The sequence below is a fragment of the Bradyrhizobium sp. 76 genome (genome assembly GCF_023073025.1).
Lineage (GTDB): Bacteria > Pseudomonadota > Alphaproteobacteria > Rhizobiales > Xanthobacteraceae > Bradyrhizobium.
The window spans coordinates 960,794-1,076,136 of sequence record NZ_JADPIS010000090.1 but is presented as its reverse complement, the minus strand read 5'-3'; the positions used below and the strand labels follow the sequence as shown (position 1 = coordinate 1,076,136).

The following is a 115,343-nucleotide window of genomic DNA, read 5'->3' as shown; positions in this document are numbered from 1 at the left end:
GCGGCCGGCGCGCGATTTCATCTCCTTCGCATCCAGCGTTCCGTCCTTGTCGGGATTCGCTGCGTTGAAGCGCTGCTCCACCACCGAGAGATATTCGTCGAGCGTGAGAGTCCCGTCGCGATCGGGATCGGCGGCGGCGAGTTCTTTCGCCGTTAACCGTCCGCGCAATTCGCGGGCGTCGAGCGTGCCGTCGTGATCGGGATCGAGCTTGGCGAACAACGCGGCCGCCGCCTTCTTCACCTCGGCAAGATCGAGCGTGCCGTCATTGTCGGTATCGAACGTCTTGACCGCATTGCCGGAGGCCGACCATGCCGGACCGGACAGCAGTGCAATCGTGAGCGCAAGTGCAACAGAGCGACGCGATATCATGAAAACCTCCCAGACCAAGAGCTCCGATTCGAGCCGGATCGACGACATAAGTCCACAAGCGAGCCTCGGTTCAAGCCCCGAATTGCAGCCTGCGCCCGTACAACTTGCGGAACCCGTCGGCCCGACCATTGCCGTGGCGCACGCGCTCCTGCTCCATGTCGCGGAATTTCTTCAGCGCCTGCGCACAAGTGAGAGTTGCTTGTCAGCTCTCCGTCAGGTGACCGGCATCCCGCGCCGCCCACCATATCAGCATCGCAATTACGACTTTCGTATTGACGCGTTTTGCATTCGGGCGGAGTGTTGCTGTCGCAGCGTCAATAGGCGCGCATATTGGGAGGGACGGATGAAACGCTTTGCGATGGCCGCGAGCCTCGTCATGCTTGCATCGACTTGGGCAAATGCACAAACCAGCGAGCAGCTGGTCAAGGGCGCGACCGATACATCGAACGTTCTCAATTACGGGATGGGTTACAATCTCCAGCGTTTCTCGACGCTGAACCAGATCAACAAGGACAGCGTCAAGAACCTTGTCCCGGTCTGGAACTACTCTTTCAACGACGATCGCAGCGAGGAATCGCAGCCGCTGGTGTACCAGGGCGTGATCTACGTGACGTCGCACAACGCGACCATGGCGGTCGACGCCAAGACCGGCAAGCAGATCTGGAAATCCAAGGTCGAGTATCCTGCCGAAACGCCGCGCATCGTCTGCTGCGGCATCATCAATCGCGGCGCAGCACTCTATGACGGCAAGGTGTTCCGCACCACGCTCGACGCCAACGTGATCGCGCTCGACGCCAAGGACGGCAAGGAGCTGTGGCGGCAGAAGGCGGCCGATATCAAGGAGGGATATTCGATGACGGTGGCGCCGCTGGTCGCCGACGGCATCGTGATCACGGGCATCTCCGGCGCCGAGTTCGGCACCCGCGGCTTCATCGACGGCTGGGATCCCGCAACGGGCAAGCATTTGTGGCGCACCCATTCGATCCCCTCCCCCGACGAGCCCGGCGGCGACACCTGGAAGGGCGATACCTGGAAGCTCGGCGGTGGCTCGACCTGGATTACGGGCTCCTATGACCCCGAGCTGAACACGGTCTATTGGGGTATCGGCAATCCCGGACCGTTCAACTCGGCGGTGCGCCCGGGCGACAACCTCTACACCTGCTCCGTGCTGGCGATGGATCCCAAGACCGGCAAGATCAAGTGGCACTACCAGTTCTCGCCCAACAATCCATTCGACTATGACAGCGTGGCCGAGATGGTCCTCGCCGACATGAACGTCGAGGGCAAGCCGACCAAAGTGTTGATGGACGCCAACCGCAACGGCTTCTTCTACGTGCTCGACCGCACCAACGGAAAGCTGCTCGCGGCCAATCCCTACGTGAAGGTCAACTGGGCGACAGGAATCGACATGAAGACCGGACGTCCCATCGAGACCGACGTCTCGAAGGACGCGCGTGAGGGCAAGAAGGTGACAGTCTATCCGTCGATCCTCGGCGGCAAAAACTGGGAGCCGATGTCGTTCAATCCGCAGACCGGCCTCGCTTACGCCAACACGCTAGCCTTCGGCGGCAGGTACAAGACCGAACCCGCCACCTTCAAGCAGGGTGAATGGTATCTCGGCATGGACCTTACCGATCTCTGGGAATGGGGTGATGGTCCGCGCGGTCATCTGAAGGCGATCGATCCCATGACCGGTAAGGCGAAGTGGGAAGCACCAAGCGACATCCCGCGCTTCTCCGGCGTGTTGTCGACTGCGGGCGGCGTCGTGTTCTCGGGCGCGCTGACCGGCGAGTTCGAGGCCTTCGATGCCGACACCGGCAAGAAGCTCTGGCAGTTCCAGACCGGCTCGGGCATCGAAGGACAACCGGTGACCTGGCAGCAGGACGGCGTGCAGTATGTCGCCGTGACGAGCGGCTACGGCGGCGTCTACTCGCTGTTCTCCGGCGACGAACGGCTGGCCAAAGTCCCGCCCGGCGGCTCGCTTTGGGTTTTTGCGGTCAAGCAATAACCACGGCACGATGCTGAGAAAGCTATCTCATAAGACGGTGGCGATCCTCGCCACCGTCGCGGTGCTGACGGTCGCGCTTGCGGCGACCGTTCGTGCCGCGGATGATTCAACCGGCAATCCCGTGCAGGCACAGATCGACCACGGCAAGTCGACTTATGCCGAGAAATGCTCGCACTGCCACGGTCCCAACATGATGAACCCCGGCACCATCACGCCGGACCTGCGCGCTTTCCCCGACGACAAGACGCGCTTCGTCACCACCGTGAAGAACGGCAAGAACAACAAGATGCCGCCCTGGGCCGATATTCTCAGCGACGAGGAGATCGGGAATCTCTGGGCCTTCATCTCGAGCCGGAGAAAACCATGAGGCGCTGGCTGGCCGCTTGGAGCATTGCCGCGATCCTCGCGGCGGCGGCCGCGGCTGCACGCGCGGCCGACGATCCGCTCAAGATTTGTCTCGACGAAGACAGGCCGCCGCTCTCGATGCATCACAAGGGCAAGCCGGGCTCGGGTTTCGACGTGCTGCTGGCGCAAGCGATCGCCGATCGGCTCGGACGGCCGCTGACGATCCAGTGGTTCGAGAGCAAGCTGGACGAGGATTCGAGCCCGCAGCTCGAGGCCAATGCGCTGCTGTCCGACGGCCGCTGCTCGCTCGTTGGCGGCTACGCGCTGACGACGGACTCCCTCGTCAAGCCCGGCATGAAAACGGCGCGCCTGCCGGATTTTTCCGGCGCCACGCGCGACGACCGGCGCCGCCGCGTCGCGCTCGGCGTGCTCGCGCCGAGCCAGCCCTATGCCTACTCGCCGATGACGGTCGTGCTCGGACCGAAGGCGCGGGGTCGCAAGATCGGCGATATCGGCGATCTCGCGGGCCTGCGCCTCGTCATCGAGAGCGGCTCGCTCGGCGATGCGATCCTCATGACCTTCGACAAGGGGCGCCTGATCGACGACATCACCCATCTCGTCCCCGGCCGCGATGATCTCCTCGGTGCACTTGCCCGCGGCGACTATGACGCGACGCTGATCGACCTCGGCCGCCTCGACGCCCATCGCGCCGCGCACCCCGATACAGCGATCACCGCGTCCGGCTACTACTATCCGATCGGGGCCAATCGCGGCTATGTCGGGCTCGCCAGCGACCCCGTGCTGATCGACGCCGTCAACAAGGCGCTGACCGGGCTTGCTGCCGAGGGCAAGATCGCCGAATTCGGCGCGCAGGCGGGGCTGACTTATCTGCCGCCACGTGAGCCTGCGATCCTCGGCGACGTCTGGATGAAGATCATTCAGCGTTGACCGGAGCGTCCGGCTCCCGGGAATGACGGATAAAGTGGTCAGCGATGGGCCCGCTACAACCATCGCTGGCTCGGCGACATTCTGCACCCTATGATGCCGCGGTTTTCATTCGGCCATCCGGTGGCATCGTGAATCCTTCCACCGCAAGCCTGCGCGATCTCCTCTCGCGCGAAATCAAGACCGGCGAGCTGGTGCGGGCGCTGATTGTCGTCGGCCCGATGGTCGCCGCCTATTTCATCGCGCGCGAGACGGCGCTGCTGAATCTCGGGTTGGTCGCGGTCTCGTTGCTCATTCCCGCACTCAGGCTGCACCTTCCGCCGAAAGTCGTCGCGTGGCATTATCTCGCCATCCTCCTCACCTTTGCCGCGCTGTTCCTCGCGAACCCGATCAAGCCGCTATTCGCAGTGCTGACGGCGCTCGCCGGATTCCTTGCGGTCGCAGTGACGCGCCACGGCGAACATTTCCGCACGCTCGGGAATTGGATGTTCATCCCCGCCGTGTATCTTGCCTGCGAGGTGCGGGAGGGCGTGAGCGCCTCGGAAGCACTGCGCCATGCCGGCATGATAATCGTGTCCTCTCCGATCGCGCTGGCTCTGGTCTGCGCCATCCGGATTTACGACCAGCGACGGTGCGGCGATGCCGCGAGCTCGTTCGGAGCGCCCGCGGCCGAATGGTTTGTGCCCGCGGCGGCAACCGCCCTTGCGGTGTTCGCTGCGGCGGCTCTGGTCGAGATCCTCGATCTCGCGCAGGGCCAATGGGTGATGTGGTCGGCCGCAAGCGTCGTGGTCGGCGATCTCGCCGCTTCGACCGGCAAGCTGAAGCAGCGGGCGATCGGCGCCGTCGCCGGCGTGCCGCTCGGTTTCCTCGCCGGCATGGTGCTGCCGCAAAGCCGGGTCGGCTATGCGCTCGCGGTTCTCGCGGCCACCCTCACGCTGATCTCGTTCTCCCGCTACATCATCGGCTTCGGCCTGCGCTGCTTCTTCATCGCGCTGGCCGCCTCTTTCGCCGGCAGCGCCAGCGGCATCGCGGAGGAGCGCGTCGTCAACGTGCTGATCGGCGGCACCTTTGGCTTGCTTGCGGTAGCCCTGACCGAAATCGTCTGGCTGCGTGTCATGCGAAAGTGCGATTGTCCTGATGACGCCCGAATAGGCACAGCGCGGCCCTTCGAATGCGCCAATCTGTCTCGCCTGCCACCCATGGCAGAGGCGACCCGATGCAGTACCGTCGGCGACAACCCGGGAGAGAATCATGTCCCCAAAACTCGATCGCCGCCACTTCATTGCCGCCGGCACCGCCACGCTCGCGACGCCTTTCGTCTCGCGCAACGCCTCGGCGCAGGCTGCATGGCCATCGCGGCAAATTCGCATGATTTGCAGCTATCCCGCCGGCGGACAGACTGACCTGCTCGCACGCGCCTATGGCGAATTCATTGCCAAGCAGGTCGGAAAGACCGTCGTCGTCGAGAACAAGCCGGGTGCCGCGGGCGCGATCGGGACGGCGGAGGTCGCCCGCGCGGAGCCCGACGGCCACACCATCCTGTGCTCGATCTCGACCACCTACATCATGAACCGGGTGGTGATGAAGACTCCGGGCTACGACATGGACAAGGATTTGACGCTCGTCAGCGTCATTCCGGGCGCCGGCCTGTTGCTGGTGGCGAACCCGAAAACCGGCGTCAAGACGCTGGAGGATTTCGTCGCCTTTGCGCGCAAGAGCGGCAAGGTCAACTTCGGCACCTATAGCGCAGGCTCGGCCCCGCATATGACGGTCCACGAGCTCAACAAGCAGTACGGCCTTGCCATCGAGCCGATCCACTATCGCGGCGAAGCCCCGATGTGGACGGGCATGCTGGAAGGTACGCTCGATGTCGCCATGGGCAGCTACACGGCAGCGCAATCGGTTTTGCAGAGCGATCGCGGCACAGTGTTCGCGGTTCATTCGAAGAAGGTCGACGCCATCCCCGATATCAAGACCCTCCCCGAGCAGGGCGCGACGTCGAAATTCTTCACCGTTAGCGGCTTCTCCGGCTGGGCCGTGCCGAAGGCGACACCGCAACCGGTCGTCGACCGCCTGGCGGAGCTTTGCGTCGCTGCCAACAACGATCCGAAGGTGAAGGAGGTTCTCAACACGTTCGTGCTCGAACCCGCGATCGGCTTCAAGGAAACCAACGCCCTATATCAGCGCGAGCTGCCGATCTGGATCGAGAGCGCGCGGTCCCTCGGCCTCGAGCCCTCCTGAACCGCGAGACAAGACGCCCTTCGCGGCGCAGCATTCGACCAAAGCCTAGTGCCGGAAACGTATTTTCCCGCTATGATTGTGCGATGCTGCCGGGAAGGTCTCACCGGCGCGGACGAGAAAGGCCGATCCCATGACACCGGATGGCGTTGCCGTAGCCGTCATGATCATCCTGCTCTTTCCGATGGGCTATTTCACGTTGGCGTCTCCGGCCTTCCTACTGGTGAAGCTGGATATTCAGCCCGTCGCCCAGCTTTTGCGCGGAATGTTCAATGCGCATTTTCTGGTGATGCGCGTTGCCGGACTCATCGGAGCGGTCGCTTTCCTGCTCGACGGTCGTCTGGTCGCCGCGATGGGCGTTGGCCTTCTTGCAGCCTTGGCGATCTACGGACGCCGCTGGTTCATGCAACGGATGGACGAACAGCTCAGCGCCAGGGACGCCGGCGATGCCGAGGCCCCGCGCCGGCTACGCCGACTACATTGGAGTGGAATGCTCGGCAATGCGGTGCTGCTCGCCGCTCTCCTGACCAGCATTCCCTACATCGCCATATCGGCGTGAGAGACATCGCGGGCGCGCGACGGTCAACCGTCGTCGTCGCCGAACCTGGCGTTTGCCTAATGCTCGTCCGCGGCAACCACGCCCTGTTGCGCCTTGTGGATCGAGGACGGCACTACGCCAAAATATTTCCGGAACACCCGGCTGAAATGCGATGAGCTGGAGAAGCCCCAGGAGAACGCGACGTCGGTGATGGTCTTGCCGGCGTGGGCCTCCAGCTCCTGGCGGCAATTCTGAAGACGCGCCTGCCAGATGTAGTCGCTCACCGTGGTGCCGCGCTCCGAGAACAGCATGTGCAGATAACGCTTGGAGCAGCCGAGCTCGCCGGAGATCTGGTCGATGCACAGATCCGGATCGCGCAAATGCTCGCGGATGAAGAACTGCGCGCGCACATAGGTCGCTTCGGGACCGACGCGATCGAGCATCGTGTCCGCCTCGCGCAGCGGCAGCAGCAAGAGGTCGATCAGCGAATCGGCGACGCCGACCGCACTATTCGCCGACAGCTTGGCCGCCTCGTCGAAGGTCGCATGGACGAAATCGTGGGCGATCCGCCCCGTCCCCGTGCGTGAGGTCAATTTGCAGGCCGGCATTCGCTGCGACGGGAACCCGCGGTCCCGCAGCAGCGCCTTGGGTACGATCACCACGTCGTGGCGCGTGAAAGCAGGGCTGATGATCGAATGCGGACAGGAGACGTCATAGGCGATGATGTCGCCCGGGTTGAGCTCGATGTGGCGGCCTTCCTGCTCGAAATAGGACACGCCGTAAGTCTGGAAGTGGATCTTGATATATGGGTGTTCGTTGGCCTTGGCGCGCGCCAGTGTGTGCGCGATGCGATGCTGGCTGACCTCGATCTGGCAGAGCTTCAGGCGCGAGACGCTGGTGTAGTCGATGCGGCCTTCGAGCGAAGACGCTTCCAGCGGATCGACGTCGAAATGCCCGCACAGGCTCGTCAGCCCGTCTATCCAGCTCTGGATCTGCCGCTTCGGCGTCATTCCCGTCGTCGAGAGCGTGTGAATTGTGTCGGACATTAATCCAGCCACTGGTTTGATCCGGAGATTTTGACGCGAATCGCGAGCCGCGCTGCCGGAGCCCTGAACCGTGATTGCGTGACGTTTACCTCGATTTTGAGCGATCTTCTGGAACGAGCGCCATCGTTCCATTGCCACCCTTGGAAGTTAATCCTCCGCCTTAGTTGCAGCGCCGTCAAGGGGAACCTAAGCGTGGAAGACAGTCCCAAAGCGCTGCGGAAGCCGCTGAATTCGCTACTGCAAAATCAGAATCTTCGCGGCCGTGCGCTGTCAAGCAAACCAGCTTCTCTCTTGGGCAAGTTTCCCGAGGGCGAAGTCGCTACGGATGCATCAGGAACAACAAAAACGGGCCGCTCCTGCACGTGGACCCGTAGCTCTCATCAGGAGGAGAAAGCACCCAGCATCGTTTCTGGTCCCAAACGTGACCGCCCTGCACGAGCAGACACCGGACGAGAAGCCCGGTGATTGAGCAATGCTTCGGAAAAATAAACGAGACAACGGAGGAATGACTATGCGCAAGGTACTACTGGCGACCTTTCTTGGGTCCGCTGCGGCTCTCGCCGTAGGCAGCGCGTCAGCCAATGACGAGCTGAACAAGATGGCGCAGAACCCGAAAGACTGGGTGATGCCGGCGGGCGACTATGCCAATACCCGCTATTCCAAGCTCAACCAGATCAATGCTCAAAACGTCGGCAAGCTCCAGGTCGCCTGGACCTTCTCGACCGGCGTGCTGCGCGGCCATGAAGGCGGCCCGCTGATCATCGGCAACATGATGTACGTCCACACACCGTTCCCGAACAAGGTCTACGCTATTGACCTTTCGAACGAGAACAAGATCGTCTGGAAGTATGAGCCGAAGCAGGATCCGAACGTCATCCCCGTGATGTGTTGCGACACAGTCAACCGCGGCGTATCTTACGGCGACGGCAAGATCTTCCTGCATCAAGCTGACACCACCCTGGTCGCGCTCGATGCCAAGACCGGTCAGGTTGCATGGACCGCCAAGAATGGCGATCCCGGCAAGGGCGAGACCGGCACCTCGGCGCCGCTCGTCGTCAAGGACAAGGTGCTGATCGGCATTTCCGGCGGTGAGTTCGGTGTTCAGGCGCATATGAGCGCCTACGACATCAAGACCGGCAAGCTGGCTTGGCGCGGCTACTCTGAAGGACCGGATGATCAAATCCTGGTCGACGCCGAGAAGACCACCGTACTCGGCAAGCCGGTCGGCAAGGACTCCAGCCTGAAGACCTGGCAAGGCGATCAGTGGAAGATCGGCGGCGGCGCCACCTGGGGCTGGATCTCCTACGACCCCGAGCTGAACCTCGTCTACTACGGATCGGGCAATCCCTCGACCTGGAATCCGAAGCAGCGTCCCGGCGACAACAAATGGTCGATGACAATCTGGGCTCGCAACCCTGACACCGGCCAGGCCAAGTGGGTTTATCAGATGACGCCCCACGACGAGTGGGACTATGACGGCGTCAACGAAATGATCCTCTCGGACCAGCAGATCAACGGCCAGCCGCGCAAGCTGCTGACGCACTTCGATCGTAACGGCCTCGGCTACACGCTCGATCGTGCCACCGGTGAGCTCCTGGTCGCCGAAAAGTACGATCCGAAGGTGAACTGGACCTCCGGCGTCGACATGGACAAGAACTCGCCGACCTACGGCCGCCCGAAGGTGCTCGACGCAGCTTCGACCGACAAGGCGGGCGAGGACCACAACGTGAAGGGCATCTGCCCGGCCGCGCTCGGCACAAAGGACGAGCAGCCGGCAGCCTACTCGCCGGACACGCAGCTGTTCTACGTTCCGACCAACCACGTCTGCATGGACTATGAACCGTTCAAGGTGAGCTACACCGCGGGCCAGCCCTATGTGGGTGCGACGCTCTCGATGTATCCGCCGCAGGGTGAAACCCACATGGGTAACTTCATCGCCTGGGACGGCAAGACCGGCAAGATCGTCTGGTCGAACAAGGAGCAGTTCTCGGTCTGGTCGGGTGCGCTCGCAACCGCAGGCAACGTGGTGTTCTACGGAACGCTCGAAGGCTACCTGAAGGCAGTCGACGCCAAGACCGGCAAGGAGCTTTACAAGTTCAAGACTCCCTCCGGCATCATCGGCAACGTCACCACCTATGAGAACGGCGGCAAGCAGTATGTCGCAGTGCTCTCCGGCGTGGGCGGCTGGGCTGGCATCGGTCTGGCGGCAGGTCTGACCGATCCGACCGCCGGTCTCGGCGCAGTCGGTGGCTACGCGGCGCTCAGCAACTACACGGCACTCGGCGGTACGCTGACCGTGTTCTCGCTGCCCAACTAGGCCTCTCAGCATCGCTCCGGCGCGTGGATCAACTCCACGCGCCGGCTCGTCTCACCGAATGCCTTCCGAGGAAAATCTCTTGCGTAAAATCTGCTCTGCCATTGCCGCGATGTTCTTGATCGCGTCCGGGGGAATTGCCGTCGCGGACGGCTCAGGTGACCCGACTGCCGTCAAGCAGAACGAAACCGGCGAATGGTCCGACAAGGAAGGCAACCCAACCTACAAGATCACCGACGGCTCCGTCGACTGGTATACCTATTCCGGATACCGCCGCTATCACTCGGACTGCCATGTGTGTCACGGCCCGGATGGCATGGGCTCGACCTACGCCCCGGCGCTGAAGGATTCGCTGAAGACGATGAGCTATGCCGATTTTCTCGGCGTCGTCGCCTCCGGCCGCAAGAACATCTCGACTGCCGCAGAGAACGTGATGCCGGCCTTCGGCGATAACCCGAACGTCGCCTGCTACATGGACGATCTCTACGTCTATCTGCGCGCCCGCTCCAACGAGGCCTGGGGCCGCACCAGACCTGGCAAGCACGACGACAAGAACGACGCCTATACCAAGAACGAAGATTCGTGCATGGGCAAGAAGTGAACGTGCGGAGCCCGACCAGGACCTGGTTCTTGGCGCCCTGCCGGAATTTGAGGAGCTTAAGATGAAGACACGTGCCGCCGTCGCTTTCGAAGCCAAGAAGCCGCTCGAGATCGTCGAAGTCGATCTGGAAGGACCGAAGGTCGGCGAAGTCCTGGTCGAGATCAAGGCGACGGGCATCTGCCATACCGACGCTTACACGCTCGACGGCTTCGACAGCGAAGGAATCTTCCCGTCGATCCTGGGCCATGAGGGCGCGGGCATCATCCGCGAGATCGGCCCTGGCGTGACCTCGGTGAAGCCGGGCGACCATGTCATCCCGCTCTACACGCCGGAATGCCGGCAATGCAAAAGCTGCCTCAGCCAGAAGACCAATCTCTGCACCGCGATCCGCGCGACGCAGGGCAAGGGCGTGATGCCTGATGGCACAAGCCGCTTCTCCTACAAGGGCAAGCCGATCTACCACTACATGGGCTGCTCGACCTTCTCGAACTTCACCGTGCTGCCGGAGATCGCGGTCGCCAAGATCCGCGAGGACGCGCCGTTCGACAAGAGCTGCTACATCGGCTGCGGCGTCACCACCGGCGTCGGTGCCGTCGTCAACACCGCCAAGGTCGAACCGGGCTCCAACGTGGTCGTGTTCGGCCTCGGCGGCATCGGCCTGAACGTGATCCAGGGCGCCAAGATGGCTGGCGCGGACAAGATCATCGGCGTCGACATCAACGACTCCAAGGAGGAATGGGGACGCCGGTTCGGCATGACCGATTTCGTCAATCCCAAGAAGATCACGGGCGACATCGTCCCGCATCTCGTGACCCTGACAGACGGAGGCGCCGACTACACCTTCGACTGCACCGGAAACACCACAGTGATGCGCCAGGCGCTGGAAGCCTGCCATCGCGGCTGGGGCACCTCGATCATCATCGGCGTTGCCGAATCCGGCAAGGAGATCGCGACCCGCCCGTTCCAGCTCGTCACCGGGCGAAACTGGCGCGGCACCGCCTTCGGCGGCGCGCGGGGCCGCACCGACGTGCCGAAGATTGTCGACTGGTACATGAACGGAAAGATCCAGATCGACCCGATGATTACCCACACGCTCAAGCTCGAAGACATCAACAAAGGCTTCGACCTGATGCATGAGGGCAAATCGATCCGTTCAGTCGTCGTGTTCTAACTCGAAAAGCGTCACCCCAAGGAGGATCGACCCATGACTGTTGCACTCCATCCCTCGATCGATAACGGCATCAAACAGGGCAGCGGCAGCTTCGCCGGCGGCACGCTCGCATGCAAATGCAGCGACCATCAGGTCAAGGTCGCCGTCAAGGGCGACGTCGCGCATAACCATGCCTGTGGCTGCACCAAGTGCTGGAAACCGCAGGGCGCGAATTTCTCCGTCGTCGCCGTGGTGCCCCGCCAGAACGTCACCGTGCTCGAGAACGGCGACAAGCTCCAGATCGTCGATCCATCGGCGGTGATCCAGCGCTACGCCTGCAAGGCCTGCGGCACGCACATGTACGGCCGCATCGAGAACAAGGGTCACCCGTTCTACGGCCTCGACTTCATTCACCCCGAACTGTTCCAGGAACAGGGTTCGCAGGCGCCGCAATTCGCCGCCTTCGTTTCGTCGGTGATCGAATCGGGCGTGAAGCCGGAGCAGATGGGCGGAATACGGGCTCGGTTCAAGGAGCTTGGTCTCGAGCCCTATGACTGCCTGTCGCCGGCGCTGATGGACGCCATCGCGACCCACGTGGCGAAGGCCAAGGCCGCCTAAGTAAAGGCCGCTTAAGCAAAGGCCGCCTGACGTTTGCCGCGCCCCGCCCGCTCGCTGGTTCCACCACACCCAGCGAGCGGACGGAGCCGACCCGGGACAATCGCGGCGATGCCGCCGCTTCTCGACTGCACTTGTGTGGGACCGTCAGCTCCCTCAGTCCTGGTCTCTGAATGACTGCGCAGGACCGCCGGCTTCCTGCTTGAGGTCCGCGGCCCCTGCGTTTCTCCCTCCCTCGACTGAGGCATCCTGCTTCGTCCGCACAGATCTTCTGGCGGACGAAGCTTTTTTTTATTGTGCCCATCTCAAGAGGCGCGTGGCGTGATGCGGCGCCCTGCTTTTGACAAACCTTCGTTGCAATCTTTTCCCATCGAGAACAGCTGACGAGAGAACACTTGGCTGTGACCGGACCGAAGCGATCCCACTAAGATCGCGTCGTGACGATGCCGCGCAAAATTCAATAATCAAGAACACGACGGGAGGTATCGAGCACATCCGGACATGAATTGGCATTCCTGAGTCCTGCCGGGATCTGCCCGCGCGGGATGACCGCAGGAATGCGACGCCGCGCAGCGGACATTGCACCAACCGGCATCTGGAAAATCTGAAATCAACAAGCTTATGAAGAGCGAGGGACGATCATGATCAAGGTGAAGATCAACGGCCAGGAACAGAGCTGGGACGGCGACCCGGATCTCCCACTACTCTGGTTCCTGCGCGACGAGGCCGGGCTGACCGGCACCAAGTTCGGCTGTGGCCAGGCCCTGTGCGGCGCCTGCACCGTCATCGTCGACAAGGAAGCTGTGCGCGCCTGCATCACGTCGATCAACGACGTCGCCGGCCGCGAGATCACGACGATCGAGGGACTGCATCCGAACGGCGATCACCCGGTGCAGAAGGCCTGGCGGCAGGTCAACGTCCCCCAATGCGGCTTCTGCCAGGCAGGCCAGATCATGCAGGCGGCTGCGCTGCTAATGGACAATCCAAAGCCGTCGCACGACCAGATCCGCGAAGCGATGTCCGGCAACATCTGCCGCTGCGGCTGCTACCAGCGCATCGAGAATGCGGTCCATCTCGCATCGACGGGAGTGTGACATGAATTTCATCGACAATCCGAGGAAGCTTCGTGGCTTCGAGAAGAACATCAGGGTCGAAAAGGTCTCGCGCCGTAGCATCTTGAAGGGGCTCGGCATCACCGGCGGCTTTGTGCTCGCTGCTCCCGTGATGTCGCGCCAGGCGTTCGCCTACGAGACCGGCGCCGGCAAGATGCCGCACGGCGTCGTGGTCGATCCGCGCGTGTTCGTCGCGGTCGCACCCGACGGCACCGTCACCATCCTCGCCCACCGCGCCGAGATGGGCACGGGCGTGCGCACCAGCCTGCCGCTGATCGTGGCTGAGGAGATGGAAGCCGACTGGTCGCGGGTCAAGGTGGAACAGGCCCATGGCGACGAGGTCAAGTTCGGCAACCAGGACACCGACGGCTCGCGCAGCACGCGGCATTATTTGATGCCGATGCGCCAGATCGGTGCCTCCGCACGCACCATGCTCGAGCAAGCCGCCGCGAAACGCTGGGGTGTGCCGGCAACCGAGGTCAAGGCCGTCAATCACGAGGTCGTCCACAGCGCGACGAGCCGCAAGCTCGGCTTCGGCGAGCTCGCAGCCGACGCCGCCAAGGAATCGGTGCCGAGCATCGAAGGGCTCAAGCTGAAGGACCCCAAGGACTTCCGCTATCTCGGCAAGGGCCAGATCGGCATCGTCGATCTCCATGACATCACCACCGGCAAGGCGCGTTACGGCGCCGACGTGCGGCTGCCAGGCATGAAGTATGCCGTGATCGCGCGCCCGCCGGTGACCGGCGGCAAGCTGGTCAAGTTCGATCCGGACGCGGCGTTGAAGGTCCCCGGCGTCGAGAAGGTGATGCAGGTGCGCGGATGGCCGTGGCCGTCGAAATTCCAGCCGCTCGGCGGCGTTGCCGTGATCGCGCGCAACACCGGCGCGGCGATCAAGGGCCGCGACGCGCTGAAGCTGACCTGGGACGACGGCGCCAACGGCAAATACGACTCCGTCGCCTACCGCAAGGAGCTCGAGGAGGCCTCGCGCAAGCCGGGCCTTGTCGTGCGCCAGGAAGGCGACGCCGAGGCTGCTCTGAAGGGCGCCGACAAGATCGTTGTCGGCGAATATTATCTGCCGCACCTTGCCCATGTCAGCATGGAGCCGCCGGTGGCGGTCGCCGACGTCAAGGGTGACAAAGCGGAGATCTGGGCGCCGGTGCAAAGCCCGGGCGGCACGCGCGAGGACGTCGCGAAGACGCTCGGCATTCCCGAGGGCAATGTCACGGTCAACGTCACGCTGCTCGGCGGCGGTTTCGGCCGCAAGTCGAAATGCGACTTCGCGCTCGAGGCCGCGCTGCTGTCGAAGGAGCTCGGCGTGCCCGTCAAGGTGCAGTGGACGCGTGAGGACGACGTCCGCCACGATTTCCTGCACACGGTCTCCGTGGAACGGATCGAGGCGGGGCTCGACAAGAGCGGCAAGGTGATCGCCTGGCGCCATCGCAGCGTGGCCCCGAGCATCGCCTCGACGTTCGCGGCGGGTGCAAAGCATGAGGCGCCCTTCGAGCTCGGCATGGGCCTCGTCGACATGCCCTTCGAGATCGCCAACATCTCCTGCGAGAACCCGGAGGCCGCGGCGTTCACCCGCATCGGCTGGTTCCGCTCGGTCTCGAACATCCCGCGCGCCTTCGCGGTGCAGTCGATGGTGGGTGAGATCGCCCATGCAACCGGCCGCGACCAGAAGGAGACGCTGCTCGCGCTGATCGGCAGCCCGCGCATCGTCAAGCCTGCTGTGAAGGACATGTGGAACTACGGCGAGCCCTTGGACAGCTATCCGATCGACACCGCGCGCCTGCGCAAGGTGGTCGAGCTGGTCGCCGAGAAGGGCGAATGGGGCCGACAGGTGCCTAAGGGCCATGGCCTCGGCATCGCCGTGCACCGCAGCTTCGTCAGCTATATCGCGACCATCGTCGAGGTGGCCGTCGACGACAAGGGCAAGCTGACGGTGCCGCGGGTGGACACCGCCATCGACTGCGGCACCTATGTCAACCCCGAGCGCATCGCCTCGCAGATCGAGGGCGCGGCGATCATGGGGCTCAGTCTCGCGAAATACGGCGAGATCACCTTCAAGGACGGCAAGGTGCAGCAGAAGAACTTCGACGACTTCCAGGTCCTCAGGATCGACGAATCCCCTGCGGTGACCAACGTCTACATCGTGCCGCCCGGACCCGACACGCCGCCGAGCGGCGTGGGCGAGCCCGGCGTCCCGCCATTCGCGCCAGCGCTGATGAATGCCATCTTCGCTGCGACCGGAAAGCGCATCCGCAGCCTTCCGCTCGGCAAGCAATTGGAAGCGTAAAGGCGGGAACACAAGGCGGCCTCGCGCCGTTTGCATCGATCTGACAGGAGCAGATCGATGACCCATATCTCAAAGGCGCTCGCAGTCTCATTGCTGTCGAGCGCCTTTCTTTTGACGGCCACTGGCGCATACGCCCAGAGCAACACCACGCCGCCGACAACGGCGACGCGCCCCAGTACGCCGGACCAGAACTCTGTGCCCAACGCCAATGCCACGCCGCCCTCGACCACCCAGACCACCGGGCAGCACAATCCAGATCCCAAGGTTCGCGAGATGAACCAGAAGGAAAAGGACAAGGTCGAGCGCGAGGGGAAGTAGCGATCTGCGCATTGGCGTTTTGACGTCGTGATTATCGGCTCTACTTCTTCGCCGAACCGCATCGTTGTGCCCTCTCCCCTTGCGGGAGAGGGCAGCGACGCCGGTTGCCACGATCACGCTGGGTGAGGGGTATGCCTGCGCGAGCCTCGCACGTTGAGATGCGCGGATGGAACCCCTCATCCGGCGCTTCGCGCCACCTTCTTCCGCAAGGAGCGAAGGGAAGACGCCAACGCAAAATGCGGCGGACGTTGCCGTCCGCCGCATTTGCCCCCTGACACTCCGCTTCTTTCGATCCGCCAGCGGAGCTTATTTCTTGAGCGCGAACACCCAGATCACGCCGCCTTGCGGCACGTTGGCTTCGATGCCGATATTGTTGGTCACGAGTGCATCCTGGATGCGCTGCGCATCCACGCCCCATCCCGACTGGATTGCGATGTATTGCGTGCCGTCGATCTCATAAGACACCGGCATGCCCATGATGCCGGAGTTGGTCTTCTGCTCCCACAGCAGCTCGCCGGACTTCGCGTTGAAGGCGCGGAAGTTGCGGTCGTTGGTGCCGCCCACGAAGACGAGATCGCCCGCGGTCGCCGTCACCGAGCCGAACAGCTGCGATTTCGGGAAGTTGTGTTGCCACATCTTCTTGCCCGTAACGGGATCCCAGGCCTGGAGCTCGCCGAAATGATCCGCCCCGGGCTTCGTCTTCAGCCCGATGTCCTCCGGCTTGGTGCCGAGCCAGAGCTCGCCGGGCTTGAGCGGAACCTTCTCGCCGGTGAACCCGCCGCAGAAATTCTCGTTGGCGGGTACGTAGACGAGGCCGGTCTTCTGGCTGTAGGCCGCCGACGGCCAATCCTTGCCGCCCCACAGCGACGGACAGAACTCCACGCGCTTGCCGACCATCGGCTTGTGCGCGGGGTCGACGATCGGCCTGCCGCTCTCGGCGTCGATGCCCTTCCAGACGTCAGTGGAGACGAACGGCCAACCGGCGACGTAGTTGATCTTGGTCGGCGTGCGCTCGAGTATCCAGAAGATCGCATCGCGTCCCGGATGGACCAGGCTCTTGATGTTGCGACCGTCACGTTGCAGGTCGATCAACATCGGCGCTTCGACCTCGTCCCAATCCCAGGAATCGTTCTGGTGGTACTGGTGATAAGTCTTGATCTTGCCGGTGTTCGGATCGAGCGCGAGTACCGAGGAGGTATAGAGATTGTCGCCGGGATGCATCTCGCCGGGCCACGGCGCGGCGTTGCCGACGCCCCAATAGATCGTCTTGGTGTCCTTGTCATAATTGCCGGTCATCCAGGCCGAGCCGCCGCCGTTCTTCCAGTCCTCGCCCTGCCAGGTGTCGTGGCCGGGTTCGCCTTCGCCCGGAATCGTATAAGTCCTCCACAACTCCTTGCCGTCCTTGGCATCATAGGCGGCGACATAGCCGCGCACGCCGAACTCGCCACCGGAGCCGCCAACGATGACCTTGCCGTCGACGATCAGCGGCATCAGGGTCATGTACTGGCCCTTCTTGTAGTCCTGCACCTTGGTGTCCCACACCACCTTGCCGGTCTTGGCGTCGAGCGCGACGACATGGTCGTCGGTGGTGGCGAGATAGAGCTTGTCCTCCCAGAGGCCGACGCCGCGGCTGGTCGGATGCAGCTGGAACAGATCGTCGGGGAGCTGCCGCTTGTAGCGCCAATATTCGTCGCCGGTCTTGGCGTTCAGCGCAATCACCTGCCCCATCGGGGTTGCCACGAACATCACGCCGTTGTTGACGATCGGCGGCGCCTCGTGGCCTTCGACGACGCCGGTCGCGAAGGTCCAGACCGGGGTGAGGTTCTTCACATTCGAGGTGTTGATCTGGTCTAGCGGGCTGTAGCCCTGCCCGTCATAGGTCCGCCGGTACAGCATCCAGTTGGAGGGCTCCGGGTTTTCCAACCGCTGCGCGGTGACCGGCGCGTAGTTCTCGACCGGGCCTGATACGGCGGCGGTCGACGCAAGACACGTGAAGGCGACGAAGCCGGACAGTAACCACTGCTTCCTGGTCATGGACGTTCCCCTTTTTCATCCGTTTGAATTCTTGTTTTGAATTCTTGTCGTTCGTCCCGTCGTCCGCCCACCGGCGGATGCGGCCTCTCGTGACGCGGGCACAACCCGCACGTCCATCATCCCGGCTGCGCGCCACCTACCTTTCCGACGAAGTTTCCGGCGACGGTGAGCGAGCCGTCAGCCAGCGCCAGCGGCAGCGCAGCGAGCCGTCGCGGCGCCGGCCCGAACACGACCTGCGCGGCCGCGCGAGGATCGTATTCGGAGTTGTGGCACATGCATTTGAGCACTTCCTTGTCGCCGACATCGCTCTTCACCCAGGCCGTGACAGGACAGCCGGCATGCGAGCAGATTGCCGAATAGGCGAGGATGCCGTCGACAGCGCGCGCTTTCGTCTGCTCGTCGAGCTCGGCGGGGTCGAGGCGGATGATCAGAATCTCGTTGAGGCGCGAGGCGCTGCGCACGACCGACGTCTTCGGGTCTTTCGGCCAGGCATGCACCGGCGGTCCGCCAGCCGAGAGATCGGCCGCGGTCACGGGCTTTCCCTCTTGATCGCCTTCGGAGAACACGAGCAGATCGCCCTTCTGAGGCCGCTCGTCGGAGCCGGGCGCATCCTCGCCCGCGTGGACCTGCGTGGAACAGGCGAGGCACGCCGTGGTGGCCAGCGCACTCATCAATAGCGCCCGCCGGGTTTGCTCCGTGCAGGCGTCAGCGTCGGATTCCGCTGTGTTGTCGGAGGATGAAGAGGATGTATCGAACGATGCACGCGACATGTCTGCAAGCAGGCGCTGGAACTCTGCCGAAAAAAAGGCAAAGATTTTTTACTGCAGTGCATCACACGGTTTTGCTCGCGCTGATTGAACGCGAACACGCGCATTTACGCGCATTTTTTTAATTGCAACGTCACGCTACGCGACCGGCATGATGATTTTGCAGATCAGGTAAATGCTAGCGGTATTGGTGCAATGCGCCGACGCGCGGCGCGATCGTAGCGCCATCAGTGCCGCCTGCGCATTTCTCAGGCAGGCATTCTGTATTCTAGGAGCGGAGCAGGTGACGCGGCGAAGCGATGCGACCGGCCAAGGTTGCCGACGCCATCTCAAAGCTGTCGGCGATGCGGCGCGCCCTGTCGATGAACAGCGCGGCGGCCTGCGGCGGGCAGACCTCGCGCGCGGTCTGTTCGAACAAATCGAGCCAGCGGTCGAAATGATCTCCGATCAGGTTCAGTGGCATATGCGCCCGCATCGGCGAACCGTGGTAACGGCCGCTCATCAGCACGACCGACGACCAGAAATCCCGGAGCTTGGCCAGATGCTCGTCCCAATTCTGCACGACCGCGAACACCGGCCCCAACAGCTCATCCTCGCGCACGCGCCCATAGAAGCGGGTGACGAGTTCCCCGATCATCTCTTCGGTCATCCCGGTGCGCTCGATCGCATCCTGGGTCAGCAAGTTCCGCCGCGCGGCCGCAGCCTCGCGCTCGGCTTTCAGTCGATCCGACATGTCCCTTGTTATCCGTTCCGTTGTTCTCGCAGGCCGCCCGTTCGACATTGTCGGGCCGATCGCGCGCGGCGTCTTTGTCGCAGCGCAAATCGCGGGGTTTGGCGGCGAGCACTGAGCGCCCGCCGCCTGCGCCATTGTCAGGCGCTGTAGGTGTAAAAGCCCTGCCCCGTCTTGCGGCCGAGATGGCCGGCGTCGACCATTTCCTTGAGCAAGGGGGCTGGACGGTATTTGGGGTCGTTGAAGCCTTTGTAAAAGACCTCCATCACCGACAACATGGTGTCGAGCCCGACAAGATCGGCGAGCGCCAACGGCCCGATCGGATGGTTGCAGCCGAGCTTCATGCCGGCATCGATCTCTTCCGCCGTCGCAATCCCCTCCTGCAGCGCGAAGATCGCCTCGTTGATCATCGGACACAGGATGCGGTTGACGGCAAAGCCCGGGCTGTTCTTGGCCGTGATCGCCACCTTGCCGACGCGCTTGGCGAAATCGAGCGCCTTGGCATGGGTGTCGTCGGAGGTCTGCAGGCCGCGGATGAGCTCCAGCAGCGCCATGACCGGAACCGGATTGAAGAAGTGCATGCCGATAAAGCGGTCGGGGCGGTCGGTCGCCGCAGCGAGCTTCGTGATCGAGATCGACGAGGTGTTCGTGGCGAGCAGCGTGCGTGGCGACAGCGTCGCACAGAGATCCTTCAGGATCTTGACCTTGAGTTCCTCGTTCTCGGTCGCGGCCTCGATGACGAGATCGCAATCGACGAGCTTGGCGCGGTCGGTGGTGCCGGTGATGCGCTTGAGCGTGGCGTCGCGATCGCCCGCCGACATCTTCTCCTTTTTGACCAGGCGCTCGAGGCTGCCGCCGACCGTCGAAATCCCGCGGTTCACCGCCGCATCGGAAATATCGACCATCACGACCGAAAGTCCGGCCGCGGCACAAATCTGCGCGATGCCGTTCCCCATGGTGCCTGCCCCGATGATGCCAACGGTTTGGATCATTGCCTCAAATCCTTCATCCTTGCGGACGTGCCATACCGGCCCGCCCCTTTGTTCCTGCATCAGGGTCTAGCACCGCCCCCGGGCGGGTGCGACCTGATCCTCTCCCTTCCTTAAAGCATCCAAGGCGGGAATAAAGCCGCCTTTCGGCCGCCAAACGGCGTGATTTGGTGCCCCGGCCTATTTGGCCCGGCCTATCTGCGGCATCCCGTCCCCGGAGGGCGCGAGGGTGCGGGGAGCCCCGGGCTCGAGACGGCAGCGGCTTAACCGAGACGAAGCACCTTGCCCGGATTCATGATGTTCTTGGGATCGAGCGCCCGCTTGATCGTGCGCATGATGTCGAGCTCGGTCCGGGAACGGTAGTGCTGGAGCTCGTCGAGCTTCTCGATGCCGATGCCATGTTCCGCTGAGATCGAACCGCCCATGGAGGTGACGAGGTCGTTGACGGCCCGTGTGATCGCCGCGGAATACTGGGAGAGCGTATCGCGGTCCATGCCCTTCGGGCCCATGAAGGAGAAGTGCACATTGCCGTCTCCGATGTGGCCGAGCGGATAGGGGCGGATCGTCGGCAAAATGGCGAGCACGGCCTCGAGACCGCTGTCGATAAACTCGGGAATCCTGGAGACCGCAACCGACACATCGTAGCTCAAGCCCGGACCTTCGGTGCGCGATGCCTCGGCCACGCTCTCGCGAATCCGCCACGTGTTGCGCGACTGCGCTTCGGTTTGCGCGATCACAGCATCCAGCACCCGGCCCGCCTCGAGTTGGACCGCCAGGAACTGCTCCATCCTGTCCGACATGCCCGTGCCACCGTCCTGCCGGGGCCGGGCCGACGACCATTCGAGAAGGAGATACCATTCGGTCTCAGCCTTGAGAGGATCCTGGGTGCCGGGAATGTGGCGCAGCACCATGTCGGTGCACGCACGGCTGATGAGCTCACAGGAGCCGACATTGTCATCGGAAGCGGCATGCGCTTCCGACAGAAGGTCGATGGCAGCCTTGGGATCGCGAATTGCGAGCCATGCCGTGCACACGTCTTTCGGCGCCGGCCAGAGTTTCAGCACCGCCTTGGTGATGATGCCGAGCGTCCCTTCGGCGCCCATGAACAGATGCTTGAGGTCATAGCCGGTGTTGTCCTTCTTGAGTGCACGCAGGCCGTCCCAGACATCGCCGTTAGCCAGCACGACCTCGAGACCCAGCACCAGATTTCGCGCGTTGCCATAACGCAGCACCTGCACGCCGCCGGCATTGGTGGACAGATTACCTCCGATCATGCAGGAGCCCTGAGCACCCAGGCTAAGCGGAAACAGGCGGTCGTGGCGCGCGGCTGTGTCCTGAAGCGTCTCGAGGATGCAGCCTGCCTCCACAGTCATGGCGTAGCCGACGGGATCGACGTTCAACACCTGGTTCATGCGACCGAGCGACAGCACGATGCCGCGGTGCATGGGCCACGGCGTGGCGCCGCCCATCAACCCGGTGTTGCCACCTTGCGGAACGATGGCAATGCCGTTGTCGTAGCAGAGCTTGACGACAGCGGAGACTTCCGCGGTGCTGGCCGGACGCACGACCGCCGCGGCCTGCCCCGCCAGTTCGCCGCGCCAGTCGGTCACGAAGGGCCGCTTGTCGTGCTCGTCCAGGATCAGGCCTTTGTCGCCGACGATGGCCCGCAAGCGGTCGAGAACGGCTGAGGTCACGGGTGCGGTCGGAATCGACGGAGCGATGGGAAGGGCTGCACCCGGCATGTGTTCCTCTCTTTTCGGCCGTTCAGCGCCTTGGGGCGCGCAAGGCTTCGTTCTTGTTTTCATTCTGGGCGTGGTGCAACGACCCTAGCATAGGGGTCGCGGTTGCGGGAACGTCCCCGGCAGCAAGCCTCGTGCGGATTTGCGTGGAATGCTGAATGCAGGCGCACTTCCGCCGAGGTCCCGCATACCCTACTGTACCCCGATCAATTCGGATTGGAGCTCATGAGCCGTTTCTGGAGTCCGGTCGTCCACACGCTTTCGCCCTATGTCCCCGGCGAGCAGCCCAAGCAGGACGGCATCGTCAAGCTCAATACCAACGAGAATCCCTACCCGCCCTCGCCGCGCGTGCTGGCGGCGATCGCATCGGCCGCGGAGCGGCTGCGCCTTTATCCCGATCCGCGCGCAACGCGCCTGCGCGAGGCGATCGCGGCCCATTGCGATGTGGTGCCCGAGCAAGTGTTCGTCGGTAACGGCTCCGACGAGGTTCTGGCCCACACCTTCCAGGCCCTTCTGAAGCACGACACGCCGCTTCTGTTCCCCGACGTCACCTACAGCTTCTACCCCGTCTATTGCAGCCTCTATGGAATAACGCATGACAAGGTGCCGCTCGATGCTGCGATGAGGATCGATATCTCCAACTACAGTCGACCATCGAGCGCCATCCTGCTCTGCAATCCGAACGCTCCGACCGGTATCGCCCTTCAGCGCGACGCAATCGCATCCCTGCTGGCCGAACGGCCGGACCGGCTGGTGGTGGTGGACGAGGCTTATGTCGATTTCGGCGCCGAGAGCGCCGTGCCGCTGGTTGCACGCCACGACAATTTGCTGGTCATCCAGACCTTCTCGAAGTCGCGCTCACTGGCTGGCCTACGGGTTGGTTTTGCCATCGGCCAACGACCGCTGATCGAAGCGCTGGAACGGGTGAAGGACAGTTTCAACTCCTATCCCGTCGATTGCCTCGCGATCGCCGGCGCCGTCGCCGCGATCAAGGACGAGGGCTGGTTCAGAGACACCCGTGCTCGTATCATCGCAAGCCGCGAAACCTTGGCCCGAGACCTTGGACAACTTGGCTTCGAGGTGTTGCCGTCGCTCGCCAACTTCGTCTTCGCGCGCCATCGAAGCCGGAGCGGAGCAGATCTCGCGGCAGCGCTTCGCCAGCGTGGCGTTCTGGTCCGTCATTTCGGAAAGCCGCGCATCGAGGACTTCCTGCGCGTCACGGTCGGAACGGAGGCGGAGTGTGCCCGGCTTGTTGAGGTGCTGCGTGGGTTGATCTAAGCCCCGACAGTCCCTGCATCGGCCAGCATCAAACGATGAGCCCAAACGCGGCATCGTGCCATGCCACCCGCGGCTTTGATTTCCGGCCAAATTCGGGTTACCAAACCTGCCTGCGGAGCACGACCGCGCCGCTGCTTTGCCCGACGATACCCTCAGGGAAATATACGTGAAACACCTCCGCAGTCCTGAAATCGACGCACCCAAGACGTCGTGGCGGGCGCCGAAGCTCAGGCACGGATGAACGACTTTGCGCGATCCATCGGCGCCGCATTCACGCTGATCGGCGAGGCCGATGCAGAGCTTCTGGGCATCGTCGGACTGTCGGTGCGCGTCAGCCTGACCGCCAGCATCCTCGCGCTTCTGATCGGGGCGCCGTTCGGGGTCCTGCTTGCGATCACCCGGTTCCGCGGGCGGCAGGTCATCATCGTCCTGACCAATGCCTTGCTTGGTCTTCCACCAGTCGTGGTCGGGCTCGCGCTTTATCTTCTGCTGTCGCGGTCAGGGCCGCTCGGGGCCGCCGGCCTGTTGTTCACGCCGGCGGCCATGGTGGTCGCGCAGACGCTGCTCGCCACACCGATCGTGGTCGCACTGGTGCACCGGCCGGCGAGCCTGCTGTGGGCGGAGTATGGCGACCTGGCGCGGATCGATGGGCTGTCAACACTACGCAGCATCGGCTTGCTGTTCGCGCTGGGCCGGACCTCGCTGCTGACGGCCTTTCTCGCAGCCTTCGGCCGCGCGATTGCGGAGGTTGGCGCCATCCTCATCGTCGGTGGCAACATCCGCGGTTTCACGCGCACGATGACGACGGCGATCGCTCTGGAGACCAGCAAGGGCGACCTGCCGCTGGCGCTCGGACTCGGGCTGATCCTGCTCGCACTCAGCGTCGCAGTGTCGACCGTCGCCTTCCTGCTAGTGGGACGCGTTGGGGAAAAATAGCTGCTCGCCCCCGACCTTATAGCCGGCGATGGCCTCCTGCCCTTTCGAAGAGATCAGCCAGTCAATGAAGGCTTGCCCGTCCTGCGCCTTCGCGTTCGCATGCTTGGCCGGATTGACCAGCATGACGCCGTACTGGTTGAACAGCCGCTTGTCGCCTTCGGTGAGGACGGCGAGTTCGCCGCGGTTCTTGAATGACAACCAGGTGCCGCGATCCGACAGCAGATAAGCATTCGATGACGACGCCATGTTCAGGGCTGGACCCATGCCCTGGCCGATCTCGCGATACCAGCCGTCCTTGGCGGCACCGAGGTCGACGCCAGCCTCCTTCCAAAGCCGCAATTCGGCCGCGTGCGTGCCGGACTTGTCGCCGCGCGAAATGAACGGCGCCTTCGCGGCCGCGATCTTGCGCAGCGCCTCGGCCACGTCCTTGCCGCCAGCGATCTTCGCGGGATCGCTCTTCGGCCCGACAATGACGAAGTCGTTGTACATCACGTCGAAGCGCTTCACGCCCTCCCCTTCGGACATGAACTTGTCCTCGGCTGGCCTGTCATGGACGAACACGACGTCTGCATCGCCGCGCCGCCCGATGTCGAGTGCCTGGCCCGTGCCAACGGCAACAACCTTCACGTCGATGCCCGCGGCCTTCGAGAATAGCGGCAGCAGATAGCCAAACAGCCCCGACTGTTCCGTCGACGTCGTCGAGGCCACGGTGATGGCGCGCTCCTGCGCGAATGCGATCGTGGACCAGAGCAGAATCGCTCCGAGAGTCATTATCCTTTTCATGCCTCGTCCTCACACCAGATGCCGGATGTTCCAAACTCTACCGTCGACAGAGACGCACAGGGAACCCCAACAAGCGCCGCAACGCGCTTGGTCATGATCGTCGCGACGCTCCCCTGTGAGGAACGTCCGCTCCGCGCGCAAGTTGTCATCAAGTCAACCCAGGAGGAAACCAGATGAAGAAGATCATTTTGGCATCCGCGTGCATCATGGCGCTGGCGACCGGCGGCGAATCCGCACAGACACAACCCGCCCCGGGCGCATCCGGTCAGGGCGACGTCGGGCCCTCGTCCCGGGGCCCCGCGACCAAGGGCATGACGACCGGCACGTCGTCGAACATGCAGAACGAGGCCGCCGACAGCAAGGGCAAGCAGGCTCCGAGCGCCGGTGGCAGTAACACGAATAACATGGGCAGCCAGGCCGGCGGCGGCGCGGGCTCCGGGAAGTAGGCCGGCATCGATCGGAAATCTGGAGAGGGGGCGATCGTCCCCTCTCCTCAGATGTCTTCATGCCGTCAAAAGCTTGTCGACGTCATGCGCAAAGGTCTTGGTGTCGAACAAAGCGCATTGGCGAGGCTGCACCTTGACTGCAGTCACGCCGGCGACATCGCAGCTTCGCGCTCTGAAAGCGTGGATGTTCTGCAATTGGTCCCACCTACATTGACATCAGTGTGACAGCCGGGGATTTTTACATTGCTGGCGAATCAGCGATGGCCTCAAGCCGAGTACCTCTTGGACAACTCCCAGTGCTTTCGAGACTGATATCGTTGCTGCGCCGCATCCCCGCGGTGAAATGGGCGTTCAACCGGCTCCGGCCCGCGCCGCACGGCGGCAGCATCGACGTCGCAGCTGATGCCGCGGACGCCTCGCCCGCCCTCGTTGCCGAGATTTTAGAAGCCGCTCCGGCTCTGGACACCAGCATCAGCGCGGATACGTCAAACTGCGACGTTGCGGCCGCCGCTTCAGCCGCCGAAGACGGGACCGCCAGACCCGTCATCGCGGAGAGCCCGTCGGAAGCGCCAGCCGATGTTAGCGGCAGCGACGATTCATCCCGGGAGACGGCGGCGGAAGTCGAGCTGGTCGTCGTGGAGGAAGCTTCGGTCGCGACCATCGATGTCGAGCGTGAGACGGTCGACGTCCCCGAACTCACCATCAACAGCGATCCATCTCCCGAACTCGCGGACGACGTTGAGCCCATTGTCGTGGAGAAGGCCTCCTCCGTCGATGTCGAGCTCGTCCCGGTTGATGCCCCCGCTCTCGCCATCAACGACGAGCATTCCTCCGCCGTCGACGTGGATACTTGCTCAACTCTCGACGACACGCGTGTCGCGCTTGCCTCCAGCGCGGCGGAAGTCGTCGCCAGCACGCCCAGCGTCGTCACGGATGTTGCGCCGGAGCCAGCCCTCGAGGCTCCCGCTGCGGAGATCACCAGCGCGCCGAAGATTCGTGCAAAGATCGCAGAACCCGCCGACCGCGCCGCGCTGATCCGGCAGCGTTGGACGGAGACCGGGAGCAGGATGTGGAATCCGCGCGTCCACGGCGCCGGTGATGCCACGCTGAACATCCAGGGAAGCGTCGGGTTGCTGCCGCCTGCGCCTGGCGAGACAATGCCGCGCTACGACAAGCTGGAATTCAGGATGCTCGGCGGACAAATCGTCTGCGAGGGCGTGATCGTCGAAGCACCCGCGCATGCGAGCCAGCGCAGTTTTACGCGGCTCGCCGAGCCGGGGAAACCGGATCGGGTCCGCGAACCAATGCGGGAACGCCAGGCCGCTCTCGCCTGACCCATTATTTCCTACGACGACCAACCCATATGATAGGCTAACGCCTTGAATTTGGGAGATCGCATGCCCACAAAATCATTGCGACTGGTTGTGATTGCCGCCCTCTGCGTCTCTCAAGGAGCCTTTGCCGCATCCAGTAAACGCCATGCGCCCGCGACCGATCAGGCGTCACCCTACAAAGCCGACCGCCTCTCCTCTTCGCGCGGAGAGACGATCCTCAACACGCCCGGCCAGACCACCGTGATGACGCGAGAGATCCTCGACGACAAGAACGCGACGAGCCTCAAAGATGCCATGCGCTCGACCGCCGGCGTGACGATCGGGCGCTAGGCCACTTCGCTCAGGGGAGCGGATAGCCCTTCCAGACCCACTCCAGCGCCGACGGCAGCGTCTGCGCGATCGTGGGCCGGTCGACGTGCTTGGCGTTGCGTACGAACAGAAACTGATAGTGGTAGCCCTTCTCCGCCAGCACCTTGGCCATCAGCGCGTTGGAGAGGGTCCAGTCGTGCATGCCGTCGGGAATGGTGGGGTTCGGATAGAACAGATCCTGGTCGCCGCCGAAGAACCAGAAGCGGATCGGCTTGGTCGGCGCAGCGACGATCAGCGGCACGCCGGGCGGCTCGGCCGGCGTGAGCACGCCCGCCTTGGAGATGAGATTGGGTGTGGCCGGCCCCGGCCATGCGCTGTGATATTCCCAGGCTCCGCCGCGCAGCGACGGGTCATGCGGCCATTGCTGGTTGACCATGGTCGGCGAGAACGCCAGCACGCGGTGATAGAGATCGGGATAGAACCACGCCATGGTGAAGGCAGCCACGCCGCTCGAGCTCAGCCCCATGGTCGCACGCCCATCGGGATTTTTGGTCAGCCTGACCTCGGCGTTCTTTTCGACCAGCGGCAGCACTTCACGCTCGACGAATTGCGCGTAGGCGCCTGACACCGCGTCATATTCGCGGCCGCGCTGACTGCCCTGCGCGTCCTGCCCGCCATTGCCGATCTGGATCGCGATCATCGGCGGCACGCGGCGCTGCGCGATCAGATTGTCGAGCGTGACGGCGAGATCCTTGTAGGCGTTGGAGCCACCGTCGCCGACCACGATGAACGGCGCCTCGCTGCCGCGCACATATTGCGCCGGCACATAGACGTCGATGGTGCGCGACCAGACGCCGGGATGGCTGGTGGTGACGATCATGTGCGACTTGTCGTCCGGCGCCGTGACGGTCGTCATGATCGAGGAATTGGTGCAACCAGCAAGATCGTCGCGGATCAGACCCGGATTGTAGATGGTGCTCTCCTTCGACGACAACGTGAAGGACTTTGTCGTCCCACGCGGCACGCCCTCCTTCGCGATCGTCTCCGGCGCAGGATTGTGGGTGGGACCGATGATGAAATTCCCCTCGGCATCCGGTGGCGGCAGCGTTCCGTCAGGAAGCTCCGTGGCGCGTGGATAATTGGGATTGGAGGGATCACGCGTCGGAGGCGCCGTCTTGAAGTCGAGACCCGTCGTATCGATGAAGAACGGGCCCGCCTTGTCGGTGCTGTTGGCCCCAGGCGGCACCACCATGTTCTGGGTGACGCAGGCCGGCTGCGAGAAGGCAATCGACGTGAAGGAGATGAGGGAAATCAGAGTCCCCGCAAGGACGGACAACGAATTGGTCATTTCAGCTCCCGATGCCGACGAGTCTTTCTGGCTCGCCTTGGCGCAAAGTATGACGAGCCGCCTGCGCGCGGTCAAATCCCGCCCGGCCGCGTTACCGCAATGGCCGCCATGCTCAAAACGGACAGACACGGCTATTCCGCGCATGCCACGAACTTTTTCAGACACGTGGCCGTTGCTGCCGCACCTCGCACGACGTAGCTTGCCGGTCGGCCGCGCGAAGGCCGCGCCCGATCAAGACGACAAGAACAATCTGCAAGAACAATCCCGGGAGACAAACCATGAAGAAGCTCACGGCCGCGCTGTGCGCGCTGGCGTTCCTCGCAACCGGCGCGCAGGCGCAGACCGTCAAGGACTTCCTGGCGGTGGTCACCAAGAAATGGACCACGCCGTTCGAGCCGTTCCAGCTCATCGGCAACATCTACTATGTCGGCACTGACGGCATCGCCGTCTACATCATCAAGACCTCACAAGGCCTGATCCTGATGGATACGGCGCTTCCGGAATCCACCGGCATGATCAAGGACAACATTGCCAAGCTCGGTCTCAAGGTCTCCGACATCAAGATCATCCTCAACACACACGCGCATTTCGACCACACCGGCGGTTTCGCCGAAATCAAGAAGGAGACCGGCGCGCAGCTGATCGCCGGCGACCGCGACAAGCCGCTGCTGGAAGGCGGCTATTATCCTGGCGACGAGAAGAACGAGGACCTCGCCTTCCCCGCAGTGAAGGTCGATCGCGCCGTGAAGGAAGGCGACAAGATCACGCTCGGCGACACCACGCTGACGGCTCACGCCACCCCCGGCCATTCGCCCGGCTGCACGAGTTGGGAGATGACCGTCAAGGACGGCAATCAGGACCGCGAGGTGCTGTTCTTCTGTAGCGGCACGGTGGCGTTGAACCGGCTGGTCGGCCAGCCGACCCACGCCGGAATCGTCGACGACTACCGTGCGACCTACGCCAAAGTGAAGGCGATGAAGATCGACGTGCTGCTCGGGCCGCATCCGGAGGTCTATGGCATGCAGGCCAAGCGCGCCGAAATGAAGGACGGCGCACCGAACCCGTTCGTCAAGCCGGGTGAACTCGCAGCCTACTCCACAACCCTGTCGGAAGATTTCGACAAGCAGCTCGCCAAGCAGACCGCCGCGCTCGAGAAGAAATAGCGATCGTCTCGCGCTATCTTCACCTCTCCTTCTCCGGGGGAGAGGTGAAGCCGGCATGCCGGCTCGCACTGTGTCGATGCGACAATACGCTCCGCTGGCGCATATGGTTAGCAGAGCGTAGCCGCAATTTATGCAAACTCTCTTTCAGCCAATCCCCGCACTTCCGCCGCCGGATATCGTTAACGCGGCCTCACCGGTGCGCGGATCGAGAAGATCCGCGGCGCGTCGAACCTCTCGCGAGGACTCCAATCTAACGCCCCCTTTACCGCCGCCGTGCAAGATCGCCCGCGTTTTGAGGAAATTCAGGGCTGATATTGCAATGCCTGTCACCAATTTGAAGTCACATCTAGCTGCCGTTGCAGAGCTGTTTCGGGTGCCGGCCGACAATCCGGAGCTGATGCGCGCGCAATTCGACGCCTTCTCGAAACAGATCCCGCTACTCTATTTCATCCTGATCACAAACACGATCGCGGTGGCTTATACCTATGTGCCGCTGGCACCGGCCTCGCTCAGTATGATCGTGCCGGCCGTGTTGATCGCGGTGACAGGCTTTCGCACATTCTGGTGGCTGCGCCAGCGCGGTGTCGTCCGCAACGATGCCGACATCCTGCGCAACCTGCGCCTCACCAATTGGATTGCAGCGCCGATCGCCGCCGGCTTTACTCTCTGGTCGTTTGCCCTGTATCCCTACGGCGACGCTTTCGCCAAGAGTCAGGTTGCCTTCTACATGGCGGTGACCGTGATCGGCTGCATCTTCTCGCTGATGCATCTGCGCTCGGCAGCACTGATCGTGACGCTGGTCGTCGACGTGCCCTACGTGCTGTTCTACTTCGCCACGGGCGAACCGACGCTGGAGGCGATGGCCATCAACAATCTGCTGGTCACCGGTGCGATGGTGACGGTGCTGTTCATCTACTATCGCGACTTCGCCGACCTCGTCGCGAGCCGCAAATCGCTGCTGGCACAGCAGGCGGCCACCCAAGCCCTTTCGGACGAGAACTTCCGCCTCGCCAACCTCGATTCCCTGACCGAACTACCGAACCGCCGCCGCTTCTTCGCCGAGCTGTCGAGCGCGTTCACCGATGCCAAGCGCAGAAACGTTCGCGTCGCGGTCGGGATCATCGACCTCGATGGCTTCAAGCCGATCAACGACAACTACGGCCATTCGGTTGGCGACCGCGTTTTGATCGAGGCGGGCCGGCGCATCCGCGAGGTCTGCGAGGGCTTCGGCCCGCAGCGGGTGGAATTCGCCAGGCTCGGCGGCGACGAGTTCGGCCTCGTCGTGTGCGGCGACCCTGACGATGCGGATCTGATGCGGCTCGGCGAACGCGTTGGTGACCAGGTCAAGCTGCCCTACCAGCTCGACACCGCCCATACCGGGCTGTCCTGTTCGATCGGTTTCGCGCTGTTCCCGCAATCGGCAACGACGGCAGAAGCGCTCTATGAATGCGCCGACTATTCGCTTTATCACGCCAAGCGCCATCTGCGCGGCCGCACCGTGATCTTCTCGAGCGAGCTCGAGGCCGAGATCCGCAGCCGCGGCGTCATCGAGAATTTGCTGCGCACTGCCGATTTCAGCACCGAGATAAACCTGGTGTACCAGCCGATCGTGGACGCCATGAGCGAGCATACCGCCGGCTTCGAGGTCCTGGCGCGCTGGCACAGCTCCCGCCTCGGCCTGGTTTCGCCGGCCGATTTCATTCCGGCCGCCGAGCGCATTGGCCTGATCCGGCCGCTGACGCAGGCGCTCCTGGTGCGCGCGCTCGCGACGGCCAGGACCTGGCCCGATCACATCCGCCTGTCGTTCAACCTGTCCGCCCACGACGTCTGCTCGCCCGAGGGCGTCCTGCCGCTGATTACGATCATCGAGAAGAGCGGGCTGCCGCCACACCGGATCGACTTCGAGATCACCGAGACCGCCGTCACCTTCGATTTCGTACGCGCACAACAGTCGATCGCGGCATTGAAGGCGATGGGCTGCGGCATTTCGCTGGACGATTTCGGCACCGGCTACTCCTCGCTGAGCCACGTACACTGGCTGCCGCTCGACAAAATCAAGATCGACCGCAGCTTCATCGCCGACGTCAACGACAATCCAGTGAGCCACAAGATCATCAAGTCCCTCACGGGCCTCTGTGACGACATGGAGATCGCCTGCGTCGCCGAGGGTGTCGAGACCCGCGCTCAGCTCGACACCCTGCGCCGGCTGGGATGCGACTTCATCCAAGGCTACTACTTCGCCAAGCCCATGCATGGCGACGCCATCGACGAGTATCTCGCCAAGGAACGCCAGCGCCTTGGCGGCGCCGTATCCAGGGTCGTGGCCTAAAGTCAGACCGCGCAGTAGCGCTCCTGGATGTCCTTGTCCGCCAGCAGCGCCGCGGCGCTGCTTTGATGCACGACTTCACCCTGATCGATGATCACGGCACGGTCAGCGAGCCGCAGCGCCCATTCGACGTTCTGCTCGACCAGGAGCAGCGTCTTGCCCTCGTCGCGCAGGCGACGGAACAGCACGCCCATCTCCTCGACCAGGACAGGCATGATGCCCTCCGACGGCTCGTCGAGCAGAAGCATCTTGGGCTTTGCGATCAAGGCGCGTGCAATCGCCAGCATCTGCTGCTCGCCGCCTGACAGCGTGACACCCTCCTGATCGAGGCGCTCCTTCAGGCGCGGAAAGGTCTCGGCGATCTCGTCGATCGCGACGCGCTCATCGATGTCGCTTCCTGCCGCGACGAGGCCGAGACGAAGGTTCTCGCGCACGGAGAGACCGGGGACGATGCGGCGCTCCTCGGGGACGTAAGCAAGGCCGAGATGGAAGCGCTGATGGGCGCGAAGCTGCAGAAGCTCCCGGCCCGCAAAGCGCACGCGACCCGTCGTCTTCGCCATCAGGCCCATCATCGACCGCAGCGTGGTGGTCTTCCCGGCCCCGTTGCGGCCGACAAGGGCAACGACCTCGCCGGGCTGCACATGCAAGGAGATGCCGTGAAGGACGTGGCTCGCGTCATACCAGGCGTGGAGATCCTCAATTTCGAGCAGTGCGGTCTCAGCCATAGCCTTCACTCTGTCCGAGATAGACCCGGCGGACCTCCGGATTGCTCCTGATCTCATCGGGCGCGCCGTCCGCAAGCAGGCGGCCGTGATGCAGCACCACGACGCGCTTGGACAGGCCCAGCACCATCTTCATCTTATGCTCGACGAGAAGCACGGTGCGCTTCTCGGCGAGCCGTTCGAGCAGCGCGACCATGTCCTTGGTCTCCTCCGGCCCCATGCCGGCGGTCGGCTCGTCGAGCAGAAGCAACTCCGGCTCCGAGACCAACGCAATCGCGATCTCCAGCGCGCGCTGCTGGCCATGCGCCAGGAATTTCGCCAGTTCGGCGCGCCTGCCAGATAGCCCGACCGCCTCGAGCGCAGCATCGGCGCGGGCATTGAGTTCTGTTAGTCGGGCGCGGTTACGCCAAATGTCGTAGCTCACGGTCAACGCCTGCGCCGCCACGCGGACGTTCTCGTGCACGGACAGGTCCGGGAAGATGTTTGTGATCTGATAAGAGCGCGAGATGCCCTGATGCACGAACCGATGCTGCGGAAGGCCGTTCAGCTCGCGTCCTCTGAAATGCAGCTTGCCTGACGTCGGTGTCAGCGCGCCGGATAGGATGTTGAAGAACGTGCTCTTGCCGGCGCCGTTCGGCCCGATGATCGAGGTGAGCTGTCCGGCCGCAAAAGACACCGTGATGCCTTCGAGCGCGACGAAGGCGCCGAAGTGCTTGCCTATTCCCTCGGCACGAAGCAATTCGCCGCTCATGGCCGCGCCTTTCCGACACCCAATGTGTCGAGCAGCGTGCCCCAGATGCCCTTGGGCAGGAACAGCACGAACAGGACAAAGATCGCGCCGACGAAGAGCTGCCAGTGCGGGGTCCAGACCGAGATGACGTCCTCCAGAATCAGAAACGCCGCCGCGCCAACGAACGGCCCGAAGAAGCTGCGCGCGCCGCCCAGCAGCACCATCATCACGATCATGCCCGAGGTCTGGTAGTGCAGGATGTCGAGCGGCACGATCGACAGATGTAGCGCCAGCATGCAGCCACCGAGCGAGGAGATCGCGCCTGACAGCATGAACACGATCAGCTTGCTGCGCTCGACGTCATAGCCGCAGGCCCGCGCCCGCTGCTCGTTCTCGCGGATGGCCTCGATCACCGCCCCAAAGGGCGAGTTCAGGATGCGCGACTGGAACCACATCGCCAATGCGGCGAAGGCCATCAGCACATAATATTTGTTGACGGGGTCGAGGAAATTGACGGGGAAGCCGAACAGGCTGATGCGATCGACGGTAAAGCCGCGCAGGCCATTCTCGCCACCGGTGAAGGACGAGGCCTGGAGCGCGACGTAATAAACGAGCTGAGCCAGCGCAAGCGTCACCATGGAGAAATAGATGCCGCGCGTGCGCGTCGAGACGATGCCGATCGCGGCGGCGAGGCCTGTGCTGAGGAGGACGGCGATCGGGACCGCGGCGAACCAGGGCACGCCGTAACGGCCGATCGCAATGCCGGTGAAATAGGCGCCCGCACCGAAGAACGCGGCTTGGCCGAACGACAACAACCCCGTGTAGCCGAACAGCAGATTGTAGCCCATCACCACGACGCCGTAGATCAGGACGTTGACGGCCAGCGCCTGGGACGGCAACAGCCAAGGCAACACAGCCAGCACCGCGATCGAGAGCAACACGCGTTGGTCGAGAAGCCGGCCGAGCCCGACGGACGAGAGTTTGGCGACCGCTTCGCCGCTCGATGGTGAGGTCACGCGGTCCTCCCTCTGATGCCGAACAAGCCCTGCGGGCGGATCAGCAGCACCACGGCCATCAGTGCGAACATGACGATGGTCGCCATCTCCGGCGCGAACAGCGCGACCAGGCTGATCGAGATGCCGACCATGAGGCCTGCGACGACAGCCCCGACGATCGACCCGAGACCGCCGATCACGGTCACCACGAAGGCTTCCGCCAGCACCAGCGATCCCATCTCCGGATTGACGCTGCGCATAGGACCCGCGAGCACGCCGCCGAGCGCGGCCAGCCCGACGCCTAGCCCGAAGATCGCGAGCCAGACCCGGCCGATGTCGACACCGAGCACCTGCATGATGGTGGGATCGCGGGCGCCCGCACGCACGATCAAGCCGATCCGCGTCTTCTCCAGCGTCAGCCAGAGCACCAGGAGCACCACCGCCACCAGCGCAATGACGAACAGGCGGTAGCGCGGGAAGAAGCCGATGCCGAGATCGAGCACGCCGATCAGCTGCGGCGGGGTCGGAAACGGGATGCCGTCGCTGCCGAACACGATCCTGACGCCCTCGACCAGGATGTAGCTGAGGCCGAAAGTGAGGAGCAGTGGATCGTCGATCGAGCGCCCATAGAGCCTTCGGATCAGGACGAACTCGATCAGCATGCCAAAGGCGCCGATCAGGATGGGCGCCAGCAGCAATCCCCACCAGAAGCTTCCGGTGAGAGACGCCAGATACAGCCCCGCATAGGCCCCGATCATGAACAGCGCGCCATGAGCGAAATTGACCACCCCGAGCATGCCGAACACGATCGTCAGTCCAAGCGCAGTGATTACCAGGACCGCCCCAAGAGCGATCCCGGAAAGAAGCTGCATGATGATCAGCGACAGGTCCATTGCCCGGGCTTCAGGTCGCGTGGCCCAGCTCGCTGCAACTGCGCAGCATGTCGTCGGAGCCAGTGTCGTTGGCGAGAATGGCGAACAGATCGTTGTCGTTGGCCATGGCGGACTTCTTCTTGGACTCCAGCACCAGCACCGGCTGCACCGATTGGTGATCGCATTTGCGGTAATGCTGCGGACCCTTGGTCAGGTCGTATTGCAGCTTCTCCAGCGCATCGACCACCTTGTCGGTATCGGTGCCACCCGCGGTCTGCATGGCCGCCAGCAGCGACCCGACGCCGGCATAACCGTAGGCGCCGTAGTCGGTCGGGATGGCGCCGCCATTGGCTGCCTTGAAGGCGGCGTTGAAAGCGGCGGCGGACTTGCTCTGCGTCTCCAGGCCCCAGTAATAGTTGGCGCCGCCAACCACGCCCTCGAACACGTCGGGGCCGACCGCGAGCCGCTGGTTGTGCAGGATCACCGGCACGACGATCTTCATCTGCTGCTTGACGCCGAAGTCCACCGCTTGCTTGATCGCATTGGCCTGATCACGGCCGAAATTGGAGATGCAGAGCACGTCGGGCCGCAGCGACATCAGGCGCGGCATGAAGGTGGAATAGTCGGCAGCGCCAAACGGATGCAGTATCTCGCCGACGCTATCCGCGCCGATCGCCGCCTGCGCGCGCTTGAAGCCGCGCAGCATCTCATGCCCGTACGCGTAATCTGCGACGAGATGGGCAACTTTCATGCCCTTCTTCAGGGTCTGCCGTGCCACCGCGGCGGTCGTCATGTGCGGGTTCAGCGCCTCGTGGAAGGTGTATTTGCTGAAATCCTTGACCTCGTTGATGGTGTCGGACTGGCTGATCGAAACGTAGATCACGCCGCGGGCGCGGGTGACTTCGTTGACCGCGAGCTGCACGGCGCTGGAGAGCGCGCCGACCACGGCGTGAACCTTGTCCTTCTCGATCAGCTCCAGCGTACGGGTCGCGGCCTCGCCGGCATTGAGCTTGTCGTCGCGCACCAACAGCTCGACCTTGCGGCCGCCGATGCCGCCCTTGTCGTTGGCAAGCTTGACCGCGAGCTCGGCGCACTTGACCTGGTCGCGCGCCTCCGCAGCGAACGGGCCGGTCAGCGGGGTCGGAAAGCCGATGCGGATCGTTTCGTCGGCAGCGCGCCCGAGCCGCGGCATGGCGAGCAGTGCCGCGCTTGCCGAGAGACCGGCGAGCGCGGTGCGGCGGGATATTTTCGAGGTGGAAGCGGACTTGGGCATGATTTCCTCCAATTGTCTTTTTCTAGAATCGCTTCAGGGCTTTCAGGATTTTTGTAGGCGTGATCGGGATCGAATTGATCGTCGCATCGAACGGTGTGAGCGCGTCGTTGACGGCGTTCAGCACACAGGCCGACGCCGCCGCCGTCCCCGCCTCACCGCATCCCTTAGCGCCAAGCTCGGTGTCGGCGGTCGGTGTCTCGACGTGAGCGATGACGATGTCAGGCATCTCCATCGGCATCGGGACGAGGTAGTCGGCGAGCGAGCCGTTCACGAGCTGGCCGGTCTCGCTGTAGCGACACTCCTCGAACAGCGCCGCGCCCAATCCCTGCACGATGCCACCGCGGAGCTGCTCGTCTACCAGCATCGGATTGATGACCCGGCCACAATCCTCGACGATGAAATGCTTCAACATCTTGATGAAGCCAGTCTCGACGTCCACCTCCAGCGAACAGCCCTGGATGCCGTTGGTGAAGGCGAACGGATAGCCCTGTGGCGCGAAGTGATGGCTCACGGTGAGCTGGGCCTGCGTGCCCGGCGGTAGCGTATCGGAACGGAAATAGGCAATGCGCGCGATCTCGGAAATCGGCATCCGCTGGTTTCGCGTGCCAGCATCGACGACCTCGCCATCGATGATGTCGAGTGCCGATTGCTGCTCCTGGAGGATGAGCGCGGCGATTTCCAGGATATTGCGCCTGAGCGCGCGCGTGGCCTGGAGCGCAGTCTCGCCGCCGATGCCGGCGCCGCGGCAGGCCCAGGTCGCACCGCCATGCGGCGTCACCTCGGTATCACCGGTAATGACCTTGACGTGCTCCTGCGCGAGGCCGAGCTGGTCCGCCACAATCTGGCTGATGATCGCCTCGGTGCCTTGCCCCTGCTCCGTGACCGAGATCAGGCAGCGCACTTCGCCTGATGGCGTCAGGCTGATGATCGCACCGTCCTGCGAGGAGATACGGGCTCCGCCAACACCATAGAACGCGGGACTTGGATTAGTGATCTCGACAAAGGCCGCGATGCCGATCCCGCGATAGATGCCGCCCTTGCGCAACTCCGCCTGCTCGGCGCGCAGCCCGTCATAATCCATCATCTCGTGCAGCCGCTTCAGGCAGGCCTGATGCGACAACGCCTCGAAACGGTAGCCGGTCGGCGAGGTCTGCGGATAGGCATCATCGGCGATGACATTCTGCGCTCGGATCGCGAAGGGATCGAGACCGAGCTTCGCCGCAGCCATGTCGACCAGCCGCTCGGTGACGGCGCAGGCGATGGGATGGCCGACCGCGCGATACTGGCTGGTCTGCACCTTGTTCTGGAAGAGCACTTCGAGCGTCGCGTGGTAGTTCTTGAAGCGATAGGGCGCGCCGATCAGGCGGATGACCTGGTTGCCCTCCACCACGCTTGTACGCGGATAGGTCGAAAACGCCCCGATTGCGGTCAGGTCCAGCACGTCCATCGCAAGGATCTCGCCCTTGGCGTCAAGCGCCATCCGGGCGCGGACGCGGTGGTCGCGGGCATGGATGTCGGAGACGAACGATTCGATGCGGTCGGCGACGTATTTGACGGGCCGGCCGAGCAGGATCGAGAGGCCGACCACGGCCATGTCCTCATGATAGACATGCAGCTTCATCCCGAAGGAGCCGCCGATGTCGGTCGCGATCACGCGAACGCGGGCCTCCGGAATGCCGAAGTGGCGCGAATAGAGGTCCTGGAACTGATACGGCGTCTGTGTCGCGTGATGCACGGTGAGCATCTCGGCCGAAGGATCGTAATCGGAAACGATGGCGCGCGGCTCCAGCGTCACCGCGGTATGGCGGCCGAAGGACAACTCCTCCTCCACTACATGGGCCGCATGCGCAAAGGCGTCGTCGACGCTGCCGTTGTCGAGCTGGCTGCGGAAGCAGACATTGTTGGCACTGCCAGGATTGATCAGCGGCCCGCCGCCCTCACGCGCGCTATCGATATCGGCGACGATCGGAAGGTCTTCGTAGTCGATCTCGATCAGTTCCAGCGCATCCTCGGCGATCGCACGGCTCTCGGCAACGACTGCAACCACCGCCTGCCCGGCCCAGACCACGCGGTCGAGCGGCAGCGGTAATTGCGGTGCCGAGATCATCCCCTTGAAATGGTCGAGCGTGCCGGTCCAGGGCGAGCAGATCTTGGCGAGATCGGCACCGGTCGCAACGAGATGCACGCCTTCGAGCGCGCTCGCCCGCCCGGCATCGATCGAGATGATCTTCGCATGCGCGTGCGGGCTGCGCAGGAACGCGGCATACAGCATCCGCGGCAGCCTGAGATCGCTGACATAGCGCCCGCGCCCGGCGAGCAGCCGCTTGGCGTTCGGGCGCGGCACGGAGCGGCCGATATAGGAATTCGGGCGATCCAGCGAGGTCAGCGGCGCGCTCATGTCACGCCTCCGCTTTCGCTGCGGGCTTTTGCCACCGCGTCGATGGCATCTACGATCGCTTCATAGCCGGTGCAGCGGCAGTAATTGCCCGACAGCGCGTCACGAATGTCCTTGCGGCTTGGCCGCGTCACCTGCGAGAGGAGTTCGTGCGCGTTGACCAGCATGCCCGGCGTGCAAAAGCCGCATTGCAGAGCGTTGCGGCGGTGGAATTCAGCCTGGAGGTCGGCGATCACGCCGCTCTCCGTGAGACCTTCGATCGTATCGATAGTGGCGCCGTCAGCCTGCACCGCGAACATCAGACAGGCGTGCACGGCTTTGCCGTCAAGCTGGACGAGACACGCGCCGCAGGCGCCCATCTCGCAGCCGGCATGCGTGCCTGTCAGCTCGAGCGCGTTGCGCAGGCAATCGACCAGCGTCTCGCGCGGCGCGACCTCACAGGCCACCTTGCGGCCGTTGACGGTGAAGCGAACGCGCACGGTCTCGTCCGCATCATCCAGGAGGGATCCGTCGAAGCCGCTCATCCGCCCGCTCCGAGACGTCCGAGCATGCGTCCGAGCAATACGCGGGCAAGATGCAGCCGCATCGCCGGCGGCACCTCGTCGCTATCAGGCGGCACGAGATCACCTTCGAGCGCAGCTTGCGCTGCGGCGATGCGTTCGGTGCCAAGGCTCGAGCCGATGAGCGTGGCCTCCGTTCCCTTCACCCGCGTCGGCGTATTGCCGACAGAAAAGAACGAGATCCTTATGTCATCGATGCGCTCGCCGGTGCAGGTTGCGAGCATGCCGCAACCGACCAGGGCATAGTCCCCGCGCCGCCGGGCCAATTCGTCAAACGCAAAGCGCTGATCGGCCTTGAACAGCGGGACGAAGACCGCGGTGATCAGCTCGCCGGGCTGCAAAGCCGTCTCGAACAGGTCGACGAAGAAGTCGTCGGCCTTGACGCGCCGGCTGCCCGAAGGGCCGACAATCTCGATCTCGGCATCGAGCGCCAGCGTCATCGCCGGAAATTCGGAAGCCGGGTCGGCCTGCGCGACACTGCCGCCGAACGTGCCGCGGTTGCGGATCGCGGGATGGGCGACGAAGGGCGCAGCCGCATGCAACAGGGGCGCGAATTCGACGATCAGCGGCTCGCTCAGCATCTCGCAATGGCGCGTCAACGCACCGATGCGCAAATATCCGCCCTCACGCCTGACGCCACGCAGCTCGGAAATATGAGTGATGTCGATCAGCAGCCGCGGCGCCTGCAGCCGCAGCGACAACGCCGGCACGAGGCTCTGGCCGCCGGCAATGAAACGCGCATCGTCGCCGGCGCGCGCGTGAGCATCCAACGCCTGGTCGATCGTCGCAGCGCGAAAATAGCTGAAAGCCCTCGCCTTCACCGCCGTTTCCTCGGATTCCTCGGCTCATCAGCCGGGACGCCAGATTTGTGACCATCTGGTCTCAAAATCCTGACACGCCATCGGAAGTCGGTCAACAGGAAATGACCATTTGGTTACAAATGCGCGTTGGGCTATGAAGACGACGGGACGTGCGATTCAGCGACGAAATGGCCCGCAAAGCGCAGAAAACGGCGAAGCGACCGGTCCGGAAGCGGTCCGAGACAGGCAGCAAGTCCGCGCCAAAGCGCCGCAACATGCGTGCGGCCGACCGCGAGCGCGCCATCCTGGACGAGGCAATCCGATTCTTTGCCGAGCGCGGCTTCGAGGGGCAGACGCGCGAGCTCGCCAAGCGCCTGGGAATCACGCATTCGGCGATCTACCGCCACTTCCCGAGCAAGGAAGCGCTGATCGAGCGTGTCTACCAGGAGGTTTATCTCAGCCGCTGGTCGCCCGATTGGGGTCCGATGATCCGCGACCGCTCGCTATCGCTCGAGGCCCGGCTGACGCGCTTTTATCTCGACTATGTCGAACGCGTGTTCGAATACAATTGGGTGCGGATCTTCGTCTTCTCCGGCATGAAGTCGTTCGGCATCACCGGCCGCTATCTCGACATCATCAGGCGCGAGATCATCGAGCCGGCGGCCGGCGAACTGCGCCACGACCTGAAACTGCCCGAAGCAAAGACACTTCCGCTCGGCGAGCGCGAGACCGAACTGTTCTGGGGCCTGCACGGCCGCATTTTCTATCTCGCGATCCGCAAATTCATCTACGCGACGCCAATCCCGGCAGATCTCGACGCGATCGTTCGCGATGCCGTCCAGACCTTCATGGACGGTGCGAAGACCACGATGCCGAGGCTCCTGGCGCGCGACTGAGCCTGGCTACGTCGCCAGGCTCGGCAGATCGAGCCCTTTTTCGCGGGCGCATTCGATCGCGGTCTCGTAACCCGCGTCAGCGTGGCGCATGACGCCGCTGGCAGGGTCGTTCCAGAGCACGCGCGCGATGCGCTTCGCCGCTTCCGGCGTACCGTCGGCGACGATCACCATGCCGCCATGCTGGGAATAGCCGATGCCGACGCCGCCGCCGTGATGCAGCGACACCCAGGTCGCGCCGCTGGCGCAATTGAGCAGCGCGTTGAGCAAGGGCCAGTCGGACACAGCGTCCGAACCGTCCTTCATCGCTTCGGTTTCGCGGTTGGGGCTCGCCACCGAGCCGCTGTCGAGATGGTCGCGGCCGATCACGATGGGTGCCTTCAATTCGCCACGCGCCACCATCTCGTTGAAGGCAAGGCCCAGGCGATCGCGATCGCCGAGCCCGACCCAGCAGATCCGCGCCGGCAGGCCCTGGAACTTGATGCGCTCCCTGGCCATGTCGAGCCAATTGTGCAGGTGCTTGTCGTCAGGCATCAGCTCCTTGACCTTGGCGTCGGTCTTGAAGATGTCCTCGGGATCGCCCGACAGCGCGGCCCAGCGGAACGGCCCGACGCCGCGGCAGAACAAGGGACGGATATAGGCGGGGACGAAGCCGGGAAAATCGAAGGCGTTCTTCAGGCCCATGTCCTGCGCCATCTGGCGGATGTTGTTGCCGTAGTCGAGCGTCGGAATGCCCTGCGCATGGAAATCCAGCATGGCCTGGACGTGCTCGACCATCGAGGTCTTCGAGGCGCGCTCCACGGCCTTGGGGTCGGCGGCGCGCTTGGTTTCCCACTCGGCGAGTGTCCAGCCCTTCGGCAAATAGCCGTTGATCGGATCGTGCGCGCTGGTCTGATCGGTGACGATGTCGGGCCTGACACCGCGGCGGACCAGCTCGGGAAAAATCTCCGCGGCGTTGCCGAGCAGGCCGACCGAGATGGCCTTCATCGTCTTCGTCGCCTCCGCCATGATCGCAAGCGCCTCGTCGAGCGTCGCGGCCTGTCGATCGAGATAACCGGTGCGCAGACGCATCTCGATGCGGCTCGGCTGGCATTCGACCGCCAGCATCGAAGCCCCGGCCATGGTCGCAGCCAACGGCTGCGCGCCGCCCATGCCGCCGAGACCGGCGGTCAGAATCCATTTGCCGGCAAGGCTGCCGCCATAGTGGCGGCGGCCAACTTCAACGAAGGTTTCGTAGGTGCCCTGCACAATGCCCTGGCTGCCGATATAGATCCAGGAACCGGCCGTCATCTGGCCGTACATCATCAGGCCCTTTCGATCGAGCTCGTTGAAATGGTCGAGCGTCGCCCAGTGCGGCACAATGTTGGAGTTGGCGATCAGGACACGCGGCGCGTCGGCATGGGTGCGGAACACACCGACCGGCTTGCCGGACTGGACCAGCAGCGTCTGGTCATCTTCAAGCTCGCGCAGCGAAGCAACGATCCGGTCAAAGCTCTCCCAGTCGCGCGCAGCGCGGCCGATGCCGCCATAGACCACGAGCTCGCTCGGACGTTCTGCAACGTCGGGATCGAGATTGTTCATGAGCATGCGCAGGGGCGCTTCCGTCAACCAGCTCTTGGCGCTGATTTCGCTGCCGCGGGGTGCGCGGATGGTGCGGTCATTGTCCAGTCGGCGGTTCATGCGGAACACCTCGTCAGGCAAGTGTCGGAAACGGGTCGGTTGAAAGCACGGCGAGCGCCGCAGCCGGCAGCGCGTCGGCCTCGACCAGCGCTGCAGCCTTGGAGAGATCGCCGGCCATGTAGCGGTCGGCGCCGAGCGGCGGCACCTGCTCGCGAAGTGTGGCGATGACGGCAGCGAGCGGCGCGCTGGTTGCGTGCGGCGCGCGCAGCGTGATGCCCTGGGCGGCGACTAGCAGCTCGATGCCCAGGATGGTGGCGAGATTGTCGGCCATGTCCGACAGCCTCCGCGCAGCATGCGCGGCCATCGAGACATGGTCTTCCTGGTTGGCACTGGTCGGGGTCGAGTCGATCGAGCAGGCGGCGGCGCGCTGCTTGTTCTCGGCATAGAGCGCGGCCGCCGTCACTTCGGCGATCATGAATCCGGAATTGATACCGGGATCGGGAGTGAGGAACGGCGGCAGGCCGAAATTGAGCGCGGGATCGACCAGCGTCGCGATGCGCCGCTCGCTGATCGCACCGATTTCCGACAGCGCCAGCGCGATGGTATCCGCGGCAAAAGCCACCGGTTCGGCATGGAAGTTGCCGCCGGAGACGATCTCGCCGGTCTCGACCAGCACGAGCGGATTGTCGGTGACGGCATTGGCCTCGACGACAAGCGTCCGCGCCGCCTGCACGATCAGGTCGAGCGCCGCGCCCGCAACCTGCGGCTGGCAGCGCAGGCAATAGGGATCCTGCACGCGCTCGTCGCCTTCGAGATGCGACAGGCGGATGTCGCTGCCGTGGAGCAGCGCCATCAGGGTTGCCGCAGCCGCGGCCTGTCCGGAATGGCCGCGCAGCGCCTGGATCTCGGGGCGGAACGGCGCCGTCGAGGCCATCGCCGCATCGACCGACATCGCGCCGGTGACGAGCGCAGCGCGAGCCATGCGAAATGCGCGCAGCACACCGGAGACGGCGTAGGCGGTGGAGAATTGCGTGCCGTTGATCAGCGCGAGCCCTTCCTTGGGACCGAGCGTCAGTGGCGGCAGGTCGGCGGCCGCGAGCGCCTCGCTGCCCGACACTGTCTTGCCGTCGACGATCGCCTGCCCTTCGCCGATCATCACAGCGGTCATATGCGCGAGCGGCGCGAGATCGCCGGAAGCACCGACCGAACCTTGCTGCGGCACCAGCGGTGAGACGCGCCGCGCCAGCATGGCCTGCAGCTGCTCGATCACCTCGCGGCGCACGCCGGAGGCGCCGCGCCCGAGCGAGATGATTTTCAGCGCCATCATTAGGCGGACGATCGGTTCGGGCGTCGCCGTGCCAACGCCGCAGCAATGCGAGACGATGAGATTGCGCTGGAGCAGCGCGGTCTGATCGGGCGGGATGCGCTTCGACGCCAGCTTCCCGAAGCCGGTGTTGATGCCATAGACGGGAGCATCCGCTCGCGCGGCCCTTGCCACGATCTCCGCGGCCGCGTCGACGCGCGGCCAGAACGAGGGATCGAGAACGACAGATGTGCCTTCGAGCACGCACGCGAGATCATCGAGGCTGACCGTTCCCGGCTTGACGACGATCGGCGCGCGCGGCTCCGTCACTGTCCCCTCCACACCCGGCGGTGCAGCGGATTGAAGCCGATGCGGTAGACCAGCTCGGCAGGGCGCTCGATGTCCCAGATCGCAAGGTCGCACCATTTGCCGGCCTCGAGCGTGCCGGTATCATGGAGCACGCCGAGCGCTCGCGCGCCTTCGCGAGTGACACCGGCAAGGCACTCGGTCACATTCATCCGGAACAGCGTCGCGCCCATGTTCATGGCGAGCAGGAGCGATGTCAGGGGCGAGCTGCCCGGATTGCAGTCGGTCGCCAGCGCCATGGCAACGCCGTGCTTGCGGAATGCTTCGACCGGCGGTTTTTGCGTCTCGCGGATGAAGTAGAAGGCGCCGGGCAACAGCACGGCCACCGTTTTAGCCTTTGCCATCGCGGCGGCACCGGCTTCGTCGGTGTGCTCGAGGTGATCGGCCGAGAGCGCCGAGAATTGTGCGGCGAGCGCGGCACCGCCGAGGTTCGAGAGCTGGTCGGCATGCAGCTTGACCGGCAGTCCAAGCCGCCTCGCCGTCTCGAACACCCGCGCCGTCTGTTCCCCGGAATATGCGATACCTTCCATGAAGGCATCGACCGCATCGGCGAGGCCCGCCTTCGCGACCGCAGGCAACATCCCCCTGCAGACGAGATCGATGTAGCGATCCTTGTCGCCATCGGCCTCTGGCGGCAGCGCATGCGCGCCAAGAAACGACGTGCGGATCGCGACCGGCCGCTGTCGGCCCAGAGTGCGCGCGGCGGCCAGCTGCCGCATCTCGGTCTCGGTGTCCAAGCCGTAGCCGGATTTGATCTCGACCGTGGTGGCGCCCTCGCCAATCAGCGCATCGAGCCGCGGCAGCGCGAGTGCTACGAGCTCGGCCTCGCTTGCCTTGCGTGTCGCGGCCACCGTCGAGACGATGCCGCCGCCGGCGCGCGCGATCTCCTCGTAGCTCGCGCCCTTTAGGCGCAGCTCGAATTCGTGGGCGCGGTTGCCGCCATAGACCAGATGGGTGTGACAATCGACGAGACCGGGCGTGATCCAACGCCCTTCGCAATCGATGCGTTCGGCTGTATCGGCATTCGCCGGAAAATCGGCCTGCGCCCCCGCATAGATGATACGGCCGGCGCGCGCGGCGATCACGCCGTGCTCGATTTCGCCGAGATCGGGACGATCGGCCCGCATCGTGGCGAGCCGGGCGTTATGCCAGATCCGGTCGAAGCGTTCTGCCATGCAACTGTCCCTTCGCGTGGGATGCTTGACTTATATGTCTAGACATATAATCGTGTCGCGGTTCTGTCCAGCCGGCATGGAAACATGACACGACTGCATTTCGCCTCCGCGCTCCTGCCTTCGGGCTGGGCCAATGACGTGCAGGTGGTGATCACCGCCGGCGCGATCGCCGAGGTGACGCCGGGCGTGGCCCCGGCCACCGGCGACGAACGCCACCAAATCGCGCTTCCGGGACTTGCGAGCCTGCACAGCCACGCCTTCCAGCGCGGCATGGCGGGTCTCGCAGAACTGCGCGGCGATAGCACCGACACTTTCTGGACCTGGCGCGAGACGATGTATCGCTTTGCGCTGGCGATGACGCCTGACGATGTCGCGGCGGTCGCGACACTGCTTTATGTCGAGATGTTGGAGCAGGGTTTTACCCGCGTCGGCGAATTCCATTATCTGCATCACGATCGCGACGGCTCGCCATACGCCGACATCGGCGAAATGGCCGCACGCATCGCGCAGGCCGCCGAAGCCTCGGGTATTGCGCTGACGTTGCTGCCGAGTTTTTATGCGCATGGCTCATTTGGCGGCGCAGCACCGCATGCCGGCCAGCGCCGCTTCATCTGCACGGTTGATCAGTTCGCCGCGCTGGTGAGCGCCTCGCGCAAGGCGCTCGCAACATTGCCGGGTGCCAACATCGGCGTCGCGCCGCACAGTTTGCGCGCTGTGACGCCGGCCGAGCTTGCGGCAATCCTTCCGCTCGCGGACGGCGGCCCGGTCCATATTCATGCCGCCGAGCAGGTGAAGGAAGTCGAGGATTGCCTGGCCTGGTCCGGACGACGTCCGGTGCAATGGTTGCTGGAGCACGCGCCCGTCGATCAACGCTGGTGCCTCATTCACGCCACCCATACGACGAATGAGGAACTGGCCGCCCTCGCCAAGACCGGCGCGGTCGCCGGCCTCTGCCCCGTTACCGAGGCGAGCCTTGGCGATGGCATTTTCCCGGCTCGCGAATTCGTCGGTGCCGGCGGTGCCTTTGGCATCGGCACGGATTCCAACGTGCTGGTCGGCGTCGCCGACGAGCTGCGCCAGCTCGAATATGGCCAACGGCTCAAGCACCGCGAGCGCAACGTGCTCTCTGCCGGCGCGGGGCGCTCGACGGGACGCACGCTGTTCGATCATGCGCTTGCAGGCGGCGCGCGGGCACTGGCACAGATGTCCATCGGTCTCACCCCAGGTGCGCGCGCCGACATCGTCACGCTCGACACCACGCATCCCTCGCTGGCGGGCCGCGCGCGCGACGCCGCCATCGACGGCTGGATCTTTGCCGCGGGCAGCGGCGCGATCGATTGCGTCTGGGCCGGCGGCGACAAGGTCGTCGAGGGCGGCCGGCACAGACTGCGCCAGGCCGCGCGCGAACACTTCAACGCATCGGTGCGGAGGCTCGTTCCATGAGTCTCGCCACTGATACACCGGACCAGCCGACGCTCTACAAGCGGATCCGCGCCGACATCGAGAAGCGCATCCTGACCGGCGAATGGCCGCCCGGGCATCGCATCCCGTTCGAGCATGAACTGGTCGCGCGCTACGGCTGCTCGCGCATGACCGTGAACAAGGCGCTGTCGGAGCTCGCGCAAGCCGACCTGATCGAGCGGCGGCGACGTGCCGGCTCCTTCGTCCGCCGGCCGCAACATCAGTCTGCCGTGCTCAAGATCGCCGACATGCGCGCCGAGATCACCGCGCTCGGGCGCGCTTACGGTTACGAGCTGATCGGTCGCAAGCTCCGCGCCGCGACCGCGGCCGACCGTGACCGCCTCGGTGTCAAGAAGGCCGGCAAGGTGGTCGCGATCACCTGCCGCCACAGCGCCGACAACGTACCTTTCGCCGTCGAGGACAGGTTGATCGATCTCGCGTCGGTGCCGGATGCGGCGACCGCAGATTTTTCGCGTGAGCCACCCGGCTCGTGGCTGCTTCACCATGTGCCATGGACAGAGGCCGAGCATACGATCAGCGCCATCGTCGCGGACGATCGCACGGCGGAGGCGCTCGACATCGCCGTCGGCGCACCCTGCCTCGTGATCGACCGCTATACCTGGCGCAGCGCGCGCACGATCACCGCGGTGCGGCTGCTCTATCCCGGTGACTCTCACCGCCTTGTCGCCCGTTTCAAGGGAGGCTGAGAGGACGATGTCGGCACAAATCGTGCAACGTTTCGGGCAGCGGTCCACGAGGACCGACCAAGATCAACAGGACGTCAATCCATCGATCGGCAAGAGGACGACAATCATGCGTAGTTCGAAAGTTTTTGCGACAATCATTGCCCTCGCAGCTTCCACCCCGGTGCTCGCCGACGACGTCAAGGTCGGCGTCGGCATCTCCGGATGGACCGGCTTCGCGCCGCTGACGCTGGCGAAGGAAGCCGGCATCTTCAAGAAGAACGGCCTCGACGTCACCATCAAGAAGATTCCGCAGAAGGATCGCCATCTCGCAATCGCCTCCGGTGACGTCCAGTGCGCGGCAACGACCGTGGAGACCTGGATCTCCTGGAACGCCAACGGCGTCGCGACCAAGCAGATCTTCCAGCTCGACAAGAGCTACGGCGCCGACGGCATGGCCGTGCGCAACGAGCTCGCCGCGATCAAGGATCTGAAGGGCAAGACGGTTGCGGCTTCCGCGCCCGGCACCTCGCCCTATTTCGCGCTGGCTTGGATGCTCAAGAAGAACGGCTTGTCGGTGAAGGACGTCACCGTCGTAAACCTCGAGCCGGCCGCCGCCGCGCAGGCCTTCGTCTCCGGCCAGAACGATGCCGCGATGACCTATGAGCCGTATCTGTCGACGGTTCGTGCCGCACCCGACAAGGGCAAGATCATCGCGACCACGCTCGACTATCCGATGGTCATGGACACGTTCGGCTGCACGCCGAAATTCCTCACCGAGAACCCGAAGGCCGCCAAGGCGCTCGCCGACAGCTATTTCGAGGCCCTCGACATGATCGCCAAGGACCAGGCCAAGGCCTACGAGATCATGGGTGCCGACGTGAAGCAGACCGGCGAGGCGTTCGGCAACTCGGCGAAGTATCTGCGCTGGCAGGACAAGGCCGCGAACCAGAAATTCTTCGCCGGCGACTTCCTGACCTTCAACAAGGAGGCCGCCGACCTCCTGCTCGAGATCGGCATCATCAAGGCCGCGCCGAAGGTCGAGGATCTCTTCGACGCCAGCTACATCAAGTAAATCTCCTAGCAGCCGCCGGCCCCGTCTCGCGGCGGGGCCGGCAAACTTGTTCACCGCCCGGATAGACAGTTTGATGCGTCCCCTCGATCCCGTGACGTCAAGGCAGCGCGTGGCTTACGGCCTTGCGTTCTTCGTAGTGTTCGTTGCCCTCTGGTCCTGGGCGACCTTCGGCGGCCACGTGTCGAAAGTGTTCCTCGCCAACCCGCTGACCATGGTGCAGGAAGGCATCGATCTGATCATCAAACAGGGCTTCCTGTTCGACATCGGCATGACGATCTGGCGCGTCGTCGGCGGCTTCGTGCTCGCCGCGCTCATCGCGGTGCCGCTCGGCGTGCTGATGGGCGCCTACAAGCCGGTCGAGGCGTTCCTCGAACCGTTCGTCTCCTTTGCGCGCTATCTGCCAGCCTCCGCCTTCATTCCCCTCCTGATCCTGTGGGCCGGCATCGGCGAGCTGCAGAAGCTGCTCGTCATCTTCATCGGCTCGGTGTTCCAGATCATCCTGATGATCGCGGTCACCGTCGGCACGACGCGGCGCGACCTGGTCGAGGCGGCCTATACACTGGGGGCCAGCGACCGTGGCATCATCCGCCGCGTGCTGTTGCCCTCCTCCGCGCCTGAGATCGCCGAGATCCTGCGGCTGGTGCTGGGCTGGGCCTGGACCTATGTCATCGTCGCTGAACTGATCGGCTCCTCCTCCGGCATCGGCCACATGATCACCGACAGCCAGGCGCTGCTCAACACCGGCCAGATCATCTTCGGCATCATCGTGATCGGGCTGATCGGCCTGGTCTCGGACTTCCTGTTCAAGGCGTTCAACGCGTGGCTGTTTCCCTGGAGGCTCGCATGACGATCCTCAAGATCGAACAGGTCTCGCGAACCTTTCCCGCGCGCCACGGCAACGCCCCGACCAGGGCGCTGGAGCCGACCGATCTCGTGATCGGCAACAACGACTTCGTCACCATCCTCGGCCCTTCCGGCTGCGGCAAGTCCACGCTGCTTCGCATCGTCGCCGGCCTCGATCGCCCGACCGGCGGACGCGTGGTGCTCGATGGACGCGAGGTGACTGGCCCGGGCGCCGATCGCGGCATGGTGTTCCAGTCCTACACGTTGTTTCCCTGGCTGACGGTACGCGAGAACATCGCCTTCGGCCTGCGCGAGCGTGGCGTATCCGAGGCGGAGCGAAACAAGATCGCCGACGCCTTCATCCGCCAGGTCGGCCTGTCCGGCTTCGAGAACCATTGGCCGAAACAGCTCTCCGGCGGCATGCAGCAGCGCACCGCGATCGCGCGCGCGCTCGCCAATGATCCCAAGATCCTGCTGCTCGATGAGCCCTTCGGCGCGCTCGACAACCAGACGCGCGCCCTGATGCAGGAAATGCTGCTCGGGATCTGGGAGCGCGACCAGAAGACCGTGCTGTTCGTGACCCACGACATCGAGGAAGCGATCTTCCTCGGCAGCCGCGTCATCGTCATGAGCGCACGCCCCGGCCGCATCAAGGCCGAGATCAACGTGGACCTGCCGCATCCGCGCTCCTACAAGATCAAGACCACGCCCGAATTCGTGCAGTTGAAGGAACGGCTGGTCGAGGAGATCCGCACCGAGGCGTTGAAGGTTGCCGAGCATGCCTGACACCTTTTCACGCGCAAACGGCGAGCGCCTTCTCGCCGATCTCAATGCGCTCCGTGCCATCGGCGCCTACAAGACCGGCGTGCACAAGCCGACCTTCTCCGAACCGCACAAGCTTTCGCTGGATTGGCTGGTGCGGAAGCTGCCCGACGCGGGCCTCTCCGCCGCGATCGACGGCATCGGCAATGTCTTCGGCACCAGCGCAAAGGCGGGACCCAAGCTGCTCGCGGGATCGCATCTCGAAAGCCAAAACTACGCCGGCTGGCTCGACGGCCCGCTCGGTGTCGTCTACGCGCTCGAAGCGGCGCGCGTGCTCAATGCTGATCCCTCGCTCGAAGGCGCGGTCGAGATTGCCGCCTGGTGCGACGAGGAAGGACACTTTGGGCACTTCCTCGGTTCGCGCTCCTATGTCGGGCAAGTGAGCGAGCCCGACATTGATGCCGCACGCGACCGCACCAGCGGCCGCACCATGCGGGACGCACTCGCCGACATGGGGCTCGCAGGACGACCGCGCATCACCGCCGAGCCGGGCCGGCACGTCGGATATCTGGAAGCCCATATCGAGCAGGGCGACACGCTCGAAAGCGGTCGCCTTGCGGTCGGCGTCGTCACCTCCATCGTCGGCATCTGGCAATACCAGATCAATTTCGTCGGTGAGCAGAATCACGCCGGCACCACCCGCATGGCTGCACGGAAGGATGCCGGGCTGGCGCTGGCAAAGTTCTGCGTCGCCATCGACGAGCGTTTTCCCGAGAGCTGCGGCCCGCGCACGGTCTGGACCACCGGCCGCATCACGCTCGATCCGGGCGCGCCAAGCATCATTCCGGGTGGCGCCGAAATGCTGTTCCAGATCCGTGACGACGATCCATCGGTCATCGCGCGGCTTGAGCAGCTGCTGCGGAGCATGGCGGACGAGGCCAGCGCGAAGGGTCCCTGCACCGTCACCGTGGAAAAACTGCGCACCGGCGCGCCGGCCATGATGAACGCAGGCATCCAGGACGCGATCGAAGCCGCGAGCAAGACTTTGGCCGGCGGACGATCCATTCGCATGCCCAGCGGTGCCGGCCATGATGCGCAGATGCTGGCGACAATCATGCCCGCGGGCATGCTGTTCGTACCGTCGATCGGCGGCATCAGCCATCACTGGACCGAGAACACCGCCGACGTCGACATCGTCACCGGCGCCCAGGTGTTCGTCGAAGCTTGCCGTAGGATACTCAGCGGCTAGAACGAGGCGCCGCCCCACTCTCGTGTCCCGGAAGCGCTGCAACGCACCGTCGAAGAGACGCTGCGCTGCGTCCGGCACGAGAACGGAGTGTGGCGCACACTCTCTCCTTTAGCGAAGGCGGAAGCAATCCAGAATCCCTCCGCGGCGGCAGATTGGATTGCTTCGCTGCGCTCGCAATGACGAAGCAAGGGGCCAGCATCCTCATCCTCCAAATGCAGGCTCGATTTGCAGACACGCCTTCGCATCCTCGCGGCGCGTTTCGCCCGAGCTTTGCTTGGTCACTCCACCCTCAAATCCAAGAGGGCGCAGGGAAGGCCGGGTGCCGGCTGGCACCCGCGGTCCGCTGCGCGAAAAGCACACGCAGGAAAACCGCACAGCAGCATACAGGTGTAGCCAATCACTCGGCCTTCCCTGCGCGATGGTTGGACGGCTTATGCCGTGCTCTCCCGGGAGCCGAGTTCCTTTTGGCCTCCCTCACCCCAACGAAATTCACCGACACCGCGCCGGTTGACGCAGATGCCGCATTCGCCAGAGCTTGACCGTAGCAACGACGGCCAGGACCACACGTCTATATTTTGGTATTCGGTGAAACACGCCGAAACTAAGAAAACCCTTTAACAGAAGCGCTTTTCGACTAGCCTGATCCGGGCTGTTTCAGCGGGCTTCACCAAATCAAGGGCCCGGCCCTACGGCTTTCAGCGTCCGCACGACAAGCTGGAAGTCTCAAAGCCGAGCCCTTTGGTCTCAAGCCTAAGGAGCCGAAACCAAATGGATAGTAGCATCGTCCCCTCCCCCACCCGCAAGCGCGGCCGCAATAGCAGCGTCATCCTGACCGACCGCCTGTGCGAGAAACGGGTGGCCAAGCGGACCAAGCTCTACGACCGGAAGTGCCCCGGCCTCTATGTCAGCGTCACCGAGGCGGGCGTGGCGACCTTCTCGTTCAAGTTCACCGACCGGCAGACCGGCAAGCAGCGCACCGGCTGGCTTGGCGTCTACAATCCGGAGACCTTCACCGTCGATGACGCCCGCAGCAAGGTCTACGGACTCAAGGGACTGGGTGCCGCGGCGCTCGCCGAGAGTTTCCGGGACCAGAAGGCCAAAACCGCAAAGCGCGGCAAGACAGTCACTGAGATCATTGAGGAGCGGATCGAGTGGATGAAGACGCAGGTCAAGAAGCCGGACGGCGAGATGCGGCCCCGGTTGGAGGCATGGGAAAATACGGCGAGCCACCTGCGCCGCTTCCTCGGTGCGCGTCTTGGAAAAGCACTCGCGAGAGACGTCACCAAGCACGACATCGCAACACTCTCGAACGACATCGTCGCAGGCAAGTTCGGCAAGCCGTCGGTCAGCAACGCACGTCACATGCGAAAGGCGGCTTCGGGCCTGTTCAACTGGGCGGCCGAGGCAGGCCGCGACTATGTGACGGCGAGCCCCTGCATCAATCTGCCCAAGCTCGACTCCGAGCATCCTCGTACCCGAGTCCTCTCCGAAGACGAGATTAGGACGTTCTGGCACGGACTGGATCGTAACGACCTCCCCCATGACCGCCGTACCCGCCTCGCGCTCAAGTTCGAACTGGTGACGATGCTGCGCTCGCGCGAACTGCTCGGTGCGCATCGGGATGAACTATTCGACCTCGACGGCGACCACCCGCGCTTCGACGTACCGCTCAAGCGGGTCAAGAAGCGGCGGGTGATCCAGCAGCCGCTGTCCGATCTCGCGGTAGAGATCATCCGGGAGGCGTTGGCCTCCGGGGATCAGCAGTTTGTGTTCGAAAGCCCGCTGTACAAGGGCCAACCGATCCATCGCAAGGCAATGGCCGACGCGCTACGTGGCACCAAACACGAGAAGAATAAGGACAAATCCAAGACGTCGGGGATCTGTGATCTGTTGGGTCTCAAGCCGTTCACGCCGCACGACTTGCGCAGGACGGCCGCGACGTTGGCCGGCGATCTCGGGTTTGACGATGCTGCCATTGCCAAATGCCTTGACCACACCGTGACAAAGAAGGGCGACACCATCGTGCCGACCGTCACGGGCAAGGTCTACAACCACTCCCGCCGGATGAAAGAAAAGCGTGCGGTGCTGGACGGAATCGCCACCGAGCTGCGGCGGATCGTTGGCGCGCCTGTCGCTAAGGCCCTAGGGAAAGAGGGGCAACGGCTCGCCGCCTGATTGCATAGGCGGACCGGCTCCGAGCCCGGTCGCAGCTCCCGCGGCCTCTTTCCACTGCGCAGGGTAAGTGCAAGGGCAAAAGGCGCTAATATATCAATGCGCTGAACTCGTTGTGTCCGCATTTGTGTCGCGATCCGACCGGCGCGCGAATAAGGCGCTTCGAATAACTTCCTGTGGAGCCCGGTGGAGTTCCCCCCCGTGCGCCCGTTCAGGGTCCCTTGCGGCTGGTTCGCGCCGGTTCTGCTACGATCTCCGAATGACGGATTACTCCGGAGGTTGATTCGTGGATGAGCTGCTGATGCTCGCAAGGCGACTCTATGCGCGCCGACAAGCGGGCATCGTCGCGCCTACAAGATGGTCGATTCAAATCATAAAGAATTCGCCTGTCACCACAACGCTGGCACATGGGCACGAGACAATCCTGGCTGCAAAGTCGTTCATGGTTGGATGGTGTTTCGATCACGAAAGGACGAGTCTCGGTCTCGTCCCGCTGGTCAACTTCAATCCTCATTCGATCAACATCGAGACGGATGACAGCGAGCGATACGATGTCACGCCGAGCCGCGCGTCACAGCGTTACCCGTCCCTCGATCACGAAGGCTACAGAGACCAACCGGAAGCGATAACGGCCGAATTGCTCGAAAGCGTCAAAGAACTGCAAAGATCTCCAAGCTCCGTCGCAGTGGATCGCGCCCTACGCTGGTACTCGGCAGGAGTCGGCTCCGCCTTAATGGAGGATCAGTTTCAGTACTTTTGGTTTGTGTTGGAATTGATCGCAGAGACTACAACCGACAAACGTGTCGTTGCCGACAAATGCCAGAAATGCCGTTCTGATCTCATTTGTCCAAGTTGTGACGAAGTATCCACTCATCGACCGTTTCAAAAGCAACGGATAGAAGCCCTCCTGACGCGCCTAAAGATCAGCTCGCAGATTCAAGGTGATCTGTTCGACATCAGGAATGGATTGATGCACGGGCGAGCACGAGAACAGATTGAGGAATCGATTCAGGAGCGGGAGCCGGACTTTGAATTCGCGAAGGCCGTGGATTTTGCGGGCCGAACGGCGTTCATGGCCATATTCAACGCTTTCGGTATCAAGCAGAGTCAGCTTGATCGATTGGTTTTTGCCGCACCCGAAACGTTCGTTTCGCGGGCGATGGTAATGAAGGCCCATCTCATTATTGGAATGCATGGCGATCCGGCCGACCCGCAACTGAAGGATGTCGTCCTACCGACGATAACCGCTCACAGGATCGACGAGTCAGGCAACATCAGCGAGTCTCTGTGAATAACCAAGACAAACGTCCTAGTCCTCGTCTCACTACCCTGCATTGTGCCATCGTGAAGTGATCCCGATTCGCAAATCGATGGAAATCACCGTGGCAAATTTCGAACTACGTCACTTAACTCAAGCCGATCTCAATCTTCATGTTTGGCGATACCTCACGTTTCCCAAGTACGTTTCGATGATGGTCTACAGTGCTCTTTGGTTTCCAAAGCTTAAAACGCTGCTATCGATGGATGCCGACGAGGGCGCCATGCCGGCTGTAGCCGCAAGGGAAATGACGGAGCGATTCCTTCAATGGGATATGATCAAGAACAATCCAAGCTTTACAGAGCGAATCAAGAATTCAAGCAGCCGAAACGTGGAAGATGGTCGGGAGTTAACGCTCGCGAACTGTTGGTTTTGCAGTGAAGAAGAATCACCCGCAATGTGGCGGGACTATGCGGGCATCCCTGAAGGTGTTGCGGTTGTTTCGACAATCGATCTTCTCAGTCAGTATGTCTATTGTGATCCGCGCGTCTCTCTGATTGGACGTGTCCAATACGTCAATCTGACTTCCCATGTCATGTCCCACTATGAAGCCAATCAGGCAGGCGAAAGAGCATTCCTCAAAGGCAACGGTTTCGCGGCCGAGCGTGAGATCAGAATGACAACCATGAGTTTCCGAGGGCCGATGTGCGTTAACCTAGACGGAACCGACATGCGACCGGATCAGTATAGTGGTCTCGGAATGAACAATTTCGACAGCCCCGGGCTCTACATAAAGGCTGACCTGAGAAAGCTGATAACCCGCACCGTCCTTTCCCCGGACGCCCCAGTGTTTCTCGAACATCTTGTTCGAAGAATCGGGCACCTTGCTGGCGTGGTCTCGCCAGTTGAACGATCAAGTTTAGAAAACCGACCAGTATAAATCCCGCCGCCATCACCGCCTAATGCCACCATCAGCGCGACGATGGCGAAGGCGAGCGCCTCGATGTTCGCGGCCACATCCTCACAGCAGGCGAACTTGGCTGACGCTTGGTGCTGAAGTCCTGACGGGTTGAGATGCGCGCGCTGCACTTCGCGATGACCCGATGGATGACACCGAGATCGATCTCCAGATAGCGCTCCAGCTCGGCGCTGACATCGCGCAAGAACTGGTTGCTCTGGTGCGGTTGCAGCGGCGCGGCGGCATCCATGATGGCGGTAAGTTCGTCGTCGGAGAGCGAGATTATATGGCGAGGGTCCTTCAATCTCGCGACGGCGCAACCTCCTGCAGGCATTTCAACGCAGCGCGGGCGTGGCGCGCGGCCTCTCGGTTGCCTGCTTTGTCAATTTCTTCGACAGCCCAGCCCAGATACTGAATTGCGGCCTTACGGAAATTATCCGGGTCGGACATGGTGTGCCTTAGCCGCCAGCGTGATCGCCTCTAACTTCAAGAAAGCCTGAGCCAATTGGTTCCGAATGCGCCATCAGGACGCCTTGCGCTCGCGCTCAGCCCTCGCTGCCAGCGCATCGGGCTCGTACCTTGACAGGCCGGCGACCTTCATTCGCCGCAGCAGCGCATGGGCTTCGGGGCGATCGGCGTAGACTACGGTGGATTCCTATGGCTGCAGATTCAGCGACGTGATTTGCGCGCTGAAGGCCGCGGAGCGGCCAACAGCCTCCCACGCAGGTGGACCAACTTGGCGCCTCTGCGAAAGGGCGTGGTGAGCGCAGTGCAATCTTGAATGTACCGGACGGATCGCATTCACTAGTGCGACCCTGGAAGAAGCCTAGCCCAGCACCAGCATGTACGCGAAAGATGCTGAGAGAACGCTGAGCCCAATGAAGGCGACAATGACAACGAGGTCTGCCGTTGCCATGCTGCCCCCCATCGTTCGCAAATCACCTTAGAATCATACGCTTTATTCCGACGGTTGCAATCTGGACTCTCCATATTGTGGAGGCAATTTGCTCGCTCCCAGTTAAGGGAGGCGTCATGGTTCGCCGTCGCCTCGGGATTACCAATCACCGGTCTGGGCAGTCGGACGCGGCGGAGCCCCTTGCGCTAGATCAATGAATGATAGGTCACATCATGAAGATCACGAAGGCGATCAGCAAGTCGGGCAGCAGGGCTATTCGGAGGCAGAAGGCAACCGGTGTTCGGTATGACGGATTTGAAATCGCGAACCCTCTATCTGGTTCTTCTTTTGGTTCAGCTGAGTGGAGCCCTCTTCATAATCTTGGAGGGCTTGCCCGAATTTCGGCATTTGATGAACTATCCGGGTGAGCAGCTGCCGTTCGAGCGGTCTGACAATCTTGCTGCACCGGTAATGATCATCGCGATGCAGGTGGCCTATTGGTATCGCCTGCGGCGCGTGCCGCTTCCCCCTCCGCGCTCGAATCCGATCTTGAGCCACTTGTTCCTATTTCTGGGGCGTCTTGCCTTTATTTTCGGTGGCTCGCTGTTCGGCGTCGTGTTCTTCAGGCATTTGCCCGAGATCCATCAAGGTGCCGATCTATGGCTCATGATCCGTCGCGGACTGCAACTCATAGCCTCGTTGTTCGCGCTATTCTGCGTAACGCTTGAACTAGAGCGACTAGGACGCGCGCTCGGAGGCAATCAGTGAAATGATGCCGGCACCTCACAAGGTCGCTTGACGTCCTCACCGTGCTTAGTGGCGACGCTTTTTCTCGGTTGAGTCCGGAATGATACGGCTGGAATCCGGCTCTTCGATTCCCGCGTTTATGTCCGGCGACCTGTTGCAGGCGCACGGCTCACCGGCGCCACAACTGGCAGCCGAGCTTATCGCTCCAGGGCCGGTCCGGCGCAGATAAAACCTAAGCAGATGGGAAAATTGGGATTAATCATGGCATGAAAAGCGCGCGGGCCTTGCTCCAAAGATCGCAAGCATACCGCGCGCCTCGGTTACGCCGCCAATTGTTTGCGAACAGCGGCGGCCGAATTGCCTACCTTGTCGACAGCCTTCTGCAGCTCGTCCTTCGAGACACCAAGCTGCTTGGTCCAGTACTTGACCTCGAAATGATCATGCATGTTGATCTTGCTGCGGTCGCGCTGGCCCCGCTTGGTGAGATTGTCGCTCAACTTCCTCGTCCATCGCCTGTACAAGCCGTTCATCGTCAAGAACGGTCAGCAGGTCATTGATCGTCTTTTCGCAGTCCCTCGGGCCGGGCTCGACATAGCGTGCCAGGATGGCTTGGGCTTCTTTTACCGCTTGGGTTACGCGATCCGGCATGCCGGTACTCCGCTTACTCGTGGAGAAAACGCCGTCAGGAACGCCGCGTTCCCTTGCTCAGCCCCTTGAAAGAGCTGGCCCGCAGCAGGCCTTCGGAGGTGATGTCGCGGTATTCGATGTCGGCATAGAACTTTGGCTCGACCCAGGTGGCCTTCGGTTTCTTGACGGGCGTGGTGAGCTTTTGCTTCGGACTGACGACCGTATCGAGAGCCTTGCGGATCTCCGCCGACTTCGTCCGGCTCCAGCCCGTCCCGACCTTGCCCATGTAGCGCAGCTCTTTCCCTTCCTGCTTGCCAAGGTAGAGCGCAGCGACGCCGGATGGGTCCTTGACGAAACCAACGACGGGGAATTTTTCGCGCTGCACGGTCTTGATCTTCTGCCAGGCCTCGACCCGCTCCGACCGGTACGGGGCATCAACCCGCTTGGAGACGATGCCCTCGTAGTTCAGCTTGCTGGCCGCCTCGAACAGCGCCTGCCCGTCACCTTCATGGTGCTCGCTGTAAAAGATGGGTGCTTCCAGCTCATTCTCTTCCATCAGCTCCTTCAGCAGCTCCTTGCGGGCAAGCTGCGCATATTTGCGGAGGTCTACGCCGTCCAGCCACAGGAGATCGAAGGCGAAGTAAACCAGCCGGTCCTGGTCGCCTCTACCGAGGTCGGCCTGAAGTTCGGAGAAGTTGGTTCGTCCCTCGTGTATGACGACCACTTCCCCGTCCACGATAGCCTGACCTGGGATGTCGAAGGCGCCAGCAATGACGGCGAACCGGTTGATCCAATTATAGCCGTTGCGGGTGAAGGCCTTACGGTCGTCGCCGTCGATATGGAGCTGGATGCGGTAGCCGTCGTATTTGACTTCGTGAATCCATTGAGCCCCCGAAGGAGCTTTCATCTTCAGGGTCGCAAGCTGGGGGCCGATAAAGCCCGGCATGGAGTCTCGCGATTTCTTGGCCGATGCTTGGGTACGCTTTGCCAATACGCAACTCACAAAAAGCCCGCCGTCGGTGGGGGAGCCGACGGCGGGGCAGTCTACCTACCTTACTTAGGACTCTCCAACTGCGAGGCCAATGCGGCGTTCCCGCGCGTTCTCACATACAACCGCAGTCGCGATTCCAGGTTGTATTTTCAACGTCAACGAGAACGGCCGCCGAACGGCTAGAGAACGCGATGTGATAGAGCGTTCTTCCAGCGGAACGCCCTCGATACCTGGGGCGGCGTTCTATCTCGATCTGACCGGTCAGTTAGGCGGCTGCAACCCGGGGGATGCCAGCCACTCGCTCATGTGTGAACCGGTTTCCGCTTGCCGAGCTTTTCGGATCAGTTCTTCGCGGGCAGCACCCGGAGGGAGTTGCAAGGCCTCTTCGCGAAGGCGCTTCGCTTCCTGCCTAAGCCGCACTTCAAGGGAGCTAGATTGGATGATCCTGCTACGCCGTGCCATGCCCGTTTCCCAATCGATGCACAGAGACAAAACGTACAAAGAAGGTTCCGGTTCCGTCAAGGCAGGTGGGCGCTGCTGAGCCGGCCGCACACTGGTCCGTGCGAGTCGTGGTCTGCGCCTAGGCGTTGATTTGGTCAGGGCGAATCAACCACAAAGGGATGACATTCGGAACCTCTGAGCTTCACATATGTTAAGACGCAGAGGTTCTTTCATGACCCATACAGTTCTCGTTGTCGATGATGATGCCGGCGTGCTCGACGTGATCGCGAGCATGCTCGAAGACATCGGTTGCGAGGTCGTATGCGCACACAGCGGCGATGAAGCTCTGGAAAAATTGACGCAACAGCAGAGCATTTCGATCTTGATCACCGACATCAACATGCCCGGCATGGATGGTCATGAACTAGCCGAGCGTGCCACGCGCATTCGTCCGACGCTTAAGGTTCTTCAGCTATCTGGCCGCGAGCGGAGGCGTGATGGCTTCCCGATGCTTAGGAAGCCGTTCTCTGAAGAAGACCTCGCACGCGTCATGCAGCAGACTACTGGCGTTTGTTAGCGCAACAGAGTCGCTAAGCAGCGTTCAAGCTCCTCGATTGTGAAGGGCTTTTGAAGGGTCGGATAATTCCGAAATCCTTCAGGCACGCCGTCCGATCCATATCCGCTCGCAAACACAAACGGGATGCCGTTGCCTTGCAACGCTTCTGCGATGGGGACAGAACTGTGGTCGCAAAGCTGTATGTCGAGGACGGCGGCATCAACGCCCGGTGCGGAAGCAAGCAGAAGCCCGCTCTGTAATTCGCTAGCCTCCCCAGCGACGCTATGACCTAGTTCGAACAGCATGTCCGCTATCATCATGCGTATGAGCGCTTCATCCTCGATCAGAAGCACTGACGCCATTACACTACCCCCGCCCGCATTGTACCTGGTTACCAATCCCAAGCTATGCTGCCTTAACATGGCTCTGGGCTGGCCTGGATGTCCAGTCTGGTCATTGCGCCTCAAAAACATTTGTGTGACGGTACTTTGGCCGCGGCTGACCGATGCCCCTGAATAGTGAGATCAATGACCGTTTTCTCGGGCTTCGTATTCGCAATGGAAGTTGACGGCAAAGCTACGTTTGCGTTCGAAGCTAAGAATTTCCCCGAAGCCTTCGAGCTATGCAAGGAGGGATGGGTTCGTGAGGACCTGATCACAATGTCATCGAACGGCGTGCCGCTTTGCTCCTCGAACGCCAAGTTGAGCGTTCGCAGAGCCGACGAAGCCGAGATCGTCATCTATCGAGACGCCGCTCTCAAAGTGCAGACCGAAGACTTGGTCCTCGCATATCTTCTCGATTTAGATCAAGCCTAATGCGCATTGGGTCACACCCGCCGAGCGCCAGTCGAGCAGACCGCGCGTCAAACATGGCCTCCGAAGTCGCAGATCCGCCAACAACCGACCGCAACCGCACGCCTTTATCCCAATCAGTGTACTTGTCGAAGCACTGCTTTTTTTAGGTCTGCCAAAAGGCGATAGTCCTTCGCCATCTGCAACAGTTTCTGCTTCATCGGCGATCCGGGCGGCAGCGCAGCGGCATCTTCGCGCATCGCCTTCTCAACTTCGTCGCACTGAGCTGCGGTCAATGAGTTCTCGCTCATCACGTCTCCTCCGCTAGCAATTTTTTTAGCCGGTGCGATCCGGATGCTTGTTCGTTCGCGCTGAAAAAGACTGTCACACACCTGTCTCACGGTCTATGGGAATTCGAGAGAACGTCGTGGCACAGCGGCCGGCCCCCGCTGGTAAACTCGGCCGAAATTGGCCATGAACGCCTACTTTTGGACTGTGTCGGCCACGTTTTCTAACCTATGTTAAGTGAGCAGGAGGGTGGAAATCTGCCATGCTCACACACAATCCGTTCGAGACGGACCCGCAGCCTCAATTCGGGACTAAGCAAATGTCGGCGGAAATGCTCCGCCGGTCTCGGGAACAGATTGCAGCATCGGTTACGCTGCTCCAGAGCCAGGCGCTCAGGTGTCGCGTCAAGAACGACCTGGACAATGTCGAGACAAGAAGTCCCGCACCTCCGTCCGCGAGGCCCTAATCCACAAGCGGCGAGCTGAAAAGGCTCCCGCATTAGCGAGTGGCTGGCATCGCCCGGGCCTGCAACCGCCTGACTTAGGATCAGCCGCAACGACGCCCGGCCCGACTGCTCCCCGGTCGCCACCGGTAGGCGCGCTCGGCGATGAGCCGCTTTTTTAGCGTCTCCGATTCACATGCATTATGGCGGGAACATCTGGCAACGGAGACGCTGCCTTACCGGGGCTGGTCAAAGATTTCATTTCGATCCAATTGCACACCCGGCAGGGCCGCTGCTCAAAACAGCGGCCCTTCTGCTGCCTCCTTCGATGCCTTCAGGCAGACGACTCTGACCCTCGATGTCTGCGCTTTTTCGTGCGGCGCTTACGGTGCTCCAAGGATCTTGTCGGCGCGGTTCGCAAGCGAGAGACGCCTTCGGAAATTGTCGCCTCTGCTGAACAAGATGAATCGTCAGGCACCGGCCGCTCAAGTGCTTCAAGAACGGCGCGGCCTTCCTCGGTGATGACCCAATCGCCAGCATCTCGCACCACAAGCCTTTGCGCGAAAATGTCCAGCTGCGGAGCCCGCTCAGCAAGCAACTTCATCCGCGCAGTCCATTCCGGTCCGCTGGTGTAGAATACAGCCAAATGCTGCTTGATCAGCGAAAGGCTGCCACGGCCATCAGGCTGGCCGGCAAGGATTTTCAATGTAGACAGCTGAAAACTCAACGCGAGGCAACGAACGCTAGCGGACTGGTTTCACCCGATGCTACCCTAATTGGCAGGCGCTTCAGATGCCTTCCCGCTGAAAACCTTTATCGGTAAGCCTAATGGTGCACGAGGTGCTGAGCATGGGTGGTCGCGGCCTTTGGCGACGCGTTCGTGACATTTAAGATAGTTTTGACCCGCTCTAACTTCGCCTCGACGAAAATATCTTCTTGAGCCATGCGTCTGGGACATTCCCTTACCTCGGCACATGGCGCGGCCGCGATGAAGTTTTGCAACGGTTGCAGATTATGTCGTTCTGGCGGATGACCATGGTGGTCGACGGCAAGCGGGCCGCCCTCACCGTCGTCATCAAAGTAAGGGATCGCGCAACGCGCCCTGCTAACTTCCTTAGCGCACACTTACTGCGGTTTTGCGATGAACGCACTATCGATTACTGCGCGATCGTTGACTCACTTGATGTCATTGCGTCAGCTCGCCTGAGGGTCGCGCTGTCGGCAGGCGACCGAAATGTGTCGGCTCACCGTTCGCTGCTCGGTGGCGCGTCTTTTGCTCAACTCACGTTGTAGGGCGGGTGCGGAGTTGTTGCCGACTAGCCCGGAACTGTCGTGGTGTCATTCCAGTCCATCGCTTAAATGCGTGTGTGAGTGAACTCAGTTCGCGATAGCCAAGCAGCCAAGCAACTTCGGACACGGGAAGCTGCTCCTCTTCGAGATAGCGCTTGGCGAGCGCGGCCCGTAACTGATCAAGGATTTCAGCGAAGGACGTCTTCTCTTCGCCAAGCTTGCGCGACAACGTGCGGGTACTCAGTCCCATCTGCCGCGCAACTTCCTTCGCGACGCTTCTACCGTGAGGCAGCAGTGATGCAAGCGTCTTCTCGACTCTTGAACGGACTGTCGCGCCGTGCGGCGCTTTCCGTACTAACGCTTCATCCGCATAGCGTCGCAACAAATCGTGCAGATAGCCGTCGCGGCCGAGCAGCGGAAGCAGTGCCACCGGCACCGGAAAAGAGATCACATCGCCGTCAGCGCCGAACTCGACGTCCCTGCCAAAGAACGTTCTAAATTCGGGGGGCACCCCGGCTCGCAGGTGCCTCACTTGGAGCCTAGACGGCACCAGACGGCCGTCCGTCACTTGCCTGCAGATCCGCACCAGCGTCACGATCCAGAATTCGATCTGTTGCCGCTCGCCCCTTCGATCGACACCGACATATTCGAGGGCAATGGTCGCAGTATGCCCCTCCATGTCGAAACGCAGTCGGACCCCATCATTCATAATCCGGCTGTACCGTTCCGCGGCACGAAACGCGCCGGCGACATTCTCCGACGAAGCCATAACGTAGTAGACAAGGCCGATTTCACGCAGATCAAAGCTCAGGGCGAGCCGGAACCCCAAGATGTCGTCCTGCAATTCTTGGGCAGCCAATTCCAGAATCTTGATCTGGGTCGCCACCTCGAGCCGGACTGCAGGGTCGCGGAAGTCGTTCAGCGTCAGTCCTGCCTGGGAGAGCAGCGCAGCTGGGTCTTGGCCAGACTCAGCGACGCGCGCGCAGGCCAGCCGAGCAATACCGCCGGTCGCGCTAGGTATCGCACTTAGGCATCCCGCCGACCGCATCGCTCATTCCTGTCCGGTCGCTCAAAGATCACAGTTGTAGCGAGCAATCACGAGACGACCACCACACTTCCATACGAAGACGTTTCGGCTGCGCCCATGGAACTGAATGACTCTCCCCCGATCTTGATTTAAATCAAGACAGGGCTACCAGTGTGGGGGCGCACCAGCGTTGAGCCTGATCGGGCAGGATGCACTTGCTCGCGGGCTACTGCCATGGCTGTCGCGCATCGGAGGGGCGGGCTGCCGTAGGAGCTGCCGCCGTCAGGTCTGCAGCCCAGCGAGGGTTCAGTAGCTGCTACAATCACTTTTGTCCCGATCCAGCTGCTGCCCAACGGCGACGGGATCACCTCTCGCCCTTGATGGCGCGCTTTGCTTTATGACGGGCGCATCGATCGTTGCTGAGGCTTTGCGCCACACCAGTTTTTGGCATTAAAGACCAAAAGGTTGGCGACTTCTAGCAAACGCGTGCCTCCCGATAGCTGCTATGTCCGACCTCATCCGTGCGCAGGCTAACCGCGCGTTTGGTCAATACGCCCAAAAGATATCGCAGGACCCCAATTTGATTGATGGCAGCACGTCCGGAACTGCGCTTACGCAACTGAAGATCGCGCAGGCCTACGTCCGGCTCTCGTCCATTCCCGACGATGATCCAGCAGCATCCGTTTCAGTGACGTTGGTCGCAAGCTGCGAAATCCGCATGTTGCGCGGTCCCGAGGTCGATCTCGGTGGCGTACCACTGTTTTGGCTGGAGCTGTTCGACCTCAGTGCAAACCTTTCACTCGATAGCTGCTGCTGCCATAGGATTGAGGACGCGGCACCATTATTTGAGAGTTTCGTCGCGCAGGCGCTTGCCCTGATCCGACCCGTTGGCGAGCCGCTGTGAAGGATTATCGGATCATCTGGGAACCCTGCGCAAGCAGACCCCAAAAGGCTGCGCTGATGCGTCGCTGCAATCTTCGCGAACAACTCTCACTCCAGCGAGAGACGATTTTTCCCGCGAGCAGTCAAAACCAGCTGGTGAGCTACAAGGGCCATGTTTGGGATGTAGCATTGTTAGCCTGCTCCAAGAGCGGGGTCGCGCGGAGTCGGATGCTGCAGCTGAAAAGCCGCCATGCGGCTCGTTTTAAACCTTGGATGTTCTTTCCTGGCCAGCTTTGGCATCTTGGCGCCCCGCGTCCGAAGCTGGTTACCATATGATCTTGCTTGCTGGGACACTCACGGTCGCGCTCTAGATCTTCAGGAGGACACGCCAGTATGCGCAGCGGGCTCTAACCGCGCATAGAAACGTTCAACCACTTTCTTGCGCACGCATGTCTATCCAGATTTAATGAAGGGTCCAGACGAACTTGCAATCACTTCCCGGTTCGCCATTTCGTTGACTTAGATCAACTTCTGTTCCTACCAGTCGGCAATCTCGTTCTGATTGCTCCTGATAACTGGATCGGAAAGGCGGCACACAGCGATTGCCCGGCAACGCGCTGCATCTCGCTCACCTCGCCGACGTGAAGCCATGGGTCTCACCGCCAGCTCCAAACTCGCTGCCGTCACTTCGGAGAGGTACAATATGAAAATACTTGCGCTGTTGCTCGCTTCGGCAATTTTGCTCGTATGGGCAGGCGAGAGCCACGCGGTGGTGAGAATTGCCAATGATCGCGGTGGCTTGATCCGACGTTACGTCGATCGATATGATCAGTTGAAGGACACGGGCCAGACGGTGGTCATTGATGGGCTCTGCGCCTCCGCCTGCACGATCGTGCTTTCGAAGGTCCCATCAAAGAGGATCTGCGTTACCGAAAAGGCAAACCTTGCTTTCCACGCAGCTTGGGACCTCGGGCCTGGCGGACGTCATATTACAAATCCAGAAGCTACACGGACGATGTATTTGATGTACCCAGCTCGAGTTCGAAATTGGATATCAACGCAGGGCGGGTTGTCACCTCGCATGATCTTTCTTCAGGGCCCGAAGTTGGAGGACATGTTCGCACGGTGCTATCTGGATGCTGCAACTTTTGTAAGGCTGTAACTGATCCGAGGCCCGTCCGCGAGAGGCAACGTAAGCGGACAAGCTCCGTAACCTCAGAACCACTGAGAAACAACTCAGCATGCCGATGTTACGAGCGTTGCGCGGGGCCGTCCGATGCATGACGTTCGGCTGATCGCTGAATCGGACGCATTGACGGATCGCGGCCAACCTTATTTGGCAGTTCTACAGATCCGTGAACACATCTGCTGGGCGACGCAGTTCGTCTGCGATCTCGACGGCTGGACCGAGACCGTCGAGATGACCGTCACTCGCACCCCGCTCCGGCTTGTTGACCTCGCGCCGCAACCGCTCGATCACTTGCTGCTCAGGCTTCATCTGCGCGTGGCCGGGGAAGGCCTACACCGGGGCGGAGCCGAACTCCTTCACCCATTTGCGCAGCACGTTCTTATGGACGCCCAGGTCGCGGCCTGCCTGCGCCACCGAGACCCCGCGTTCCCTGACAAGCTTGACCGCCTCGACCTTGAACTCTCGACTGAACTTCCGTCTCTGCATCACCAACCTCCGGCTTCATGAAGCACTCAATCTCGGTGTCCATCAAACCGGCAGCAGCTCAATGCCGGCAGCCCGACAGCGACTCCGGCCGCAGCATTCACCCATTGGCACAAAGTGCAGTGGCCAAAGACTGCGGATCTGCTTGTCTGGGGTGCGCCTTGCCGATTCTTCCAGCCCCAAGCTTCCAGGATTGGCGAGGACGTACGGGCCCCGGCGCGGCATCAGCTTCGCCGGGGCCACGGACGCGGAGATAGTCCAGGACTATGGACGCAGAGGCAGATCGGAAACGAGGTTTGGAGTTGGGTGCCGCTGGGCAGAGCATGCTTCCGCGGACGAGCTTGCCACCATGGTGAGCGGGTCGCTTGATGATCTCAGCGAAATTCTGCCACCGGACGTATCCGATCAGTTCGTCGGCGGCTTTCGCGAAGGCGTGTTGCGCGTCTGGCGCGGGGCCTAGGACCTCAGCACAAGGGCGCCCGGATGAGGCCAAGCGCCCTTGCACCCCCATCATCGGCTGGGTCCAGGTGTGAGTTCTTAGGGATCGCTGGACGAGCCGAGGAACGCTGGATTACCAAGCGAATCAATAGCTGAATCTCTTGTTGCAACTGAGGCGGACGCACGCCGCCAGTGACGCCAGTTCTGTCAACTGTATTGACCGAACTGCTGGAGCATTTTCCCAATCGATGGTCGGTGCCGATTGCACCGTTTTGCCCGCGGCTGCTTCGCTGCAACGGCCCATTAAACCCCCGATGTCTATCATTATTCTGTCTAGCGCATAGTCGTTATCAACGAACTCACACAGGAGCCATCGCTGATCTCAACGCGGCGACGGCCTTTCTGTTGATTGTGCCGATGGACTCTCGAGCTTTCACGAACGACCGTATCACGATGATGTATGAGAGCGTTCGCGGCGCTCTCGCGTCGGACGACGCCCAGAAGACTGCCGGAGAGAAACCTCGCTTCCAAGTACGCGAAACGTCTGATTAGCAGGAGCATGCCGCCAATCTAGAGAGCGAAATGCTTCGGGGAGGTATGTTATTCGCGATTATTGATTGATCCGAAGATCAGGGGCGGTTGCTCCTCTAGTTCTGCTTTACGGAACTTTAATGGGTTGTTGCCAACGTTGAGACCATTGCAAATCGTCGCGGCGGCGACACCCGTTTCGTAACTATTGTCTAGACCTGCCCGGTTGGCAGTCTCTTCATAGGAGAGACCGTTATGCTCAAGGGTTGCATGATTGCGGCTTGCGCGCTGCTTTTTCTGATGCTGTGCGATCAGCAAGTATCGAATGGCAAGTACACGGACGCGGTTGTCGTGATGGCGAAGCACATCAAACGCTCGTTCGGCGTCTGACGTTCGTGGCATCATGAGCGAGACAGATATTCTTGAAGCACTAAACGGCGGAAAATGTCCGGATTGCGGGTCGAATAAATTACGATCCGGGCTGCGCGTTGATATCGCCGAGCACCTGACCTGCGTGAGATGCGAGGCGCGTTTCTATGTCGCGCCGCGACCACCGCTTGCCACGGTGTCCGTTCGGCAATGATGGGCGTTAGCTGGCTTCGTCAGGGGCTTTGGTGAAATTAAGCATGCTCCCGGGGGTTTTCCCGCCCCCTTCGGTTGCCCGGCCTGCCCGGTGTAGTGATGCTTATAGCAACGAAGTCCGATCACTTCGCGGAGGCTTATGATTTCGCGCGGGTAAGTTGCGCCGGCCGTTCGGTATCACTGATGCGAACAGAGTGAGGTCGGATGCATCAACAAATTCTTCCGATCATCCCCTGATAGCAGAGATCCTTAGGGCGAGTCGGCAGGTCTCAAATGGGCCAGAAGCTGACCTCATGAAGGCACCGATGACTACGGCGATCAAGCTGATTGAACTGATTTGCAGTACTCACCTGAGCTCGCGCGGTGAGTTATTGGGCCGAGTCAACCAATCCGACGCTAACCGGCGGGTCTTACCAGCCTGATGCTGGGTGTTTCGGCTGCAGCACACACCCGGTTGCGCCCCTGCTCTTTGGCGAGATACAATGCGCCGTCGGCCGCAGCCAGCATCGAAGCCGGCGATGTTCTCCCGTCGCACTTGCTCCCGGCCATCCCGACGCTGATCGTGATGCACCCGTGGGCGCTTCCTTGATGCGCAACAGAGAGGTCCGCGACTGATTGGCGGATTGTCTCGGCGACTGACGCTGCATCGCCCGATGCCGTCTCGGGGAGAAGAACGGCGAATTCCTCGCCGCCGTAGCGTGCAACCAGATCGGCCGGCCTTTTCAGGCATGACGCGACGGCCTTGGCAACCTGCCGGATGCAGTCGTCGCCCGCGGAATGACCGTAGGTGTCGTTGAAAGACTTGAACTTGTCGATATCGATGAATAGCACGGAAAGCGGCGAGCCCGAACGCTGGCACCGCTTGAATTCGGCATCGAGCAACCGGTCAAAGCGCCTCCGGTTCGCGATCTCAGTGAGTGGGTCGGTTTCGGAGAGCGCCTTGAGCTGCTCGTTTGCGGCGACGAGTTGCTCCTCGGCAGCCTTGCGCTTCGAGACGTCCCGGATCACGCCAATGATTTCCGGGCCGGGCTCGTCCGGATCATCGACATAGTTCATCTGGGTTTCGACCCAGACGTAGTTGCCGTCGCGGCAGCGCGTCAGATACTCCGCGGTCCCCGTGGGTCTCTGCGGCCCGAGTTCCTCGATCAGACTCTTCACCAGATCCCGGTGGGCCGGGTGGAAGTTGGAATAGGCCGGCTGCTGCAGAACTTCTGAAGGGGCCCAGCCGAGCAGCTTCTCGACCGAGGGGGAGATATAAAGTCTGCGACCAGTCTTATCAAAGCGGGTCACGACATCCTCCACGTTCTCGGCGAGCAACCGGTATCCACGCTCTCGATCGCGCAGCAATCTAGCCAGCACCGAGCGTCTGCGGAATTGCACGGCCAGTACCAGCCCCAGAGCGATCAGGATCGCGGACACTGCGCCGCCGAGCAGAAGATCGAAGTTCCGATCTCGGCGCCAGGCGTCCAAGACAGCGTCCTCGGGAGTGGCGACGCTGATCACGATTGGAAAATCGGACGCCCTCTCATAGGCAAATTGCTTCACGCGGCCATCAAAAGGCGACACGATGGAATACAGGCCGGTTCCCGCCTCCTTGAGGCGACTCACGAACAGCGAGCTTCCCGCGACGTCCTTGCCGACCTGATCGTCGAGGCGATGGACGAGAACCTTGCCGTTCGTCTTCATGAGCGTGACGGTGCGGTCCTGGTCCGCTTCGAACCCTTGGTAGAAAGACCTGAAATAGGCAAGATCGATCGCCGCGAACACCACGCCCCCGAACGAGCCGTCGGCATTCGCAAGCCGCTGGGTCATCAGGAGGGTAGGCCTCCCCGTGACGCGGGAGGTCAGGGGATCGCTGATGCGGGGCGCCGTGTCTTCAGGGTGGGATTGATGGTAGCGAAAATACTCGCGATCGCCATTATTGACTGCCGGCACGGTTTCGAATGAAGAAAACATCCAGTCGCCGGTCTCCCCCAGCACGCCCAGCTCGCGCGCCTGAGGAATGTTCTTCGCATATTGGGCAAGCAGGTCGTTGATTTCGGCCGACGCACGGGCGGACTTGTCGGAGTGCCGGATGTACTGGCCCGCTCCAAACAGCGCGAGCGCCACCGCATTGAAACTTTTTGAGGCGTGCTGCGCGAGAGAGTGCGTGAGCGCCTGCGTCTCGGATCCCGCCTTGGCGAATGCGAGCGCTCTTTCCTGCATGCCCTTCCAGGCGATCAGGGCCCAAAAGCTCGCAAGCGTGAAGCTGAGCAGTACGGCTATGATGGTTAATGGTGATTTTACAAACTTCGGCACGCTCAGATGTCCTGTTCGAGGAAGAGAATGGACCCGCTTGCTAAAACCGAAGTTTCCAATCCGCACGCTTAGCCGTGATACCATTCGCATCCTTAATGCGACGGGAATGCCGAAGGACGCAGTTTCCGTACACTTTATGTGGCCGGTCACGCGAGCGTGCACCGCGCTCGCAAGAAGAGCAGGCTTTGGCTAGAAACGACCGGGCTGCGACTACGACTTCTGAGGTGTGCTCCCGAATAGTCGCCGATCGACGACAGCTATGAGTCAATCGCGTCGGTTTGCCCGCGAGGCGATGACTTTCGGTCTAGCCGAACAAGCAGACGTGATCAGATGGAGCGGGCATGTCTCGAACCGGGAATGGACGTCCGTTCTCGCTGTCGCTGCAGGTTCACGAACTCAAGCGTCGAAGGTTGCTGGACCGATGACGCGGCTCACGGCTGCGGTGATAGCAGCACACAGGCACTTCTTCGACGAACTTCCGCAGCCACCGCAGCGCCAACCGGCTCGTCTCGACATCCGTAAAACGGAGCTGGCACTCGGCCCAAACGTTGATCTGCTCGGCAGCGGCCCACCGCACGAGCGCGCGAGTCTACGTTCAGCGCCCCAACGAGCTTCGAAACTGGTCTACGTCGTTGAAGCGAAAGGTCTGTCGCGCGGGCATGCGCGCTTTGGTCATCAATACTCACGGAAATAGTCGAAACGCAGCGGCCTGCCGATTTCGATGATGTTTCGAGGCAACCACGGTTTAATGGCGCACGAACCCAGATCAATAAACATATGTTAACAACTTTGACGCGTACTATGGGTGATTGCGTATTTCCTTTTGACGATTAAGGCCCGCCAATGACGGGAATTGCCGCAGCCGATGTTATTGTCGAGTTGGATGCTACCATTGCGGGGAGCTCATCCGAACGTTGTGTTCGGATGCTTCGGCGCATCGTGGAGCTGCTTGTCGCCGGGAACGGTCGGTTGCAAGAGCCGCATGTAGACTTGCTGGATGAGGTCCTTGTTCGCCTGATCGCCCGGATTGCCCCCTCCACACTTGTCGAGCTCAGTACAGCTCTTGCAGACCTGCGGGCGGCTCCGAAAAAGACGTTGCGGCGTCTTGCGTCATGCGAAGACGCCGCAATCGCGGTCCCCATTCTGCGCCAATCCCCAGCCCTCTCGCCGGGGGATCTTATGGAACTGGCGGCGTCCAGCAGCGAGCGTCACCTCCTCGCCATTGCTGACAGGCGCGAGATCGAAAATGTCGTGACGGACGTGCTGCTGCAGCGCGGCAGCAGCAAGGTTTGTCTGGCGCTGATCAGAAATCCAGCGGCGGGATTCTCCGACGGCGGCTATTCCATGTTGATCGGCAAGGCCGAGCAGGATGACGAGATCACCAAGGCTCTGGCCCTGAGGCCAGGCACACCGGACATGGTTGTCCGCGCGCTGCTATCGGCATCTCCACGACCAGCAGCTGGCACGAAGGCCGACGCGCGTCGGTGCGCTTTTTCAGGGGCAACCACGTCCTCCGAAATGCCGGTGACGGTGAAGCGCCTTTGCAAGACAGAATATGCTGCTGCCAGGCCGGAGATCGTATCGCTCAACCGCGCCGGCAAGCTGAACGACTCGACCGTTAATCGGTTCGTGATCCGGAGCGAGACCGCCAATCTGTACACCGCGCTGTCGGTGCTGTCCGGAGCACCCGTGGAGGTCGTCGAGCACGTAATGGCGGAGCCCGATTGCGAAGGCTTGGTGATGGCCTGTCGGGCGTCGCGTCTGAATTGGCAGACGACGCTGGCCATCCTCAACAGTCGCGGCCCGCGCCTTTCACTCAGCGAACGCGAACGAGTTCAGGAGCTGTTTGAAAAGCTTCATCTGTCGACCAGCCAATGGTCCGTTCGTTGGGGAGAAATCTCTGCCGGCACCGGCGATCGCACTGCGAAATCGAGAGCGAGCCGATGAAGTTCGACGGTCGCAAGGCCTCTCGGGTACGGATGGACCACAGGCAGGCCGTCAACCTGATGGGCTCCGACGGCACTTGGCGGCGAAGCTGCGTCCTGCTCGACGTCTCGGACAGCGGCGCCAAGATCGAGGTCGAAGGATCGCTCGACGTCCTCAAGGCCAAGGAGTTCTTCATGCTACTGTCATCCACGGGACTGGCCTATCGGCGCTGCGAGTTGGTCTGGATCGACGGAACCATCGCTGGGGTTCACTTCATCCACGCAGATGGCAAGAAAGCCCAAAAGACGGGCAGCGACAGAGCCGCACCGACACAGACGTGAGCCGAGCAGATCGAACTCTAATCTGATGCAATGATCGTGCAGAATCTGACGACAAGGGCCAATTCAGACCGGCACCCGGCAAACAGAGGTATCAGTCGTGTTGGTACATGTCCTGGCTGATACTTCCGATAAGCTCTTCGGGCTCTGCTCGGTCCTTGAAAGGCAGTTCACTGTCGCCGGCGAGCGGCTCGACGTGGAGGCAAAGCTACCGCATGCGCCTGCCGCCGTGGTCATCCGTGCCGATCTACGATCTGTCGAAAACATTGCCGCACTGAAAAGGAGAGCTTTGCGCCTCGCAAAGACCGGGAAGCGCATCTTCCTCGTCGAGCAAACCTCCCACGTTTGCATCTCGCAGGCCTACGCGCTGGGCGCCACCCTCGTTTTGCCCGGCAAGATCGATCCGACCAAGCTCATGGGTGCGCTGTCTGATCCGGCCGGGAGCGAAGCGAGTTCGCCGCGCGACATCTCGCAGCCTGACGATGCGGTCGAGGCTGGCGCCAACGCGATCGCATCGTTGTTCACTTTGGTCAGACTCGGAGAGCGGATCGACATCGACGGCACCAAGGAGGCCGGCCGCATGATCACCAACCGGATTTCCGAGCACGGCCTGTCCGAATGGCTGAAAACGGTGCGGCGCCATCACGAGGGAACCTATCAACACTGTCTGCTCGTGACCGGCGTCGCAATCGATTTCGGCCTCAGTCTCGGCGTCCGCAAAAGCGATCTCGAACGGCTCTCTACCGCTGCCATGTTCCACGACATCGGCAAAGCCAGGATTCCGCTGGCGGTTCTGGACAAGCCGGGACGCCTCGACGACACCGAGCGCGCGCTGGTCGAGACCCATCCCGCATCGGGTTATGACGTGCTGAAGGAGCACGGCTCAATTTCTTCCGAAATACTCGATTGCGTCCGGCACCATCACGAATATCTCGACGGCAGCGGCTATCCAGACGGCCTCTGCGCCGAGAACATCACCGACATCGTTCGCATCCTTACCATCTCGGATATCTTTGCGGCGCTGATCGAGCACCGGCAGTACAAGCCGACCATGCCGCGCGAGGCGGCCTACGACATTCTCTGCGGCATGAAGGGAAAGCTGGAGAAGGCGCTGGTCGCCTCGTTCAAGGACGTTGCGCTCACCAGATGAGATTGATGCGCTGCGGTTCACCTCATCAGCTTCTCCCGCCAAAATCACGAGAGAGGCATAGCAAAGCGGTAGCCTTTTTCACTCTGCCAGTTCGTTTCGCTGACCTAGTGTGAGCAAGAGTCGAGGTCTGCTATCGGTCAATCGCGTCGGTTTGCTCGTGAGGCGATGACTTCCGCTCTAACCGGATAGGCGGACGTGGTCAGATCGGACCGGTACGTCTCGAACGGGCCGAGAGGTGAAGTTGCCGGTGCCGGATCAGAGGCACTTCGACCAATATGCGCGGCCGAAACTCGGCGGAGAACTATGGACGCGGAACCCTCAAATTAGCTCTTGCGTTCATCAGCTCAATCCTACATCTGCCGTCGATCACGGCATGTAGGTGAGGAACAATGTCCTTCGACCCGATGGCCGCTGCGGTTGATTGGCTCGACGCCTACCGCGCTGGCGAGATTGAAACTATCCTGGAGATGTATGCTGACGATGCGACAGTCCATTGCGGCTGTGGTGGCATGAAAGCCATCACTGGCAGAGAGGGCCTCCACGCCTATTGGACGGACCGGGTTCGGCAATTTCCAGCTTCGGAGCTGGACAACCTGCATCCATCGGACGATGGAACTCTAATCACATACGTCGCGAGGCACGGGATCGTCAGTGTAGTTCTAACGTTTGATGCTCTCGGACAAATCGTATCCCATACCTGCGGTCCATCCAATTAAGCCCACAAATCCGCTGGGGCTTTGGGGGCCACTCGGCAGCTAGACCGGATCAGGAAACGGGCTGCGCGAACCTCAAGGTCCTCTTCGAGTAAGAATGCGAAGAACTCCCCTTGGGCAAATCTGGACCGATGATCTCGGTGACCGGACATCCAAGCGGCCGGACTTGAGTTCGTAAATGGGCCAAAAGCGTCGTTCGAATGTGAAGCAAGGAGCGGCGCGCGCACCACATACAACAGGGATTGCTTGGAGAGAATGCAATGCGTTTTTTCTTCGGATTATGCCTTGGGATCGCGTCCTGTGCTTCCGCGAACGCCGCCCCAAGGTGGCATCACAACTCGGGGCAAGCCATCACGCCTCCTGGCCAGGCGGTCACCCCCAAGCTATATCGCTCCACGCGGCTTGCGCGTTTATCGCGACGATTCCGTGCCGGGAGGTCTCCGGACCGATCACGACGATCCTCCTGCCTACGATGATTCATCCAAGTTTGGCGGTGGCTGATGAATCAGTGCGCGTCCGCTTCTAGGCACTCCGCTGCAAACTTCCGGTCTACCCCTCTGAGCCGACATGTAGCGGCAACGCCCCAACGGTAGCGATGGAGGCGGCGTTGGTCGGAGGTCCCGATCAAAAGCACGCATTCGAAGATGCCCTGGCCCATGTGGGTTGTCCTGATTGCCGGATCGACCGGCGCTGCATCAGTGCTGTTCGCCCTTCCAACCGTTACGTCACAGCCGGATGACCGGCTGTGATCTCGTTCACGCCGTAAGGCCGGCGGGGTTCCTTGTAGGGTTCGTTCCTGGCCATCATCCCATGGCATTCTGGCGAGCTTATTGGCGAGTGCGATGGCTGCGTCCTTGGTGGCGCGCCGTGCCAACGACGCAGTGAGCCAAGGCCGATGGCTTGTGCCATGGATCTTGGCATAGCGGATCACGGCGAGTGCGCCCGCTGTGAATAGGCTGCGTAAATAGCGATCGCCTTGCTTGCTGATCCGGCCAAGCTTGTCCTTGCCCCCACTCGAGTTCTGCTTCGGCACGAGCCCGACCCAAGCCGAGAAGTCCCGCCCCGATCGGAAGGTCTTGGCATCGGCAACGCTCGCGACTAGCGCCGTTGCCAGTGCTGGACCGACGCCAGGGATCGCATCCAGTCGCTTGCTCGTTGCGTTTGATCGATGCCAGGCAATAATGCGCCTATCGAACTCCAGGATTTGAGCCTTCAGCGCCCGCAACTGGCCGCCGAGAGCCGCAAGACACGCGCGGGCCACCTCCGGAACTCGGCGGTCGGCTGGATCGGCGACGACTTCTAATAGCTGTACGACACCCCTGCGCCCGACGGGGGCAACAATCCCGAACTCAGCCAGATATGCGCGGGTCGAGTTGATGACGGCAGTCTGCTGGCGAATGAAGAGATGGCGCACGCGATGAAGCATCAGACAGCTCTGTTGTTCGATGGTCTTGGTCGGCACGAACCGCATGTTGGACCTTGTGACCGCCTCGCAAATAGCCTCCGCGTCGGTGCTGTCGTTCTTCTGCCGCTTAACGTAGGGCTTCACATAGGCCGGAGGCATCAATCGCACCGTATGCCCCAACGCCTGCAGCTCGCGCGACCAATAATGCGAGGACGCGCAAGCCTCGATCCCCACGAGGCACGGCGGCAACTTCTCAAAGAAGGACAGCACGAAACCGCGCTTGAGCTGACGACGTATGATCACCTGGCCGGCTGCATCGACCCCATGCACTTGAAAGACCGACTTCGCGATATCCAGACCAATCGTTGAAATTGACTGCATAGGCTGCTCCTCCGAATCGTGGGAGCCTTAAACGGCGCCCATTGTTTGGCACTCTCGTGCCCCAGGAGGAGCCGTCCACAGCATCAAAAGCGGACTTGTGGCGGGTTGGTCCTTAACGTCCTTACGCCGTAAATTGGCAGGTGCAACGCGCGGCAAAAGCGATGCGGGCTTCGGATGCCAGCTCCGACCTGTGGATGCGCGCACCGGGGGACGGCACGATCGCGCGGTTGCTTTCAGCCCTACGGGCAACCCGATGCTGGGCGATTTCGCCGACGCTGTTTCGCTGCGAGCGTTTGGGGACGAGCCGAGCGGTCCAACCACGCTCTAGTCGACTGCCGCTATAATCGTTTCTTGAAGCGAGCTTAGGGGAATGTTGATGTCGCAAACGACTCCGGTCGACTCGAACAGCAATCGAGCCTCCCCTTTTAGCTGACCGGGCAAAGCCGTCTGAATGAAGCGGCTGCCAAAATTCTTTTTGGCTGGATCGACAACCGGCGGTCCACCGCGTTCGCGCCATTCAAGATGAAAGCGTTGGTTTTCCGCGTCAATCGACCAAGTGATGGCGACCCGTCCCTCAGCAACTGAGAGCGCGCCATATTTCAACGCATTGGTGCTTAGCTCGTGAATTATCATAGACAACGCGACCGCAGGTCCGGAAGACACGGCGACGTTGTTCCCCTCAATAGTGAATTGCTCGAAGCCTTTGGTCTGAAATGCTTTGATCGCGTTCTCGATCAGCGTTCGGCAACCCGCCCCGGTCCAGCTTTCTTGGATCAAGAGATCGTGAGATACGCCGAGCGCGCTCATTCGCTCGGCGATGGTCTTGGCCGCCGCGTCAATAGATGAAGCGTCGCGTAGGCTTTGAGCCGCAATTGCGGCTGCAATCGCGAGCATGTTCTTTACGCGATGGTGCAGTTCCCCGATAAGAACGGTTTGTAGTTTTGCGGCAGCCACGTGGGCGTTCGCTTCAACGCCTGCCTTCAAAAGGAGCTCGCGAAGCACGTCGTTTTCGTTCTCAACTTCTCGCATGCGCTGATCGGCCCCGCTTGAAGCATTCATTTCATGTCACTCCGGCGAACGGTACTTGGACGACAGTATCCGACAAACTTCAATAGATCCAAGGTTGGTCTATATTCGGGAGCCGACGGAACCCTTCCATCATCAAGCGGTTAGCATGCATCATCGCATCATTGCAGGCATCCCGGTGATTGGGGCCCTTTAGAGGCTCACGCCATGGGAGGGGTCATGCAGTCACGGCTCGTGGTGCTTGTCGTTGAAGATGAGCCATTGTTGATGATGATGGCTGCTGAAGTAATTACCGAGTTAGGCTTCGAGGTCATCGAAGCGCGGCACGCTGACCAAGCAATCGCCATTTTGGAAAAGCGCTCGGACGTCCACGTTGTGTTTTCCGACGTTCACATGCCCGGCTCGATGGATGGTTTGAAGTTGGCGCATTACGTTCGCCGCCGCTGGCCACCGGTCAAAATCCTCACCACCTCGGGGAAGGCACGGTTTGCCGTAGAGGAACTGCCAAGTGGCGGGCGGTTCATGCCCAAACCCTACACCGCGGCTGACCTTGGGACTGCTCTGCGCGAAATCATCGCAGCGTAGCGGTAGCCAGTCACCAACGCAGCCGAACATGTGTAGCCTCTTTTGGGGCTTGGCAGCGGCTCAAACCGGAAACGTAGACGCCGCAATGAAGACGACCACCGTCATCCCCGACCCTTACGCCAAACATGGCTCGGTATCGCTCTGGTTCCACCCGGGTCCGCAATGTATTGAGGCCCGCCTCACGCTCGCCCCTGAATCGACAACCCGGGATTCTTAGCGGAAAGGGCTTCATCGAACGAGCCAAATCGGGTGACTGAGCACTGAGTTCTTGCAGCCCGCGAGTGCGCGGTTTCCTCCCTTGGAGGCTTTCGGACGCCGGCCCCGTGCACGCCGCCCCACCGTCATGGGGGCCGGCATCCGAAACCCTTCACACGAGCGGCCCTCGACCGGGTATGCACGGCAGGTCAGCTATGGGGCAAAATGCGGAAGTCGCCAGCGAGGTGACCGGAAGTGGTCGTCCCTGCCCTGCCGTCCTCTAGATGCCACTGCTGTCGCGCGCCGGTTCATCCATTCTGGTCGAGAATCTCTCGCACCCTTAGCGCAAGTTTCGCTTGAGAGATCGGCTTCTCCAGCAGATTGACGCCTTCATCAAGCCTTCCCTGGTGGACCACGGCATTGCGCGAATACCCGGTCATGTACAGGATCTTCAGTCCCGGTCTAATTTGATGCGCGCGCCTGCCGAGCTCGCGACCATTGATCCCCGGCATGACCACGTCAGTGAGAAGAAGGTTCACGTTCGAGTCGTCTTGTAGGAGAATGGTCAGAGCGGCCTGAGCGCTGCGGGCCGAGAGGACGCGATAGTTGAGATCCCGCAGGACGTCAGAAATATAGACGCGGAGATCTTCATCATCCTCGACGACGAGAACAGTCTCCGATAGCTCACCCTCGGCAACTTCCTCAGGCGCAATTTCCTCGCGTCGTGCGCTTCCGGAGAAGCGCGGAAAGTACATCTTGATGGTGGTGCCCTGCCCCACCTCGCTGTAGATTTTAGCGTGGCCTCCGGATTGTTTGACGAAGCCGTAAACCTGGCTCAGGCCAAGGCCGGTGCCGTGGCCCGGCTCCTTCGTCGTAAAGAAAGGCTCGAACGCGTGACTGAGAACGTCGCGCGACATCCCGCCTCCGGTGTCAGTCACGCAGATGGCGACGTATTGACCGGGCGCGACTTCAGGATTGAGACGGCAGTAATCCTCGTCGGCGGCGATGTTGGCAGCTTCCAAGGTCAGCTTTCCGCCGTCAGGCATGGCGTCTCGAGTGTTGATCGCCAGGTTGACGATGGCTGACTCGAGATGATTGGCATCGGCTTCGATTTGCCAAAGACCCGCACTTCCGACGGTCTGGACTTCGATGCGCTCTCCGAGCGTGCGCTGAAGGAATTCCTGCAGGCTATTGACGTAGTTGTTCACGTTGATCGGCTTGGGATCGAGCGCCTGTCGGCGCGAAAATGCCAACAAGCGACTGGTCAAAGCCGCGGCTCTCTGCGCGCCTCGCTTGGCGTTCGCGAGCGCCCGGTTCAGATTGGCTCCGGGCGCCTTCGCGTGCCGTTCAGCTGTCTCGAGATTGCCAAGGACGATCATCAGCAGATTGTTGAAGTCGTGCGCGATGCCGCCGCTGAGTTGCCCCACCGCTTCCAGCTTTTGGGATGCGGCGAGTTGCTCCTGAACGTGCTTGAGCTCGTCCTCGGCGCGCTTCCGGTCCGTAACGTCGCGCGTGACTTTGGCGAACCCGACGATGTTTCCGGACTCGTCGGTGATACGGTCGATGATGACCGACGCCCAAAAGCGGGAGCCATCTTTTCTTAGACGCCACCCTTCTGCTTCGAAGCGTCCATACTCTGCCGCCTCGGAAAGCGCACGTTTTGGCACCCCGAGCTCGATGTCCTCGGGAATATAAAAAGCGCTGAAATGCCGACCGACGATCTCCGGCGGCGCGTATCCCTTGATACGCTCCGCTCCGGGATTCCAGGTTGTCACGTTGCCAAGCGGATCGAGCTGAAAGATCGCGTAATCGACCACGGCTTCGATCAGCTGCCGGTAGCGCCGCTCACTATTGAGAAGCTCTTCGTGGGCTTGTTGCCGCTCGGTGATGTCTCGCGTGACCTTGGCAAACCCGATCAGTTCCCCGCCTTCATTTCGGATCGCATCGACGATCACCGATGCCCAGAAACGACCGCCATCTTTGCGAACTCTCCAGCCCTCGGCGCTGAAGCGGCCCGTTTGCGCGGCGACGGTCAAGGTGCGCTGTGGCAGCCCCTTGGCGCGATCTTCCGGCGTATAGAAGGAAGCAAATGATTTCCCTATGATTTCGTCGGGTGTGTAGCCCTTCAACCGCAGCGCGCCAGAGTTCCAGCTGCGCACTGTGCCGTCAACGTCGATCATGTAGATGGCGTAGTCCACGATTGCGTCGATAAGCAATTGAAGTCGCGCAGTATCTCCGATCCCGTCAAGTTTTGACTGAGGGCTTTGCAAAGGCGGACTCCGATTGGGGAACACCAGACAACCGTGCTGATCATCTATGGTTCCGCGCTCGCCGCAACATGGCTGAACGGAACGCCCAAGTTGTCCAAGGGGGCTTAAAGCTGTGCGGCCACGAGTTCACCGCCTTCCCTCGACCGACGCCGCCGCATCTTTCGCGCCCGTACTCCGCAACACTCATCGGAGGCCTGGAGGTGCTACTCTGTTCGGGCCGGAAGGCGCGCAGGATCTGAATCGCGAATGGTAGGTTCGACCGGTGCCCACGTGCATTCGCCAAGGCCATACGGCTAGTTTGTGCCGGGAAGCAGGCCGTCCGCAATCGCGAAAAGAGCTGCGAATCCGGCAGCTATGGCCGCCCATGCGCTCCACCGACTTTGCTTGTAAATCATAATCAAGAGAGCCTTCGGGTCATCAAGGCCGCTATCCAGGCTGTTGCGGATCGATGGCTTCTTTTTCAACCTGATGCTCGCGGAAGCGAACCACAGCAACGCAGCCAGGGCAGCGCAGCCTTCCGACATAAATTCGCATAGATGCTTCATGCTGAGCCCACAGCCGAAAATTCCGATACGATTGTCGGAGGCGGAGGGTGACGGGCCTTGATCAGGATCAACGAAGTAGGGACCCGGCCGATCTTCGCGATGGAACAAGTCCGTTGAGGCAGCGCCGCAGCCATTGGTCGTTCGCCAGAACCAGGACGACCCTCTACGGCGAGCTTTTGCGAGACGGATTCAGAAACGAAGCATGCTTTTTCGCGAGATTTTTCCTCCCCCTCCCCTCGCCCAGAAAATTCGTTGGAGTGATCACGTTGGACGATGCGCGTGACATCGCGCTTCAGAGTGCGCCGTCATGACTCCGCGCGCTCGTACTCCGAGGAATAAACAGATCCCGTTGCGCATCGATCAAGTCGATTGAGAGACGTTTACACATGAACGTCGCTCCAAACCAACGACCGACAAACGCTGGACGCGATCGCAGCCCTGATCGCGCAGGCGAAGCGCGCAAAAGTTGACAACCATCCGCCTGTACCGAAAAAGTAAGCCGCCTCAGTCGGCGGCCTTCCTTCATGTCGCAGTAAAAGTCAGGCGAGAACTGGCCGAGAGCAGTGCGGCGCGTGTGTACGTCGCCATCGGGATACACTTAACTCGCCTCGCTCGCCCTCTTACGCCCCCGCCCTTTTATTTGATGGTCGCGTGCACTGTGATCACCGACGTGCCAGAAGCTTTCGGCCCCTTACCCGTTGCCTTGATCGCAAAGGTGTCACTTCCTTTGTATCTGGCCTTCGTCTTGTATTCGTAAGCCGCCACGTCGAGCTTCTTGAGCTTGCCGTGTGCTGGCTTTTGCGAGATTTCCGAGCTACTCGCCGCGCCACGCAACGTGATCGGGAAGATGCAACTGTCACCAGAGGTGACGCTGATGTCGCCGGTCGGATTCTCGCCCCAATCGGCCAGTTCCATTGATCTTGAACATTCCGGAGCCGCCAGCGCGATACAAACGTACGTTGGGCTGGAGGCTCCACCTATAAGCGCCAGAGCGGCAAGGCTAGACAATCGCATCACAGGCTCCTCCATATGCGATCCGCTGACTTGGCTCTGCCCCGCCTTGTCGTCCAGCAATTGATCCAACCCGCCGCAATGCCAAACGAGCGCTCTCTAGTGGCGACGATGATAGCGGGGCGCAGGCGCCATCGCCATAGATGATCCGAACGTTCCGAACGGACCCATGACGTCCTGCGTCGGCTGGAAGAGCCCTGGCATGGCCGCCACAGCGACGGGACGTTGACGGCTTCGGCTCGCGACCAATGTCCCACCGGATCCCATTTGCACAATGGTCGCGGTCACGTTGCGATGGGTGCAGCGACAGCCGAGCGCACTCGCGGCCGCAGGCGATAGATCGAGGAACGCGCCGGTGAATGGACCGCGATCGGTCACCGTGACTTGGATCGACCGGCCGCCGCTCTGAACCATCAGGACCGTGCCGAAGGGCAGCGTCCGGTGAGCGGCTGTCATTGCAGCGCAGTTGAGCACGCCCCCAGACGCTGTGCGGCGACCGCACAGGCGGTCACTCCCGCCGTAGTAAGTGGCGCTCCCGGAGAGACGATGCGCGTCGGCCACGGAAGAGAGCGAGAGAAGGACGATGCCCGTCACTACCATGCGTTTCATGCTGGATCCCTCGGTGGTGAAAGAGGCGCTGCGATAGGGTCGCCTCACCGCTGATTCCAATCGGAGGTCCTGGTCCGGCGCGAGAGGTCAAACAGCCAAGGCCACAGCAGCTTCTACTCTGTCGATCTGCAAAGGTTCCGGGACAAATGGAACAGGAAGGAAGCCGGGTAGTACGTAGCCGGCATATCCGCTGCTCAGTGCGGGGGGAGCGCAGACGCTTCTGAGAACGGCCGAAGCGCCTCCGAAACCTGACCATGGACCCGTCACGCTAGAGCCGTGAGGCGAGGCATCATCACCGGCATGATGGCACCTCTCGCCCCGCGGATACCCCGACCAATGCGATCCACTTCATCATTGCCGAACGGTTCGGGCGGAGGGAACGGGCACCACGCGGTAGATGATTTTTCTCCACCGCCACAAAAGGTTCGTTGTTCGCCCCGCAAAACGCAGCTGCGGTCGGGAGAAGGATCTTCCAAAAGCGAACAGGATGGGAACGCCCTGGCTGGACGGATCGCGCTTAGGCATAAAGCAAGGACGGCTACAGTTGTTCGATCGGCTTAATAGGCCGCCTACACCCGCGCCGGCGGTGGACTAAAGAAGCGCGAACGGGGCCGGTGATGAACCGAGCCGTCCGGACGTGGGTGCACCTGCCCCACCTCGCCAACCATGCGTTGGCTACCGACATCCCGGGGCCGGTCTCCGGGGAATAAGATAACGCAGGGGTGACTCACGCCGGGTCAATGCAAACGCTTCCGTTGATGGCCTGCGCGACCCCCGAGATCCGGCTGCGAATCTACAGCGTCATCCGGTCGGGTTTTCACCAGGGACAGCCGTTTCGTGGCGTTCCGACTCAATTGCCAAGCCTGAGCTTCCCACTTGCTGCGCATGTGAAGGCGGCGTTCTGGCGTCAGCACACAATCACCTCCGGTCGCCCGCAGTCCCACGGCGGCTTGCTTCACGGCGAAGAGTGTCAGGGAGTTGGGAATGTCCATCTGATAGCAAGTACCATCATAAACGAAAAACCCGAGGCGCACCATCAGGCCGAACTCTCGGCTGAGGAGGCCATTGCCATCAGCGTAGACTTCGAGAGCTGCAAAGCAGTTTTTCTCTTTCAATTCGTCCGAGGTCTCACGGGCGAAGGCCGACAGATTGGGGATGATGTCACAGTGAAGCAAATCCACGCGATCAGCGAACTCGCGATCCCGCAGCGCCGCGGACCATAGAGCTTCCGCTTCTTCGGCCCGATTGAGCCAGGCCACCGTAAAATCAGGGTCCGTCGGCATCTCCAGCAGGACGTGCGTGGATGCCATCGACATTCGGATCTCCTACAGGTCCCTTCGCTAGTCAGGAAAGTATGTTCATGCGCCGCATGGATGAGAATGGCGCAGGACGAAGGCAAAATCCTGTCTGAGGTTCGCGTCCGGAAAATTTTGCCGGGGAGTGTTGCGAGCGATCAGGTCGGGCCGTTTGGGGGGCACCAGGGGGTGGACGGCGGCTGCCCGACTCGAGCGTGGCGATACCGTTCGCGATAATTGATCTTTGGTCCACAACTTAGGAATCTTGATTTCTCCCTCGCTTGTAACATACTGACGTTCGTCGATGTGTTACGAGGTGGATGATGTCGCAGCCAGTTGTCGCCTATTATCGAGTATCGCGCGAGAAGCAGGGTCGGTCGGGCCTCGGTCTCGACGGTCAGCGGCGGCTGATCTCCTCCTTCGCCACCAATGAGGCGATGGAGATTGCTGGTGAGTTTACCGAGGTGGAGACCGGCAAAGGAGCAGACGCGCTGGAGAGGCGACCCCAGCTTGCCGCTGCCTTGCGGAAGGCGAAGAAGCTCAAATGTCCGGTCGTTGTGGCCAAGTTGGACCGCCTGTCGCGCGACGTCGCATTCATTGCGGGCCTTATGGCCAAGCGGGTGCCATTCATCGTCACGGAATTGGGGAAGGACGTCGATCCGTTTATGCTGCACATTTATGCTGCCGTGGCGCAAAAAGAGCGCAGCGTCATTGCTGAACGGACCCGCGTTGCCCTTGCGGAGGCCAAGCATCGCGGCAAGAAGCTGGGCAATCAGAGACAGGCCGACGTCAACAAAGCCGCTGCAGCGACTCGGGACGCCCGTCTACAGCCCGTTCTAAAGGAGATTTGGGAGCTTCCTCTGCGGGAAATTGCACAGGAACTGACGGATCGCGGAATCGCTTCCCCGCGGGGAGGTGTATGGAATGCAATGACGGTAATGCGGGCAATGAGGCGGCTCGGCATTCCTAGCGAATAATCCCGTCCAAGCCGTCAGTCCACGATGCCAGCGGCGATCAGTCGCCGATAGAGATCATTATAGGCCTCGCCCCGCTCTCGTGGTGGCACCTCCTGGTCTGACAATACCTGCAGGACGTTCTTCACAAACCTTCGCGCCGCACTGGCGTCTTGTGGATTTAGGGCATCGAGCCACGCCTCGACTGCCAGCCACTCGATGCCAAGCGTCTCGAGTTCGTAAATTCCGCGACGGTCGAGCTCACAAATCCATTGGGTTGTGGCTAGTTTTGCCTTTAGTCGCTTTCGAGCGTGCCCAATCCGATCGGTTCGGTCTCGGCTCCGTCTCACAGTAGAGGTGTTCCAGAGCTTTGGCTGAACTACCGGTACAAAACGCCCCCGTTCATCTCTAATAATCGGTCGCTGCCGCAGAAGACTTGTCCTTCTGTGTTGGTGGTTTCCTCGGGTTCGCGCGTTGGCGCAATGCCAGATCAAAGTAATTGGAAACGGCGGCACGCAGAGCCGAATCGGGAATCGCGGTAGGGATCTCATCAAAACGTCCGAGCAGATCGGCCCGATTGATCCATGTGTCGTCACGGGTGAGCATCGCACGTGGGGTGAGCAGAACGAAGTCGCCTCTGATCCACGGCAGCTTGTACGCTTTCCGCTGCCAAGTCTGCGTTGTGTAGTTGAACACGGCCCGGCTGATCATCACTTCCCGCAAGTGGCGAGCATCGACAAATTGGGTAGCAAACCGCTCTGTATATTGGCAGAGAAAGTCTTGAATGAGATTGGTAACGAAGTCGCTGATGTTATCCCTGCCAACGCCATTGCTAACAAGGCAGACCTTTTCGAGGTGACTTCCCTCAGTGATTTTTTCTTCGCCGAAGTTTACAAAAACGACATGCAGGTTCGCATGCAATTCGCGTGCGAAGTTTATCCCTAAACCGCTGCCTCCATTTCCTACTAGCGAAAATCCGAACCAGTTCTGCTTGACCTCGGGGAAACAATACCAGTTTGTGAGGTCGCCATCTGATAGTGGTCCTTGCATTGCTCGTTCTCTTAGGAAAACGAGATAGTCGATGATCTGCCGGTGTAGGGCTTGGTATTCATCGTTCTCACTGTGGAACAGCAAGAACGGGTCGATGAACAGCGGTAAATCGTTGATCAGCGAAACATCAAAAGCGCCATATTTCTCAAGCACGGACGGATCGACCCCGAAGGTGTCGCTGAAAAATGTCCCCATCGTCCCCGCCGCGATGCCTTAGATGGAATGATGGTCGACTAAAGATGTGGGCAGGTCTGCACGCAACCTCGCGGGAAGGCGTCTTCCACAACTAAAGTTATTCGACGCCATGCAACTCTACCTTTGGGAAGTGCACATCGTGAGACTAGGGCCTATTGGGGCCCGCAGGTCCGCGGAGGATCGTTTCGTTACAAGGCACAGGAAGCATAAGCAATTGAAAATATTACTCTTTGATCCCCGCGACTTGACCAAACTAACGCTTGCAGCCAGGACCACACGGTTTTGCCGTACGCACGGCCCGCCATTTCGCCGCAGTTTTCCCAGCCCTGTCGACAAAGCCGGAAACTTACAGACGAGACGAAGCCTAGCAGCGCCGCTCGTCGGAACGAAGCCTCGGGCTCACGGAGAGCAATCCGCCCTGCCCTTAGCCTCTCGTACCCGAACGCTGCCGCGTCCACCGCAAGCCTGGCTCGCGAACATGACGACCACAAGATCGCCCCTCAAGGATGAGCCGGGATGGGCGACACATACGCCAAAACCGAATTTCGGTAAAGTGGAATATTTTTGCGCGGTGGGATTGACAGGAGGGCGACACAGAGGCGGTCGTGTAGCCCGGATGGAGCGCAAGCGTAATCCGGGACGGTGCCGAATGCGCGCGAGCGGCTCCGGATTGCGCTGCGCTCCATCCGGGCTACGAAGCCTCACTCCTTTGTTCGCACTGGCGTTCCGTCCGCCCAGGGCAGCCTGCGACAAATTCGAGTCCGCCGCGGACATAAAGACGCAACAATTGCGAGGCTTGTCGATCGCCCCCGCCCTAATTCCTCTCCCCGGAGTTCCCATGTCTTCTGCCGACAAGCCGGCGACACGCCTTGCGACCAGGCTTGCCTTCCTCGTCGCGGGCTTCGGCATCGCGTGCTGGGCACCGCTGGTGCCGTTCGCGAAGGCGCGGCTCGCCGTCGACGACGGCATCCTCGGACTGCTCCTGCTCAGCCTTGGCATCGGCTCGGTCATCGCGATGGTTCTGACCGGCGTGCTGAGCGCGCGCTATGGCAGCAAGCCGATCATCATTGCGGGCGGGCTCGGTCTTGCCTTGGTCCTGCCTCTGCTGACAATCGCGAGCTCGCCGGCGACGCTGGCGCTGGCACTTCTCGCATTCGGCGCCGCGCTCGGTTCCATCGACGTCGCCATGAACATCCACGCGGTGGAGGTGGAGCGCGCCGCGGGACGTCCGCTGATGTCCGGCTTCCACGCGCTGTTCAGCATCGGCGGCTTCGCCGGGGCCGCACTCATGACCGCACTGCTCTCGCTGCAACTCGGCGCGCTCGCTTGCACGCTGATCTGCTCCGTCCTGATGCTGATCGCGATGCTGGTGGCCTGGCCGCGGCTGCTTCGCTCCGTGCAGGTGCAGGAGGGACCGCTGTTCGCGCTGCCGCATGGCGCCGTGCTCCTGCTCGCACTGCTTTGCGCCATCACCTTCCTGGTCGAAGGCGCGATGCTCGATTGGGGCGCGTTGCTCGTCATCGGCGCGGGCCTCGTCTCCGAAGCGCAAGGCGGGATTGGCTATATCGTGTTCTCGGTCGCGATGACGATCGGGCGGCTCGGCGGCGACGCCGTCGTCGCGCGCATCGGAGACCGCACCACATTGTTCTGGGGCAGCCTGATTGCGATCGCGGGTTTCGTGGTCCTGCTCACGGCTCCCGTCGTGGCGGTGGCGGTGGCCGGCTTCCTGCTCATCGGCCTCGGCGCATCGAACCTCGTGCCGGTGCTGTTCCGCCGGGCGGCGAGACAGACGGTGATGCCCACGGGGCTCGCCGTCGCCGCGATCACGACCGCCGGCTACGCCGGCGTTCTCGTCGGCCCCGCCGGTGTCGGCTTCGTCGCACGTCTTGGCGGATTGCCGGTCGCGTTCTGGCTCCTGGCCGCGCTGATGGGCCTCGTCACGCTGACGGCGCGCATTGTTACGCGCGCCGACGGCTGAGCGGCCTCACAAATTGCTCAGCCCGATCGATTTGATCAGGGGCGCGAGGCTTGCGGATGTGGCCTCGACGATGCGCTGGAATTTGTCCGGGCTTGAATCGTTGTCCGGCTCCATGCCCTGGGCGCGATAGCTCGCCAGAAGCGCCGAATCGGCCATGGCGAGCCGCGTCGCCTGCGCGATCCGGTCGATGATCGCATCGCCGGTGTCCTTGGGTGCGAACAGACCGAACCAGCCCTCATACCGGATGCCGGGCATGCCGGATTCGACGGCGGTCGGGATCTCGGGCGCGCCGCTCAGCCGCGTTTCGGTGGTGACCGCCAGCAGTCTGACTTTCCCCGCTTGAGCCAACTGCTGCAATTGAACGGACATGACGGCAATGACGAGCGATATCTGGCCGCTGACGAGATCGTTGGTCGCCTGCGCGATGCCCCGATAGGGCACGTGGACGATGTCCAGCGCACCGGCCTGCTGCTTGAAGGACTCGCCGACCAGATGGTTTCCGGTGGCGATCCCCGGCGTGCCATAGGACAGCTTTCCCGGATTGGCTTTCGCATAGGTGATCAACTCGCGCAGGTTTGCGGCGGGCACCGAAGGATTGATGGCGAAAACCAGCGCGCTGTTGATCAGGCGGTAGATGGCGCGGAAATCGCCAACGGAATATCCGGGATTCGCCGACGTCATGGGAATGATGACCTGCGTGCTGCCGTTGCCGAGCAGCAGCGAATAGCCGTCGGGCTCCTCGCGCGCGACCGCCGCGGTCCCGATGGCGCCGCCCGCGCCGCCGATATATTCGACGAAGGTCGGCCCCAGCAGCGACGGCATCCTGTCCACCCAGGGGCGCGCGATCTGGTCGCCCGATCCGCCGGCTCCGTAGGGAATCACCAGGCGAATGGGACGAGACGGATAGTCGGCGGCTTGTCCGCTGCAGGGAAGCGCGGCGAGCGCCGCCGCGCTTGTCAACGCGTGCACGAATTGTCGCCGCGTGAAAGAGGTCATGCTGGAAATTCCGGAAGTCGGCAGTCAATGTGGTGGCGGGACCGGCTCCCGGACCATGCCATCGCAGCAATCCGGCACCACAGTCAATGCTCCATCCGGACGAACCCCGGTGTCATCGCATTGTCACGTCGGCCTAACTCTTTACTTTCCAAGCATAATTTCGCGAGCGAGCCGACCCAAGCCGTCCACGCAGGGCTGCCAGCCCTGCCCACTGCTTTCGGCCAGTTTACTGTACGCCTCGTTCTGGTAGACCAAAAAGTAATACCTTTTGACTCCCTTCGAGGGGGCGATGGCGCGTGCCAGATCGTAGCGAAGACTCGGCCATTTCCTTTGGGCCATTTCGACTGTTTCCGAAGTCCCGGCTCTTGGAGAAGGAGGGCTCGCCGCTTCATGTCGGCGGCCGCGCGCTCGACATTCTCATCTTCCTTGCCGGACGCCCCGGAGAAGTCGTCGACAAGAGAGAGCTGGTCAAGCGCATCTGGGCCGGCGTCAATGTCGACGAGGGCAGCCTGCGCTTCCACGTCGCGGCGCTGCGCAAGGCGCTCGGCGACACCGGCAAGTCGGCCCGTTACGTCGTCAACGTGCCGGGCCGAGGCTATTGTTTTGTCGCCTCGTTCGCTCAAGCAGCTCTGCCGGCGGCCCCGCTCCCGGCCGAAACCGCCCCTCCCCGCTCCCTGCCCGCTCAGCTCACAAGGATGGTCGGCCGGGAAGATGTCATCGAGAAGATCTCGAACGGACTTTCGCTCTATCGCTTCATGACCGTCGTCGGCCCGGGCGGCATCGGCAAGACCTCGGTCGCCGTCACCGTCGGGCATCGCCGTTCCCAGGATTTCGACGGGCGAGTCTTCTTCGTCGATTTCGGTCCGCTGAGGGATGCCAGCCACATCGCGACCACCATTGCTTCGGCGCTCGGACTGACCATCAGCGCGGAGGATCCGACGCCGGCTCTGCTGACGTTTCTGAAGACCGGCCCGGCCCTGCTGATCTTCGACAGTTGCGAACATGTGTTGGATCAATTGGCGCCGCTGGTCGAGCACATCGTTCGCGAGGCACCGCAGCTTCGTGTTCTCGCAACCAGCCGCGAATCGTTCCGCAGCGAAGGCGAGCGGATTTTCCGGCTGTTCCCGCTGGATTGTCCGCCCGAGCGCGAAGGGCTTGCTGTCGACGAGGTCCTTGCCTATCCCGCGGCTCAACTCTTTGTGGACCGCATTGCGCAGAGCTCGGGCCCGTTCCAGCTCAGTGCAGAGGAGGCGCCCCTCGTCGCGAGCATCTGCCGGCGCCTCGACGGCATCGCGCTGGCGATCGAGCTCGCGGCGGGCCGCGTCAATGCTTACGGCATCGCCGGCACGGCATCCCTGCTCGACAGCCGCTTTTCGCTGCAATGGCGGGGCCGGCGTACCGCCGTGCCGCGGCACCAGACGCTCGCTGCGGCTCTCGACTGGAGCTACGACCTTCTGCCTCCCGTGGAGAGCGCCACGCTGCGACGCCTGTCGGTCTTTGCCGGGCCTTTCGCGCCGGAGGCGGCTGCCGCGGTCGCGTCCGGTGACGGACTCAATGCATCCGAGACTCTCGAAGCAATCGACAGCCTGGTGACCAAGTCGCTTATTTCGCCGTCCGGCTCGCGCACGCTGCGCTATCGACTGCTCGACACCACGCGCACCTATGCATACGGAAAACTCAACGAGCTCGGCGAAGCCAGGCAGTTCGCGCGGCGTCATGCCGAGCATTTTCGCGATTTATTCCAGCGCGCGGAGGCGGATATTTCGACGCCGCTGCCCGAATGGCTGAGCATCTATGGCGCGGAGCTGGACAATGTGCGTGCGGCGTTGGACTGGGCCTTCGGCCCCGACGGCGAGGCGAGACTCGGTATCGCGCTGACGGCGGCCGCGGTCACGCTGTGGGTGCGTCTTTCGCTGTTCGCGGAGTGCCGTGAGCGCAGCAGAACGGCGCTCGCGGCGCTCGGAGACACCGCCGACGATAACCGCATCCGCATGCAGCTGCTGTCGGCGCTCGGCTGGTCGCTGATGTATGGCGAGGGCCGCGCGCGCGAGGCGCGGCCGATCCTCGAGACGACCCTTGAGCTTGCTGACAGGCTCGACGACAAGGATTTCCGGCTGCGCGCGCTCTGGGGCTTGTGCATCGACCAGTTCAACAACGGACAGTTCGGCAAGGCCCGTGCGCTCGCCGATCGCTTTGCGAACGCGGCCGCGAACTCGCCCGACAAGACCGATGTCATGCTAGGCGACCGGCTGATGGCCGTGGCGCTGCACTATCTCGGGGATCAGAACGAGGCTCGGCTGCGCATCGAGCGGGTCAATGCATCGCTGCATGTGTTGGCGGAGAAGCCGAAAATCTTTCCGCTCGATCTGAGAATCTCGACGCAATATTTTCGGGCTCGCATCCTGTGGCTTCAAGGCCTGGCCGATCAGGCTCAGGCCCTTACCGCCAGAAACATCGAGGAAGGCCGGGCCAACGGCCACGCGCTGACCTTCTGCAGCGTGCTTGGACAAGCCGCCTGCCCGATCGCCTTCTGGTCCGGCGATTTCGACGCTGCGGAACGTCACGGCGCCGAGCTGCTCGAACACACCGAGCGCCACGCGATCCGGCTGTGGGGCCTGTGGGCGCGGGCCTTCAATGCCGCGGTCATGGTCAAGCGCGGCGACGTCACGACCGGGTTGCCGCTGCTGCGTGAGGAGCTCAATCGCGCCGGCGATGCGCGCTTCCTGCCGCGCTTTCTGCCCCTGCTCGGCGAGCTCGCCGCGTGTTCCGGAGAGGCCGACCAGGTCGATCGCGGGCTCGACGTGATCGAGGATGTCCTGACCCGCTGCAACGACCGGCAGGAGCTCTGGTATCTGCCGGAGCTGATCCGCATCAAGGGAGAGTTGATGCTCAGGAGCACTCGGCATTCGGAAGACGCCGAGGCGCACTTTCGCGAGGCCATGGACATTGCCGTCCAGCAAGGCGCGCGCTTCTGGGAGCTGCGAAGCGCGGTCAGCCTGGCGCGGTTCATGATTGGGGCTGGCCAGACCACGGAAGCCTTGGCAATTCTGGAACGCGCATGCGGGCCATTCAAAGAGGGCGCCGGCATCGCCGAGATCCGTAGCGCCCACGATTTGATCGAGCAGCTCCGGGCTTGACGAGTCGGCTGACCGGCACTGATTCATCCAGCCCGCGGGATGAATCCGGGCACGCCGGTCTCGACGACCGTGTTGAACCTGATGTTTGTCGTGATCTGGTCCCTCATCTCTCGCATGGCGTCTTCGGGCAAGGCTGAAATATCGAAGTTTTCCTGGATGCGCCGGGGATTGGTCGAAGTCGTCAGGAAAGCGGTGCCGCGCTGGACGGCCCACGCCAGCGCAATTTGAGCCGGTGTCTTGTGCACACGCTCCGCGATGGCAGTGATCACCGGATCAGCCAGGACGTTCGGCTTCATCGCGTGTCCCAGCGCTGCAAACGCCTGCAGCACAATTCCGTGCTCTCGACAGAAGTCGAGCAGGTCCCATTCGGGGAGATACGGATGCGATTCGACTTGCACCATGGCGGGCCTGATCCGCGCGACCGAAACGATCTCGCGTAGCTTGTCCAGGGTGATGTCCGACAGGCCGATCGACTTGCAGTGCCCCGCGTCGACAAGGCGTTCCAGCGCCCCCCACGTTTCGGCCAGCGTAACCCCAGAATCATAGATGACCCGACCGTGCTCATCCCTCGGGTCCTGCTCGTCGCCGGGTTGAAAGGCGAAGGGCGTATGGATGATGTAGCAATCGATCTCGTCGAGCTGCAGCCGCCGGCGACTGGCGTCGAAGGCAGGCCTGACCCGTTCCGGCCGATGATTCGTGTTCCATAGCTTCGTCGTAACGAACAGGTCCTTGCGCTGAAGCGTCCCCGCCTTGAAGGTCTCCTGCAGCGCGTCGCCGACCGCTTCCTCGTTGCGATAGCGCTCCGCGCAATCAAGATGTCGAAATCCGGCCTCCAACGCAGCCTTGGTGGCCCGCCTGGTCACGAGCGGATCCGGAATCAGCGTGCCAAATCCCACCGCGGGAATCGTCCCGGATTGATGAGTTGGAATTCTCGTATAACGAAGCGTATCTGACGAAGTCATGCTGATGCTCCTTTGCTTGTCCACGGCTCCCCCAAAAGTAAGGGACGAGGTATTCGGAATTGACGATGCGATGTCGTTCCACGGCTCAAGGCGTTAACCGGTAGGCCGCGGCTTACGGAGAAAAAACACGAGCGGAATCACGACGAGCATGGCGAACATCAGGATCTCGAACTGGTCGATGACCGCGACGGTCGCCGCCTGACGCGTGACCATGCCGTTGAGGGCCGCAAGGCCCGGCTTGCCGACCGAGCCCCCGACATAAGCGGCGACACGATAGGGCGTGAGATTCTTTGCGAGTGCGGCGTGCACAGCCTGCGTGTTGGCGTAGAAGAAGAGCTGGACGACCGCGATGCCAATGGTGCTGCCATAGAGGCGTGACAGATTGATCAACGCGCTGCCTTCCGGGCGGAGCTTCGGGTCGAGCGTGCCGAACGCGGCCCTGGCGAGCGCGGGCAGCAACATGCCGAGACCCGCTCCCTGGAGCAGGCCGGCCTCGACCACCGGCCGCCAATCGATCGCCGGCGAATAGCCTAGCATCAGCCAGTTGGCATAGACCACCAGCGTCATTCCACCCACGAGGAACGGCCGGTAGTCGATCTGCGCGGGGACCAGGCTCGTCAGCACCAGCGCTCCCATCAGTGCGACGCCGCGCGGAACAGTCATGTATCCGGTGGTGTCGACGGGGTAGTTGAGCAATTCCTCCAGCATCGGGGACGTCAGGGCCAGGGTCGGCAGCAGCACGAAGCCAAGCGCGAAGGAGATGACCGTCGAGAGCACGAGATTGCGGTCCCTGAACAGCGCCGTGCGGAGAAAGTGCTCCTTTGTCGTCATGACGTGCACGATGAAGAGATAGAAGCCGAGCACGGAGGCGCCCGCCTCGATCCAGATTTCCGTCGAGGCAAACCATTCCAGGCGCTCCCCGCGGTCGAGCAACATCTGCAACCCGATCATGCCGACGGAGAACGTCGTCAGGCCGAAGAAGTCGAAGGGCTGGCTCCGCTCGGCCCGCTTCTCGCCGAGCAGCTGAGCCATCGTCAGGAAAATGAAGCCCGTCATCGGCAGGCTGAAATAGAAGATCGCGGGCCAGCCGTGATATTCACTGAGCCAACCGCCAATGGCTGGGCCGCTGCTGATGCCGAGCAGGGAGCAGACGGTCCACGCCAGGCTCATGCGCGCATGTCGCACCGGCGATGTCGCCTCGAGCAGGATCGCCAGCGAGAGCGGCGCCAGCGGTCCGCTCGCCGCGCCCTGGAGGATTCGCGCCAGCACGAACTGGATCGAGGTCGTCGCCAGTGTATCGAGGGCGAGACCCAACACGAAAATCGTGACGGCGGCCTGATAGACCACTTTCCGGCCGTAGCGTCCCGCCAGCCATTGCGTGATCGACATGGTCACCGCGCTCGCAGCGATATAAGAGGAAAACACCCAGCCGACCTCGTCATTGGCCATCGAGAGCGTCGCCTGAATATGAGGTAGCGCCGCGTTCGGTATCGAAATGTTGACGGCCTGCATGTAGGTCGCCATGAGGGCGGCCGCGGCGATGGCGTGACGACCACCGGGCGCCGTGGTCGATGGAAGGGGCGTAGTCATTTTCCCTCCGTTGCGCGCGCGGGTTGGAGCAGATGTGCCCAGCTGCGGCGATGGCCGGTATCAACCCGCGCCGTCACGCTGATGCCCGAGAACAGCGGCCGGCTTGGATCGAGATCGTCGAGTTCCAGGCGCACCGCCAATCGCTGGACGACCTTGACCCAGTTTCCCGTCGCATTCTCGGGCGGCAGGAGCGAGAAGTCCGATCCGGTGCCGGGACTCATGCTGACGATATGCGCCCTGAACTTGCGATCCGGATAGGCATCGACGTCGATCGTCGCCTCCTGCCCTGGACGCATATAATTGAGACCGGTCTCGCGAAAATTCGCCTCGACCCAGACGTGCCGGCTCGACAGCAGCGAGAACGTCGGTGCCCCGGCAGTGACGAAGCCGCCGATCTGGAGATCGTCGACCTTGGTCACGATGCCGTCCTCGGGCGCCGTCACGGTGGCATAAGAGAGATCGAGCCGCGCACGGTCGAGCTGTGCCCTGGCCGCGCGAACGGTCGGATGGCGATCGATGTCGATATCGGCATCGCCATTGAGGGCAACGATTGTATTGGCGATCTGCTGTTCGATCGACACCATGCGGTGGCGAGCGACCTTCATGTCCGTCTCGGCCCGCTCGTAGACCGCGCGCGGCGTGAAGTCGGAAGCGACCAGCATCTTCTTGCGGTCGAACTCGCGCTCGTCGAAGGCAGCAGATTCTTTGGCCGATTGCAGCTCCGCCTGCTGCTGACGATGGGTCGCCTTGAGGGATTCGATCTGGAGCCGCGTACTTCCGAGGCGCGCCTCGGCCTGGTCGACGGCAATTTCATAAGGCTCCGGGTCGATGCGAAACAGCACCTGCCCCCGCCGGACGCGCTGATTGTCACGTACGGCGATCTCGACCGCCTGGCCGGAAACCCGGGCATTGATGGTCACCTTGGCGGCGCGAACAAATGCGTCGTCGGTCGAGACATATTGCTCCTGCGCCAGATAGATGAAGGCGCCGACCACGGCCACCGCCATCGGCAGCGCGAGCATCAGCGGCCGTCGCAGCCGCTTGCCAAGCCCTGTCCTGAACCATTGCGCGGCGGCCTCGCTCGTGCGGAACCTGTTGCGATCGCCGAGCCCGCCGGCGATCGGCGCAAAATCGAAACGCATCGAAAAGATCCTCCGATTCAAACTATTTAATAACGATCGTTACAAATATTGTGCTCCGACGTGGTGATCAAGGGCGCGACCTTGATTTTTATAACGGTCCATACAAATATATGTGTGGAACGTGGCAACCGGAATTCTGACGACATGGCACGGAAAAAGAGCGAAACGAGCCCGGCCCGCCGGGGACGGCCACCGGCCTACGACGCAGAGACGGCCTTGAAGCGGGCAACGGAAACGTTCTGGAGGACGGGCTATTCCGGTACCTCCCTGGACAAGGTCGCTGCCGCGACCGGGATGAGTCCGCCGAGCCTCTACGCAGTGTTCGGCAACAAGCATGCGCTCTATCTCGAGGCGCTCGCGCGTTATTGGGAGATCAGCCTGGCCGCGACCCGTGAGGCACTCGCGGGGGACCATCCCTTGGACGAAGCGCTGATGCTGGCCTATGACGCGGCGCTGTCGATCTATTTTTCCGGCAAGGGAGCCGCGCGCGGCTGCTTCGTGGTGGGGACGGCGGTGACCGAAGTCGCAGAAGATGCCGCGATCCGGAGCAGCGTCGCGGCGGGACTGCGCATGATAGATGCCGATTTCGAAGCCCGCTTCCGCCTTGCGCAGAACAAGGGCGAGCTGACGCGCGACGCCGATCCGGCGGCGCTTGCCATTCTCGCTTCAGCCACGATGCACACCATTGCCATTCGCGCCCGTGCCGGCGCCCGCCGCTCCGAGCTGAGGGAGATGGCCCGAAAAGCGGTCGATGTGCTCTGCGGATGCCGGCGATGATCTCGCGGATTTCAGCCATGCCTCCACCCGGCAATAGCGACGACCAGCCTTAGCCTGCCGCTGCAGCCCCGCGCCGCGGCAGCTTCCAGTCGGGGCGGATGAAGTGGCAAGTGTAGCCGTCCGGATAGCGTTCGAGATAATCCTGATGCTCCGGCTCGGCTTCCCAGAACTCGCCCGCGGGCGCGACCTCGGTCACGACCTTGCCAGGCCAGAGACCGGACGCCTCGACGTCTGCAATCGTGTCCTTTGCGATCCGCTTCTGTTCGTCGCTCGTATAGAAGATCGCGGAGCGATAGCTCGTGCCCAAATCATTGCCCTGGCGGTTGAGCGTGGTCGGATCGTGGATCTGGAAGAAGAACTCCAGCATGGTCCGGAAGCTGGTCTTGGCGGGATCGAACGTGATCTCGATCGCTTCGGCATGACCTTCATGGTTGCGGTAGGTGGCATTCTTCACCGTGCCGCCGGTGTAGCCGACGCGGGTGGAGGCCACGCCCGGCTGCTTGCGGATCAGATCCTGCATGCCCCAGAAGCAGCCTCCGGCCAGAATTGCGCGTTCCGTTGTCATTCGATGCTCCATCCGTTTAGCTGAGATGCTTACCGCTGTTCTGCGATGGCACGCAGGCGCGGGTCATCATGGTCGTCGTGATACTCCAGGCCCAATGGGCCGATGGCTGAAACCTGCGTGACGTATTCGCCGGACTTCGCCCAATGAAAATGCCAGGTCTCGCCGGGCAGCACGATAACACTGCCCGGCGGATAAGCCTTCACTTTGTCGCCATCAAAGCTTTCGCCGAGCCCGATGTAGAACACACCCGACATGACTGTGTAGATGCGGTCCTCCGGATGCTTGTGCGGCATCAGCCTGGTGCCGCCGGGCACTTTCACCCGGACTACGTAAGGCCCGGGTTCACTGGGGTGGCCAACCATGACGGCCAGCCGCGCGCCCGGCGGGAATGCCGGAAACGGCTGCCATGCGATATCCTCGGGCAGAATGGCCCGGAACCTCTCTTCGTCCGGCTGATGTTGGCGGGGCATGACGGCAGTCCTGGTGTGTTGAGCTAGATCAGTTTGGCGTCGAGCGTGATTGCGGCGTTAAGCACCTTCGACACCGGGCAGTTCTTCTCGGCTTCGCCGGCGATCTTGGCGAAACCTGCGTCATCGAGGTTCGGCACCTTGGCACGCAACGTCAGCGCCGATTTGCTGATCTTGAAACCCTTGCCTTCAGGTTCGAGCGTGACCGCGGCTTCTGTCGAGAGTTCGTCCGGCGTGAAGCCGGCCAGTTGCAGGCCGAAGGCCAGTGCCATGGTGAAGCAACCGGCATGGGCCGCAGCGATCAACTCCTCGGGATTGGTGCCCTTCTCGTTCTCAAAGCGGGTCTTGAACGAATAAGGCGTCGCGGCGAGCACGCCGGATTCGCTCGACAGTTGACCGGTGCCATCGCGACCGGTGCCTTTCCAGACCGCTGTTGCCTTGCGGATCATCTCAATTCTCCATGTTTGATTTCAGCACCGGGGCTCGGTACCGGACGAAAGCGACATTGGCACGACCACCTGTCGCCGTTCCGCCCGGCCGAACGCCGCAGCGGTTCCGTTAGGCGCCAATCTGTCCGACGTGGAAGCCGAGCCGGTTCTCGACGTCACCGGCGCGGTGGAAGCCGCGCGACATCAGCGCCTTGATGCGGGTCTGACTCGCGGGGCGGCTGAGCGAGGCCAGGAACGCGTCCCATTCCGGCTTGATCTCGACATCCGGCGGCAGGCTCGCGACGTCGACGAGGCGCTTGGTCTCGGCAATCGCCTCCTTGTCGAAGGACGCGACACGCATGGCCAGCGCCTCGACGAAGCCGTCGAGCTCGGCATCCGGCAGCGACCGGTTCACATAGCCGTAACGTTCAGCGAGATCGCCGTGGATATCGTCGGCGCCGAGCAGAACTTCGAGCGCGCGGCCGCGGCCCATCAGGCGCGGCAACCGCGCCATCGGCCCGCCGCCGGGCACCAGGCCCGCACCGACTTCCCATTGCGACAGAATCGCCTTTTCGCGGCTGGCAAAGCGCATGTCGCTCGCGAGCGCCAGCTCGCTGCCGACGCCGGTCGCGCGACCCCGGATCAAGGCAATCGAGACGACCGGCGCGCGGCTGAGACGCACCAGCATGTCGGGCAGTGCCTGCAGGCCGGTCGGCCCGGGCGGGATACGAAGCGAATCCTCCAGCGGCGCGAGGAAGTCGTAATGTGTGATGAAGAAGCCTTCGACGGCGCTGTCGAACACCACGACCTTCACCTCAGGATCGGTCTCGATCGCCGTGACGACGTCGTCCAGAAGCGGAAGTTGCTTGGGGCCGAAGATATTGACCGGGGGCATGTCGAAGGTGACGCGCCAATACGACGGCAGCCGACGTTCCAAGCGGATTTGGTCCGTCGTGAAAGTGCGTTCGGGGCGGTTCATGATTGCATTCCTCTCTGTGGGGAAAGAAGGGAACGCGCGGAAGTGCGCGTCCCCGCAGTTATCAGATCGACTGACGCAGCGGTCGGAAGGCGGTGCGCATTTCCGCGGAGAACAATGCGGGCTGCTCCCAGGCGGCGAAGTGGCCGCCCTTGTCGAGGCGGTTGTAGTGCATCAGCTTCGGATAGGCCTTCTCGGTCCAGCTGCGCGGCGCGGCGTAGATCTCGTCCGGGAAGACGCTGACGGCGACCGGGATCCTGACGTGCTTGGGCTCGAAGAACACCAGCTTGTTCTCCCAGTACAGCCGCGCCGAGGACACCGCGGTGTTGGTGAGCCAGTAGAGCGTGATGTTGTCGATCACGTCGTCCCGCAACAGCCCTTCCGTCTTGCCGTCGAACACCCGAGCGATCATCGCGGTGCTGCGCGAATCATGGTCGAGCATCCAGGACGCGAGACCCGCCGGCGAATCCACCAGGCCATAGAGCGTCTGCGGCCGGTTGGACATCTCGATCGCGTAGCCGAGACCATGCTTGTAGAAATCATCGAGCTGATCGTAAGCGTAGCGCTCGTCCGCCGAGAGGTTTGGCGGCCGCGACCCGCCGGGCTGAAGCGCCTTGGCAATGTCGTCCGGAACGGTCGCGGGCATATTGGTGTGGATGCCGAGCAGTTCCGGCGGCGCGATCACCGCCATCTGCTCCGTCACGGCATTGCCCCAATCGCCGCCTTGCGCGACATAGCGGTTGTAGCCGAGCCGCTTCATCAGCACGATCCAGGCGCGCGCCACGCGCTGGGGGTCCCAGCCCAGCTCCGTCGGCTTGCCGGAGAAGCCGTGGCCGGGCAGCGAGGGGATCACGAGATCGAAGGCGTCCGCCGCCGTCGCGCCGTGTGCGGTGGGGTCGGTGAGCGGGCCGACGATCTTCATCTGCTCGATGATCGAACCGGGCCAGCCATGCGTGACGATCATCGGCAGCGCGTTTTCGTGACGCGAGCGAACGTGAATGAAGTGGATGTCGACGCCGTCGATCTCGGTGACGAATTGTGGCAAGGCATTCAGCCGCGCCTCCATCTTGCGCCAGTCGTAGTCGTTCTGCCAGTAGCTCACGAGTTGCTGCACCGTCGTCAGCTGCACGCCCTGCGATTGATCGGCAACGATCTCACGATCCGGCCAGCGCGTCGCGGCGAGACGGCGGCGGAGATCGAGCAGATCCTGCTCGGGCACGCTGACGTGGAACGGGCGGACCGCCCCGCTCACGCCGGCCTTCACGGAATGCAGCGGCAGCAGGCTCGACACGCTTGCCGCGACCGCGGTCATCGCGGCCTGGCTCAACAGTTGACGGCGGTCCGGATTGAGAATGTCGGTACGTGCTTGCGTGGTCATGTTCGATCTCCCTGGCTTTGGTCGGTGACGCTGACCGAATTCGACATCAACGCCTCGGTTCGTCATGCCGAGAGATTGGCGCAGGCCCTGGCAATTTGCTCGTTATGGGTTGTTAGAGCGCGTTAGCCGTTTCGAGCCGCGCGACACCGAGGAGAGCGATCGTCGACTCGCGATGCGCACCGCCAAAGCAACACGGCGCGCGATGAGCTCAGTCATCGCGCGCCGTGTCGGCTTGCATCAGTCGAAGAATCTGTGCTGTCCAGCTCAGGATGGCAGCGGCTGGCCCGCCTGCTCGCGGACGATGTAATCGGCGTACCAATCGGCCCAGTTCTCGTCGTGCCCGCCGGTCCGCTTTTCGTGCTCGCCATGGGCCGCCGCCGCGCGGCGCAGTGCTGCGGCCAGCGCAGCCTGCGAAGCGAATGTCGTGCCGCCGCCCGCGATCCGTCCCGGCAATCGCGTCGTGACCTCCTGGAACAACCAGCCATTGCCGTCGGGATCGCTGAACGACGCATATGAGCCGTAGCTGCCGCGCTTCGGGTCAGCACCGCTCACCCGAACGCTGCCGGAGAGATAAGGCTCGTCGGTCCCGGCGTGAACATCGCCGGCACCGTGGAATGGAGCGCTGACCTCGACGCCGCGGTCGAGCAGATCCGTTCGCGCCGCCTCCAGATCGGAGACGATCAGGTACAAGCCTCGCGCCGAGCCCGGCGCTGCCGCCGTCACGTTCCTGCCGAAGATCACCGAGCAGGCCGAACCCGGCGGCGTGAACTGGATCACGCGCCAGTCATCGCCGGAGGCAAAATCGGCGTCCAGTCGCCAACCGAGACGCGCGTAGAAGGCCTTGGCGCGATCGACATCGGACACCGAGATCACGATCACCTCGAGCCGCTGATCGACGCTAGGCGATGTCGAAGGCGTCTTCGCAGACTTGTTGGAAGGCTTATTGGAAAGCTTGGCCGCGGCGTCGCGGTCGATTTCGGTAGTGGCCATGTCGAACTCCCTGGGTTGGATCTAAGACGAGCTTCAAGCAGCTGTGATCGGCATCACGATGGTTACGCGTGTGCCGTCTTCTCCCGCCTCGCCCTGCAGCCGGGCGTGAATGCTGCGTGCGAGTCCTTCGAGAATCCGGCTGCCGGTGCCCTGAAGCGGCCCGGTCGCGCCAATCCCGTTGTCTGTTACGGTGCAGAACCAGGCGCCGTCGCGATTGGCCATGTCGATGCGGATCAGTGCGTCATTCCTGTTCGGGAAGGCGTGCTTGGCCGCATTCGTCACCAGCTCCGTCAGCATCAGCGCAAGCCGATGGCATTGCGACGCCGGCAGCGTCCCGCTTTCGATCGCAGCCTCACAGCGGATGCCTGCCGGCTCCAGCACGGCCTCGGAAATCGCTCCGCACAGGTTTTCGAAGAAGGCCGCGACCGGGATCGCCGTATGGTCGTCATTGTCGCACAAGAGCTGATAGAGCCTGCCGAAGGCGACGATGCGCCGCTCGAGCCGGTCCGCTGCAAGCGACACGTCCCTGGTACCCGTTCTGGTGAAATCGCGGCGGACTGACGCACCGAGTATCGTCAGCGTGTTCTTCATCCGATGGTGGGATTCCCGCAGCACGAGCTCCCAGTCACGCGACTGATCGTCAAGACTAGCCACAAATTGAGATCGAACGACGTGGTCATTCGGCCGAGCATCGATACCGGACATCGTAGCCTCCCCGTTGGAATTAACGCCAAACTCGGAACGGATACTGGATGCAGTTCGTGCGCATTGCTCGTTAGACGTTGCAAGATTCTGTTATGATGGCGGTACGACGACGGGCACTCCGAGCGTGAGCTGGTCGGTCAAGCACGCTGCCCGGTTGTCCCGATCGCTTCGCAAGATGCTCGCGTTTGAGTACAATTTGCGACGGATCGTCGGGCGCGACGGCGAATTGCTGGCACCCTCCACGCGATTTCGCCACTTTCGACCAGTTTACTCAGGGTTCCCTTCTGCTAGATCAAAGTGCAGAGTTCAGCTCTCACTGGAATGATTGGCCCGTGCCGGACACTAACGACCAGGATTCGGCCATTGCTTTCGGGCCTTTCCGGCTGTTCGCAAAGACGCGGCTGCTCGAGAAGGACGGCGCCCCTGTTCACCTCGGCGGCCGTGCGCTCGACATTCTCGTTTTTCTCGCCGAGCGAGCCGGCGAGGTCGTGGACAAGCGTGAGTTGATACGGCGGGTCTGGGCCGACGTGAACGTGGACGAAGGCAGCCTGCGCTTTCACATCACGACACTGCGCAAGGCCTTGGGCGATCCGGGCGAAGGCTCCCGCTACGTCGTCAACGTCCCCGGACGAGGTTATTGCTTCACGGCCGCGCTGCTCCAGGCCGCCCCTTCGGGGAGCCGGACCAGCCTGCCCGTTGCTGCGCCGCGCTCGCTGCCCTCGCCGCTCGCGAGGATGATCGGGCGGGACGATGCGGTCGAGAGAATTTCCGCTGAGCTGGCCTTGCATCGCTTCGTCACGATCGTCGGCCCCGGCGGAATCGGCAAGACTTCAGTGGCACTGGCGGTCGCGCATCGCGAGCTCCAGGCCTTCGACGGCCAGGTGTGTTTTGTCGATTTCGGCGCACTGAGGGAGACCCGGCTCGTTACGGGAACGATTGCGGCCGCGCTGGGCCTGACAGTCAATTCCGACGACCCGATGCCGGGGTTGCTGACATTCCTGCGCAGCCGGCGGATGCTGCTCGTCTTCGACAGTTGCGAGCACATCCTCGACGATCTCGCCCCTCTGGCCGAGCGCATCGTCCGGGAAGCGGGCGAGCTGCATATTCTCGCCACCAGCCGCGAATCTTTCCGCGCCGAAGGTGAGCGTGTCCATCGGCTGTTTCCATTGGATTGCCCGCCACAGCGCGACGGCCTCGGCATCGCCGACATCCTTGCCTATCCTGCAACTCAGCTCTTCGTGGAGCGCATCGCAGAGAGCCTGAGCGAGTTCGAGCTCAGCGAAGAGGATGCGCCGCTCGTGGCCGATATCTGCCGTCGGCTGGACGGCATCGCGCTCGCCATCGAGCTCGCGGCCGGGCGTGTGAATGCCTATGGCATCGCGGGGACCGCCTCTCTGCTCGACAGCCGTTTCTCGCTGCTGTGGCGCGGGCGGCGCACCGCCGTCCCGCGGCACCACACCCTGAGTGCGGCGCTCGCCTGGAGCTATGATTTGCTGCCGGCAACCGAAAGCGCAACGCTGCGCGGATTGTCGGCATTCGTCGGGCCATTCACCCTTGAAGCCGCGCTTGCGGTCGCATCCTGTCAGGGCATTGGCGAAGCAGAAGCCGCCGAGGCGATCTCCAATCTGCTTTCCAAATCGCTGATCGCGACCTCGCCTGCGGAGCGGCGGCTGCGCTATCGCCTGCTCGACACCACACGTGCCTTCGTCGCGGAGAAGCTCGTCGAGAACGGCGAAGCGGACCGCGTCGCACGCGCCCACGCCGAATATTTTCGCGACTTCCTGCGCGACATCGCTCTCCAATCCACGGGCATGCAGAGTGCCGGCGGCTTTCTTCCCTATGCCGACCACCTGCCCAATGTCCGGGCCGCGCTGAACTGGAGCTTTTCGGACGGCGGGGACCGAACGATCGGCGTGGATCTGGCGGCGTCAGCGGCCCAGTTCTTCCTTGAGCTGACATTGCTGACGGAATGCTACCGCTGGACCCAGCAGGCGCTGGCGTCCCTCGACGCGAGCGCGGAGGATGGCCGCAATGAAATGATCTTGCAGGCCGCGCTCGGCGTCTCCGCGATGTTCACGCAAGGCAATACCGAAGCGGTCCGCTCGGCATTCACGCGCAGTCTCCAGCTTGCGCGGGAGCTCCAGGATTTGCACTGGCAGCTCTGGCTGCTGCGCGGATTACACATCTATCTCACCAGGGTCGGGGATTTTCACGGAGCACTCGGAATCGGTGAACAGGGCGAAAGCGTCGCGCGGAAGCTGAACGATCCCGCCAGCACGCTGAACGTCGAATGGATGTTGGGGGTCGCCCATCATTTAATCGGCAACCAGGACAAGGCAGTGCAGCTCTGCGAGAGCGCGATGTTGCATAATCCCGGCTCGCAGCGGCTGAATATCGGGCATCTCGGCTATGACGACCGCATAGTCGCACTGGTGGCGCTGGCACGCGGGCTTTGGCTCACCGGCCGGCCCGATCGTGCGATCGAGGCGTCGCGATACACCATTCGCGAAGCCGAGCTGCTCGAACAGCCGCTCACTCTCGGTATTTCCTTGATCTGGACCATCTACGTGTTCCTGTGGGTCGGCGATCTGGCCAATGCGGAAAGCCTGATCGAGCGGCTGATCGATCATTCCGCGCGGCACTTCCTCGGGCCCTATCACGCGGTCGGCATCGGCCAGAAGGGTGAGCTGCTGCTTCGCCGCGGCGACGTCGCCGCCGGCATCGAGCACCTCCGCCGCAGCCAGGCCACGCTGTACGCGACGCGACACCGGATCATGACGACGGTGTTTGCGACTGCGCTCGCGGAGGGTCTCGCCTTCCAGAACCAGGCCGGCGAAGCCTTGCAGACCATCAATGATGCCATCGCCGAGATTCCCGATCATGGCGAATCCTTCGACATGCCGGAGATGCTCAGGGTCAAGGGCGACATCCTCGCCCGGTCGGGCAAGGCCGCGGAGGCCGAAAGCTGCTTCCGGGACTCGCTCGATCTGTCACGTCGCCAATGCGCGCTCGGCTGGGAGCTGCGGGGGGCCATCAGTCTCGGCCGGGTCTGGCGCCAAGCTGGTAAAGCCCGAGACGCCCGCGCCCTGCTCGCTCCGCTCGTCGCACGATACCAGGAGGGTCTCCAGACCCGTGATCTCGTCGCCGCCAGGGAGCTCCTTACGGCGCTGAATTGAGAGTATCTTCAATGGGATACCGCAAGGCTATCCGCTCGCAACTCCTAACAAATTCTAACACGCCAAGCCGCATCCGCCCCGCCATGGTGGTGACACTTCATGGTGGATATGGCGGGACATGGCGCTTCTTGACGATGCAATTGATGCCAGCGGCGGAATGGCCCGCTGGAATAGCTTGAGCCGGTTCACGCTTCACCTCTCCGTCGCCGGAACGCTGTTCTCCAGCACCGGACATGCCAGCGAATTCAAGGACGTGACGGCGGAGGGCTCGATTCGCACGCAGTCGGTCCGCTTCACCGGCATCACCGGAGGCGAACACTCCGGCTCGTTTCAGCCGGACGCGATCACGATCGAAAGCCTCGAGGGTGAGATCCTCAGGACCTGGCCCAATCCGAGCCTTGCGTTCACCGAGACCGGTTCGCCCGCGCTCGCGGACGAGCTGCATCTCGTCTTCTTCTGCGGCGTCGCGATCTGGAATTATCTGACCAATCCATTCCTGCTCGCTCATCCCGATGTCGTGGTGGAGGAACTGCCACCGTGGCAGGAGAACAACGAGACATGGCGGCGGTTGCGGGCGCAGTTCCCGGTGGGCCTGATCACGCTCGCCCCCGAGCAGATCTTCTATTTCGACCACAACGCGTTGCAGCGGCGGACCGACCACGATCTGTTCGGCATGAAAGTCGCGCATTACTCCTGGGCCCATGACAGCTTCGGCGGCATCGTGGTGCCGACGCTCCGACGCGCGCAGACGCTGCGGCCCGACGGAACCGTGGTCGCCAAGCCCGTGCTGATGGACGTCGAGATCTTTGACGCCGTCTTCGAGTAGCGGCACGCGCGACATCTCCGTGCTCTCAACGTCTAACAATACATAACGCGCCAACAGCCGGCCTTGAGTGGAGATTGGGATCGCGAGCAACGAACGACGTGACGTGCTCGGACGAGATCCAGCTCGGCGCATCTCCACCGCAATGGAGTGCGTCATCGCCGCAAACGCACTCAAGGAGAACGGTCATGAAAATATTGATGGTCATCACTTCGCACGACCAGCTCGGCAACACCGGGCGCAAGACGGGCTTCTGGCTCGAGGAGCTCGCCGCCCCTTATTTCGTCTTTAAGGATTCCGGGGCCGAGATCACCCTCGCCTCGCCGAAGGGTGGCCGTCCGCCGCTCGACCCCAAGAGCAACGAGCCCGAATTTCGCACCGACCTGACGCTGCGCTTCGAAGCCGACGCCGACGCGGAAGCCCAGCTCGACAGGACGGTTCGCCTCGACAGCGTCAAGCAGGAAGATTTCGACACCGTCTTCTACCCAGGCGGTCACGGCCCGATGTGGGACCTCGCCGAGGACAAGGACTCGGTCAAGCTCATCGAATCCTTCCTTGCCGCCGGCAAGACAGTCGCCGTCGTGTGCCACTCGACTGGCGCGCTGCGCCACGTCAAGGCGCCCGACGGCAAGCCACTGGTCCAGGACAAGGAGGTGACCGGTTTCACCAACGGTGAAGAGGAGGACGTCGGCCTCACCAAGGTGGTGCCTTTCCTGGTCGAAGACGAAATGCTGAAGCTCGGCGCAGTCTTCTCGAAAACGGCAAACTGGGGCGTTCACGTCGTCACCGACGACCTCTTGATCACGGGCCAGAACCCGCACTCCTCGGGTCCAGCCGCGCAGGCCCTGCTGGCCGCCCTGAAGGGCAAGCCGCTGGCACGCGCTTCGTAGTTCCCGGATGCGGCACATCACGAGAGGTGCCCGCAATCGGGCCTCTCGACGCCGACAGGCCGGAGGCATGCCCCGCAGCAAGCGCAATGTCCCGCACTTGCGACACATCTTCACGCCACATGCTGGATTCGGAGCGATGACATGAACATCCCAATCACTCTTGCCCTATCAGCCGCTTTGGCCTGCGCGACCGTCCAGGTCTCGGCGCAGGATCTGCGATCGAGCCGGCGCTCGATCAGCTATCACAAGGTCGACATCCGCGGCCTCGAGATCTTCTACCGCGAGGCCGGGCCCGCCGACGCTCCGACGGTGCTGCTGCTTCACGGGTTTCCCTCGTCGTCGCGGATGTGGGAATCTCTGATGCCGCTGCTCGCCGACAAATATCATCTGATCGCGCCGGACTATCCCGGTTTCGGCAACAGCAGCGCGCCGCTGCCGTCCGATTTCAACTATACGTTCGACAACATCGCCGCCGCAATGGGCGAGCTCACAACGAAGCTCGGCCTCACGGACTACGTCTTGTTCATGCAGGACTATGGAGGTCCTGTCGGCTTCCGCATGGCGCTGGCGCAGCCCGAACGCGTTCGCGCCATCATCATCCAGAACGCGGTTTCGCACGAGCAGGGGCTGAGCCCGCTGTGGAATGCGCGCAGGAAGTACTGGGCCGATCCGGCACGCGAGCTCGAGGCGCTCAAGGCCAACTTCACATCCCTGGAGGCGACGCGTCAGCGGCATCTCGGCTCCAGTCCGCGTCCCGAGCGCTACGACCCCGACGCCTGGATCGACGAATACGCGTTCCTGACGCGTCCCGGCCAGGCCGAGATTCAGACCACGCTGTTCTTGGATTACCGGACCAACGTCGCCTCCTATTCGAAGTGGCAGGCTTGGTTGCGCCAGACGCGGCCACCGACGCTGGTGGTCTGGGGCAAATACGATCCGTCCTTCACTGTCGCAGGCGCGACGTCCTATCGCGACGATGTGCCGGATGCCGAGGTTCACATCCTCGAAGCCGGCCACTTCGCGCTAGATGAAGCCACCGACGAGATCGCTACGCTTGTCCGCGACTTCCTGGCGCGGCTGGGTGGACACAAGGGTTGAGCACTGGTGGCGCGCTCAGCAGCGAGAAGGGCACGGTCGTGTCGACCTGGTCAGGCCGCCGGCGCGTTCAGCATATGCCGTGCTGCAATGAGATCGGCGGTCTCGAAACCTTCGGAGAACCGGGCATAGGTTTGAGCGAGCTGTGCGAGCGGATTTTGTACATGCTGCCGGATTCGAAGCCGCGCCAGCGACATCTCGGCTCGCAGCCGCCAGGACAAGGCGCCCTGCTGTTCGGCAAGCGAGATCGAGGCGACAAGATCCGCCTCGGCCGCGTCGGGATTGCCGCCAAGGATCTCCAGCTCTCCGCGCAGGCGGAGCAGCTCGGGCAGGTCGAAGGCGCCGCCTTCCTGCTCGACCCGAGCAATGGATTCGTGAAGAACCTGAATGCCTTCCGTCAATTGTCCCAACGTGACCAAACCTTGGGACAGATCCGCGGCGAACGCCGAGGCATAGAGTTCGTAGCGATCGGCATGCAGGCGCGGAAGCGCACTCCGCATTAGGTCGACGCCGCCGGCGACCTCGCCCCGAGCGATCATGCTCTGCGCCCGAAAACCCGTCGCGACGGCTTCGTAGGGCACGAGTCCGTGCATGCTTGCATGCGCCGCCAGGCGATCGGTCATGGCCTCGACCGACGACCAGTCGCCGAGCCAGCCGAACACCGAAGCGGACCAGCATAATGCGATACAATGCATGACCACGTCATGCGGCGTCGAAGCGCCGACGAGCGGCCGGACGCATTCGAGCGCGCGATCGGGAAAGCCGCGCAGCCACAGCACGCGCGCGAGCGGAATCTGCGGTGTGCGTGAATAGGCGAAATGCCCAGGTTGCGTCCCGCGGAGCGCAGCGTCGTCGCGCAGGCCCTGGTCGAGATGGGCTTGCGCCTCGGCCTGGTCTCCGGCGAGGTGATATGACACGCCGAGCAGCGCTTTGCTCCCGGCAATGCCCGCGGTATCGCCGATCACGCGGGCAATCCGCTCGGCGTGAAGCGCGGTCGGCACCAGATGCCGATAGCGACCGGTCCGGCGGTAGAACATGTTGAGCCGGGACAACAGCCTGAATGTGTTGGCGTGATCGGAAAGCGCTTCCGCTATTTCCAGCCCGCGTTTGAGCGCCGATTCCGCCTGCTCGCTGTTACGCTCGGTGAACATGAAGGCGTGACCGAGCGTCGACTGAAGTTCGAGCTCCCATGCGCCGCCCCGGTCGGCCTCGTCGAGCATTGCGAGTGCGCGATCGGACCAGATGCGGGCCTCGTTCAGCAAATTGAGTTCGACGAACAGCCTTGTGCAGCTGCCGGCGAGCGGCACGCGCAAGCCGGCGCCGTCGTCGTTGGCATAAGCCCATTGCAGCGCAGCGCGGGCATCGGCGAGCAGGCTCGCGCGTTCCTGCAAACGTGACGCATGATCGCTGCCCTCCTTGTCCCTCATGCCCGCTTCGAGCGTGCATTGAACATAGAGAGCATGACGATGCGCGATCTGCGCCAGCTGTCCGCCGTCGGCCAGTTTCTGCAGGGCATAGGCACGCGTTGCGTCGAGCAGGCGATAGCGCCGCGATGCGCCGTCCGGCTGGGTGGAAACCAGCGACTTCACCACGAGTTGCTCCAGGGCCTCGACGACGCGATCCTCCGCCATCTCCGCCCCGGCCGCGACTGCTATCGCGCCCTTCAACGTGAAGTGACCTGCGAAGACGGCGAGGCGCTGAAATACCATCCGCTCGCTCTCGCCGATCAGACCGAAACTCCAGTCGAGCGTAGCGCCGAGCGTCTGCTGCCGCGGCGGCGCCGTCCGCCGCCCGCGCCATTCGAGCTGCAGCCGGTTGTCGAGCAGCGCCGCCATCTCGCGCAGTCCATAGAGACCGACACGTGCGGCAGCCAGCTCGATCGCCAGCGCGATGCCGTCGAGCTTGCCGCAAATCCGGGCCAGGACTTCGGCATCCTCGTCGGTGATGTCGTCGCGATGCCCCGCCGCGACGGCGCGATCGACGAACAGGCGCACGGCGGGATAAGCAAGCACCTCGCCGGCACTGAGGCGGGTGCCCTGCGGCGGACCGGGGAGCGAAACGAGCTCGAAAATCTGCTCGCCTTCCACCAGCAGCGACTCGCGGCTGGTTGCGAGGATGACGATGCCGGGCGCCTCCCGGTAGATGTTTTCTGCAAGGCGCGCGACCTCCTCGATGACGTGCTCGCAGCTGTCGAGCACGAGAAGCAGCCGGCGGCCGCGCAGGAAATTGACGATGCTGGCCGAGGGGTCCTCGTGGTGCACAACGAGGCCCAACGCGGCTGCAACCGTGCTCGCGACCAGCGCTCCGTCCTTGAGCGGACCGAATTCGAGGAAATGGACGTTGCCGTCGAAGCTATCGCACATCTCATGCGCGAGCGCGGTCGCAACGGTGGTCTTTCCGATGCCGCCCGGCCCTCGCAGCGTGACGAAGCGATCGCGGAGCAAGCGCGCTGCCAACTCGGCCACGGCGTCCTCCCGCCCGACCATCCGGTCCAATCGGCGCGGTAGCGACGGTGGCGGCGCGGCCCTTTCAGGCACACGCGACGCCGGTGTAGCCACCTCCGCGCGCCCGCCACGCCGCACGGGCGCGACAAAGCAATAGCCCCGGCCCGGGATGTTGGTGATGTAGCGGGCACCATCCTTTCCGTCGCCGAGCACCTTGCGCAGCTCCGCGACATGGACGCGCAGGCTGACCTCCTCGACGGAAAGTCCGGACCACGCATAGCCGAGAATTTCGTTCTTCGGGACCACTTCGCCGGCGCGACTGACCAGCAGGCGCAAAATATCCGTCGCGCGGCTGCCGAGCCTGACCGGCAAGCCATCCTTCTCCAGCAGCCGCGACCGAAGCGAAAATGGCCCGAACGCGACGGCATCGAGATCCAGAATCGTTGCGGCGTCGCTGCCGCGGGGGCCACGTCCTGCCGAGAGCTCGGTCATTTCTGACTCATCCTGACGTTCGCTCCTTCGAAATGCGGCGCGACTATACCCGGCACCGATGCGAGGTCCAGCGAGGGCAACGCATGGAACTCACACCGCCGCATCGATCTCCTCGCGACGCCCGGCGCTCTCCTGAGTCGGATCGAGAATGCGCAAATATCTGATAAATTGTACAAAAAGGACGCTTCCTGAGACGGGATGCCGCACCTGATGCGCTCCCACAAAAACTAACACATCCTAATCACCACTAACGAGCTTGCAGGTCAGCTCACGCCTATCCTCTCAACATGGAAAGCAGGGCTTTGCACGTTTGCTGGTTGCAAACAGCGGAGAACGCCCGGAGAGGACGAACGATGTTGACCAATTTGCAGGCAGGTGATGCCTGGATTGAATTTCCGGGCGCCTCGGGGGATTGCGAGCTCCCCCGGGCAACACAGGCGATCATTCGCGAGCATCAATGGCGTCAGGTCGATCCGCGCACGGGCGCGGTGGCAGAGGACATCGCGATCTCGCGATGGGAAGACCCGCGGAGCACCTCGTCGCACCAAGCGACGACGCCTGAGGATCGCTATTTCGTCGGCATCGCCCTCAAGACCACGCGGGCGAAACTGACCCGGGATCGCCAAGTCATTTTCGACGGGACCATGCCCGCGGGCACACTGTATCTCACCGCGCCGTCGAAGCCCCTTGCCGTGCAATTCCAGTCGCCATGCGCCTTCCTGCACATTCACATTTCCGCGGACCAATTTCCGGCACAATTTTCCGGGACCGAGGGATTGAATGATCTCGTCCTGTTGCGCGATCCGCTCGCAGCCGAGCTTGCCAAGGCGCTAATCGAACTTGGCGACGCCGCGGACCACGAGTTTACGCGCTGCATCGGTCAAACCCTTGCGATGCATCTGGCGCGCCTGGAATTGCCACGCGCCAGGGTCAATGCCTTGCCGAAATGGCGACTGCGGCGCGTCGAGCAATATGTCGCCGATCATTTCCACCGCTGCATCAGCCTGTCCGAACTCGCCAACGTCGCCGGCCTGTCCAGAATGCACTTTGCGGCGCAGTTCCGCGTCGCGACCGGTTACCGGCCCCGCGAATATCTTCTCAATCACCGGATCGAGCATGCCAAGATGCTGCTGGCAACCACCGACCGGCCGTTGGCGGAGATCGCGCTTGCGGTCGGCTTCAGCACGCAGGCGCATTTTTCGACCGTGTTCAAGCGCATCAGCGATCAATCGCCGGCACGCTGGCGCCTCGCCAGCAAGGGCGAACGGCGAGAGGTGCAAGCACTCCCGCCGCGTCGTCCTTCTACGGAGAGAGACTGGATCAGCGCAGCCGCGTGAACATTCGCTCGCGCCCTCATCCTCCCGGGCCTGCGAGCCACTCGGGGCTGTCCCTGCACCCACAGGGCGGCCCCTTTTTTTCTACACCGGATCGAAAGCCCGGATCGGCGGCAGATTGCCGGTGAACTTCTCGACCTCGACTGTCGTGAGCTGGCCGGTGCAGCCCTGCGCGAAGGACGAGGTGCCGACGTCACGTGTGAGCACGTTCGGGTTGCCGTGCACGCAGAGCGGCGCGTCGTCTTCGGGGTCCATCGGGTCGTACCAGGCGCCGGTCGGGAGCTGAACCACGCCGGGCGCGATACCGTCGGTGACGTGAACCGCGGCGAGACAGGCGCCGCGCGCGTTGAACAGCCGAATGATGTCGCCGTGCTTGATTCCGCGTGCGTCTGCGTCCTGCGGGTTCATGCGCGCGACCTCTCGGCCGCGATGTTTGCTTTGAAGCGAATGTCCACCGAAATCGAGCTGACTGTGCAGACGCGTCACCGGCTGGTTGGCGACCAGGAAGCACGGCGCCCCCGGCTTCGGCATGTCGGACTTCTCCAGCCAGACCGGATGGCCCGGGCAATCCGCATCGCCATGACCCGCGATCTTGGCAGAGAATATTTCGATGCGACCGCTCGGCGTCGGCAAAGCCTGGTTGACGGGATCGTCGCGGAAGCGGCGCAGCCGGCCGCCGTCGTCGGGCTGTTGCGGCACCACCAAGCTGCCCCGCCGCCAGAACTCTTCGAAGCTCGGCGCCTCCAGGCCGCGCGCTTCGAGCGAGGCGCGGGTCGGCTCATAAAGATGCTCCAGCCACTGCCGTGACGTCCGCCCCTCGGTAAAGGGTTCGCGCGCGCCGAGACGGTCGGCGAGATCGGCAAAGATCTCGTAGTCGTCGCGCGCAAGGCCGAACGGCTCGGCAATCCGGTGCATGGCGACCATCAGGGGATCGTTGCTGGAATAGCCGATGTCTTCGCGCTCGAGCGTCATCGTCGAGGGCAGCACGATGTCGGCATGCCGGGCCGTGGCAGTCCATGCGAGTTCGTGCACGACCAGCGTGTCGACTTTCGCAAACGCCTTGCGCAAGCGATTGATGTCCTGGTGGTGATGGAAGGGATTGCCGCCGGCCCAGTAGACGAGGCGGATATCCGGATAGGTGCGCGTCTCGCCGTTGTAGCGATAGGTACTGCCGGGATTGAGCAGCATGTCGGCGATGCGCGCCACCGGAATGAAATCGCGGACAGCGTTGCGGCCCTGCCCCAGTGTCGGCCCCGGCACGTCGTTGACGCGGCGGCCGTAATAGCCGATCGCCCCCAACGAATAGGCGTAGCCGCCGCCGGAGAGGCCGATCTGGCCGAGCGCCGCCGCCAGCACCATGCCCATCCACACCTGCTGCTCGCCGTGCTCGGCGCGCTGGAGCGAATGAGAGACGGTGATGAGCGCACGCTTGCCGGCGAGCCGGCGCGCCAGCTTGCGGATTGTATTCGCGTCGACGCCGCAGATCGCGGCGGCCCATTCGGCGTGCTTGGGTTGGCCATCGCTCTCGCCGGTGAGATAGCGCAGGAAGACCGGCCATCCCTCGGTGTAGCGATCGAGGAAAGCCTGGTCGTGCAGGTTTTCCGCGACCATCGTATGAACAATGCCGAGCATCAGCGCGGTGTCGGTGCCGGGGCACGCATATCATCCATTCGGCGCCGGCCTCGACCGGCAGGTCTTCGCGCAACGGGCTGACCAGGATGAACTCGCAGCCGCGGCGGCGCGCGGCTTCCATCGCGCCGCGCTCGACGTGCTTGCTGATCGAGCCGCCTGCGACCATCGAGTTCTTCAGCGCCATGCCGCCGAACGCCAACACGACGTCGGTATCAGCCGCGATCTGCTCCCAGGTGACGTTGCGCTTGGTGATGTCCTCGTAACCGCAGAGGATCTGCGGCAGCAGCACCGAGGACGCACCGGAGGAATAGGAGTTCACCGAGCGCACATAGCCGCCCAAGGCGACGTTGAGGAAGCGATGCACCTGGCTTTGTGCGTGGTGGAAGCGGCCCGCGCTCGACCAGCCATAGGAGCCGCCGAACACCGCGCCGGGGCCGCGCGTGTCACGGATGCGTGCCAGCTCGTCGCCGAGCAGATCGAGCGCCTTTTCCCAGCTGACGGAGACGAATTCGTCGCGGCCGCGGCGATCGTCCGGACCGGGACCGCGTTCGAGCCAGCCGCGGCGGATCGCGGGTTGGGTGATGCGCGCCTGATGACGCAGCGCGCCGGGAAAATTGTCGATGATGCCGTTCGGATCGGGATCGCCCGCATAGGCCCTGACCTCGAGCCCGGCCTCGCCTTGACGTGCCGAGAACACGCCCCAATGCGAGGTGTGCGGCTTGAAACCGTCGGAGAGGTCGAGGCCGGGGTCGGGGAAGCCAATCGTATCGTCCATCGTCGCATTCCTTGTTCCGGTCGGCGCGGTCCCGGCCGTACCGATGTCATCCGGATAGCAGTATAGCGATCCGCTCTTCGATGTCGTCGGGTCTGGGCCGGCGAAAATGCCGGGCGCTCGTGCAAAGACAGATTGGCGAACATTTGCATGGACGACCGGCGGCGATTTTTCGACCAATTTGTACTTTTATTTTCAACGCGTTAGCCG

98 protein-coding genes and 3 pseudogenes (1 of these 101 cut by a window edge) are annotated in these 115,343 nt (G+C 62.4%); 50 read left to right on the top strand and 51 right to left on the bottom strand.

Features of this window, described 5'->3' with window-relative positions:
* On the bottom strand, window positions 1-369 hold the 5' portion of the coding sequence (locus IVB48_RS21750) for an EF-hand domain-containing protein (RefSeq protein ID WP_247402763.1). 24 nt of this gene lie to the left of the window's left edge; 369 of the gene's 393 nt are visible here — the first part of the coding sequence; its start codon is at window positions 367-369; its stop codon lies off the left edge, out of view.
* Window positions 370-712: 343 nt separating this feature from the next.
* Here IVB48_RS21750 and IVB48_RS21745 point away from each other — a divergent pair, with 343 nt between their 5' ends.
* The 6 genes from IVB48_RS21745 (at window position 713) to IVB48_RS21720 (ending at window position 6,464) form a co-directional block, all read left to right on the top strand.
* Entirely contained in the window at window positions 713-2,377 is a 1,665-nt protein-coding gene (locus IVB48_RS21745) for a methanol/ethanol family PQQ-dependent dehydrogenase (RefSeq protein ID WP_027566542.1), read from the top strand.
* Between the two features lie 10 nt (window positions 2,378-2,387).
* Window positions 2,388-2,744: a cytochrome c gene (locus tag IVB48_RS21740; RefSeq protein WP_027566541.1), complete on the top strand. Its 357-nt coding sequence runs from the start codon at window positions 2,388-2,390 to the stop codon at window positions 2,742-2,744.
* Window positions 2,741-3,670 carry a transporter substrate-binding domain-containing protein gene (locus tag IVB48_RS21735; RefSeq protein WP_247402761.1) on the top strand — a complete coding sequence of 310 codons (930 nt, stop codon included), beginning with the start codon at window positions 2,741-2,743 and terminating at the stop codon, window positions 3,668-3,670. The genes IVB48_RS21740 and IVB48_RS21735 overlap by 4 nt, the downstream gene beginning before the upstream one ends.
* Before the next feature lie 128 nt (window positions 3,671-3,798).
* Window positions 3,799-5,070, top strand: a complete 1,272-nt coding sequence (locus tag IVB48_RS40945; protein WP_247402758.1) for an FUSC family protein — start codon at window positions 3,799-3,801, stop codon at window positions 5,068-5,070.
* On the top strand, window positions 5,036-5,908 hold the full coding sequence (locus IVB48_RS21725) for a tripartite tricarboxylate transporter substrate binding protein (RefSeq protein WP_247402755.1): 873 nt from the start codon (window positions 5,036-5,038) through the stop codon (window positions 5,906-5,908). The genes IVB48_RS40945 and IVB48_RS21725 overlap by 35 nt, the downstream gene beginning before the upstream one ends.
* Window positions 5,909-6,038: 130 nt before the next feature.
* Window positions 6,039-6,464 carry a hypothetical protein gene (locus IVB48_RS21720; RefSeq protein WP_027566537.1) on the top strand — a complete coding sequence of 142 codons (426 nt, stop codon included), beginning with the start codon at window positions 6,039-6,041 and terminating at the stop codon, window positions 6,462-6,464.
* A gap of 56 nt (window positions 6,465-6,520) precedes the next feature.
* Here IVB48_RS21720 and IVB48_RS21715 read toward each other — a convergent pair whose 3' ends face one another.
* Window positions 6,521-7,489 (bottom strand): helix-turn-helix domain-containing protein, encoded by a 969-nt coding sequence (locus IVB48_RS21715; protein WP_247402752.1) that lies wholly within the window; start codon window positions 7,487-7,489, stop codon window positions 6,521-6,523.
* Window positions 7,490-8,000: 511 nt separating this feature from the next.
* Between IVB48_RS21715 and xoxF5 the strand changes: the two genes are divergently transcribed.
* The 7 genes from xoxF5 to IVB48_RS21680 all read left to right on the top strand — a co-directional run bounded on the left by xoxF5 (window position 8,001) and on the right by IVB48_RS21680 (window position 15,895).
* Window positions 8,001-9,806, top strand: coding sequence for a lanthanide-dependent methanol dehydrogenase XoxF5 (gene xoxF5, locus IVB48_RS21710; RefSeq protein ID WP_247402751.1), 1,806 nt, complete (start codon window positions 8,001-8,003; stop codon window positions 9,804-9,806).
* A gap of 109 nt (window positions 9,807-9,915) precedes the next feature.
* Window positions 9,916-10,404, top strand: coding sequence for a c-type cytochrome, methanol metabolism-related (locus IVB48_RS21705; RefSeq protein ID WP_027566534.1), 489 nt, complete (start codon window positions 9,916-9,918; stop codon window positions 10,402-10,404).
* Between the two features lie 61 nt (window positions 10,405-10,465).
* On the top strand, window positions 10,466-11,575 hold the full coding sequence (locus tag IVB48_RS21700; protein WP_027566533.1) for an S-(hydroxymethyl)glutathione dehydrogenase/class III alcohol dehydrogenase: 1,110 nt from the start codon (window positions 10,466-10,468) through the stop codon (window positions 11,573-11,575).
* 33 nt (window positions 11,576-11,608) lie between these two features.
* On the top strand, window positions 11,609-12,172 hold the full coding sequence (gene gfa / locus IVB48_RS21695) for an S-(hydroxymethyl)glutathione synthase (RefSeq protein ID WP_027519384.1): 564 nt from the start codon (window positions 11,609-11,611) through the stop codon (window positions 12,170-12,172).
* Window positions 12,173-12,810: 638 nt separating this feature from the next.
* Window positions 12,811-13,263, top strand: a complete 453-nt coding sequence (locus IVB48_RS21690; protein WP_007601363.1) for a (2Fe-2S)-binding protein — start codon at window positions 12,811-12,813, stop codon at window positions 13,261-13,263.
* A 1-nt stretch (window position 13,264) separates the two neighbouring features.
* Window positions 13,265-15,577 (top strand): molybdopterin cofactor-binding domain-containing protein, encoded by a 2,313-nt coding sequence (locus IVB48_RS21685; protein ID WP_027566532.1) that lies wholly within the window; start codon window positions 13,265-13,267, stop codon window positions 15,575-15,577.
* Window positions 15,578-15,634: 57 nt separating this feature from the next.
* Window positions 15,635-15,895, top strand: coding sequence for a hypothetical protein (locus IVB48_RS21680; RefSeq protein ID WP_027566531.1), 261 nt, complete (start codon window positions 15,635-15,637; stop codon window positions 15,893-15,895).
* Window positions 15,896-16,201: 306 nt separating this feature from the next.
* On the opposite strand, the gene IVB48_RS21675 is transcribed toward IVB48_RS21680, so the two are convergent.
* The 5 genes from IVB48_RS21675 to IVB48_RS21655 all read right to left on the bottom strand — a co-directional run bounded on the left by IVB48_RS21675 (window position 16,202) and on the right by IVB48_RS21655 (window position 22,157).
* Window positions 16,202-17,929: a methanol/ethanol family PQQ-dependent dehydrogenase gene (locus IVB48_RS21675; protein WP_027566530.1), complete on the bottom strand. Its 1,728-nt coding sequence runs from the start codon at window positions 17,927-17,929 to the stop codon at window positions 16,202-16,204.
* A gap of 116 nt (window positions 17,930-18,045) precedes the next feature.
* Complete coding sequence (locus IVB48_RS21670) at window positions 18,046-18,699, bottom strand: Rieske 2Fe-2S domain-containing protein (protein WP_247402748.1); 654 nt, start codon at window positions 18,697-18,699, stop codon at window positions 18,046-18,048.
* Between the two features lie 265 nt (window positions 18,700-18,964).
* On the bottom strand, window positions 18,965-19,429 hold the full coding sequence (locus IVB48_RS21665; protein WP_247402746.1) for a group III truncated hemoglobin: 465 nt from the start codon (window positions 19,427-19,429) through the stop codon (window positions 18,965-18,967).
* Window positions 19,430-19,566: 137 nt separating this feature from the next.
* The gene (locus IVB48_RS21660; RefSeq protein WP_155809552.1) at window positions 19,567-20,478 is read right to left on the bottom strand and encodes a 3-hydroxybutyryl-CoA dehydrogenase; all 912 of its coding nucleotides are present in this window, start codon (window positions 20,476-20,478) and stop codon (window positions 19,567-19,569) included.
* A 200-nt stretch (window positions 20,479-20,678) separates the two neighbouring features.
* Window positions 20,679-22,157 (bottom strand): FAD-binding oxidoreductase, encoded by a 1,479-nt coding sequence (locus tag IVB48_RS21655; protein WP_247402743.1) that lies wholly within the window; start codon window positions 22,155-22,157, stop codon window positions 20,679-20,681.
* Window positions 22,158-22,379: 222 nt separating this feature from the next.
* Here IVB48_RS21655 and hisC point away from each other — a divergent pair, with 222 nt between their 5' ends.
* Together hisC and IVB48_RS21645 are read left to right on the top strand one after the other, a co-directional pair.
* Window positions 22,380-23,432, top strand: coding sequence for a histidinol-phosphate transaminase (gene hisC, locus IVB48_RS21650; RefSeq protein ID WP_247402741.1), 1,053 nt, complete (start codon window positions 22,380-22,382; stop codon window positions 23,430-23,432).
* A 237-nt stretch (window positions 23,433-23,669) separates the two neighbouring features.
* Window positions 23,670-24,368, top strand: a complete 699-nt coding sequence (locus IVB48_RS21645) for an ABC transporter permease (RefSeq protein ID WP_027566524.1) — start codon at window positions 23,670-23,672, stop codon at window positions 24,366-24,368.
* Here IVB48_RS21645 and IVB48_RS21640 read toward each other — a convergent pair.
* Window positions 24,342-25,151 (bottom strand): substrate-binding domain-containing protein, encoded by an 810-nt coding sequence (locus IVB48_RS21640; protein ID WP_027566523.1) that lies wholly within the window; start codon window positions 25,149-25,151, stop codon window positions 24,342-24,344. The genes IVB48_RS21645 and IVB48_RS21640 overlap by 27 nt on opposite strands.
* Window positions 25,152-25,324: 173 nt before the next feature.
* On the opposite strand from IVB48_RS21640, the gene IVB48_RS21635 reads away from it, so the two are divergent.
* The 3 genes from IVB48_RS21635 to IVB48_RS21625 all read left to right on the top strand — a co-directional run bounded on the left by IVB48_RS21635 (window position 25,325) and on the right by IVB48_RS21625 (window position 27,261).
* Window positions 25,325-25,597, top strand: a complete 273-nt coding sequence (locus IVB48_RS21635) for a hypothetical protein (protein WP_247402739.1) — start codon at window positions 25,325-25,327, stop codon at window positions 25,595-25,597.
* 296 nt (window positions 25,598-25,893) lie between these two features.
* Complete coding sequence (locus tag IVB48_RS21630) at window positions 25,894-26,931, top strand: hypothetical protein (RefSeq protein WP_247402737.1); 1,038 nt, start codon at window positions 25,894-25,896, stop codon at window positions 26,929-26,931.
* 63 nt (window positions 26,932-26,994) lie between these two features.
* Window positions 26,995-27,261: a TonB-dependent receptor plug domain-containing protein gene (locus IVB48_RS21625; RefSeq protein ID WP_247403052.1), complete on the top strand. Its 267-nt coding sequence runs from the start codon at window positions 26,995-26,997 to the stop codon at window positions 27,259-27,261.
* A 10-nt stretch (window positions 27,262-27,271) separates the two neighbouring features.
* Here the strand turns inward: IVB48_RS21625 and IVB48_RS21620 are convergent, their stop codons facing one another.
* Window positions 27,272-28,588: an alpha/beta hydrolase-fold protein gene (locus IVB48_RS21620; RefSeq protein WP_247402734.1), complete on the bottom strand. Its 1,317-nt coding sequence runs from the start codon at window positions 28,586-28,588 to the stop codon at window positions 27,272-27,274.
* A gap of 278 nt (window positions 28,589-28,866) precedes the next feature.
* Here IVB48_RS21620 and blaBJP point away from each other — a divergent pair, with 278 nt between their 5' ends.
* Both blaBJP and IVB48_RS21610 read left to right on the top strand, forming a co-directional pair.
* Window positions 28,867-29,751 carry a BJP family subclass B3 metallo-beta-lactamase gene (blaBJP, locus tag IVB48_RS21615; RefSeq protein WP_247402730.1) on the top strand — a complete coding sequence of 295 codons (885 nt, stop codon included), beginning with the start codon at window positions 28,867-28,869 and terminating at the stop codon, window positions 29,749-29,751.
* A 319-nt stretch (window positions 29,752-30,070) separates the two neighbouring features.
* The gene (locus tag IVB48_RS21610; protein WP_247402726.1) at window positions 30,071-32,080 is read left to right on the top strand and encodes an EAL domain-containing protein; all 2,010 of its coding nucleotides are present in this window, start codon (window positions 30,071-30,073) and stop codon (window positions 32,078-32,080) included.
* A gap of 2 nt (window positions 32,081-32,082) precedes the next feature.
* On the opposite strand, the gene IVB48_RS21605 is transcribed toward IVB48_RS21610, so the two are convergent.
* From IVB48_RS21605 to IVB48_RS21570, 8 genes are read right to left on the bottom strand one after another with little or no spacing between them, the layout of a single operon-like run.
* Window positions 32,083-32,802, bottom strand: a complete 720-nt coding sequence (locus IVB48_RS21605; RefSeq protein ID WP_247359081.1) for an ABC transporter ATP-binding protein — start codon at window positions 32,800-32,802, stop codon at window positions 32,083-32,085.
* The gene (locus IVB48_RS21600; RefSeq protein WP_247402723.1) at window positions 32,795-33,550 is read right to left on the bottom strand and encodes an ABC transporter ATP-binding protein; all 756 of its coding nucleotides are present in this window, start codon (window positions 33,548-33,550) and stop codon (window positions 32,795-32,797) included. Before IVB48_RS21600 ends, IVB48_RS21605 begins: the two co-directional genes overlap by 8 nt.
* Window positions 33,547-34,545, bottom strand: a complete 999-nt coding sequence (locus IVB48_RS21595) for a branched-chain amino acid ABC transporter permease (protein ID WP_247359077.1) — start codon at window positions 34,543-34,545, stop codon at window positions 33,547-33,549. The genes IVB48_RS21600 and IVB48_RS21595 overlap by 4 nt, the downstream gene beginning before the upstream one ends.
* Window positions 34,542-35,417 (bottom strand): branched-chain amino acid ABC transporter permease, encoded by an 876-nt coding sequence (locus IVB48_RS21590; protein ID WP_027519401.1) that lies wholly within the window; start codon window positions 35,415-35,417, stop codon window positions 34,542-34,544. Before IVB48_RS21590 ends, IVB48_RS21595 begins: the two co-directional genes overlap by 4 nt.
* A 10-nt stretch (window positions 35,418-35,427) precedes the next feature.
* Window positions 35,428-36,669 (bottom strand): ABC transporter substrate-binding protein, encoded by a 1,242-nt coding sequence (locus IVB48_RS21585; RefSeq protein ID WP_027566512.1) that lies wholly within the window; start codon window positions 36,667-36,669, stop codon window positions 35,428-35,430.
* A gap of 22 nt (window positions 36,670-36,691) precedes the next feature.
* Window positions 36,692-39,067, bottom strand: coding sequence for a xanthine dehydrogenase family protein molybdopterin-binding subunit (locus IVB48_RS21580; RefSeq protein ID WP_247359075.1), 2,376 nt, complete (start codon window positions 39,065-39,067; stop codon window positions 36,692-36,694).
* Window positions 39,064-39,588: a (2Fe-2S)-binding protein gene (locus IVB48_RS21575; protein ID WP_027566510.1), complete on the bottom strand. Its 525-nt coding sequence runs from the start codon at window positions 39,586-39,588 to the stop codon at window positions 39,064-39,066. Before IVB48_RS21575 ends, IVB48_RS21580 begins: the two co-directional genes overlap by 4 nt.
* Window positions 39,585-40,445: a xanthine dehydrogenase family protein subunit M gene (locus tag IVB48_RS21570; RefSeq protein ID WP_247402720.1), complete on the bottom strand. Its 861-nt coding sequence runs from the start codon at window positions 40,443-40,445 to the stop codon at window positions 39,585-39,587. Before IVB48_RS21570 ends, IVB48_RS21575 begins: the two co-directional genes overlap by 4 nt.
* 254 nt (window positions 40,446-40,699) lie before the next feature.
* On the opposite strand from IVB48_RS21570, the gene IVB48_RS21565 reads away from it, so the two are divergent.
* Window positions 40,700-41,320, top strand: coding sequence for a TetR/AcrR family transcriptional regulator (locus IVB48_RS21565; protein WP_027566508.1), 621 nt, complete (start codon window positions 40,700-40,702; stop codon window positions 41,318-41,320).
* Window positions 41,321-41,326: 6 nt separating this feature from the next.
* Here the strand turns inward: IVB48_RS21565 and hutU are convergent, their stop codons facing one another.
* From hutU to hutI, 3 genes are read right to left on the bottom strand one after another with little or no spacing between them, the layout of a single operon-like run.
* Window positions 41,327-42,997, bottom strand: a complete 1,671-nt coding sequence (gene hutU, locus IVB48_RS21560) for a urocanate hydratase (RefSeq protein WP_247290658.1) — start codon at window positions 42,995-42,997, stop codon at window positions 41,327-41,329.
* Between the two features lie 13 nt (window positions 42,998-43,010).
* Window positions 43,011-44,570 (bottom strand): histidine ammonia-lyase, encoded by a 1,560-nt coding sequence (gene hutH / locus IVB48_RS21555; protein ID WP_247402717.1) that lies wholly within the window; start codon window positions 44,568-44,570, stop codon window positions 43,011-43,013.
* A complete protein-coding gene (hutI, locus tag IVB48_RS21550) occupies window positions 44,567-45,781 on the bottom strand; it encodes an imidazolonepropionase (RefSeq protein WP_247402715.1) in 1,215 nt (404 codons plus the stop codon). The genes hutH and hutI overlap by 4 nt, the downstream gene beginning before the upstream one ends.
* 84 nt (window positions 45,782-45,865) lie before the next feature.
* Here hutI and IVB48_RS21545 point away from each other — a divergent pair, with 84 nt between their 5' ends.
* The 9 genes from IVB48_RS21545 to IVB48_RS21505 all read left to right on the top strand — a co-directional run bounded on the left by IVB48_RS21545 (window position 45,866) and on the right by IVB48_RS21505 (window position 56,224).
* On the top strand, window positions 45,866-47,224 hold the full coding sequence (locus IVB48_RS21545; RefSeq protein ID WP_247402713.1) for a formimidoylglutamate deiminase: 1,359 nt from the start codon (window positions 45,866-45,868) through the stop codon (window positions 47,222-47,224).
* Entirely contained in the window at window positions 47,221-47,949 is a 729-nt protein-coding gene (gene hutC / locus IVB48_RS21540; RefSeq protein WP_247402712.1) for a histidine utilization repressor, read from the top strand. The genes IVB48_RS21545 and hutC overlap by 4 nt, the downstream gene beginning before the upstream one ends.
* Before the next feature lie 106 nt (window positions 47,950-48,055).
* Window positions 48,056-49,000 carry an ABC transporter substrate-binding protein gene (locus tag IVB48_RS21535; RefSeq protein WP_247402710.1) on the top strand — a complete coding sequence of 315 codons (945 nt, stop codon included), beginning with the start codon at window positions 48,056-48,058 and terminating at the stop codon, window positions 48,998-49,000.
* A gap of 73 nt (window positions 49,001-49,073) precedes the next feature.
* Window positions 49,074-49,847: an ABC transporter permease gene (locus IVB48_RS21530; protein WP_247403049.1), complete on the top strand. Its 774-nt coding sequence runs from the start codon at window positions 49,074-49,076 to the stop codon at window positions 49,845-49,847.
* Window positions 49,844-50,629: an ABC transporter ATP-binding protein gene (locus tag IVB48_RS21525; RefSeq protein WP_247402708.1), complete on the top strand. Its 786-nt coding sequence runs from the start codon at window positions 49,844-49,846 to the stop codon at window positions 50,627-50,629. The genes IVB48_RS21530 and IVB48_RS21525 overlap by 4 nt, the downstream gene beginning before the upstream one ends.
* The gene (locus IVB48_RS21520; RefSeq protein ID WP_247402706.1) at window positions 50,622-51,854 is read left to right on the top strand and encodes a Zn-dependent hydrolase; all 1,233 of its coding nucleotides are present in this window, start codon (window positions 50,622-50,624) and stop codon (window positions 51,852-51,854) included. Before IVB48_RS21525 ends, IVB48_RS21520 begins: the two co-directional genes overlap by 8 nt.
* 768 nt (window positions 51,855-52,622) lie before the next feature.
* Window positions 52,623-54,029, top strand: coding sequence for a site-specific integrase (locus IVB48_RS21515; protein WP_247402704.1), 1,407 nt, complete (start codon window positions 52,623-52,625; stop codon window positions 54,027-54,029).
* 283 nt (window positions 54,030-54,312) lie between these two features.
* Window positions 54,313-55,317, top strand: a complete 1,005-nt coding sequence (gene mauJ / locus IVB48_RS21510) for a methylamine utilization protein MauJ (RefSeq protein WP_247402702.1) — start codon at window positions 54,313-54,315, stop codon at window positions 55,315-55,317.
* Between the two features lie 91 nt (window positions 55,318-55,408).
* Window positions 55,409-56,224, top strand: a complete 816-nt coding sequence (locus tag IVB48_RS21505) for a hypothetical protein (protein ID WP_247402699.1) — start codon at window positions 55,409-55,411, stop codon at window positions 56,222-56,224.
* 31 nt (window positions 56,225-56,255) lie between these two features.
* On the opposite strand, the gene IVB48_RS21500 is transcribed toward IVB48_RS21505, so the two are convergent.
* Complete coding sequence (locus IVB48_RS21500) at window positions 56,256-56,492, bottom strand: hypothetical protein (RefSeq protein ID WP_247402697.1); 237 nt, start codon at window positions 56,490-56,492, stop codon at window positions 56,256-56,258.
* Between the two features lie 951 nt (window positions 56,493-57,443).
* On the opposite strand from IVB48_RS21500, the gene IVB48_RS21495 reads away from it, so the two are divergent.
* Window positions 57,444-57,905 (top strand): hypothetical protein, encoded by a 462-nt coding sequence (locus IVB48_RS21495; RefSeq protein WP_247402694.1) that lies wholly within the window; start codon window positions 57,444-57,446, stop codon window positions 57,903-57,905.
* Between the two features lie 299 nt (window positions 57,906-58,204).
* Here the strand turns inward: IVB48_RS21495 and IVB48_RS21490 are convergent, their stop codons facing one another.
* Together IVB48_RS21490 and ligD are read right to left on the bottom strand one after the other, a co-directional pair.
* Window positions 58,205-58,381: a DUF3606 domain-containing protein gene (locus tag IVB48_RS21490; protein WP_247402692.1), complete on the bottom strand. Its 177-nt coding sequence runs from the start codon at window positions 58,379-58,381 to the stop codon at window positions 58,205-58,207.
* 185 nt (window positions 58,382-58,566) lie between these two features.
* A complete protein-coding gene (gene ligD, locus IVB48_RS21485) occupies window positions 58,567-59,457 on the bottom strand; it encodes a non-homologous end-joining DNA ligase (RefSeq protein ID WP_247402689.1) in 891 nt (296 codons plus the stop codon).
* 718 nt (window positions 59,458-60,175) lie between these two features.
* On the opposite strand from ligD, the gene IVB48_RS21475 reads away from it, so the two are divergent.
* Entirely contained in the window at window positions 60,176-60,520 is a 345-nt protein-coding gene (locus tag IVB48_RS21475) for a response regulator (protein WP_247402684.1), read from the top strand.
* On the opposite strand, the gene IVB48_RS21470 is transcribed toward IVB48_RS21475, so the two are convergent.
* A complete protein-coding gene (locus IVB48_RS21470; protein ID WP_247402682.1) occupies window positions 60,517-60,861 on the bottom strand; it encodes a response regulator in 345 nt (114 codons plus the stop codon). The genes IVB48_RS21475 and IVB48_RS21470 overlap by 4 nt on opposite strands.
* Before the next feature lie 165 nt (window positions 60,862-61,026).
* Here IVB48_RS21470 and IVB48_RS21465 point away from each other — a divergent pair, with 165 nt between their 5' ends.
* Complete coding sequence (locus tag IVB48_RS21465) at window positions 61,027-61,314, top strand: hypothetical protein (protein WP_247402679.1); 288 nt, start codon at window positions 61,027-61,029, stop codon at window positions 61,312-61,314.
* A gap of 113 nt (window positions 61,315-61,427) precedes the next feature.
* On the opposite strand, the gene IVB48_RS21460 is transcribed toward IVB48_RS21465, so the two are convergent.
* Together IVB48_RS21460 and IVB48_RS21455 are read right to left on the bottom strand one after the other, a co-directional pair.
* Window positions 61,428-61,601 (bottom strand): hypothetical protein, encoded by a 174-nt coding sequence (locus IVB48_RS21460; RefSeq protein WP_247402676.1) that lies wholly within the window; start codon window positions 61,599-61,601, stop codon window positions 61,428-61,430.
* 753 nt (window positions 61,602-62,354) lie between these two features.
* Window positions 62,355-62,726, bottom strand: a complete 372-nt coding sequence (locus IVB48_RS21455; RefSeq protein ID WP_247402673.1) for a hypothetical protein — start codon at window positions 62,724-62,726, stop codon at window positions 62,355-62,357.
* A gap of 230 nt (window positions 62,727-62,956) precedes the next feature.
* Here IVB48_RS21455 and IVB48_RS21450 point away from each other — a divergent pair, with 230 nt between their 5' ends.
* Window positions 62,957-63,313 carry a hypothetical protein gene (locus IVB48_RS21450; protein WP_247402670.1) on the top strand — a complete coding sequence of 119 codons (357 nt, stop codon included), beginning with the start codon at window positions 62,957-62,959 and terminating at the stop codon, window positions 63,311-63,313.
* On the opposite strand, the gene IVB48_RS21445 is transcribed toward IVB48_RS21450, so the two are convergent.
* The gene (locus IVB48_RS21445; protein WP_247402666.1) at window positions 63,303-64,358 is read right to left on the bottom strand and encodes an AraC family transcriptional regulator; all 1,056 of its coding nucleotides are present in this window, start codon (window positions 64,356-64,358) and stop codon (window positions 63,303-63,305) included. The genes IVB48_RS21450 and IVB48_RS21445 overlap by 11 nt on opposite strands.
* Before the next feature lie 484 nt (window positions 64,359-64,842).
* Between IVB48_RS21445 and IVB48_RS21440 the strand changes: the two genes are divergently transcribed.
* The gene (locus IVB48_RS21440; RefSeq protein WP_247402662.1) at window positions 64,843-65,241 is read left to right on the top strand and encodes a hypothetical protein; all 399 of its coding nucleotides are present in this window, start codon (window positions 64,843-64,845) and stop codon (window positions 65,239-65,241) included.
* A 681-nt stretch (window positions 65,242-65,922) separates the two neighbouring features.
* Window positions 65,923-66,381 carry a hypothetical protein gene (locus tag IVB48_RS21435; protein ID WP_247403046.1) on the top strand — a complete coding sequence of 153 codons (459 nt, stop codon included), beginning with the start codon at window positions 65,923-65,925 and terminating at the stop codon, window positions 66,379-66,381.
* Window positions 66,382-66,666: 285 nt separating this feature from the next.
* Here the strand turns inward: IVB48_RS21435 and IVB48_RS21430 are convergent.
* The 3 genes and pseudogenes from IVB48_RS21430 to IVB48_RS21420 form a co-directional block, all read right to left on the bottom strand.
* A pseudogene (locus tag IVB48_RS21430) lies at window positions 66,667-66,894 on the bottom strand (transposase); the annotation flags it as partial.
* A 1,035-nt stretch (window positions 66,895-67,929) separates the two neighbouring features.
* The gene (locus tag IVB48_RS21425; RefSeq protein ID WP_247402659.1) at window positions 67,930-68,223 is read right to left on the bottom strand and encodes a hypothetical protein; all 294 of its coding nucleotides are present in this window, start codon (window positions 68,221-68,223) and stop codon (window positions 67,930-67,932) included.
* A gap of 612 nt (window positions 68,224-68,835) precedes the next feature.
* Entirely contained in the window at window positions 68,836-70,737 is a 1,902-nt protein-coding gene (locus IVB48_RS21420; RefSeq protein WP_247402656.1) for a diguanylate cyclase, read from the bottom strand.
* Between the two features lie 843 nt (window positions 70,738-71,580).
* Between IVB48_RS21420 and IVB48_RS21415 the strand changes: the two genes are divergently transcribed.
* The 4 genes from IVB48_RS21415 to IVB48_RS21400 all read left to right on the top strand — a co-directional run bounded on the left by IVB48_RS21415 (window position 71,581) and on the right by IVB48_RS21400 (window position 74,867).
* Window positions 71,581-72,684 carry a DUF2336 domain-containing protein gene (locus IVB48_RS21415; RefSeq protein WP_247402652.1) on the top strand — a complete coding sequence of 368 codons (1,104 nt, stop codon included), beginning with the start codon at window positions 71,581-71,583 and terminating at the stop codon, window positions 72,682-72,684.
* Window positions 72,681-73,004, top strand: a complete 324-nt coding sequence (locus tag IVB48_RS21410) for a PilZ domain-containing protein (RefSeq protein ID WP_247402649.1) — start codon at window positions 72,681-72,683, stop codon at window positions 73,002-73,004. The genes IVB48_RS21415 and IVB48_RS21410 overlap by 4 nt, the downstream gene beginning before the upstream one ends.
* A 97-nt stretch (window positions 73,005-73,101) precedes the next feature.
* Complete coding sequence (locus tag IVB48_RS21405; protein ID WP_247402646.1) at window positions 73,102-74,151, top strand: HD domain-containing phosphohydrolase; 1,050 nt, start codon at window positions 73,102-73,104, stop codon at window positions 74,149-74,151.
* A 389-nt stretch (window positions 74,152-74,540) separates the two neighbouring features.
* Complete coding sequence (locus tag IVB48_RS21400; protein WP_346659007.1) at window positions 74,541-74,867, top strand: nuclear transport factor 2 family protein; 327 nt, start codon at window positions 74,541-74,543, stop codon at window positions 74,865-74,867.
* A gap of 717 nt (window positions 74,868-75,584) precedes the next feature.
* On the opposite strand, the pseudogene IVB48_RS21395 reads toward IVB48_RS21400, so the two are convergent.
* Together IVB48_RS21395 and IVB48_RS21390 are read right to left on the bottom strand one after the other, a co-directional pair.
* Window positions 75,585-76,650: pseudogene (locus tag IVB48_RS21395) on the bottom strand (IS110 family transposase).
* Window positions 76,651-76,974: 324 nt separating this feature from the next.
* A complete protein-coding gene (locus tag IVB48_RS21390) occupies window positions 76,975-77,709 on the bottom strand; it encodes a sensor histidine kinase (RefSeq protein ID WP_247402641.1) in 735 nt (244 codons plus the stop codon).
* 186 nt (window positions 77,710-77,895) lie between these two features.
* Here IVB48_RS21390 and IVB48_RS21385 point away from each other — a divergent pair, with 186 nt between their 5' ends.
* Window positions 77,896-78,261, top strand: a complete 366-nt coding sequence (locus tag IVB48_RS21385; RefSeq protein ID WP_039799526.1) for a response regulator — start codon at window positions 77,896-77,898, stop codon at window positions 78,259-78,261.
* Window positions 78,262-78,764: 503 nt separating this feature from the next.
* Here the strand turns inward: IVB48_RS21385 and IVB48_RS21380 are convergent.
* The 5 genes from IVB48_RS21380 to IVB48_RS21360 form a co-directional block, all read right to left on the bottom strand.
* Complete coding sequence (locus IVB48_RS21380) at window positions 78,765-80,750, bottom strand: PAS domain S-box protein (RefSeq protein ID WP_346659006.1); 1,986 nt, start codon at window positions 80,748-80,750, stop codon at window positions 78,765-78,767.
* A gap of 269 nt (window positions 80,751-81,019) precedes the next feature.
* A complete protein-coding gene (locus IVB48_RS21375; protein WP_247402634.1) occupies window positions 81,020-81,271 on the bottom strand; it encodes a hypothetical protein in 252 nt (83 codons plus the stop codon).
* A 636-nt stretch (window positions 81,272-81,907) separates the two neighbouring features.
* Entirely contained in the window at window positions 81,908-82,345 is a 438-nt protein-coding gene (locus tag IVB48_RS21370; protein ID WP_247402631.1) for a hypothetical protein, read from the bottom strand.
* A gap of 36 nt (window positions 82,346-82,381) precedes the next feature.
* Entirely contained in the window at window positions 82,382-82,891 is a 510-nt protein-coding gene (locus IVB48_RS41405) for a septal ring lytic transglycosylase RlpA family protein (RefSeq protein ID WP_346659005.1), read from the bottom strand.
* A gap of 737 nt (window positions 82,892-83,628) precedes the next feature.
* Window positions 83,629-84,207, bottom strand: a complete 579-nt coding sequence (locus IVB48_RS21360; RefSeq protein ID WP_247402626.1) for a hypothetical protein — start codon at window positions 84,205-84,207, stop codon at window positions 83,629-83,631.
* Between the two features lie 302 nt (window positions 84,208-84,509).
* On the opposite strand from IVB48_RS21360, the gene IVB48_RS21355 reads away from it, so the two are divergent.
* Complete coding sequence (locus IVB48_RS21355; RefSeq protein ID WP_247402621.1) at window positions 84,510-85,163, top strand: recombinase family protein; 654 nt, start codon at window positions 84,510-84,512, stop codon at window positions 85,161-85,163.
* A gap of 384 nt (window positions 85,164-85,547) precedes the next feature.
* On the opposite strand, the gene IVB48_RS21350 is transcribed toward IVB48_RS21355, so the two are convergent.
* Window positions 85,548-86,384, bottom strand: a complete 837-nt coding sequence (locus IVB48_RS21350; protein WP_247402618.1) for a hypothetical protein — start codon at window positions 86,382-86,384, stop codon at window positions 85,548-85,550.
* A gap of 838 nt (window positions 86,385-87,222) precedes the next feature.
* Between IVB48_RS21350 and IVB48_RS21345 the strand changes: the two genes are divergently transcribed.
* Complete coding sequence (locus IVB48_RS21345) at window positions 87,223-88,362, top strand: MFS transporter (protein WP_247402615.1); 1,140 nt, start codon at window positions 87,223-87,225, stop codon at window positions 88,360-88,362.
* 6 nt (window positions 88,363-88,368) lie between these two features.
* On the opposite strand, the gene IVB48_RS21340 is transcribed toward IVB48_RS21345, so the two are convergent.
* The gene (locus IVB48_RS21340) at window positions 88,369-89,358 is read right to left on the bottom strand and encodes a tripartite tricarboxylate transporter substrate binding protein (RefSeq protein ID WP_247402612.1); all 990 of its coding nucleotides are present in this window, start codon (window positions 89,356-89,358) and stop codon (window positions 88,369-88,371) included.
* A 296-nt stretch (window positions 89,359-89,654) separates the two neighbouring features.
* Between IVB48_RS21340 and IVB48_RS21335 the strand changes: the two genes are divergently transcribed.
* Entirely contained in the window at window positions 89,655-92,495 is a 2,841-nt protein-coding gene (locus IVB48_RS21335; protein ID WP_247402610.1) for a winged helix-turn-helix domain-containing protein, read from the top strand.
* Window positions 92,496-92,518: 23 nt separating this feature from the next.
* Here IVB48_RS21335 and IVB48_RS21330 read toward each other — a convergent pair whose 3' ends face one another.
* The 3 genes from IVB48_RS21330 to IVB48_RS21320 all read right to left on the bottom strand — a co-directional run bounded on the left by IVB48_RS21330 (window position 92,519) and on the right by IVB48_RS21320 (window position 96,189).
* Window positions 92,519-93,457: an aldo/keto reductase gene (locus tag IVB48_RS21330; protein WP_247403040.1), complete on the bottom strand. Its 939-nt coding sequence runs from the start codon at window positions 93,455-93,457 to the stop codon at window positions 92,519-92,521.
* 93 nt (window positions 93,458-93,550) lie between these two features.
* Window positions 93,551-95,047, bottom strand: coding sequence for an MDR family MFS transporter (locus tag IVB48_RS21325; RefSeq protein WP_247402607.1), 1,497 nt, complete (start codon window positions 95,045-95,047; stop codon window positions 93,551-93,553).
* Window positions 95,044-96,189, bottom strand: coding sequence for an HlyD family secretion protein (locus IVB48_RS21320; RefSeq protein WP_247402604.1), 1,146 nt, complete (start codon window positions 96,187-96,189; stop codon window positions 95,044-95,046). Before IVB48_RS21320 ends, IVB48_RS21325 begins: the two co-directional genes overlap by 4 nt.
* A 216-nt stretch (window positions 96,190-96,405) precedes the next feature.
* On the opposite strand from IVB48_RS21320, the gene IVB48_RS21315 reads away from it, so the two are divergent.
* The gene (locus IVB48_RS21315; RefSeq protein WP_247402601.1) at window positions 96,406-96,966 is read left to right on the top strand and encodes a TetR/AcrR family transcriptional regulator; all 561 of its coding nucleotides are present in this window, start codon (window positions 96,406-96,408) and stop codon (window positions 96,964-96,966) included.
* Between the two features lie 49 nt (window positions 96,967-97,015).
* On the opposite strand, the gene msrA is transcribed toward IVB48_RS21315, so the two are convergent.
* The 7 genes from msrA to IVB48_RS21280 form a co-directional block, all read right to left on the bottom strand.
* Window positions 97,016-97,531 carry a peptide-methionine (S)-S-oxide reductase MsrA gene (msrA, locus tag IVB48_RS21310; protein ID WP_247402597.1) on the bottom strand — a complete coding sequence of 172 codons (516 nt, stop codon included), beginning with the start codon at window positions 97,529-97,531 and terminating at the stop codon, window positions 97,016-97,018.
* A 29-nt stretch (window positions 97,532-97,560) separates the two neighbouring features.
* A complete protein-coding gene (locus tag IVB48_RS21305; RefSeq protein ID WP_247402594.1) occupies window positions 97,561-98,001 on the bottom strand; it encodes a cupin domain-containing protein in 441 nt (146 codons plus the stop codon).
* Between the two features lie 23 nt (window positions 98,002-98,024).
* Window positions 98,025-98,447 (bottom strand): OsmC family protein, encoded by a 423-nt coding sequence (locus IVB48_RS21300; protein ID WP_027566489.1) that lies wholly within the window; start codon window positions 98,445-98,447, stop codon window positions 98,025-98,027.
* A gap of 109 nt (window positions 98,448-98,556) precedes the next feature.
* Entirely contained in the window at window positions 98,557-99,405 is an 849-nt protein-coding gene (locus IVB48_RS21295; protein WP_247402591.1) for an enoyl-CoA hydratase/isomerase family protein, read from the bottom strand.
* A gap of 61 nt (window positions 99,406-99,466) precedes the next feature.
* The gene (locus tag IVB48_RS21290; RefSeq protein WP_247402589.1) at window positions 99,467-100,780 is read right to left on the bottom strand and encodes an epoxide hydrolase family protein; all 1,314 of its coding nucleotides are present in this window, start codon (window positions 100,778-100,780) and stop codon (window positions 99,467-99,469) included.
* A 264-nt stretch (window positions 100,781-101,044) separates the two neighbouring features.
* Entirely contained in the window at window positions 101,045-101,770 is a 726-nt protein-coding gene (locus IVB48_RS21285; RefSeq protein ID WP_247402585.1) for a VOC family protein, read from the bottom strand.
* A 33-nt stretch (window positions 101,771-101,803) separates the two neighbouring features.
* Window positions 101,804-102,475 (bottom strand): sensor histidine kinase, encoded by a 672-nt coding sequence (locus IVB48_RS21280; protein WP_247402579.1) that lies wholly within the window; start codon window positions 102,473-102,475, stop codon window positions 101,804-101,806.
* A gap of 332 nt (window positions 102,476-102,807) precedes the next feature.
* Here IVB48_RS21280 and IVB48_RS21275 point away from each other — a divergent pair, with 332 nt between their 5' ends.
* From IVB48_RS21275 to IVB48_RS21260, 4 genes are all read left to right on the top strand, one after another.
* Complete coding sequence (locus tag IVB48_RS21275) at window positions 102,808-105,651, top strand: winged helix-turn-helix domain-containing protein (RefSeq protein WP_247402577.1); 2,844 nt, start codon at window positions 102,808-102,810, stop codon at window positions 105,649-105,651.
* 118 nt (window positions 105,652-105,769) lie between these two features.
* Window positions 105,770-106,477, top strand: a complete 708-nt coding sequence (locus tag IVB48_RS21270; RefSeq protein ID WP_247402574.1) for a hypothetical protein — start codon at window positions 105,770-105,772, stop codon at window positions 106,475-106,477.
* A gap of 185 nt (window positions 106,478-106,662) precedes the next feature.
* Window positions 106,663-107,364, top strand: coding sequence for a type 1 glutamine amidotransferase domain-containing protein (locus tag IVB48_RS21265; RefSeq protein WP_247402571.1), 702 nt, complete (start codon window positions 106,663-106,665; stop codon window positions 107,362-107,364).
* 141 nt (window positions 107,365-107,505) lie between these two features.
* Window positions 107,506-108,462 (top strand): alpha/beta hydrolase, encoded by a 957-nt coding sequence (locus tag IVB48_RS21260; protein ID WP_247402568.1) that lies wholly within the window; start codon window positions 107,506-107,508, stop codon window positions 108,460-108,462.
* Between the two features lie 50 nt (window positions 108,463-108,512).
* Here the strand turns inward: IVB48_RS21260 and IVB48_RS21255 are convergent, their stop codons facing one another.
* On the bottom strand, window positions 108,513-111,395 hold the full coding sequence (locus tag IVB48_RS21255; protein ID WP_247402564.1) for a winged helix-turn-helix domain-containing protein: 2,883 nt from the start codon (window positions 111,393-111,395) through the stop codon (window positions 108,513-108,515).
* 353 nt (window positions 111,396-111,748) lie between these two features.
* On the opposite strand from IVB48_RS21255, the gene IVB48_RS21250 reads away from it, so the two are divergent.
* The gene (locus IVB48_RS21250; RefSeq protein ID WP_247402561.1) at window positions 111,749-112,732 is read left to right on the top strand and encodes an AraC family transcriptional regulator; all 984 of its coding nucleotides are present in this window, start codon (window positions 111,749-111,751) and stop codon (window positions 112,730-112,732) included.
* Between the two features lie 81 nt (window positions 112,733-112,813).
* On the opposite strand, the pseudogene IVB48_RS21245 reads toward IVB48_RS21250, so the two are convergent.
* Window positions 112,814-115,136: pseudogene (locus tag IVB48_RS21245) on the bottom strand (molybdopterin guanine dinucleotide-containing S/N-oxide reductase).
* Between the last annotated feature and the right edge of the window lie 207 nt (window positions 115,137-115,343).

What these genes read in the sequence shown, in the direction of transcription:
- IVB48_RS21600 (WP_247402723.1), bottom strand. Translation starts at nt 33,550, where the DNA reads ATGAGCGGCGAATTGCTTCGTGCCGAGGGAATAGGCAAGCACTTCGGC.
- IVB48_RS21330 (WP_247403040.1), bottom strand. Translation starts at nt 93,457, where the DNA reads ATGACTTCGTCAGATACGCTTCGTTATACGAGAATTCCAACTCATCAA.
- IVB48_RS21620 (WP_247402734.1), bottom strand. Translation starts at nt 28,588, where the DNA reads ATGACCAATTCGTTGTCCGTCCTTGCGGGGACTCTGATTTCCCTCATC.
- IVB48_RS21625 (WP_247403052.1), top strand. Translation starts at nt 26,995, where the DNA reads ATGCCCACAAAATCATTGCGACTGGTTGTGATTGCCGCCCTCTGCGTC.
- IVB48_RS21345 (WP_247402615.1), top strand. Translation starts at nt 87,223, where the DNA reads ATGTCTTCTGCCGACAAGCCGGCGACACGCCTTGCGACCAGGCTTGCC.
- IVB48_RS21590 (WP_027519401.1), bottom strand. Translation starts at nt 35,417, where the DNA reads ATGGACCTGTCGCTGATCATCATGCAGCTTCTTTCCGGGATCGCTCTT.
- IVB48_RS21735 (WP_247402761.1), top strand. Translation starts at nt 2,741, where the DNA reads ATGAGGCGCTGGCTGGCCGCTTGGAGCATTGCCGCGATCCTCGCGGCG.
- IVB48_RS21265 (WP_247402571.1), top strand. Translation starts at nt 106,663, where the DNA reads ATGAAAATATTGATGGTCATCACTTCGCACGACCAGCTCGGCAACACC.
- IVB48_RS21515 (WP_247402704.1), top strand. Translation starts at nt 52,623, where the DNA reads ATGGATAGTAGCATCGTCCCCTCCCCCACCCGCAAGCGCGGCCGCAAT.
- IVB48_RS21520 (WP_247402706.1), top strand. Translation starts at nt 50,622, where the DNA reads ATGCCTGACACCTTTTCACGCGCAAACGGCGAGCGCCTTCTCGCCGAT.
- IVB48_RS21475 (WP_247402684.1), top strand. Translation starts at nt 60,176, where the DNA reads ATGACCCATACAGTTCTCGTTGTCGATGATGATGCCGGCGTGCTCGAC.
- IVB48_RS21280 (WP_247402579.1), bottom strand. Translation starts at nt 102,475, where the DNA reads ATGTCCGGTATCGATGCTCGGCCGAATGACCACGTCGTTCGATCTCAA.
- IVB48_RS21445 (WP_247402666.1), bottom strand. Translation starts at nt 64,358, where the DNA reads ATGCGGTCGGCGGGATGCCTAAGTGCGATACCTAGCGCGACCGGCGGT.
- IVB48_RS21465 (WP_247402679.1), top strand. Translation starts at nt 61,027, where the DNA reads ATGACCGTTTTCTCGGGCTTCGTATTCGCAATGGAAGTTGACGGCAAA.
- IVB48_RS21410 (WP_247402649.1), top strand. Translation starts at nt 72,681, where the DNA reads ATGAAGTTCGACGGTCGCAAGGCCTCTCGGGTACGGATGGACCACAGG.
- IVB48_RS21350 (WP_247402618.1), bottom strand. Translation starts at nt 86,384, where the DNA reads ATGGGGACATTTTTCAGCGACACCTTCGGGGTCGATCCGTCCGTGCTT.
- IVB48_RS21325 (WP_247402607.1), bottom strand. Translation starts at nt 95,047, where the DNA reads ATGACTACGCCCCTTCCATCGACCACGGCGCCCGGTGGTCGTCACGCC.
- IVB48_RS21305 (WP_247402594.1), bottom strand. Translation starts at nt 98,001, where the DNA reads ATGCCCCGCCAACATCAGCCGGACGAAGAGAGGTTCCGGGCCATTCTG.
- IVB48_RS21495 (WP_247402694.1), top strand. Translation starts at nt 57,444, where the DNA reads ATGACGGATTTGAAATCGCGAACCCTCTATCTGGTTCTTCTTTTGGTT.
- hisC (WP_247402741.1), top strand. Translation starts at nt 22,380, where the DNA reads ATGAGCCGTTTCTGGAGTCCGGTCGTCCACACGCTTTCGCCCTATGTC.
- IVB48_RS21740 (WP_027566541.1), top strand. Translation starts at nt 2,388, where the DNA reads ATGCTGAGAAAGCTATCTCATAAGACGGTGGCGATCCTCGCCACCGTC.
- IVB48_RS21665 (WP_247402746.1), bottom strand. Translation starts at nt 19,429, where the DNA reads ATGTCGGATCGACTGAAAGCCGAGCGCGAGGCTGCGGCCGCGCGGCGG.
- IVB48_RS21535 (WP_247402710.1), top strand. Translation starts at nt 48,056, where the DNA reads ATGCGTAGTTCGAAAGTTTTTGCGACAATCATTGCCCTCGCAGCTTCC.
- IVB48_RS21460 (WP_247402676.1), bottom strand. Translation starts at nt 61,601, where the DNA reads ATGAGCGAGAACTCATTGACCGCAGCTCAGTGCGACGAAGTTGAGAAG.
- IVB48_RS21355 (WP_247402621.1), top strand. Translation starts at nt 84,510, where the DNA reads ATGTCGCAGCCAGTTGTCGCCTATTATCGAGTATCGCGCGAGAAGCAG.
- IVB48_RS21680 (WP_027566531.1), top strand. Translation starts at nt 15,635, where the DNA reads ATGACCCATATCTCAAAGGCGCTCGCAGTCTCATTGCTGTCGAGCGCC.
- IVB48_RS21320 (WP_247402604.1), bottom strand. Translation starts at nt 96,189, where the DNA reads ATGCGTTTCGATTTTGCGCCGATCGCCGGCGGGCTCGGCGATCGCAAC.
- IVB48_RS21295 (WP_247402591.1), bottom strand. Translation starts at nt 99,405, where the DNA reads ATGAACCGCCCCGAACGCACTTTCACGACGGACCAAATCCGCTTGGAA.
- IVB48_RS21640 (WP_027566523.1), bottom strand. Translation starts at nt 25,151, where the DNA reads ATGAAAAGGATAATGACTCTCGGAGCGATTCTGCTCTGGTCCACGATC.
- IVB48_RS21375 (WP_247402634.1), bottom strand. Translation starts at nt 81,271, where the DNA reads ATGAAGCATCTATGCGAATTTATGTCGGAAGGCTGCGCTGCCCTGGCT.
- IVB48_RS21690 (WP_007601363.1), top strand. Translation starts at nt 12,811, where the DNA reads ATGATCAAGGTGAAGATCAACGGCCAGGAACAGAGCTGGGACGGCGAC.
- IVB48_RS21285 (WP_247402585.1), bottom strand. Translation starts at nt 101,770, where the DNA reads ATGGCCACTACCGAAATCGACCGCGACGCCGCGGCCAAGCTTTCCAAT.
- hutI (WP_247402715.1), bottom strand. Translation starts at nt 45,781, where the DNA reads ATGGCAGAACGCTTCGACCGGATCTGGCATAACGCCCGGCTCGCCACG.
- IVB48_RS21685 (WP_027566532.1), top strand. Translation starts at nt 13,265, where the DNA reads ATGAATTTCATCGACAATCCGAGGAAGCTTCGTGGCTTCGAGAAGAAC.
- hutU (WP_247290658.1), bottom strand. Translation starts at nt 42,997, where the DNA reads ATGAACCGCCGACTGGACAATGACCGCACCATCCGCGCACCCCGCGGC.
- IVB48_RS21720 (WP_027566537.1), top strand. Translation starts at nt 6,039, where the DNA reads ATGACACCGGATGGCGTTGCCGTAGCCGTCATGATCATCCTGCTCTTT.
- IVB48_RS21435 (WP_247403046.1), top strand. Translation starts at nt 65,923, where the DNA reads ATGAAAATACTTGCGCTGTTGCTCGCTTCGGCAATTTTGCTCGTATGG.
- IVB48_RS21260 (WP_247402568.1), top strand. Translation starts at nt 107,506, where the DNA reads ATGAACATCCCAATCACTCTTGCCCTATCAGCCGCTTTGGCCTGCGCG.
- IVB48_RS21610 (WP_247402726.1), top strand. Translation starts at nt 30,071, where the DNA reads ATGCCTGTCACCAATTTGAAGTCACATCTAGCTGCCGTTGCAGAGCTG.
- IVB48_RS21635 (WP_247402739.1), top strand. Translation starts at nt 25,325, where the DNA reads ATGAAGAAGATCATTTTGGCATCCGCGTGCATCATGGCGCTGGCGACC.
- IVB48_RS21700 (WP_027566533.1), top strand. Translation starts at nt 10,466, where the DNA reads ATGAAGACACGTGCCGCCGTCGCTTTCGAAGCCAAGAAGCCGCTCGAG.
- IVB48_RS21525 (WP_247402708.1), top strand. Translation starts at nt 49,844, where the DNA reads ATGACGATCCTCAAGATCGAACAGGTCTCGCGAACCTTTCCCGCGCGC.
- IVB48_RS21300 (WP_027566489.1), bottom strand. Translation starts at nt 98,447, where the DNA reads ATGATCCGCAAGGCAACAGCGGTCTGGAAAGGCACCGGTCGCGATGGC.
- IVB48_RS21660 (WP_155809552.1), bottom strand. Translation starts at nt 20,478, where the DNA reads ATGCAGGAACAAAGGGGCGGGCCGGTATGGCACGTCCGCAAGGATGAA.
- IVB48_RS21675 (WP_027566530.1), bottom strand. Translation starts at nt 17,929, where the DNA reads ATGACCAGGAAGCAGTGGTTACTGTCCGGCTTCGTCGCCTTCACGTGT.
- IVB48_RS21645 (WP_027566524.1), top strand. Translation starts at nt 23,670, where the DNA reads ATGAACGACTTTGCGCGATCCATCGGCGCCGCATTCACGCTGATCGGC.
- IVB48_RS21470 (WP_247402682.1), bottom strand. Translation starts at nt 60,861, where the DNA reads ATGGCGTCAGTGCTTCTGATCGAGGATGAAGCGCTCATACGCATGATG.
- IVB48_RS21440 (WP_247402662.1), top strand. Translation starts at nt 64,843, where the DNA reads ATGTCCGACCTCATCCGTGCGCAGGCTAACCGCGCGTTTGGTCAATAC.
- IVB48_RS21390 (WP_247402641.1), bottom strand. Translation starts at nt 77,709, where the DNA reads ATGAATGCTTCAAGCGGGGCCGATCAGCGCATGCGAGAAGTTGAGAAC.
- IVB48_RS21565 (WP_027566508.1), top strand. Translation starts at nt 40,700, where the DNA reads ATGCGTGCGGCCGACCGCGAGCGCGCCATCCTGGACGAGGCAATCCGA.
- IVB48_RS21360 (WP_247402626.1), bottom strand. Translation starts at nt 84,207, where the DNA reads ATGTCGATGGCATCCACGCACGTCCTGCTGGAGATGCCGACGGACCCT.
- IVB48_RS21585 (WP_027566512.1), bottom strand. Translation starts at nt 36,669, where the DNA reads ATGCCCAAGTCCGCTTCCACCTCGAAAATATCCCGCCGCACCGCGCTC.
- IVB48_RS21500 (WP_247402697.1), bottom strand. Translation starts at nt 56,492, where the DNA reads ATGGATGCCGCCGCGCCGCTGCAACCGCACCAGAGCAACCAGTTCTTG.
- IVB48_RS21725 (WP_247402755.1), top strand. Translation starts at nt 5,036, where the DNA reads ATGATTTGCAGCTATCCCGCCGGCGGACAGACTGACCTGCTCGCACGC.
- IVB48_RS41405 (WP_346659005.1), bottom strand. Translation starts at nt 82,891, where the DNA reads ATGAAACGCATGGTAGTGACGGGCATCGTCCTTCTCTCGCTCTCTTCC.
- IVB48_RS21340 (WP_247402612.1), bottom strand. Translation starts at nt 89,358, where the DNA reads ATGACCTCTTTCACGCGGCGACAATTCGTGCACGCGTTGACAAGCGCG.
- IVB48_RS21270 (WP_247402574.1), top strand. Translation starts at nt 105,770, where the DNA reads ATGGCGCTTCTTGACGATGCAATTGATGCCAGCGGCGGAATGGCCCGC.
- blaBJP (WP_247402730.1), top strand. Translation starts at nt 28,867, where the DNA reads ATGAAGAAGCTCACGGCCGCGCTGTGCGCGCTGGCGTTCCTCGCAACC.
- IVB48_RS21545 (WP_247402713.1), top strand. Translation starts at nt 45,866, where the DNA reads ATGACACGACTGCATTTCGCCTCCGCGCTCCTGCCTTCGGGCTGGGCC.
- IVB48_RS21655 (WP_247402743.1), bottom strand. Translation starts at nt 22,157, where the DNA reads ATGCCGGGTGCAGCCCTTCCCATCGCTCCGTCGATTCCGACCGCACCC.
- IVB48_RS21575 (WP_027566510.1), bottom strand. Translation starts at nt 39,588, where the DNA reads ATGAGCGGCTTCGACGGATCCCTCCTGGATGATGCGGACGAGACCGTG.
- IVB48_RS21745 (WP_027566542.1), top strand. Translation starts at nt 713, where the DNA reads ATGAAACGCTTTGCGATGGCCGCGAGCCTCGTCATGCTTGCATCGACT.
- IVB48_RS21385 (WP_039799526.1), top strand. Translation starts at nt 77,896, where the DNA reads ATGCAGTCACGGCTCGTGGTGCTTGTCGTTGAAGATGAGCCATTGTTG.
- gfa (WP_027519384.1), top strand. Translation starts at nt 11,609, where the DNA reads ATGACTGTTGCACTCCATCCCTCGATCGATAACGGCATCAAACAGGGC.
- IVB48_RS21705 (WP_027566534.1), top strand. Translation starts at nt 9,916, where the DNA reads ATGTTCTTGATCGCGTCCGGGGGAATTGCCGTCGCGGACGGCTCAGGT.
- IVB48_RS21580 (WP_247359075.1), bottom strand. Translation starts at nt 39,067, where the DNA reads ATGAGCGCGCCGCTGACCTCGCTGGATCGCCCGAATTCCTATATCGGC.
- hutC (WP_247402712.1), top strand. Translation starts at nt 47,221, where the DNA reads ATGAGTCTCGCCACTGATACACCGGACCAGCCGACGCTCTACAAGCGG.
- IVB48_RS21605 (WP_247359081.1), bottom strand. Translation starts at nt 32,802, where the DNA reads ATGGCTGAGACCGCACTGCTCGAAATTGAGGATCTCCACGCCTGGTAT.
- IVB48_RS21415 (WP_247402652.1), top strand. Translation starts at nt 71,581, where the DNA reads ATGACGGGAATTGCCGCAGCCGATGTTATTGTCGAGTTGGATGCTACC.
- IVB48_RS21250 (WP_247402561.1), top strand. Translation starts at nt 111,749, where the DNA reads ATGTTGACCAATTTGCAGGCAGGTGATGCCTGGATTGAATTTCCGGGC.
- IVB48_RS21715 (WP_247402752.1), bottom strand. Translation starts at nt 7,489, where the DNA reads ATGTCCGACACAATTCACACGCTCTCGACGACGGGAATGACGCCGAAG.
- IVB48_RS21670 (WP_247402748.1), bottom strand. Translation starts at nt 18,699, where the DNA reads ATGTCGCGTGCATCGTTCGATACATCCTCTTCATCCTCCGACAACACA.
- IVB48_RS21255 (WP_247402564.1), bottom strand. Translation starts at nt 111,395, where the DNA reads ATGACCGAGCTCTCGGCAGGACGTGGCCCCCGCGGCAGCGACGCCGCA.
- xoxF5 (WP_247402751.1), top strand. Translation starts at nt 8,001, where the DNA reads ATGCGCAAGGTACTACTGGCGACCTTTCTTGGGTCCGCTGCGGCTCTC.
- IVB48_RS21530 (WP_247403049.1), top strand. Translation starts at nt 49,074, where the DNA reads ATGCGTCCCCTCGATCCCGTGACGTCAAGGCAGCGCGTGGCTTACGGC.
- ligD (WP_247402689.1), bottom strand. Translation starts at nt 59,457, where the DNA reads ATGCCGGGCTTTATCGGCCCCCAGCTTGCGACCCTGAAGATGAAAGCT.
- msrA (WP_247402597.1), bottom strand. Translation starts at nt 97,531, where the DNA reads ATGACAACGGAACGCGCAATTCTGGCCGGAGGCTGCTTCTGGGGCATG.
- IVB48_RS21400 (WP_346659007.1), top strand. Translation starts at nt 74,541, where the DNA reads ATGTCCTTCGACCCGATGGCCGCTGCGGTTGATTGGCTCGACGCCTAC.
- IVB48_RS21290 (WP_247402589.1), bottom strand. Translation starts at nt 100,780, where the DNA reads ATGACCACGCAAGCACGTACCGACATTCTCAATCCGGACCGCCGTCAA.